Source organism: Paenibacillus vandeheii, from assembly GCF_030433635.1.
Classification (GTDB): Bacteria; Bacillota; Bacilli; order Paenibacillales; family Paenibacillaceae; genus Paenibacillus; species Paenibacillus vandeheii.
On the sequence record NZ_JAROCD010000010.1, the window covers coordinates 57,672 to 173,014 of the forward strand.

Annotated in this window: 86 protein-coding genes (1 of these 86 only partly in view); 63 read left to right on the forward strand and 23 right to left on the reverse strand. The window is 49.3% G+C overall.

Annotated elements, in window-relative coordinates; genetic code table 11:
* The 15 genes from P5G61_RS20240 to P5G61_RS20310 form a co-directional block, all read left to right on the forward strand.
* Positions 1-797, forward strand: partial view of an ABC transporter permease gene (locus P5G61_RS20240; RefSeq protein ID WP_079347790.1) — the 3' portion only. It extends 157 nt beyond the left edge of the window; 797 of the gene's 954 nt are visible here — the last part of the coding sequence; the start codon falls outside the window, past its left edge; the stop codon is at positions 795-797.
* On the forward strand, positions 794-1,762 hold the full coding sequence (locus P5G61_RS20245; RefSeq protein WP_301248208.1) for an iron chelate uptake ABC transporter family permease subunit: 969 nt from the start codon (positions 794-796) through the stop codon (positions 1,760-1,762). The genes P5G61_RS20240 and P5G61_RS20245 overlap by 4 nt, the downstream gene beginning before the upstream one ends.
* On the forward strand, positions 1,756-2,514 hold the full coding sequence (locus P5G61_RS20250; RefSeq protein ID WP_301248209.1) for an iron ABC transporter ATP-binding protein: 759 nt from the start codon (positions 1,756-1,758) through the stop codon (positions 2,512-2,514). Before P5G61_RS20245 ends, P5G61_RS20250 begins: the two co-directional genes overlap by 7 nt.
* 40 nt (positions 2,515-2,554) lie before the next feature.
* Positions 2,555-3,541 (forward strand): siderophore ABC transporter substrate-binding protein, encoded by a 987-nt coding sequence (locus P5G61_RS20255; protein ID WP_301248210.1) that lies wholly within the window; start codon positions 2,555-2,557, stop codon positions 3,539-3,541.
* A 302-nt stretch (positions 3,542-3,843) separates the two neighbouring features.
* Complete coding sequence (locus P5G61_RS20260; RefSeq protein ID WP_301248416.1) at positions 3,844-5,304, forward strand: spore germination protein; 1,461 nt, start codon at positions 3,844-3,846, stop codon at positions 5,302-5,304.
* A gap of 4 nt (positions 5,305-5,308) precedes the next feature.
* Entirely contained in the window at positions 5,309-6,508 is a 1,200-nt protein-coding gene (locus tag P5G61_RS20265; protein WP_301248211.1) for a Ger(x)C family spore germination protein, read from the forward strand.
* Positions 6,501-6,722: a hypothetical protein gene (locus tag P5G61_RS20270; RefSeq protein ID WP_079347782.1), complete on the forward strand. Its 222-nt coding sequence runs from the start codon at positions 6,501-6,503 to the stop codon at positions 6,720-6,722. The genes P5G61_RS20265 and P5G61_RS20270 overlap by 8 nt, the downstream gene beginning before the upstream one ends.
* Before the next feature lie 54 nt (positions 6,723-6,776).
* Positions 6,777-7,982, forward strand: a complete 1,206-nt coding sequence (locus P5G61_RS20275) for a GerAB/ArcD/ProY family transporter (RefSeq protein ID WP_301248212.1) — start codon at positions 6,777-6,779, stop codon at positions 7,980-7,982.
* Between the two features lie 129 nt (positions 7,983-8,111).
* Complete coding sequence (locus P5G61_RS20280) at positions 8,112-8,948, forward strand: uroporphyrinogen-III synthase (RefSeq protein WP_301248213.1); 837 nt, start codon at positions 8,112-8,114, stop codon at positions 8,946-8,948.
* A 276-nt stretch (positions 8,949-9,224) separates the two neighbouring features.
* Positions 9,225-9,944, forward strand: coding sequence for an SDR family oxidoreductase (locus P5G61_RS20285; RefSeq protein WP_301248214.1), 720 nt, complete (start codon positions 9,225-9,227; stop codon positions 9,942-9,944).
* A gap of 35 nt (positions 9,945-9,979) precedes the next feature.
* Complete coding sequence (locus P5G61_RS20290; RefSeq protein ID WP_301248215.1) at positions 9,980-10,618, forward strand: ThuA domain-containing protein; 639 nt, start codon at positions 9,980-9,982, stop codon at positions 10,616-10,618.
* A 74-nt stretch (positions 10,619-10,692) separates the two neighbouring features.
* Complete coding sequence (locus tag P5G61_RS20295; protein WP_024632799.1) at positions 10,693-11,070, forward strand: phasin family protein; 378 nt, start codon at positions 10,693-10,695, stop codon at positions 11,068-11,070.
* Positions 11,071-12,741 carry an ABC1 kinase family protein gene (locus P5G61_RS20300; protein ID WP_301248217.1) on the forward strand — a complete coding sequence of 557 codons (1,671 nt, stop codon included), beginning with the start codon at positions 11,071-11,073 and terminating at the stop codon, positions 12,739-12,741. It abuts the gene before it with no gap.
* Positions 12,742-13,482: 741 nt separating this feature from the next.
* Complete coding sequence (locus tag P5G61_RS20305) at positions 13,483-14,934, forward strand: SulP family inorganic anion transporter (protein WP_301248218.1); 1,452 nt, start codon at positions 13,483-13,485, stop codon at positions 14,932-14,934.
* Positions 14,935-15,408: 474 nt separating this feature from the next.
* A complete protein-coding gene (locus P5G61_RS20310; protein WP_301248219.1) occupies positions 15,409-16,980 on the forward strand; it encodes a DEAD/DEAH box helicase in 1,572 nt (523 codons plus the stop codon).
* 233 nt (positions 16,981-17,213) lie between these two features.
* Here the strand turns inward: P5G61_RS20310 and P5G61_RS20315 are convergent, their stop codons facing one another.
* Entirely contained in the window at positions 17,214-18,146 is a 933-nt protein-coding gene (locus P5G61_RS20315) for a C1 domain-containing protein (RefSeq protein WP_301248220.1), read from the reverse strand.
* 536 nt (positions 18,147-18,682) lie between these two features.
* Between P5G61_RS20315 and P5G61_RS20320 the strand changes: the two genes are divergently transcribed.
* The 14 genes from P5G61_RS20320 (at position 18,683) to P5G61_RS20385 (ending at position 43,493) form a co-directional block, all read left to right on the forward strand.
* The gene (locus P5G61_RS20320; protein WP_301248222.1) at positions 18,683-20,476 is read left to right on the forward strand and encodes a vWA domain-containing protein; all 1,794 of its coding nucleotides are present in this window, start codon (positions 18,683-18,685) and stop codon (positions 20,474-20,476) included.
* A 264-nt stretch (positions 20,477-20,740) separates the two neighbouring features.
* On the forward strand, positions 20,741-24,130 hold the full coding sequence (locus P5G61_RS20325; RefSeq protein ID WP_301248224.1) for a tubulin-like doman-containing protein: 3,390 nt from the start codon (positions 20,741-20,743) through the stop codon (positions 24,128-24,130).
* Position 24,131: 1 nt separating this feature from the next.
* A complete protein-coding gene (locus P5G61_RS20330) occupies positions 24,132-26,696 on the forward strand; it encodes a transcription initiation factor TFIID (protein WP_301248226.1) in 2,565 nt (854 codons plus the stop codon).
* Positions 26,697-26,902: 206 nt separating this feature from the next.
* Complete coding sequence (locus P5G61_RS20335) at positions 26,903-28,186, forward strand: vWA domain-containing protein (protein WP_301248227.1); 1,284 nt, start codon at positions 26,903-26,905, stop codon at positions 28,184-28,186.
* Between the two features lie 20 nt (positions 28,187-28,206).
* Complete coding sequence (locus P5G61_RS20340; RefSeq protein ID WP_285075859.1) at positions 28,207-28,854, forward strand: beta-mannanase; 648 nt, start codon at positions 28,207-28,209, stop codon at positions 28,852-28,854.
* 111 nt (positions 28,855-28,965) lie between these two features.
* Positions 28,966-30,225, forward strand: a complete 1,260-nt coding sequence (locus P5G61_RS20345; protein ID WP_024632789.1) for a TRAFAC clade GTPase domain-containing protein — start codon at positions 28,966-28,968, stop codon at positions 30,223-30,225.
* Complete coding sequence (locus P5G61_RS20350; RefSeq protein ID WP_301248230.1) at positions 30,225-33,458, forward strand: GAP1-N2 domain-containing protein; 3,234 nt, start codon at positions 30,225-30,227, stop codon at positions 33,456-33,458. The genes P5G61_RS20345 and P5G61_RS20350 overlap by 1 nt, the downstream gene beginning before the upstream one ends.
* Before the next feature lie 436 nt (positions 33,459-33,894).
* Positions 33,895-34,782 (forward strand): ABC transporter ATP-binding protein, encoded by an 888-nt coding sequence (locus P5G61_RS20355; RefSeq protein WP_301248231.1) that lies wholly within the window; start codon positions 33,895-33,897, stop codon positions 34,780-34,782.
* A gap of 333 nt (positions 34,783-35,115) precedes the next feature.
* On the forward strand, positions 35,116-35,598 hold the full coding sequence (locus P5G61_RS20360; RefSeq protein ID WP_024632786.1) for a glutathione peroxidase: 483 nt from the start codon (positions 35,116-35,118) through the stop codon (positions 35,596-35,598).
* A gap of 373 nt (positions 35,599-35,971) precedes the next feature.
* Positions 35,972-37,333 (forward strand): FAD-dependent oxidoreductase, encoded by a 1,362-nt coding sequence (locus P5G61_RS20365; RefSeq protein ID WP_301248232.1) that lies wholly within the window; start codon positions 35,972-35,974, stop codon positions 37,331-37,333.
* Between the two features lie 236 nt (positions 37,334-37,569).
* Positions 37,570-38,421, forward strand: coding sequence for a formate/nitrite transporter family protein (locus P5G61_RS20370; protein ID WP_301248233.1), 852 nt, complete (start codon positions 37,570-37,572; stop codon positions 38,419-38,421).
* A 448-nt stretch (positions 38,422-38,869) separates the two neighbouring features.
* A complete protein-coding gene (locus P5G61_RS20375; protein WP_301248417.1) occupies positions 38,870-40,933 on the forward strand; it encodes a molybdopterin-containing oxidoreductase family protein in 2,064 nt (687 codons plus the stop codon).
* 211 nt (positions 40,934-41,144) lie between these two features.
* Complete coding sequence (locus P5G61_RS20380) at positions 41,145-42,368, forward strand: MFS transporter (RefSeq protein WP_301248418.1); 1,224 nt, start codon at positions 41,145-41,147, stop codon at positions 42,366-42,368.
* 210 nt (positions 42,369-42,578) lie between these two features.
* Entirely contained in the window at positions 42,579-43,493 is a 915-nt protein-coding gene (locus tag P5G61_RS20385) for a class I SAM-dependent methyltransferase (protein WP_301248234.1), read from the forward strand.
* 233 nt (positions 43,494-43,726) lie between these two features.
* Here P5G61_RS20385 and P5G61_RS20390 read toward each other — a convergent pair whose 3' ends face one another.
* The 3 genes from P5G61_RS20390 to P5G61_RS20400 form a co-directional block, all read right to left on the reverse strand.
* A complete protein-coding gene (locus tag P5G61_RS20390) occupies positions 43,727-45,439 on the reverse strand; it encodes an ABC transporter ATP-binding protein (RefSeq protein WP_301248235.1) in 1,713 nt (570 codons plus the stop codon).
* Between the two features lie 101 nt (positions 45,440-45,540).
* Complete coding sequence (locus P5G61_RS20395) at positions 45,541-46,566, reverse strand: ABC transporter substrate-binding protein (RefSeq protein ID WP_301248236.1); 1,026 nt, start codon at positions 46,564-46,566, stop codon at positions 45,541-45,543.
* Positions 46,567-46,661: 95 nt separating this feature from the next.
* On the reverse strand, positions 46,662-48,311 hold the full coding sequence (locus tag P5G61_RS20400; protein WP_301248237.1) for an ABC transporter substrate-binding protein: 1,650 nt from the start codon (positions 48,309-48,311) through the stop codon (positions 46,662-46,664).
* Positions 48,312-48,769: 458 nt separating this feature from the next.
* Between P5G61_RS20400 and P5G61_RS20405 the strand changes: the two genes are divergently transcribed.
* Positions 48,770-49,786 (forward strand): LacI family DNA-binding transcriptional regulator, encoded by a 1,017-nt coding sequence (locus tag P5G61_RS20405; protein ID WP_301248239.1) that lies wholly within the window; start codon positions 48,770-48,772, stop codon positions 49,784-49,786.
* Positions 49,787-49,975: 189 nt separating this feature from the next.
* Complete coding sequence (locus P5G61_RS20410) at positions 49,976-53,377, forward strand: GH36-type glycosyl hydrolase domain-containing protein (protein WP_301248241.1); 3,402 nt, start codon at positions 49,976-49,978, stop codon at positions 53,375-53,377.
* Between the two features lie 133 nt (positions 53,378-53,510).
* Here P5G61_RS20410 and P5G61_RS20415 read toward each other — a convergent pair whose 3' ends face one another.
* Positions 53,511-54,806 carry a methyltransferase domain-containing protein gene (locus tag P5G61_RS20415; protein ID WP_301248242.1) on the reverse strand — a complete coding sequence of 432 codons (1,296 nt, stop codon included), beginning with the start codon at positions 54,804-54,806 and terminating at the stop codon, positions 53,511-53,513.
* 248 nt (positions 54,807-55,054) lie between these two features.
* Between P5G61_RS20415 and P5G61_RS20420 the strand changes: the two genes are divergently transcribed.
* Together P5G61_RS20420 and P5G61_RS20425 are read left to right on the forward strand one after the other, a co-directional pair.
* Positions 55,055-55,558: a GNAT family N-acetyltransferase gene (locus tag P5G61_RS20420; protein WP_301248243.1), complete on the forward strand. Its 504-nt coding sequence runs from the start codon at positions 55,055-55,057 to the stop codon at positions 55,556-55,558.
* A gap of 24 nt (positions 55,559-55,582) precedes the next feature.
* Positions 55,583-56,371 (forward strand): SDR family oxidoreductase, encoded by a 789-nt coding sequence (locus P5G61_RS20425; protein ID WP_301248245.1) that lies wholly within the window; start codon positions 55,583-55,585, stop codon positions 56,369-56,371.
* A gap of 212 nt (positions 56,372-56,583) precedes the next feature.
* Here P5G61_RS20425 and P5G61_RS20430 read toward each other — a convergent pair whose 3' ends face one another.
* The 3 genes from P5G61_RS20430 to P5G61_RS20440 all read right to left on the reverse strand — a co-directional run bounded on the left by P5G61_RS20430 (position 56,584) and on the right by P5G61_RS20440 (position 58,545).
* Positions 56,584-57,492, reverse strand: a complete 909-nt coding sequence (locus P5G61_RS20430; RefSeq protein WP_301248246.1) for a hypothetical protein — start codon at positions 57,490-57,492, stop codon at positions 56,584-56,586.
* 215 nt (positions 57,493-57,707) lie between these two features.
* Complete coding sequence (locus tag P5G61_RS20435; protein WP_301248247.1) at positions 57,708-58,256, reverse strand: GNAT family N-acetyltransferase; 549 nt, start codon at positions 58,254-58,256, stop codon at positions 57,708-57,710.
* 31 nt (positions 58,257-58,287) lie between these two features.
* Positions 58,288-58,545 carry a DUF2164 domain-containing protein gene (locus tag P5G61_RS20440; protein WP_301248249.1) on the reverse strand — a complete coding sequence of 86 codons (258 nt, stop codon included), beginning with the start codon at positions 58,543-58,545 and terminating at the stop codon, positions 58,288-58,290.
* A 190-nt stretch (positions 58,546-58,735) separates the two neighbouring features.
* On the opposite strand from P5G61_RS20440, the gene P5G61_RS20445 reads away from it, so the two are divergent.
* On the forward strand, positions 58,736-60,469 hold the full coding sequence (locus P5G61_RS20445) for a glutamine--tRNA ligase/YqeY domain fusion protein (protein WP_301248419.1): 1,734 nt from the start codon (positions 58,736-58,738) through the stop codon (positions 60,467-60,469).
* Between the two features lie 387 nt (positions 60,470-60,856).
* On the opposite strand, the gene P5G61_RS20450 is transcribed toward P5G61_RS20445, so the two are convergent.
* Positions 60,857-62,083, reverse strand: coding sequence for an MFS transporter (locus tag P5G61_RS20450; RefSeq protein WP_301248421.1), 1,227 nt, complete (start codon positions 62,081-62,083; stop codon positions 60,857-60,859).
* An 87-nt stretch (positions 62,084-62,170) separates the two neighbouring features.
* Here P5G61_RS20450 and mobA point away from each other — a divergent pair, with 87 nt between their 5' ends.
* A complete protein-coding gene (gene mobA / locus P5G61_RS20455; protein WP_301248250.1) occupies positions 62,171-62,776 on the forward strand; it encodes a molybdenum cofactor guanylyltransferase in 606 nt (201 codons plus the stop codon).
* A 64-nt stretch (positions 62,777-62,840) separates the two neighbouring features.
* On the opposite strand, the gene P5G61_RS20460 is transcribed toward mobA, so the two are convergent.
* Positions 62,841-63,788 carry an AraC family transcriptional regulator gene (locus tag P5G61_RS20460; RefSeq protein ID WP_301248251.1) on the reverse strand — a complete coding sequence of 316 codons (948 nt, stop codon included), beginning with the start codon at positions 63,786-63,788 and terminating at the stop codon, positions 62,841-62,843.
* Positions 63,789-64,063: 275 nt separating this feature from the next.
* Between P5G61_RS20460 and P5G61_RS20465 the strand changes: the two genes are divergently transcribed.
* From P5G61_RS20465 to P5G61_RS20490, 6 genes are all read left to right on the forward strand, one after another.
* Positions 64,064-66,067: a beta-galactosidase gene (locus P5G61_RS20465; RefSeq protein ID WP_301248252.1), complete on the forward strand. Its 2,004-nt coding sequence runs from the start codon at positions 64,064-64,066 to the stop codon at positions 66,065-66,067.
* A 130-nt stretch (positions 66,068-66,197) separates the two neighbouring features.
* Positions 66,198-67,988: a sensor histidine kinase gene (locus tag P5G61_RS20470; RefSeq protein ID WP_301248254.1), complete on the forward strand. Its 1,791-nt coding sequence runs from the start codon at positions 66,198-66,200 to the stop codon at positions 67,986-67,988.
* Positions 67,985-69,085 carry a response regulator gene (locus P5G61_RS20475; RefSeq protein WP_301248255.1) on the forward strand — a complete coding sequence of 367 codons (1,101 nt, stop codon included), beginning with the start codon at positions 67,985-67,987 and terminating at the stop codon, positions 69,083-69,085. The genes P5G61_RS20470 and P5G61_RS20475 overlap by 4 nt, the downstream gene beginning before the upstream one ends.
* Positions 69,086-69,229: 144 nt before the next feature.
* Positions 69,230-70,510, forward strand: a complete 1,281-nt coding sequence (locus tag P5G61_RS20480; protein WP_024632761.1) for an ABC transporter substrate-binding protein — start codon at positions 69,230-69,232, stop codon at positions 70,508-70,510.
* A 79-nt stretch (positions 70,511-70,589) separates the two neighbouring features.
* Positions 70,590-71,474, forward strand: a complete 885-nt coding sequence (locus tag P5G61_RS20485; protein ID WP_301248256.1) for a carbohydrate ABC transporter permease — start codon at positions 70,590-70,592, stop codon at positions 71,472-71,474.
* A complete protein-coding gene (locus P5G61_RS20490) occupies positions 71,471-72,298 on the forward strand; it encodes a carbohydrate ABC transporter permease (RefSeq protein WP_024632759.1) in 828 nt (275 codons plus the stop codon). Before P5G61_RS20485 ends, P5G61_RS20490 begins: the two co-directional genes overlap by 4 nt.
* 106 nt (positions 72,299-72,404) lie before the next feature.
* Here the strand turns inward: P5G61_RS20490 and P5G61_RS20495 are convergent, their stop codons facing one another.
* On the reverse strand, positions 72,405-73,889 hold the full coding sequence (locus P5G61_RS20495; RefSeq protein ID WP_301248257.1) for an aminotransferase-like domain-containing protein: 1,485 nt from the start codon (positions 73,887-73,889) through the stop codon (positions 72,405-72,407).
* A gap of 157 nt (positions 73,890-74,046) precedes the next feature.
* Here P5G61_RS20495 and P5G61_RS20500 point away from each other — a divergent pair, with 157 nt between their 5' ends.
* A complete protein-coding gene (locus P5G61_RS20500) occupies positions 74,047-74,655 on the forward strand; it encodes a LysE/ArgO family amino acid transporter (protein WP_301248258.1) in 609 nt (202 codons plus the stop codon).
* Between the two features lie 119 nt (positions 74,656-74,774).
* On the opposite strand, the gene P5G61_RS20505 is transcribed toward P5G61_RS20500, so the two are convergent.
* The 3 genes from P5G61_RS20505 to P5G61_RS20515 all read right to left on the reverse strand — a co-directional run bounded on the left by P5G61_RS20505 (position 74,775) and on the right by P5G61_RS20515 (position 79,458).
* Positions 74,775-75,611, reverse strand: a complete 837-nt coding sequence (locus P5G61_RS20505) for a methyl-accepting chemotaxis protein (protein WP_301248259.1) — start codon at positions 75,609-75,611, stop codon at positions 74,775-74,777.
* A 503-nt stretch (positions 75,612-76,114) separates the two neighbouring features.
* Positions 76,115-77,116, reverse strand: a complete 1,002-nt coding sequence (gene moaA, locus P5G61_RS20510; protein WP_301248260.1) for a GTP 3',8-cyclase MoaA — start codon at positions 77,114-77,116, stop codon at positions 76,115-76,117.
* 119 nt (positions 77,117-77,235) lie between these two features.
* Positions 77,236-79,458, reverse strand: coding sequence for a methyl-accepting chemotaxis protein (locus P5G61_RS20515; protein ID WP_301248261.1), 2,223 nt, complete (start codon positions 79,456-79,458; stop codon positions 77,236-77,238).
* 669 nt (positions 79,459-80,127) lie between these two features.
* Between P5G61_RS20515 and P5G61_RS20520 the strand changes: the two genes are divergently transcribed.
* The 11 genes from P5G61_RS20520 (at position 80,128) to P5G61_RS20570 (ending at position 92,172) form a co-directional block, all read left to right on the forward strand.
* Complete coding sequence (locus P5G61_RS20520) at positions 80,128-80,943, forward strand: ABC transporter ATP-binding protein (RefSeq protein WP_301248262.1); 816 nt, start codon at positions 80,128-80,130, stop codon at positions 80,941-80,943.
* Positions 80,924-81,736, forward strand: coding sequence for an ABC transporter permease (locus P5G61_RS20525; RefSeq protein ID WP_301248264.1), 813 nt, complete (start codon positions 80,924-80,926; stop codon positions 81,734-81,736). The genes P5G61_RS20520 and P5G61_RS20525 overlap by 20 nt, the downstream gene beginning before the upstream one ends.
* On the forward strand, positions 81,733-82,683 hold the full coding sequence (locus P5G61_RS20530; protein WP_301248266.1) for an ABC transporter permease: 951 nt from the start codon (positions 81,733-81,735) through the stop codon (positions 82,681-82,683). The genes P5G61_RS20525 and P5G61_RS20530 overlap by 4 nt, the downstream gene beginning before the upstream one ends.
* Before the next feature lie 104 nt (positions 82,684-82,787).
* Positions 82,788-83,864: an ABC transporter substrate-binding protein gene (locus P5G61_RS20535; protein ID WP_301248271.1), complete on the forward strand. Its 1,077-nt coding sequence runs from the start codon at positions 82,788-82,790 to the stop codon at positions 83,862-83,864.
* A 96-nt stretch (positions 83,865-83,960) separates the two neighbouring features.
* Positions 83,961-85,334 carry an aspartate aminotransferase family protein gene (locus P5G61_RS20540; protein ID WP_301248272.1) on the forward strand — a complete coding sequence of 458 codons (1,374 nt, stop codon included), beginning with the start codon at positions 83,961-83,963 and terminating at the stop codon, positions 85,332-85,334.
* Positions 85,335-85,391: 57 nt separating this feature from the next.
* On the forward strand, positions 85,392-86,678 hold the full coding sequence (locus P5G61_RS20545) for a M20 family metallo-hydrolase (protein WP_301248273.1): 1,287 nt from the start codon (positions 85,392-85,394) through the stop codon (positions 86,676-86,678).
* Between the two features lie 30 nt (positions 86,679-86,708).
* Positions 86,709-87,590 carry a nitrilase-related carbon-nitrogen hydrolase gene (locus P5G61_RS20550; protein WP_301248274.1) on the forward strand — a complete coding sequence of 294 codons (882 nt, stop codon included), beginning with the start codon at positions 86,709-86,711 and terminating at the stop codon, positions 87,588-87,590.
* Positions 87,591-87,754: 164 nt separating this feature from the next.
* On the forward strand, positions 87,755-89,122 hold the full coding sequence (locus P5G61_RS20555; protein WP_435874257.1) for an NAD(P)-dependent oxidoreductase: 1,368 nt from the start codon (positions 87,755-87,757) through the stop codon (positions 89,120-89,122).
* Between the two features lie 85 nt (positions 89,123-89,207).
* Positions 89,208-90,503, forward strand: coding sequence for an NAD-dependent dihydropyrimidine dehydrogenase subunit PreA (gene preA / locus P5G61_RS20560; protein WP_301248277.1), 1,296 nt, complete (start codon positions 89,208-89,210; stop codon positions 90,501-90,503).
* Positions 90,500-91,939 carry a dihydropyrimidinase gene (gene hydA / locus P5G61_RS20565; RefSeq protein WP_301248279.1) on the forward strand — a complete coding sequence of 480 codons (1,440 nt, stop codon included), beginning with the start codon at positions 90,500-90,502 and terminating at the stop codon, positions 91,937-91,939. The genes preA and hydA overlap by 4 nt, the downstream gene beginning before the upstream one ends.
* A gap of 5 nt (positions 91,940-91,944) precedes the next feature.
* Positions 91,945-92,172, forward strand: a complete 228-nt coding sequence (locus P5G61_RS20570) for a hypothetical protein (protein ID WP_301248280.1) — start codon at positions 91,945-91,947, stop codon at positions 92,170-92,172.
* A 5-nt stretch (positions 92,173-92,177) separates the two neighbouring features.
* Here the strand turns inward: P5G61_RS20570 and P5G61_RS20575 are convergent, their stop codons facing one another.
* The 8 genes from P5G61_RS20575 to P5G61_RS20610 all read right to left on the reverse strand — a co-directional run bounded on the left by P5G61_RS20575 (position 92,178) and on the right by P5G61_RS20610 (position 101,969).
* Positions 92,178-93,875, reverse strand: coding sequence for a PucR family transcriptional regulator (locus tag P5G61_RS20575; RefSeq protein WP_301248281.1), 1,698 nt, complete (start codon positions 93,873-93,875; stop codon positions 92,178-92,180).
* Between the two features lie 433 nt (positions 93,876-94,308).
* On the reverse strand, positions 94,309-97,524 hold the full coding sequence (locus tag P5G61_RS20580) for an efflux RND transporter permease subunit (protein WP_301248282.1): 3,216 nt from the start codon (positions 97,522-97,524) through the stop codon (positions 94,309-94,311).
* A 39-nt stretch (positions 97,525-97,563) separates the two neighbouring features.
* A complete protein-coding gene (locus P5G61_RS20585) occupies positions 97,564-98,493 on the reverse strand; it encodes a TetR/AcrR family transcriptional regulator (RefSeq protein ID WP_301248283.1) in 930 nt (309 codons plus the stop codon).
* Between the two features lie 295 nt (positions 98,494-98,788).
* Entirely contained in the window at positions 98,789-98,920 is a 132-nt protein-coding gene (locus P5G61_RS20590; RefSeq protein ID WP_301248284.1) for a hypothetical protein, read from the reverse strand.
* A gap of 172 nt (positions 98,921-99,092) precedes the next feature.
* Positions 99,093-99,407, reverse strand: coding sequence for a DMT family transporter (locus P5G61_RS20595; RefSeq protein ID WP_024632751.1), 315 nt, complete (start codon positions 99,405-99,407; stop codon positions 99,093-99,095).
* Complete coding sequence (locus P5G61_RS20600) at positions 99,407-99,748, reverse strand: DMT family transporter (RefSeq protein WP_024632750.1); 342 nt, start codon at positions 99,746-99,748, stop codon at positions 99,407-99,409. Before P5G61_RS20600 ends, P5G61_RS20595 begins: the two co-directional genes overlap by 1 nt.
* Positions 99,745-100,368: a TetR/AcrR family transcriptional regulator gene (locus P5G61_RS20605; RefSeq protein WP_301248285.1), complete on the reverse strand. Its 624-nt coding sequence runs from the start codon at positions 100,366-100,368 to the stop codon at positions 99,745-99,747. The genes P5G61_RS20600 and P5G61_RS20605 overlap by 4 nt, the downstream gene beginning before the upstream one ends.
* A gap of 125 nt (positions 100,369-100,493) precedes the next feature.
* Complete coding sequence (locus P5G61_RS20610) at positions 100,494-101,969, reverse strand: phospholipase D family protein (protein WP_435874250.1); 1,476 nt, start codon at positions 101,967-101,969, stop codon at positions 100,494-100,496.
* Positions 101,970-102,237: 268 nt separating this feature from the next.
* Here P5G61_RS20610 and P5G61_RS20615 point away from each other — a divergent pair, with 268 nt between their 5' ends.
* The 9 genes from P5G61_RS20615 (at position 102,238) to fni (ending at position 112,871) form a co-directional block, all read left to right on the forward strand.
* Complete coding sequence (locus P5G61_RS20615) at positions 102,238-103,173, forward strand: MerR family transcriptional regulator (protein WP_301248287.1); 936 nt, start codon at positions 102,238-102,240, stop codon at positions 103,171-103,173.
* 281 nt (positions 103,174-103,454) lie between these two features.
* A complete protein-coding gene (locus tag P5G61_RS20620) occupies positions 103,455-105,005 on the forward strand; it encodes a phytoene desaturase family protein (protein WP_301248288.1) in 1,551 nt (516 codons plus the stop codon).
* Positions 105,002-106,465 carry a phytoene desaturase family protein gene (locus P5G61_RS20625; RefSeq protein ID WP_301248290.1) on the forward strand — a complete coding sequence of 488 codons (1,464 nt, stop codon included), beginning with the start codon at positions 105,002-105,004 and terminating at the stop codon, positions 106,463-106,465. The genes P5G61_RS20620 and P5G61_RS20625 overlap by 4 nt, the downstream gene beginning before the upstream one ends.
* A complete protein-coding gene (locus P5G61_RS20630; protein WP_301248291.1) occupies positions 106,462-107,334 on the forward strand; it encodes a phytoene/squalene synthase family protein in 873 nt (290 codons plus the stop codon). Before P5G61_RS20625 ends, P5G61_RS20630 begins: the two co-directional genes overlap by 4 nt.
* Positions 107,334-108,101, forward strand: coding sequence for a carotenoid biosynthesis protein (locus P5G61_RS20635; protein WP_301248292.1), 768 nt, complete (start codon positions 107,334-107,336; stop codon positions 108,099-108,101). Before P5G61_RS20630 ends, P5G61_RS20635 begins: the two co-directional genes overlap by 1 nt.
* A complete protein-coding gene (locus tag P5G61_RS20640; RefSeq protein ID WP_301248293.1) occupies positions 108,070-108,828 on the forward strand; it encodes a lysophospholipid acyltransferase family protein in 759 nt (252 codons plus the stop codon). The genes P5G61_RS20635 and P5G61_RS20640 overlap by 32 nt, the downstream gene beginning before the upstream one ends.
* Before the next feature lie 2 nt (positions 108,829-108,830).
* Positions 108,831-109,979 (forward strand): glycosyltransferase family 2 protein, encoded by a 1,149-nt coding sequence (locus tag P5G61_RS20645; RefSeq protein WP_301248294.1) that lies wholly within the window; start codon positions 108,831-108,833, stop codon positions 109,977-109,979.
* Positions 109,976-111,457 (forward strand): phytoene desaturase family protein, encoded by a 1,482-nt coding sequence (locus P5G61_RS20650; RefSeq protein WP_301248295.1) that lies wholly within the window; start codon positions 109,976-109,978, stop codon positions 111,455-111,457. Before P5G61_RS20645 ends, P5G61_RS20650 begins: the two co-directional genes overlap by 4 nt.
* A gap of 346 nt (positions 111,458-111,803) precedes the next feature.
* Positions 111,804-112,871, forward strand: coding sequence for a type 2 isopentenyl-diphosphate Delta-isomerase (fni, locus tag P5G61_RS20655; protein ID WP_301248296.1), 1,068 nt, complete (start codon positions 111,804-111,806; stop codon positions 112,869-112,871).
* 310 nt (positions 112,872-113,181) lie between these two features.
* On the opposite strand, the gene P5G61_RS20660 is transcribed toward fni, so the two are convergent.
* Positions 113,182-113,418 carry a helix-turn-helix domain-containing protein gene (locus P5G61_RS20660; RefSeq protein WP_301248297.1) on the reverse strand — a complete coding sequence of 79 codons (237 nt, stop codon included), beginning with the start codon at positions 113,416-113,418 and terminating at the stop codon, positions 113,182-113,184.
* A gap of 365 nt (positions 113,419-113,783) precedes the next feature.
* Between P5G61_RS20660 and P5G61_RS20665 the strand changes: the two genes are divergently transcribed.
* Entirely contained in the window at positions 113,784-115,166 is a 1,383-nt protein-coding gene (locus tag P5G61_RS20665) for a transcriptional regulator (RefSeq protein WP_301248298.1), read from the forward strand.
* Positions 115,167-115,343 lie beyond the last annotated feature (177 nt).

Here is a 115,343-nt window from a genome sequence, read left to right on the forward strand (position 1 = left end):
TTGTCGCGGGTATCAGTATGAGTGTCATTGGACTGATCATGCAGCAGCTGACACGCAACCGATTTGTTTCTCCAACAACGGCCGGAACAATGGACTCCGCCAGGTTGGGTATCCTTGTTACTTTGATGTGGTTTCCTGGTGCTTCTCCACTGCAAAAAATGCTGGTCGCTTTTGCCTTTGCACTGGCTGGAACGCTAATCTTTATGCGGATACTGGAGAAAGTTAAATTCAAGGATACGATTTACATCGCTCTCCTTGGTTTGATGTTTGGCAATATTGTAAGCTCGGTCACGACTTTTTTTGCCTACAAAAACGATTTGATCCAGAACATGTCCTCATGGCTACAGGGGGATTTCTCCACGATTATGAAAGGACGTTATGAACTGATCTATATCAGTATTCCGCTGCTTATTATCGTTTATCTGTTTGCTAATCGTTTTACACTTGCGGGTATGGGCGAAGATTTCTCAACCAATCTTGGACTGGCTTATCGAAAAGTGGTTAATCTCGGGCTGATTCTGGTTGCCATGGTTTCAGCTGTCGTCATTATCACCGTAGGTACAATCCCGTTTCTCGGTCTTGTAGTACCGAATATTGTAACGCTGTATAAGGGCGATAACTTAAGGGATACATTGCCTCATACGGCAGTGCTCGGTGCGATTTTTGTCCTGGTCTGCGATATTCTGGGTCAATTGATTATTTATCCTTATCAGCTGTCCATCAGTTTGACTGTGGGCGTTGTGGGCAGCGTGTTGTTCCTGTATTTACTGCTTCGAAGAAAGGCTTATGGATCATGAGAATGAAGTATACGGCAAATACCTGGAAGTTTGGCATTTTGATTGCAGCGGCAGTGCTGTTGATTGGTGTATTTCTGGTCATTCAATCCGGGGGTAACTGGGATTATATTCTGCCTCGCAGAGGGAAAAAGATTCTTGCCATTGTGCTCACGGGTGCCTGCATCGCGTACTCCACTGCCATTTTTCAAACGATAACCAACAACCGAATTCTTACGCCTGGCATTATGGGGCTTGATTCCCTGTATATGTTGTTTCAGACCTTTGCCGTGTTTGTGTTTGGGAGCACGCATATCAGCTTTGTGAACAAAAATCTTAACTTTGCGGTATCTGTGCTGTTAATGACCCTGTTTGCTCTACTTCTGCATCAGTTTATGTTCCGTAGAGAACGGGGGCGCAATATCTATTTGCTGCTGCTCGTTGGCCTTATTCTGGGTACGCTGTTTCAGAGCATGTCCTCCTTCATGGAGGTACTGATCGACCCCAATGAGTTCCTTGTGCTGCAAGGCAAGATGTTTGCGAGTTTTAACAATGTGAATACGGATCTGCTGATCATCTCCATGGTGGCCATTATTTTGATCTTGCTGTATGCACAGAAGTTTACCAAATATCTCGACGTACTGTCCCTCGGCAAAGATCACGCGGTTAACCTTGGGGTGGATTACCAGTACATTGTGAAAAGGTTATTGCTGGTTGTGATGGTTCTGGTGTCAATTTCCACAGCATTGGTCGGCCCAATCATGTTCTTGGGGCTGCTGGTCGTGAATCTGGCGCATCAGTTATTCCGGACACATCGTCATAAAGTACTGATCTGGGGTTCGGTCATTATCGCAGTAGTTTCATTAGTCGGTGGACAGCTCATTGTGGAACGGGTATTTACCTTTGCTACGACAGTAAGTGTCATTATCAATTTTGTAGGCGGTGTGTACTTCATCTATTTACTGCTAAAGGAGAATAAGTCGTGGTAGAAGTCAGAAATGTAACAAAACAATACGGCGGCGTCCGGGTAGTGGATGACGTATCACTGAATATTACCAAAGGGAAAATCACTTCATTTATCGGTCCCAATGGTGCAGGCAAAAGTACATTGTTGTCTATGATCACCAGACTAATCAGCAAGGATGCAGGACAAGTCCTGATCGAAGGAAAAGAGATCGAAGGTTGGAAGAACAAGGATTTGTCCAAAAAAATATCAGTCCTCAAACAATCCAATCACATAAATATCCGGTTGACTGTGGAGGACCTTGTGGCTTTTGGCCGTTTTCCTTATTCACAAGGAAGACTCACGGCAGAAGATCGGCAGTGGATTCAGGAAGCCATCGATTATATGGAGCTGGCTCCTTTCCGCAAAAAGTATTTGGATGAACTAAGCGGTGGACAACGACAGCGGGCATATATCGCCATGGTTATTGCACAGAACACCGAGTATATTCTGCTCGATGAACCATTGAACAATTTGGACATGAAACATTCCGTACAGATTATGAAGGTGCTTCGCAAAATGGTGGATGAATTGGGGAAGACAATTGTTATTGTCATTCATGACATCAATTTTGCCTCCTGTTACTCAGACTATATCGTTGCACTCAAAGATGGGCGTGTCGTGCAGGAAGGTAAAACGGAGGACATCATTGATACGGATGTATTGCAGAAAGTATATGACATGCACATCCCTGTGCAATGGATTGATGGTCGTAAGATTTGTGTGTATTTTGCTTAAAAAGGTAAACCAATATAGAGAGAGCGAGAGGTGTCTATTTATGAAAAAGGGTTGGTTGTTTACGTTGCTTGTGGTGTTGTCGGTTGTTCTGGCAGCTTGTGGTGGAAGTAAAACAGCAGAAAATACAGGTGCCAGCAGTGGCACAGGATCAGAAGCGAATGCAGCAGCAGAACAGTCCAGTGATGAAATCGTCATTAAACATAAACTTGGCGAAACAACAGTGAAGAAGAATCCGGAGAAAGTGGTTGTGTTCGACTATGGTGTGCTGGATACTTTGGATCAGCTTGGGGTAGAGGTTGCCGGTGTACCTCAGGAGGGAGTTCCCTCTTATCTGGAAAAGTACAACGATGCAAAGTACACCAATGTTGGCGGTTTGAAAGAGGCTGATTTTGAGAAAGTAAATGCCATGAAGCCTGACCTGATTATCATCTCAGGACGACTGCAAGACTCCTATGAAGAGCTGAGCAAGATCGCACCGACCATTTATATGGCGGTAGATACAGAAGATTATATGAACTCCCTGACTTCGAATGTGAAGACGCTTGGAGAGATCTTTGGTAAAGAAAAAGAAGCAGAAGAGGCACTGGCATCGATTGATACCTCTGTCAAAGCTTTAAAAGATAAAGTAACGGCTGGCGGAAAGAATGCACTGGTTGTTCTGACGAACGAAGGCAAATTAAGTGCGTATGGTGCGGGTTCCCGATTTGGTGTCATACATGATGTGTTCGGTTTTACTCCAGCAGATGCAAATATTGAAGTGTCCACCCATGGACAGAGCGTTTCATTTGAGTATGTTATGGAGAAAAATCCGGATTATCTGTTTGTGGTAGATCGGAGTGCGGTGGTTGCAGGTAGTGGTGAAGCAACTCCAGCCAAACAGGTGATCGAGAACGATTTGGTCAAAAATACAAATGCCTTCAAAGATGGACACATTGTTTATCTTGACCCCGATTACTGGTACTTGTCCGGTGGTGGTCTGGAATCCATTCAAGAGATGATTAAAGAAGTGGACAAGAGCATCCAATAAGTAAATGAAGATTGCTGCATACTTTGATTAGGCCTCAAAGGTCTCTGTTATTTAAACAGGGGCCTTTTTTTGTTGCCTGAATTAAAAAAAATGATTGGATATTTTACAAAAAGACCACATAATTCCGTGTGATCTGGCACAAGCTACCTTGTATACAAAACAGGAACGGAGGGCGGCATATGGCGGACAAAACATCAGGGAAAGATGGTTCAAGGGATTCGGGGAAAAAGAAGCATGTCCCTTTGGGGCTGCCGTCTCCCCCTATTTTGCGGCAGCCGATAGGCCTCTCACATGAAAGCCATATGCTGGCACTGGAAGACATTTTCTCGGATTGTTCGGATGTCATATTCCGCAATGTCAAGATTACACCTGAAGTGGAAGGCCTGCTGGTGTACATCGAAGGTATCGTAAATTCAGCAGATATTCAGGAGCATATGCTCCGTCCTCTGATTCGCGGCCTGATTGAGCAACGAACCGATGAGCCTGTTGCTCCTCTCGATGACACACGAATCGCCTTGTCGCAGGTGAAAAAAGTGGATTCCTGGGCAGCCGCAGCGGAGGGAGTGCTGGAATCCTCCGCGCTGTTGTTAATCAACGGGAGCAAGGAGGCCTGGCTTTTCAACGTCAAGGGCGGTGTGCGGCGTGGTGTCGAGGAACCCCAGACGGAGTCGGTTATTCGCGGGCCACGTGAAGGGTTCACGGAGACATTGCGTGTGAACACAGCTCTGCTTCGTTTCAAGCTCAAAACACCTGCGCTTAAGATGTTAAGCATGACGATTGGAACTGAGACCAAAACCAATGTAGTGCTGACTTACATCGATGACATTGCCGATCCCAAGCTGATTAAAGATGTCAAGGAACGTCTCAACAAAATTAAAATCGATGGCATTCTCGAAACGGGATATATTGAGGAACTTATTGAGGATCATCCCTATTCTCCTTTTCCGCAGATGCATTATACCGAACGCCCCGATACAGTGGCAGGAAACCTGCTGGAAGGACGCTTTGCCATCTTTGTGGATGGCACTCCATTTGCCCTCATTGGCCCGATCACAATGTGGCAGATGCTGCAGGCCAGTGAGGATTATTATGAACGGTTCTTTATAAGTAATCTGTTGCGCTGGATTCGTTTTCTGTTTGTGGGTATCGCCCTATTTCTGCCGGCGCTCTACATCGCTATTACGACCTTTCATCAGGATATGTTACCAACAACACTGATCCTGAGTATTGCGGGGGCAAGGGAGGCCATTCCATTCCCTGCATTGGTCGAAGCCCTCATTATGGAGCTGTCCTTCGAGGCTTTACGAGAAGCGGGGGTCCGGTTGCCCAAAACGGTAGGTCAGGCCGTCAGTATTCTGGGGGCTCTTGTCATTGGACAGGCAGCTGTTCAGGCGGGAATTGTTTCTGCACCCATGGTTATTATCGTATCCATGACAGGGATTGCTTCGTTTACGATCCCTCGCTTTAATTTTGCCATTACGGTTCGTTTGCTGCGTTTTCCTATCATGCTGCTTGCGGGGGCGCTTGGTTTATATGGCATCGTGATTGGACTGGTGCTGATCTCCGTACATTTGACACAAATGACTTCCTTCGGCGTGCCGTATCTGACCGGTCTCAGTCCGTACAGTAAAACGGATACCAAGGATATTGTTATTCGTACACCTTGGTGGAACATGATCCATCGTCCCTCAACGGTGCACCGTGACCAGAAGCGTATGAATGAGAAAATTAATGGCTCACCTGATGCTGAGGAGGGGTGGTAAGCACATGTTCTTTATCCAAAAACGGCATGCTGTGGCCATCATGCTCCTATGTACTATTTTTATATCAGGTTGCTGGGATCGGAAGGAGATTAATGATATCGCTTTTGTCATTGGTCTGGCTATCGATAAGGAGGATGGTAATTACAGATCCAGTTTGCAAATTGCTCTGCCCGGTCAATCCGGTTCCTCCGGGAGTGAGGGTGGCGGTGGAGGCACGAGTGGTGACAAATCCTGGTTCATGTTGTCCAATACAGCCAAAACGTTGCGCGGAACGTCTATTGAAGGTCAAAAAGCGCTCTCTCGTGAACTTTATTATGCCCATCGGCGTACGATATTGATTGGAGAGGAGCTTGCCCGTGAGGGCGTTGCTCCTATGTTGGACTTGCTTACACGATACCCGTTGAATCGTTTCTCTGCTTTGCCGATTATCACCAAAGGCCCGGCATTCAAGGTACTGGATACCGATGCACCGATTGAAAAGTTTCCTTCCGAAATGGTACGGGAATTGTGCTTCCTGAATATGCGCAAACCGCGTACTCTCAAGACCTTTACGGATGCGATTCTTTCCGAAGGGGTAGAGCCGTTTCTACCTGTTGCCACGACCGTTGACAATGTGCCGGGCAACTGGAAGGACGTTAAGACGAACATCAAGTTGGATGGAATCGCTATCTTTAAGAAAGACAAACTGATAGGCATGATTGAAAAAGAGCCTGCTGGTGCGCTTATACTGGCTATGGGTGAAGCCAACGAGCCTGAAATTATGGTCAAGGCTCCTCGAGGGAGTGGTGATATTTTTATTAAACTGAATGAAAACAACTCCTCATTGCATCCTCATATCAAAAATGGAAAAGTATCGGTGACGATTAAACTGTATGCCAAGGGAGTTGTTGTAGACAACGAGTCGAACTACGGCGACCTGCGAGAGCAAGAGATTAAGAACCTGAATCAAGCAATACATCAGAAAATCCAAGATGACATTCTGGAGGGGGTAAGGCTGATTCAGAAAAAATATCCTGCCGATATTTTGGGTTTGGGTCGCTCCATTCATCAGCAATTGCCCAAAGAGTGGGACAAGTTAAAGGATCGCTGGGATGACATTTATCAGGATGTGAAAGTTAGTGTGGAGCCACATATTGTTATTGAAAATGTAGGGGTTATCAACAAACCGTTTGGATTGCCTGAGGAGGATATCGTCCATGATTAAGCCGCTGCTGTTCACATATTTGGGTGTAGTCGTTGCCGTAATTATTATGGATTTCAAACATTTGAAGCAGGCAGCGGCCATTAATCGCTGGTTATCCTACGGTCTGATCGTAATCAGCGCCGGGATTTGGTTTTATGTAACGCATTTGAGCAAAACAGTCTTTGTCACTACATGGCTTACCCATTTGATTCAGCGTTGGCTGCCGTTACCTTAAGGCTACTTCAACAAATTTCGAAGCTTGAAAGATAAGATAGAAAGGAGGTATTGCATGAATCAGGGAGTGACCGGTCGTCAGTTGGTGCTGCTCATCATGCTGCTCAGTATTACAGGTACGTTGATTCAGCCCCATGCGCAAGCCATTTACTATGCTGAACAGCATGCTTATTTATCCTACATCCCTGTGTTTTTTGTCATGGTAGCATCACTTTGGATGTTAAGCCGTGTTCAGCGCCGATTCCCCAATCAGGATCTGTTTGAATCGCTGGTGGGACGTTTTCCTTTTTTGGGGCGTGTGACAGGCTTGCTGTACATCCTGTTTTTTCTCTTTATATTTGCCCGTGATATCCGTCTCATCGGTGATTACGTAAGTATCACACTGCTAGAAACAACGCCTCTATCTATCATTGTAGTATCCCTGTTAGTGATGGCTGTTTTTATCGTAAGGGGAGGGCTAGGATCCTTAATTGGCATGTCTGAGCTGTATGTTACGTTGTTTCTGCTAAATTCGTTGATATTGCCTTTCATGCTTATTCAGCAAATAAACATGGATAATCTCATGCCGTATTTTGACATCGATGTTGCCGGTGTTGGCAAGGGAAGCTGGTACATATTCTCCTTTTTCGGAGAGATGATTGCAATACCTTTTGTAGTCAAAGGCAGTGACTTCCGTTTTAAATCAGTCCTCTGGGGCATTACGATCGCAGCCTTATTAATGATGCTGATCATCACCGAAACGATCCTGGCGGTGGGGGTACCGATTGCATCGAGGTTAGTATATCCTTCCTATGAGCTGGCAAGGCAGCTGCAAATCAGTGATTTCCTTGACCGGTTCGATCTTGCACTGGCAGCGGCAACTCTACCTACGTTAATTACAAAAATTGCGTTTGATCTGTACTTTGTCTGTTGGGGACTTAAACGGATGATCCCAAAAGTTTCGGGTAAAGTGATGACGGGACCCGTGGCTTTGGTAGGTTTTGTATGTGCTTTCTGGTTTTTTAAAAATGCGATTGAGCTCTTTCGTTTTACAAGGGAGTGGACATGGATTGGGATTGTGTTCGAGGTGTTATTTCCCATCATACTCTTCGTGTTCCTTCGCCCCCGCAAAAAAGACAGGAATGATCAACGGGCAGCGGATAACCAGAAGCAAAAGCAGCAGCCAAAAGAGGATAAAAAAGAAAAAGCAGCTCAGGAACGAGATGAGTCTGACAAAGGGAAACGTGAAGGACCACAGGGTGGAGAATTACAGCATTCCTGATATATCCCATCAAAAATCGTTATAGATGAACGGCCGAAAAGCGGGGAAACTCGGTTTCCCTCCAAAGAAGTACCCTGTATACTGTAGTCAGACTGATGACATTCGGCTGAATAAACGGGGGGAACATAGATGGCTCAACATTTGGCGGGTATACGCGTAGCACTGACAGGACCAAGAAAATCGAAAGAGATGTCCTTGCTGGTTGAGAAAATGGGCGGTATTCCGCTTGTCCGACCTGCACAGGGAACTGTTTTTCTGGATGACCGTAATATTCGGGACGGACTGGTATCCTGGATATCGGACCCGCCAGACTGGACGGTATTGACGACGGGGATGGGACTGGATGCTATTTTTGATATGGCTGAGGATATGGAAATCGCGGATCAATTGCTGGACGTATTATCGGATTCCATGATTGCAGCAAGAGGGTACAAAACTGTCAATGCACTGCGAAAGCGTAAATTGACTCTGCTGGTGCGGGATGATGATGGCAGCACAGACGGGCTAATTCGGGAGTTCGCACCTCATGATCTTGCGGGAAAGAAGGTAATGTTGCAGCTGCACGGGGAGACGGCACCGAAGCTGGTCAGATGGCTCGAGGATCAGGGCGCTCAGGTTCGTCAGGTACTCCCTTATCGCCACGTCCCGCCGGAAGAGGGCGAACTGGAACAGCTATTGAATGAGATTTTGCGGCATGAGGTGCATGCCGTCGCGTTTACAAGTGGACCGCAAGTGCGGTTTCTGGTCGAATATGCGGCGTCGAAGGGAAAGCTTGGACCCATGCAGGAAGCCTTCCGTCAAGGTGTGGTGCCCGCCTCGGTAGGCAGGGTTACGGCAAACGCGATGCGTGAAGAAGGTATTGAGGCGCTTGTGGTCCCGGAAGATGAGAAGATGGGGGCCCTCATTGTTGAACTGGGGCGTTATTACGCTGCCAGATCTGCGGACAAGGCTCAGCTTCTGCCATAAACTGAGGTCCTGCCTAGACTTATATTGAAACATTAAATGAAACGTAATTAAGATGACGAAGTGTTTTCCGTTCTGATCCGACTATGGGGGTCAGAACTTTTTTGTTTCCTGTTTCTGCGAAGGGCAATTTATATAAGCTGAACGACTCTGATGGATAGGGATTCTCCTGAGACTTTGGTCGTGAAGTTACTTGTACCCATTCATAATTAAAGGTTTTTGGATAATAATGTGGAATGAATTAAAGACAGATTAAGCCTGCGAGGGAGGGACAGCGTGATGAAAACCGTATGTGTAACCGGGGCGGCCCGGGGACTGGGGTTGGCTCTGACGGCACAGATGCTGAAGAGAGGTTATATCGTCTATGCGGCAGGATTGGACATGGAAGAGTCCAAAGGGATTCGTCTTCTGACGGATGCCTATCCAAAACATTTACGCGCCATCGAACTGGACATTGCGGATGATCTATCTGTAGCTTTGTTCACGGAGACACTTAAGCTGGATACAGAGCATTTGGATATGCTTATCAATAATGCGGCTATACTAGGAAGTATTACGGATCATATCCGCGGACCGTTAAACATGGCGGAGATGGCAGAAGTATTTAACGTAAATACATTGGGGACATTGCGTGTGACTCATGCCCTGCTGCCCCTCCTTCTTCAAGGGACAAATAAGCTAATTGTCGATATATCTTCGGAGGCAGGCAGTATTGAGCAGTGCAGCCGAGATGGATGGTTTGCCTATTGCATGTCCAAATCTGCGTTAAACATGCAGGCCCGCCTTGTGCATAATGGCCTAAAGAATGAGGGGGGACAAGTGATGCTGATTCATCCTGGCTGGGTACAGAGTTATATGAGCGGGGAATTGAATACCGCTGCAGACCTTACGCCAGATCAATCGGCTCAATATATCACAGCACTCATCGATCGCCATAAGCAGTTTATGGGAGATCAGCCCGCGTATGTAGATTACAAGGGAGATGCACTTCCCTGGTAGTTCTGGTATAGGTAATTTGAAAGGAGTTTTTATTGATGGATCATCGTAAAAAAGCGTTGTTACTTGGTGATTATACTCATCCGGACTGGCATCCGCTGCAAGGTGTGGATGCGGAAATCAGTCGGATTTTTCACGATACTATGACTGTGCAGTGCAGTGAGAATCGCAACATGCTGCTGCAAGAAAATATAACCGGATTTGATGTGTGTATCTGTTACATGGACGATTGGAAGGGGAAAGTCTCTCCACAGCAGACAGCAGGCTTGTTGTCCTATGTTAGTAATGGAGGTGGACTGGTCATTATACATAACGGAATTTCGCTCCAAAATCGTTATGAGCTGAAGCAGATGATCGGTGCCAAATTCCTGCATCATCCACCTTATGCACCACTGGAGTTCACAGTAACGGAAGAGAGTCATCCGGTGACCGAAGGCATTACGGGATTTACGATGGAGGAAGAGCCTTATCAGTTCGAATTCGGTTCGTTTGCCGAAACGAAAGTTCTGCTAGAGTATCAATCCGAAGAAGGGCCGAAGCCCGCAGTTTGGGCGCATAGATATGGTGTTGGACGTATTGTTTACCTTATGCCAGGACATCATGTACCTTCTTTTGCACATGAAACCTATCGTCAGTTAATTTTGCAGGCAGGAAAATGGGCTGCACGTTACGTATAGCCGGACCGTCTCTTTTGTGAGTAGGTGATTTAAGGGGTATACTATAGAGATCAACGAAGAGGAGGATGACAAGAATGAGCGATTTGTTCAAAAAGGCGATCTCGTTAGGGCTCGGTCTTACTGTTGTAAGCAAGGAGAAAATTGAGAAAACCGTGGATGATCTGGTCAAGCGCGGGGAACTTGCGCCCGGTGAATCCAAAGCGTTGGTCGAACGGCTGATGGAACGGGGCGATGAAGAGCAGGGCCAGTTCAAGAGAATGATTCACGAACAGGTTAAGCGTGTCCTTCAGGAAGTGGGCGTTCCATCCGAGAGTGATGTAACCAGTTTGGAACAGCGTGTTACCGTCCTTGAGAAAAAGCTTGCGGAACTGGGTCACACACCACAGCTTCAACCTGATGTATCCCCAGCTCCACTTGAAGTTCCTCCTCTCAAAGGAAACGAGATCGAGTAGATGGCTGTGCGAATCAAACATGTCGGCAGATACCGGGAAATTGCCATGGCGCTGGTGCGTCATGGCTTCGGTTATATGGTCGAGGAGCTGGGCTTGTTCCAGTTGCTGGCCATACCCCGGCGATGGATGTCGCGTGAGGCACCCACTACCAAAACACTAAGTGAGCGCATTAGACTTGTGCTGCAGGAGCTGGGGCCGGCTTTCGTCAAGCTGGGGCAACTCGCAAGCACAAGGGCGGATTTGTTGCCGGAGTCTGTCATCCGCGAACTGGTGAAGCTGCAGGATCAGGTCCCGCCGTTTTCCTCGGAGACGGCACGGGGTATTTTGGAACAGGAATTGGATACACCGCTGGAGGAGATCTTTTCCCGGTTCGAGGATACCCCTGTGGCTGCGGCTAGTATCGGACAGGTGCATCTGGGCAAACTTCGGAGCGGTGAGGCGGTAGCCATTAAAATCCAGCGACCTGGCATTTCGCGTATTGTTCAGCGCGATCTGGATATTTTACGAGAGTTGACAGCTATGGCGGAGAAGCGCTGGGATTGGGTGAAGCAATATCAGATCCCGCAAATGGTAGAAGAATACGCCCAGGCACTGATGGCCGAGCTGGATTATACGATCGAGGGTCGTAATACGGAAAAGATCGCACAGCAATATCAGCAGGATAACAAAGTAAAAATACCGCTGATCTACTGGGATCAAACTTCTTCTCGTGTGCTCACGATGGAGTACATCGAAGGCATTAAGCTGAATGATCGTGACGAGTTGATTAAACGTGGGCATGATCTGAATAATATTGCGCAGAGACTGGTGGATTCGTTGTTGAATCAGATCTTCATTCATGGATTCTTTCATGCTGATCCACATCCGGGCAATTTGATGGTGTTGAAGGATGGCCGGCTTGCCTTTATCGACTTCGGCATGGTGGGCAGCCTGAGTGATGAGATGAAGCAGCATCTGGCTTCGCTCATTATCGGATTGATGCGCAAGGATACGGACAGCATGATCCGGGCGATTGAGAAGCTGGGCATGATGCCGGATGATATGGATTTGCGTGGGCTTCATAGCGATCTGGACAAGCTCCGCAGCAAATACTACGATATTCCCTTTTCCAAAATTAGCGTGGGTCAAGCGCTGAATGACCTGTTCGGCGTGGCCCAGCGACACCGGGTTGTGATGCCTGCCGACATTCTGCTGCTGGGCAAATCGCTGCTCACGATGGAGGGCGTCGTCGAACACCTTGATCCTACCTTGAGTATTGTGGATATGGCAGAACCCTTTGGTCGAAAGCTGATCAAGGAACGCTTCAATCCCGGAAGGATCAAGAATCGTCTGTTCCGCAGTGCTGCGGATATGGCTGAGAGTGTCATGGGTCTGCCTGGACAGCTAAGACAACTCTCCTCCATCATTAGCAAAGGCAAGCTAAGGCTGGAGATCAGTGTCCCTGAACTGGATGCGCTCATGCGAAGAATGGATCAGATCAGTAACCGGCTGTCTTTCAGTATTGTTCTGCTCGCATTTTGTATCATTATGGTCGGGTTGATCATTGGTTCTTCGATCAGTCACCAGTCAACCATGCTGTGGGATATTCCGGTCATTGAGATTGGATTTCTGGTGGCGATTCTGATGGTGGCCTTCCTGCTCTATTCGATATTCAAATCAGGAAGATTTTAACAACAATAAGACCCGTAAAGAGACTTTTTTAAAGGATCTTTACGGGTTGTTTTTTTGAAAGGGTGAGGTTTGTTTGAAAAAGATGAGTAGTAACTTGATTTTATCGTTTTTAGTCGGCATTTTTGCGTATTATATCATTGCTAGGACCATAACCATGAGTGCCATAATGGTTTGTCTAGCAGCTACAGGAATCTTAGCTATGATTTATCTAGTCATTTTTTTAATAAAGAAAAACCGTCAGGCTAAAGGATAGAGTTTGAGTCGCAACAGATTTTTTTGAGAAAAGTTTGTTTGAGAAAGAGTATCTTGGAGTAAAATAACGCAAGCTTAAGAAAATACGAGATTTGCTCCTGATTTTTCAGTTTAACTGTGTTAGTACATATCGCTTTCTATGTCTATAATAATAGGTCAGTACATTAACGGACCCGGTTTTTCTGAGAGGGGAAAACCAAGAGGCACTATGATCGGCTCACGATGTCTCGAAGGCAAGAAACCTGGAAGTAGCAATGGAATAACGTGGTGCTCACTGGAACGGATAATGACATGTTCCGACCTGATGTCGGATAACTTAGCTGAATCATGGGAAATCATGCAATTCAGGCACGTATAGATTCATTTTGTGGGAGGATATCCCGCTGTTTTGTGCTGTCTGTCGTGGTTGATCAGTGACGAACCGTTCCATTGCAAATCAGGCGAAGACAAATTTGAAGTTATACACGTAGGAGGAACGGCAAGAGACATATGAATACGTTAAAACAACAATGGTTTGGTAACATTCGCGGTGACGTGCTGGCAGGCATTACGGTAGCGCTGGCGCTTATTCCGGAAGCCATTGCCTTCTCCATCATTGCTGGCGTTGATCCGATGGTCGGCTTGTACGCTTCCATTACAATTGCCATTGTGATCTCGATTGTGGGTGGAAGGCCAGGTATGATCTCGGCAGCAACGGGTGCCATGGCGGTGCTGATGGTCGGACTCGTCAAGGATTATGGCGTGGAATATCTGTTTGCCGCTACAATTCTGACAGGCATTATTCAGTTTATTCTGGGAATTTTCAAGGTTGGACGGTTTATTACGTTTGTGCCCCACTCGGTACTGACCGGATTTGTGAATGCGCTGGCGATTCTGATCTTTATGGCACAGCTGACCCACTTCACGGGTGCTAATTGGATCATGTATGCGATGGTAGCGGGTACGCTGGCGATCATTTATATTTTGCCGCGTTTTTTCAAAAGCGTTCCTGCTCCCTTGATTGCTATCGTGATTATGACGATCATTACGGCGCTGTTGAATCTGGATGTCAAAACCGTAGGTGATATGGGGAACCTCACAAGTACCCTGCCAATGTTCCATCTGCCCAATATCGACTGGTCCCTTAATACCCTAATGATTCTGCTGCCTTATTCGTTCACGCTGGCACTGGTAGGTTTGCTGGAATCCTTGCTGACTGCAACGATTGTGGATGAAATGACCGAGACCAAGAGCAGCAAAAACCGGGAAGTGCGTGGTCAGGGGATTGCCAACTTTGTTAACGGCCTTTTCGGTGGCATGGGTGGCTGTGCGATGATTGGACAGTCGGTTATTAATGTGAAGTCGGGTGGACGCGGAAGGTTATCCACGTTTACCGCGGGTGCGTTCCTTGCGATCCTGTTGCTGCTGCTCAGTGGTGTGGTGAAAGAGGTGCCGATGGGTGCGCTCGTAGGCGTCATGTTTATGGTGTGTATCGGTACGTTTGACTGGAGCTCCATCAAAAATATTGCGCGTGTGCCACGGGCGGAAGCTATTGTTATGATCGTTACGGTAGCGATTGTGGTCTATACCCATGATTTGTCGATTGGTGTTATGGTCGGCGTTGTGCTCAGTGTGCTGCATTTTGGCTGGAAACAGACCAAGATTCGCGTGCAGGCCAATCAGGAACAAGGGCAGAAGGTGTATCGGGTCCACGGACCATTCTTCTTTGGTTCATCCTCCCGTTTCGTTGATGAGTTCAATGCCGAGGCAGACCCGGAGGAGATCACGATTGATTTTGGAGGCTCACATATTTGGGATAACACGGCGGTTGTTGCCATTGGTAAAGTGAAATTCAAATATGCGAAGCTGGGCAAAACGGTGCATCTGCGCGGACTGAACGAGGAAAGCTCCCGTTTGCTTGAGAAGAGTGGTTTTGCCGCGGCACAAGGGCACGGTTCCTAATAACTTATACAGATGAACAAGAGAGTCTAATATGTAGATAAATGAATTCAATGAGTAACATGGATGAATGATAAGGGGCTGTCCTGCAAGTCATGAAGGAACATGACGGGACGGCCTCTTTCGTTATCTGCGTTTTCTCGCTAAATCAGCCTGGAATAACGTGGCTGGAATTCGTTACAGTTTTAAAGGGTACCATCACCACAGTATAAGGTGTGTACGATTCGTTAACGCTTTAAACACAATGATCCGGGACAATTGTGGACAAATGCAGGAAAGTAACGTTCAATCCCCTTTTGTTTTGCTTGACTAACGTGTAAACTACAGGGTATGGAGAAGAAGAGCAACGGACCGATTGCTTTTTAAAAAATTCATTTCATAATCATGATTGATATACGGAAAACTAGTCTTGATTGAAGCCAAGTGAAAGCAATTATGAAATGGACTTATCTAAATGAATATACAGAGGTGTAACGATTGGCAAACTTTGAACAACTGGGCATTCGCCCGGAATGGTGCGAGATCCTGAAACATCAGGGCATCGCCGTGCCGACTCCGGTACAGGAGCGTTCGATTCCGGTATTGCTGGGTGGGCGCGATATTATTGCTGAGGCGCAGACGGGTACAGGGAAAACGCTGGCTTTTTTGCTGCCGATTATTCAGAAAATTAACGTATCCGACCGCTCACCGCAAGCGCTGATTATTGCCCCTACGCGGGAGCTGGCGCTGCAAATTACGGAAGAAGCGAAGAAGCTGACTGCAAACGACGATAAACTGCATGTTCTCGCGGTATACGGCGGACAAGATGTGGACAAACAGCTGCGCAAACTGCAAAACGGCACACAGATCGTGATTGGTACGCCGGGACGTCTCCTGGACCATCTCCGTCGTGGCACGTTGAAGCTGGATAATGTTAAGAAACTCGTGTTGGATGAAGCCGACCAAATGCTGCACATGGGCTTCCTGGAGGATGTAGAGACCATCCTTAGTGAACTGCCACACAAACGTCAGACGATGCTGTTCTCGGCAACGATGCCGAAAGGCATTCGCAACCTGGCGAAGAACTACATGAAAGACCCGGAGGATGTGAAGGTATCTTCCAAGTCCGTGATTCCGATCAATCAGATTCGTCAGCAGGTGCTGGAGTGTACGGATCGTGGCAAACTTGAGGCACTTCGCGGCATGATTGATACGTATCGCCCATATCTGGCGATTGTATTCTGCCGGACCAAGCGTCGTGCATCCAAGCTGAATGAAGATCTGCGCGAAGCAGGTTATGCGAGCGATGAACTTCATGGTGATTTGTCTCAATCCAAGCGTGAGAACGTCATGAAAGCGTTCCGCGATGCCAAACTGCAAGTGCTTGTTGCTACAGACGTAGCTGCACGTGGACTTGATGTAGAAGGCGTAACGCACGTATTCAACTACGATATGCCGCATGATGCGGAAAGCTATATCCACCGGATCGGCCGTACAGGTCGTGCTGGCGGCACGGGCCTTGCCGTGACATTTGCAACACAACACGACAGACCCGAGCTTGCTCGTATTGAAGAAGGCACCAATCAGAAGCTCTCCCGTATCCAGTGGACGAGCGAAGGACCGGTAGCATCAACTGGAGCAAATAGACGTTCCATCAACAGTCAGGGTGATGAAGAACGTTCTGGCGGACGCTCCGCCGGGACAGGCAGTGCTCGTCGCGGCGCAGGTCGTACTGGCCGCAGCGAAGGCGGTCGTGGCGGTCGTGGTTCCCGCAGCGGCGAAGGTGGACGTAGCGGCGGCCGCAGTGGCGACGAGCGCAGCGCAGGCCGTGGTTCCGCGCGCAGCAGCGACAGCAGTCGCGGTGCAGCGGGTCAAGGCGGGCGCGGTGCAGGTCGCAGCAGCGATGAGCGCAGCAGCGGCTGGGCTGGCCGTAGCGCCGATAAGCGTAGCTCCGGGCGCGGCAGTGAAGGCGGCCCAAGCAAGCAGGGCCGCGAGGGCTCCCGCCGGCCGGACTCCGCAGGACGCGGTCCGGCCAAGAGCGACCGCCGCGATTCTCGTCGCGGACGGTAAAAGATAAAATCTATGGCAGATAGTCTGGAAGAATGCCATACATTTTCCAAATATCAAAACACCTCATCCTAGACCTAAGGATGGGGTGTTTTTGCGTCGAAGCTTATATGATAAAAATGATACGATGTCACGCGTAATTCCATTACGCATGCAGGGGTGAACGGATTTCAGGTCGTCTATATACAGGGATTGAGTTTGCACTAATTTACGTTTCGAGTCCATATTCAACAGCTTTACACATGAGCATCTGCGTATGAATCCCGATATTTCTCGTTATACACCCGACCCACTGATTCCGCCAGACCACCGCGTGCCTTACCCGGATACAATTCCAGAGTTTGATAGAGTCGCATGAAACGATCTTTGGGCATAAAGCGGGCGTAGCGGGTAATAAGACTAGGGAACAACTCAATATATTTACTTTTGCGTACAGCCGCGGCGGCGACAGCCGTCAGGATCTGAATGCCGTTGTGCAGCTGCAAAATATTAACCTCGTATGTGGCGATATACCGGATCGCATCCTCGCGAATTAATTCCGGCTTCAGCCGTGCGATTTCACCGATATATTCAGCGAGCAGGCGCTCGAAGCTGCGCAGCAGCAGAGGCTTCAGCTGCAGGTCCATATCGCTGCGCAGCACGAAGGATTGCAGCAACGCAACCTGCTGCAGACGAATCCGGTCGTTGTAGACGAGTGAGCCGATCTCCCTGAGCATTTCGTAGGCGAGCGCTTCATCCTGCTTGCGCGCTTCTGCGACAAGGGCCCAATTCCGGTTAATGCCCTGACGAATCGCTTCCTCATCCTGACGAAGCATTCGTTTGAATTCTCGCTGCTGTTCGATCTGGAAAGATCGCTTTTGCATGAAGATCAGTCCAGCGAGGAGCAGCAGGGAGACGCTGGCCGCTGCCATGGTCTGATCAATCGTTTCGCCGAAATAAGTAGCAGCCGCACCAAGAATTACTGTAATGAACAGGTCGCGTACAATTCGACGTTTCACGCGAGAAGCGGCGCGTTCTTCGGTTAAGGTGAGTGTGCCCCGCCCACAGGCGGTACACTGGTCCTCCCAAAGACAGGTATACTGTCCGCACCGCTTGCAGACACGCAACTTTTGAAAAGCATGCGTCGTTCTTATAAAAGGCCTGATGGATACAACTTGTTTAGAACTCATGCTCAATCACGCTCGCCATTCAGAATAGTGTAGAGGGTTCGATCTGCATCTTCCCGGGAAACGGGTTTGCGCCGATGAAGCAGGAACGCAATTCCCTTTATCATGACAAAAAGAAACAATATGGCGAGGCATCCGTATGTAACCATAATCCGTTCCTTTCTATGGCTTGATCATTTTGCTTATATTATAAGATGAACTATTGTTTGCACACCCGAGTCACTTCGATGGCAGTACAACCTTTCTGCCCTCTCCGTTAACGTGTGATGCTTATATTCATTTTATAAACGATAATGTTTACTGATCAAGCGTCGTTATATTGCAGTTTACTGGCAATAACTATATCATATTTCCATAGTTGGAACTTTAGTGACAGATTAAGACGTGAGAACGTCGGTTTTTGTCAGTCATTACAAAACTGTAACTGAAGATAGGGGTGCTTTTCAGAATTTATTAGTAGACTGTTAAGATTTCCTTAAGGCTTGACGCCTATAATAAACTATTCCCATTTTAATCTCAAACGTGAAGGAGTACACCTAATGCTGCGGACAAGCAAAATACGCTGGCTCAGCGGAACTCTGGTTCTGCTGGCAATTCTAACGCTGCTGCTACCTCAGGCGTTGCTGCCACATGCTGCAGCGGCTCAGGCACAGACAAGTGGAATCGATGCGGTACTTGTAGCCGATGTAAGTAATTCAATGAATACAAGTGACCGTGACAAGATCAGCAATGAAGCCATGAAAATGTTTATTGATATGCTGCCGGTCCAGGGGGACAAGGTAGGGATTGTTGCTTACACCGATCAGGTGGAGCGGGAAAAGGCATTGCTGGAGATACAGTCCGATGCGGACAAGAGCAGCCTGAAAGATTTTATTGATCAGCTGGGCCGAGGGCCCTATACCGATATTTCTGTCGGAGTGGCTGAAGCGGTGAATGTGCTGAACCATGGAGCTGACAAGTCTCACTCGCCAATGATCGTGCTGCTGGCTGACGGCAACAATGATTTTAACAAAACCAAAGGCCGCACTCAGGCTCAGTCCGATGCGGATCTGGCAAAGGCCGTCAAGGAAGCAAAGGATCAAGGGATTCCCGTCTATACGATTGGACTGAACGCAGACGGTAAACTGAACAAGGATGCACTTGCAGATTTGTCTCAGCAGACCGGAGGCAAGTCCTTCATTACGGATACGCCGGATGACCTGCCGCAGATTTTGAGTGAAATTTTTGCGGATCATGCCAAGCTGAATGTGGTGAAGCTGCCCTCCATTACAGGAAACGGCAGTTATCAGGAAGTTACCGTGAACGTACCGAACGACAGTGTACTGGAAGCGAATATTTCGATCATGTCTTCAAAACAAGTACAGATCGAATTAACCGATCCTTCCGGCAAAGCCGTGGATCTGAATTCGGATGCAGCCAAGCTCTCGACTTCGAAGAGTTATTCCTTGGTGAAGCTGCTTAAACCCCAGGAAGGCGACTGGAAACTTCGGGTAAAAGGGGCTCCCAAAGACAGCATCGATATCAACCTGTTGTTCAACTATGATCTCCAGCTCGTCGTGGACCCAATTAAGACCAAGTCCTATACGAAGGGCGACAAAGTCGATCTGACAGCCAAGCTGGAGAATGGGGGACAACCGCTGCAGGATAATGACCTGTACGCCGATATGAAGGCGACATTGGTCGTAAACGATCTGGATACAGGCAAAAGTGCGGAACAACCGCTCGAAAACACGGGAACCGGGTTCGCCGGAACGTTTGAAGTGCCGGACAACCATAACTATGAGCTTGTTATCCGTGCAGAAGAGGACAGCTTCTACCGGGAAAGTGCTCCAATCACGATCAACGCGGGTGGAGCAGCTGGAAGCGGAAATCAACCTATGACTTCTGCTGGCGAACAGGATAAACCTTTCCCATGGTTACCCGTTATTCTTGGCGTGATTGCCCTGGTCGTTGTAGCTGTTGGAGGCTGGTTCCTCATGGGCTGGCTAAAACGCAAAAACCGCGGATTTGTTGGGCAGATGGTTATTGAAATTCGGGATGAAAACACCGGGGACAAGTCGTACCCACAATATAAAAAACTGGCATCCTTCCGGGGCAGATTTCATCTGCATCAGCTGTTACAGCTGGACCCTGAATTGAAGGAAACCGAAAAATATGTATTTACACCCAGCAATGGGGATCGAATTATAATCCGTAATACCGCAGGCGGAACGTTGGAGAAATCCGGCCGTGCCGTTGATGCAAGCTCAGGCGTTGAACTGAAGAACGGTGACCGACTGAGCATCCCGCTGCAACAGGCGGACAAGACCATTTTAATTGAGTATCTGGTCTAAGAATGAATACCAATTTAAGTTGAACCAACCATCTACACGAGAACGTAGAGGACAGAAATAACCTGAAGAAGCGGAAGCGTTCGCCTAAAAGCTTTCTGAAAGAAAGCTGCATCGGAAGCATACGCTTATCCCCAGATTTTCACCTTTGTAAAATATAATTAAAAAATCTGGGGATAACAGCGATCGGAAGGTTATTCTGTCATCGGAGTGGCAAGTGTAATTATTTTGTAGTTCCAACTGTGTTAACCAAAGGGAGGACTTGGAATGAAACCGATTGTTAGAGAACATATTCAGCAACTGGATGTATCGCTTGGCGGAGGGATTGTCAGCGAGAAAATCAGAGTCGATACGATTGATAACCCGATTCTGATTATCGGTCTTGGAGGAACAGGTATTGATGCGCTGCTGCGTCTTAAATACCAGATTAACCGACGTTTCAAGCTGCCACAGGACCCGGTATCCAAGAAAAAAATGGACAAACCGTCCAACGTGGAATTTCTTGCTTTTGAAACGAACGAACAGGATCGCGCCAAAAAGTATAAGGGCATCGGACTCGATCCAATTAATGAATTCGTATTGCTGTCCAATGCCGAGATTGGTGGACTGCTTCAGAACCGCAGCGTATTGGAGCCGTATATTACGGACTGGTTATCTCCGGAGCTGAGCATCACCGATGGCATGAACGGTGCCGCAGGGGTCCGTCAGGCTGGACGTTTGCTGCTGTTTACGAAGATTAACCAGGTCGTTCAGGCGATCGACAAAAAGATCAAAACCTTATCCGTAGGCACCAACAAAAAACTGATGGTGTTCCTGCTGACAGGTCTTTCCGGTGGTACGGGCAGTGGTTGCTTCATGGATATTTCTTATATCGTGCGCGGGATTATCGAACGCGATCATGGCTCTGCCGGGATTGACCGTGTGAACACGCTTGGATATCTGTTCACCCCAGACGTGAACCTGTCCAACAAAAGCTTGAGTGAGCACACTCGTGAGTACATCCGCAAGAATGGTTACGCTGCGCTCAAAGAGCTGGATTACTGGATGAACGTGGATAGCAGGGGAGAACGTTTCTCCCAGAAATACGGCAATATTCTGACCGTGAATTCACCGCTGCCGCCGTTCAACCTGTGTCATCTGATTTCAGCAACCAATACGGAAGGCAAACTGCTGGAAAACGCCTACGATTACTGCATGAATGTCACCGCCGAGAACATCACCAACTTCATGGCGAGTGAGGAAAAGCAGTCGGGTGAGGAGTTCGCCATCCACGACTATATTAGCAACATTCGTACGAACATTGCGCAGATGAACAAGGCTTACCCTGCGAACTATGATTACAACATTATCGGTGCATCCTCCGCGGTACTGCCGATTGAAGAGATGACGACCTATCTGGCTTACCGTATGTTCGACAAAATGAGCACCATGTTCTCCAAAGCGCCGAATCAGGAGGATACCGAGAAGTTTGCCCGCAAACTGGGCATTGATCTCGAAAGTGTGGTCAAGTCCTTTGAAGCCCGCGTGCCGGAGCCGCTGCCAGGTTACCAGAATAGCGAGCGCCTATCCTATGGCAATGTGGTGAAATCACAGGTGGTGAACATGGACACCGAACTGGAGCAGAACTTCCTGGCTCGTGCCCGTGAAGAATATATCAAGGCGAAGAAGCAGCTGCCGGGTGAGATTGCGGGTCAGTTCACCGAACAGATCCGGCGTATGTTTTTGCATCCCGAACAGGGTCCGTTCTATGTGTCCCGTCTGATCTACACGGAAAAAGGCTTCTGTGTACTGAAGATGATTCAGTCGTACATTGAAACCCTGCGTGAGAATGCCTTCCGCATTCCGCGTGATATTGAGGCCGCTCAGGAGCAGTCCGAAGAGAAACTCGGCGATGCGAAGAGTGCTTTTGTTTCCAAAGAGAAGAAGAAGAATGCTTATATTGAAGCAAAAATTCATGAGTACTGGCTGCACGCCGATGTGGAACGCAATGATCAGATGATCGAGTTCTATGAGGATTTGTACGAATTGCTGAATCAGGAAAACAGCCGCATTTATAATGTATTTACCGAAACACTGAACGCGCTCAGCTCGATTTTCTCCAAAAACGGGGATATTCTCACACGCGGCGAAGAACAGTCTGATCACAAAGGCAACAAGACGTACTATTGGAACGTTGTAAGTGTACCGGATATCGTCAGTGTGGTGGATGGACTGCTGGACAAGCGCGATACGGATGACCTGATTCGCGACTTCTCGCGTGAATTGTTGGAAAACTCCAGCCAGTGGGTGAAGGAAAACGAGATCGATATCGTCAGCTCCATCTCTGATTTCCTGACTGAAAAATTCGGCGATCTGATTACCCGCTCGATGGAAGACTTCCTGGTTATCAAATATGGACAGGACGAGTCGGTCGAGAAATTCGTGGAACGCTTCATTGCAGGCAAACTGGATGATGAGGCCGTTCCGGTGTTCAATCTGAGCAACAGCACAGGCAGTCTGCATTTCCCATCCTGGGGATTCGTATCGGTGCCAGCACAGGCGCCGGGCATTCTGAGAGGGATTCGCAACTATCAGAACAATGCGGTGGGTAAATCCCATTTTACCGTCAAGGAAAGTGAAGTGCGCAACCGGATCTTCTGGCTGAATACTCGCAACGGGGTACCACTGTTTGTGTACACGCCGCTCAAAGTATATGAGGAGAGCTATGAACGTACCATTTTGGACAAAGAAGGCATCGGCCGCCATCTGGTGCAAACCGAGAAGAATAACTGGACCTATCTGCCGTCTCCGATCCCTGAAAAGTCATGGGGTGATGTGTACGAGAACGCTCGGGTGAAGCAATACAATGCCCGTGTGCGTACGGAATTCGAGCAGGCGATTGGATACAGGATTGTTACGGCCAAAACGATTGACGAAAATACAAGCAACCGCTACGCCGTTGTTACGACCGAACCGTTCGACCTGTCCGCGAAGCTGGGTGCCTATGACATGCGCCTGACGTCTACTACGCCGAACCTGGGTGAAGTGAAGCGTGCAGTTATGGAACTGAAACGCCTGCAATCCGAAGGATTGCCACGAGTGTCGGTGAAGGACATTTTTGGAAGTATTAATGAAGATATGGCCAAAGAAAACCTGGTGCGCTCCCCGCAGCTGATCGCGCGGGTACGTGAAGAACTGGCGAAGATGAACGCCATCTCGGCCAAAGTCGCCGAACTGGAAGGCATTCTCGCCCAGCACCAGGACGAGGAGCAGTGGTATGACCGCTTCATCGAAGCACTCTACACGGATACCATCGTGAAGAAGGGCGCGCTGTATGTGTATGACCGTGATCCGGAAGAAGACGCATGGGAGCCGTTCGCGAACCTGATGAAGAGCCGCAACTTTGCTGAATATGAAGTGTTTGGCAACTTCCGTGGACTGGCGGAGAAGGATCGCAGCACATTGCTTCGCAAAGCTTCCCGTCGTGATAACGACCTGACCGCTTCCGAAGATATCACGCCACTGCTTAGCAAGGTGGATGATCTGGCTGCATTGTTCATGGAATCCCGTGATCGCCTGGAATACGAGCGAGTGGAATTGGCGAACGGGGAAGACATCTACCAGTTCTACAGAACGATGTCATCGAAACTGAATGACATTCGCAGAAGGCTGAAGTAAGATGGCGGCCGGGATGGAGTTCAGCTCGAACAATGCCCTGAAGCGTAATCTGGAGAAGTATGCAGCCCAGTATGCAACAGAGCAGGAGCGCCAGGGCAGCCTGGGTGATGGTCGCAGTAGTATCCATTACCCCGCCCTGTTCCTGTTCGTGGGTGATCAGGTCGCTCCGGCAGTATCTGCTGTTCAGGAGATCAACCGGCTGAAATGGGATAACGGAGAAGGCGTAGTCTACGTACAGATTGGGACGGAAGATCAGGATGATGATCGTCATCGGAACCATGACAGCAGCGGACGAATGAAGCATGATAATGATAACAGTGGTCAGCTTAATCGCGGTGAACATAGCGATGACCGTCAATCATCATATCCAGTTGGGCATCGTCCGGCTGAAGCTATGGATCGCAGCTCGTTCGATGACGGTCAGGTGACCCGCCACGTGCTTCCGATATCCGGGGCACAGACCGGGCGACCTTCCAAGACTCTTCGCAAGGATGTGCATCGCAGTTTTCACGATTCAGATCAGGCCCTCTATGGTCTGAATCGCACCTTGCGACGGGTGAGTAATCGTATTGCTGAATACGGACGTTTGTATTCATCATTCGATCGGATCTACGTGACGGTCGTGACTCGGGCAGACGATCCATTAAATGTGTTGTTACCGGAGCTTACCAAGCTGACCGAAACGATATTGGGTCAATCCTTCAAGTCGGTACAGACCGATCTGCATGTGCTGGTCAGCGAGATGGAGCAGGTCGATTCCTTTGGATATGCAAGTGCAGCAGGACTCGCTTTTTTGCGGGAACTGGATTACATGCAAGGGCTGGACTATACGTTCAGCGGTAATCTGCTGGTTACAGAGGACGGTATCTCTATTCCGGTAGTGCATCCTGCATCGCCATTATTCGATCTCGTATATATTTTGTCAGACAAAAACGAGCGGGGAACCGGCGTGCCGGGCGGGTGGATCGAAAATGCCGAGATCATCTGCCGAATCTGTCTGCTCAAGAACCGGAAGCAGGAGCCAGATAGCTCCGGTGCCGTTTCAAGCACAGGAGCCAACACCTATAACAATACATCGTTCAAAAACAATATTCGCACCACTTCGGATCAGCACGGTTATGCCAGTGCAGGTTTTGCCGAGATCAGACGGCCGAACAAACCGATTGCACTCGCAGTGTTGTATCACCTGTATCGTTATCTGCTTGAACGGATGCGGCAGGAACCCGAGTGGAGCATCAAGGACAAGCTCGTCTTCTTTGGACTGGACGGGGCTTCGGTAGAGCGTAAAGTGGAAGGTATCCTTCCCGATGAGGACCTGGTTAGCGGCATGAGCGGCATTATGACGCATAACGTCAGCTTCACGGATCTAAAGCCGCTCTCACTGCGTGAAGCGGAGAGAGCGCTGTTCGGCCATGGGGCAGAGGCGTACTTCCGTGAAAACGTGGTCCGTCTTGCTGAGGAACGAGTGCGTCAGCGCAGCACAGAAGGCTCGCTTCGTCGTAAGGCTGAACAATCACGGATGGAGCATCCCGAGATTGGCTATTTTCAGTGGGCCGCCTGGAGTGACAACGGGTTCGGCAGTGTGCGTGAGGCCTTGCTTGGACTGATCCGGGATAAATCGGTGCAGCTTGAATCCGCACGTTCTTTGCTTGAGCAGCGGCAGCAGGAGCGGGTAGAGGATCAGTCGTTTAAACGAGCGTTGTTCCGTGACAAACAGAATGTGCGCAATCTGATCGATTGTTTGCTGGAGCGCGTGTATGTACCCAAGGTTGAATTGCTGCGTCTGGAGAATGAATTGCAGCTGCTTCGTGTCTACGACACAGAGATGGAGCATCTGCATACGTTCAGTCGGAAGGTAACGGAAACACTGGCAGCGCTGGAACGTACCTTGCGTGAGACCGCTCTAGAGAGCATCGCCGCAGCCGATGAGTACATCGGGCAGAACGTAATGGAATACTACGGCAAAGTGACGGAAGCGCTGATCGCCGATTTGGAGGCAAAGCGCGGGCGGGATGTTTGGTTCGAAGACCGCTATATGGGGGATATGAACCGGCTTGCTACGGAAGGTAATGAACGACTCCTGCAACGTCTGATGGAAGTATGTCATGCCATGCTGCTTACAGCAGAGCCGCTCCGGGTACCTTTTGAAGAAGAGCTGCTGCTGCGGGCGAATGTTACCATTACCTATGGCGACAAAAACGTACTGACCCGTGATGATCTGTTCCGCAGATTGTACCGTACACTGGAGGAGCAGGCGGTCGTTCGGGTAAGGGTATTCGACTATACGCAGGAACATCGTTATGAAGAAAAATATTTCTTTGGTGATCACCATAGTGCCTTCATGGACTACGCGGCGCATGCCGAAGAGACATCACGTATTTATAAACTGGGTGTGGTATACGAAGAACGAAGCAGTGGTGTGGAGAAGCTGAATCTGATGGGAGGCTTCCATCTGGAGGATCTGATGGTGTATCGCAACGGCCGGGTGTATTACGATTCGTACACGGAAAATGGTTATGAGCTGCATCCCTCCGATCTGGCCGAGAAGCTGTCACCCATGCGCTAAAACGTCAGGCTGTGTCTCATATGGACGGAAGGGAGGTACAGATTGGGTTGAACTAGGAGGCGGGCAGATGTAATTTAATTCATTGCTCCTTCATGGATCGACGTCGATCTGTTTTCCGTCAGGGATATGGAGTCGTTCATTTTTTATTACCCATCTTGTATTAACTAAGCTGTTTATCGGCTGGTTTGGAAAGGATGCATGCAAACATGCAGCGAAAAATCAATCTTCTCCTGGTCCTGTTCAGCCTCATTGGCGGAGCTGTGGGCTTTGCGGCTGGAGAAATCATACTGCGTCAGTGGCTTGGAGAAATGCCCCGTCTATTGCTGATGGGATTATATTTTGGCGTGCTGGCGCTTAGCGTAGGATTGTTCTGCTTACTCGCAGAAATGATCTCGCCAAAGCTGAACGGAGCTTCCTGGAAGCTGAGATATTTGGGGCTGTCCTGGAAACTGCTTGTTCCGGCAACGCTGGCACTACTTTTTGTCGTTGGACTTGCCCTGCAATTGCTGTATCAGATTAACCCGGGCGGTGCGAAGCAAGTCAAAGATATTATACTGATGATCGATAATTCAGGCAGCATGACCGATACGGACCCGGATAACGGCCGATTTGAAGCAGCGAAAACGCTGATCAGCCAGATGGAGAGCGACAAACAGGTCGCAGTCATTACTTTTGATGATCAGCCGCAGTTGTTACAGCCGTTCATCCAGATGGACAGCGAAGCAGCCAAAAATGAGGTATACAGCAAGATTGACGGCATCGTGACTACCTCGGGCGGCACCAATTTCGATGCCGTGCTGCGCGAAGCGATGGAGCAGATTAAGGGCAAGCAGGACCCGAAACGTGGAACGGTGGCGATCCTGCTATCCGATGGATTCAGTGATGTAGACACATCCGGCATTTTGTCGGAGTATGCGAATGAACAGATTGCTGTCAATACAGTGGGTCTGAGTCTGGTAGACCCTTCCGGAACCGACTTGCTGCGTCATATCGCACAGCAGACGGGCGGCATGTATTATGATGTACCGGATTCCGGGGGGCTCAATCTGGCATTCCAGCAAATTTACGATACGATAGATGAACGTACACTGGTGACCGAACGGACAGGCATGATGGAGCACAGTACGTATCTGGCTATTTTCCGAGTGGCCGCCTTGCTTCTGATTGGTGTCGCCTTGGGAGTATCCCTCGGACTGGTATTCGATAACCGCCATTTGGCGGTCAGCTTCGGTATAGGTGGTGCTGTATCCGGTCTATTGGCAGGACTTCTGCTTGAATGGGGTCTGGACGGATCAGCGGTTGGTGATGCATTTGTAAGATTTGGAGCGATGCTCATCTTATCTGCCGTGTTAACCCTGTTCACCTGGATCATTCCAATCAAGGAGAATACACCACGGAAGACTCGTGGGCGCCGCGAGGCTGGTACAGGAGCCAATTCGGCAGAAGGATTCGGTCAGCGGGGAAGAGATACGCGCAGCAAAGGATTTTAACGTCTGGAGGTAGACGATAGATGCGTTTTACGGATGCAGAACCTTCAGCGCCCCTGATTCGCAGACTGACACTTGCAGTGGACGAGAGCCAGTGTACACTTCGCTGGCTCTGGCCAGATCGTGTGGAAGCTGTATATGTTGAACGGCTGGAGCTCGATATGATGAGCGATGATCGTACCGGGGAAGAGGCTGCACAGGGCAAGCTGAAGCTATACACGAAAGAAGAATACAAGGCGAGTAATGGATATATGGATCGCATCACGGGTTTTGGTGCCATCCGGTACACGGTGTATGTCTGTCAGATGGAGGAAGACGGGCCAGTTCTGGTGCGTCAGCGTGATGGGGACAACACAGTGATTGCAAGCGCAGGCAAGGCGGATATTCGCTTTTCCATCCGGTACAAGAGCGGTTTTTTCCAGAAACGAAAAAGTGTGCTGATGACCGTCACGGCCGAAGCACCTGTTCCGAAGGAAGCGCTCTGTTATGTCCGCAAGCAAGGCGGGGTTCCGTTGAACAAGGAAGATGGCACGGTGTACCCTTTTGTGAGTGATTTTGCTCCCGGAAGAAATGAGATGCCACCCGTCGAGGTAGCCAAGGACGATTACGTGAGATTGTTCTTCACGGACGGACCAAAGTACGGAGCCGCCTATAGGCTTATATCAGATTAGATAGTTAGGAATCAAAAAAATCTGGGGATAACAGCGATTGGAAGATTACTCTGTCATCGTAGTGCGAGTGTAAATCAACTTTGTCTAACTGATCAGGGGAGGGGAGTGGCTATGAGCTTTTTTAGTCGGTTTTTGAAACGACAGCAGCCGGAAGAGCGGCCGTTATTTTACGATATCGTATGTCCGTATTGCTTCAGCAAGTTTTCACCGGAGGAGGTTGTGTTCCGGGCTGCGCATCATCGCGACGACGATGAGGACTACGCACTTGGGGAAGATGCGAAGCTGAATCGGTATCGCGAACGGTTTGGACTGGATACGGTGTTTGATATGGAGGCCGTACTGGCTCCGCATGATGTACCTGAGGAACATCGCATCTATTCGGATAACATTGTGATGGGACTGAACGATCGGTATGGTGTCGTTACGCGGCGTCGACTGTGTCCACAGTGCCATAACGAGCTGCCTGTCACGGCAGGCAAAGCACCAAGCAACATCATTTCCATTATAGGTGCATCACAGGTGGGGAAATCCGTCTACATGACTTCATTGATTCATACATTGCAGCATTACACTGCAGATCACTTTGATGCGGCCTGCATGCCGCTGAATGCGGAGATTAGTCGCCGGTTCCGTGCGGATTATGAAGAACCGCTGTTCGAGCGGGGCGATCTGCTGGATTCCACGCAGAAGGAGAAGCTGCAGGAGCCGTTTATTTTCCAGTTTGTATTCAAGGATGAAGATAAAGCTCCGCTGACACTGGTATTCTTTGACGTTGCTGGTGAAGGTATGGTGGAGCAGGACTATCTGGGACTTCACGGGCAGCATATCAAGAACTCGGCAGGCATTCTGTTCATGGTGGACCCGCTCCAGATTCGTTCCATCCGGGACAAAATCCGCATCAATCTCGGCAATGAGCCAGGCGAGTGGACGCCAAGATACGATGAGCCGCGTGATGTGGTACTGACGATGTTCGGTGACTTTATCGCTTACCAGGACAAAGCCAAGACGAATATTCCAACTGCCGTTGTACTGACCAAAAGCGATATGCTGCATTCCCTCAAGGATGAAGAGGGTGATTACATCAAATCCAACAGTAATGTGTTCCGCAACATGGTGCACCGCGACTGGTTCGACCTGACCGAATTCGAGAATATCGACGGGGAGATCCGACGGTTTATCGAGAAGGTGGACCGTCCATTCAAAGGCACGATGGATGTGTACTTTAAGGATACGGCTTACTTTGCGGTATCTGCGCTGGGAAGCAATCCGGTGGATATGAAGCTGCAAGGTGTGGTCAGTCCAATCCGTGTTGATGAGCCATTCCTCTGGCTGCTGTACAAGCTGAAGTACATTGAGGGGAGAGTGGGATGATGCGTTCTACCATAACCCCGCCGATTGAACAGCAGATGTACACCAGAGAGCGGCGCGGGGTGTTTCGCACAACGGAGGGGTTCGATACGGTTGCCGCATCGCCGGGACTGGACCCTTCTTTTATCAAAAAAGTGCTTCATCCCTACTGCGTCTATGACGCTCCAGCAGAACTGACGGGCCGGAGTGAGAAGGACGAGACAAAGTTCCCACCGTCCATTCATCTGCTTCACCTGGAGAGCGGGGAGACGATCCTTGGGCAAAATGTGTACCAGTCCGCTGATTTTACCGGGCTGCGCAGTGCTTTTTTCGCTCATAACTATGTCTTGTCTCCTGAACGCTCGGAAGAGCAGATGAAGCAGGGCGGCTGGCTGGATGCTGTGTTCGCCACGTCATATGACATCGAACAAGGAACAGTACTGCCTGCGCTTACTGAATTGCCGCGTACAGCTGGAGTGGGACAGGGGTCTGCCAGAGGGACAGGCTCGGGCTTCGGCATAAGCCCGGCTAGTGACTTCGGCCCAGGTTCCTCTCCAAGCCAGATCCTTGGCGCTTTGAAAATGGACGAAGTGGTGTTCAAACGTCTGCTCTACGCCGTCATGCAAGCTGTAGCGACACGTCGGAAGGTATATATTGCGCTGGATGTGCCCGCTGAGGAAGTTACTGCCGGAGCCAAAGGATTGCTGCGGTTGCTGTTTACGGCACTGCCTTACGCGTTCCGGAGGCAGCTCGGCTTCATGACATTTGCCAAGGAGCCGCAGGCGAAGAAGGGCATCCACGTCCAGTTTGTGGAGAGGGGCACACTGCGTCCAAAAGACCGAAATACGGAGAAGGATTTCACCTTCGATCTGGTATCCGGCAGAGTTACTCATGCAGATGCATCTGTGGCGAAGCTTCCTTACACGGAATTTGCATGGTCTCTACTGCATGAGCCAGCGGCTGCCGATCCATTTTATGCTTTTGCGGATGAGATGCTGTCCGGAATGGAGCCTGGGCGGGAGCTTTCCATTGAAGCATACGGGGAACTTTCGATGTTCTATCGTCTGGAGCAGGGCAGGGAAGATCTGTACCTGGATAACAAAAGCCATGTCCTGAGTGGCTTGCTCACCTACTTGAAACCGGAAGGCGGAGCGCAGCAACGTTCACGCTTGAACGAGTTGTTTCTGACACTGCTCAGTCGTGAGCTGGACAGCGTCAAGCGGGAGAATGTGCCTGAAGAATCGGTTGCTGCACGCATCGGAGAGTATTTCCGGGTCGCTGCGCCAGTCGTACAGTCCCGAATCGTGGAATATTTCATCTATGGCGTTAATAACGCCCGTTCACAGAAACGTATGCGTGCTGTGCAGGAACTGTATGGTTTGCTGGATCGGGACAGCGTGTTAAGCCGCGCTTTCTTCGACAAAGTGCTGGCAAACGAATCACTGACCAAGCTGTTGTTCGAGCCCTATCTGGATAGTCAGCTGAAACGCACGGAATCTGCTGCCGACGTCGTAGAAGTGATTCAGAGATGGGTTACCTCGCATCCCCCTGCCATCCACAACAGCTTCCTGCTGGAACGAACAGCAACCGAGCTGCGTGAACGTTTGTGTTCAGCACCCAACCCTGTTCAATCTGCCAATGAGGCACTTAAACGGGTTAGTGTACTGGACCGTGTATCAGCCACAGGTTCCTTCGATTCAGGCATTACTGCCCGAATAGGACAGTCTGGAGCTGTAACTCGGGCTAACCGGAAAGGTGGACCTGAGTCCGCTGTCCAACCACCGGCATATCAGGAGGATTTAACCCGACTTGCCGATAAGCTGGCTTACGTCATTAATTTGTTTATGATCCAGGATCTTGATCTGGAGCGGGTTAATCGTGAACAGCTGTTAAGCATTGATATTTTGTTGCATGGAAACGAGGTTCGGGACTGGGCTGCTCGTCAGGGCTCAGATGTATCTGCGCGTACAAACATGATGCTGGCAGCGAGAGCATGGCTAAGCGGTGAGGGGCGCAGCGAAGAGGAGCTGGAAGCACTCTCCTTGGCTGAGCGTAATGAACTCCAGCGCTGGACGCGCCGCTGGCTTGTCTTGGAGCTTCGGGATCATCCAGGTACGGCTGCGTTTGAAGCGCTGCCGCTGGCTTTCTATCGGGGTGGTAGCGGCAGCAACAAGCTTGATTATCCAGGCCTTATTGAATTTATCTACAGTAGTTCAGGACGTACAGAAGTGTTGTATCAATTTATGGAGTGGTCGGGGAATCAACGCTTGTTTATTCGCGGCTCTAACGCACACAAGGGATACGCGGATGCAATCGTGGCTTATTTCAAGGCCCACGATCGCGAAGCCTTTAAGTCCAAGTCAGCTTTCAAGCCCTATTATGCCAGAGCAAGCAAGACGATGAAGCCTGCCTACGACCGTGCCAGAACAGAGTTGTCTTCTCCGCTGGTACGCATGCTGACAGGTAAAAGGAAAAACCTTTTTCTATCGGTCATCGTTATCCTGATTCTTGGTATTGCCGGAGGTACGTATGCTTTGATGGGGAATAAGGCGGAGACACCAGCGGCATCACCTCCACCAACACAGGAGCCCGTTGTTCCTGCTGAACCGGAGGTGCAGCTCGCAGAACAGATCGCCTACCTCGTTCCGGCATTCCAAGCGGACGACGGTACACAGACGCCTGCCCGGTTGGTTATCCGTTACCGAAACGAAACCGACAGCAACGCTTTGCAAACGGACACTCTCCAATGGAACTTGAAAGATGGTACTACGCAGAAGCTCAATGCTGATGGAGAATGGGAGAGTTTCAACCGTAACGAGGAGCCGGATGGGGAAGGTGCAGCCGGAAACAGCACAGAGGGCACGTCTGAAGGAAGCTCCGCGGATTCTTCTACCCATACTGCGGATGACACTCAGCAGAGCGGAGAAACCGAGCAGGGGGCAGATTCAGCCACAACGGAGGGCACCACTTCAGATCCAGCAGCAGGGAGCACAGGAACGGATACGGGGACTGGTGCAGCTACGGACTCCACGGATAAAGGCACAGCGGAGGGAGCAGCAGGCGAAACGCCTTCAGATTCATCTCAGTCTACAGGAGCAGGTTCGTCTTCAGTGGAAAATCTGACTGTTGCCGAAGCAGACCGACTGTATCCTTATGGGCACCAGGTAGAGCTTCCGGCCGATATCGATCTGGAGGACATCGTGAGTGTTCAGAGTGGAACGACCGTCATCAACCTCGTCCCGGAACCTAAGCTCTGAGCGAGATTACTTGAATAGGTAATTCATGCAAAATACAGCCACCTCGAAGAATTCGTAGGGGCTGTATTTTTGTTTTGTTCAAGCGATGGAGAAAAACATGTACAAATTGAAGCAATATAGGTCTATTTTTCACAATTCAGACACATTATTAAAATGTTGGGCACGAATGACCTTGCGCAAAGCGATGTAATGCACGTACACGATGAGAAAAGCTCTCACATGAACGGGGGACAAACTGACTCATTTCCAGTAAAATAATTCAAAAATAGCTCACAACCATCAAGGAATTTGGTATTTAGTGTTGACAAATGATAATGATTATCAGTATCTTTAGTGTATAAGATCTTGTTGCGCCGGAAATACGCTGAACTATAATTTCGTTTTCGTTGTCATAGCCGGAATACATAACCGGGATAAATGAGAGAGGGATGATCGCATGTTTCGTCTGGAGACGTCCAAGTTGGATATCGCTTATGAGGAAAGACTGATTGTTGATAATCTGAATATTCAAATTCCCCAAGGGAAAATTACAGCACTTGTTGGAGCCAACGGTTCAGGGAAGTCCACCATCCTGAAAACGATGGCACGGATCATGAATCCAAAAGCAGGTAGTGTATTGCTCGACGGGAAGTCCATTCATAAGCAGTCCACGCGTGAAGTAGCCAAGCAGCTTGCGATTTTGCCACAGAATCCAACAGCTCCCGAGGGACTTACCGTAACCGAGCTGGTGTCCTACGGACGGTTCCCTTATCAAAAAGGCTTTGGGTCGATGCGTGCTGAAGACAAACGCATGATTGAATGGGCCATCGAAGTGACAGGCATGACGGAGTTCCATGATCGTCCAATTGATCAACTGTCCGGTGGACAGCGCCAACGTGCCTGGATTGCCATGGCTCTGGCACAGGAGACAGATATTCTGTTCCTGGACGAGCCGACAACGTTCCTGGATATGGCTCACCAGCTTGAAGTACTGCAATTGCTGGAGGAACTGAATGCTACAGCAAATCGTACGATTGTCATGGTTGTGCATGACTTGAACCATGCTTCCCGTTATGCGCATCACATGATTGGTATTAAAAAAGGTAAAGCCATCGCTACGGGTTCACCCGTAGAGGTTATGAACTCTGATGTGCTTCGCCAAGTATTCAACATTGAAGCTGATATCGTGATTGATCCGCGTTCCGGTGTACCGCTCTGCTTGCCTTACGCTCTCGCGGGTGAACGCCAGCATTCCGCACCTCCAGAACAAGTGGTCATGAACAGTGCAATGGTTCATGCTGGAGGACGGACGGAGCAACGCGTTCGTCACGCGACAGGAATTTAATGAAACGGGCCGTAGGTGGTCCTCAACGATAGAATGAAGCCGCTGTGCATTATGCACGCGGCTTATTCGCATTCTGGGAGGAAATGGACCAAGGCAGAGCGGCGAGAGGGCTATGATTGATTTTGGCTGCCAAATGTGGCTAAAAGGTCTTAGCTGTGTGGATGGACGAAGGATACTTCTACGGACGATCCTGGGCAGGATATAATCGCAGATTTGGTAATTGTTCGCCTCAGGTCTATAATATGGAGACAGGCTGTGTGCCGCAATCGTTACAGTACATAACAGTACATAATTGCAGCCCAACCTACATCATACTCATGGGAGGAATCAGTCATGTCCGTATATTCGTATCAGGCGGTAACGACCGCAAATCAGGAAGTGCCACTCGATCTGTATCAAGGCAAAGTATTGGTGATCGCCAATACAGCCAGCAAGTGTGGACTGACTCCACAATACGGTGAATTGCAGAAGCTCTATGATCGCTATCGTGATCAAGGTTTGGTTGTGCTTGGGTTCCCATGTAACCAGTTTGGCGGCCAGGAGCCGGGGTCAAGTGAAGAAGCAGAATCATTCTGCCAAATTAACTATGGCGTTAATTTCCCGGTGTTTGCCAAGGTCGACGTCAATGGTGAAGATGCTCATCCATTGTTCAAGTATCTGCGTGAGCAGCAACCTGGTGTTGGTGAAGATAACAGCATCCAATGGAATTTCACCAAGTTCCTCGTGAATCGTGAAGGTGAAGTTGTAGGGCGTGTTGAACCGAAAGAATCCCCGGAATCCATGACTGCAGAGATTGAAAAGCTGCTTGGCGTATAAAATAGAATGAAGAAGCCTGCCTCCATAATTGGAGGACAGGCTTTTTTTTGTAGTCATTTTTAAGCGCAATATCCTCTCTGCAAACGTGCTTCATTGGAAGTTACTGCGCTTTGTTGGAGCATAAATCAGCCATAAGCAGGGAAAACTAAAGTCAATGAAGATGAGTCAATGGCTCGTTTAATCGTAAAGAAAAAACACGTCCGACAAATTTATTTTGATTAACCCCTTGTAATGTGAAAAAGATCACATTATAATAAGTGTATAAAGTGAAATAAATCACATATAAGGTATTCACTAAGAAGTGAAATATTTCACAAATACAATGACGTTATATTCAATTTCATATTTATATACTCCAAGGGGGAACCTTATCATGAAAATCGCAGTTATTGGATGTACACATGCAGGAACCGCAGCCATCGTTAACACCGCCAAATTGTACCCGGATGCTACCATTACCGTGTATGAGCGCAATGACAATATCTCCTTCTTATCCTGTGGTATTGCGCTGTATGTGGGTGGTGTGGTGAAAGATCCAGACGGATTGTTCTATTCTTCTCCTAACCAACTGGCCGAGCTAGGTGTCGTTACCAAAATGCTTCATGAAGTGACGTCAGTAGATGCTGCAGGTCACAAACTTCAGGCTAAAAACTTGACAACCGGGGAAGAATTCGAAGATACGTTCGACAAGCTGATTGTAACAACGGGTTCATGGCCTGTCGTACCGAAGCTGGAAGGCATCGAAATGGACAACATTTTACTTTGCAAAAACTACAACCATTCCAATACCATCATAGAAAAGGCGAAGGATGCCAAACGCATTACTGTGGTTGGAGCTGGATACATCGGCATCGAGCTGGTAGAGGCTTTCCAAATGAACGGCAAGGAAGTTACACTGATTGATAGCGTGGACCGGATTCTGAACAAATATCTGGACCCCGAGTTCACGGATGCCATTGAAGAAACGTTGACTGGACGCGGTATCAAGCTGGCTTTGGGCCAAACAGTACAGAAATTCACCGGAGAGAATGGCAAAGTGAACAAGGTCATTACATCCAAGGGAGAATTTGAAACAGACCTCGTTATTCTGTGCATTGGTTTCCGGCCAAATACCGAACTGCTCAAAGGTCAGGTGGATATGCTGCCGAACGGCGCAATCATCGTGGATAAATATATGCAAACCAGCCAGAAAGACGTCTTCGCTGCTGGAGACAGCTGTGCAATTCATTACAACCCAACTGGCAAAGCAGCGTACATCCCACTGGCAACCAATGCCGTTCGGATGGGTACACTCGTAGCACGCAACCTGATTCGTCCTACGACACAGTACATGGGTACACAAGGCACATCAGGGATAAAAATATATGAGCAAAATATTGCAGGCACAGGTCTGACGGAAACGTCTGCTGCTGACGAAGGTCTGGTTGTTGAAGCGGTAACGCTTGAAGATGCTTACCGTCCGGAGTTCATGCCAACAGCTGAGAAGCTGCTGCTCAAAGTGATCTATGAACAGGCTACCCGCCGCATTGTTGGTGCACAGATCATGTCACAGGCTGATTTGACACAGTCGATCAATACAATCTCTGTCTGCATCCAGAACAACATGACGGTAGATGAGCTGGCCTTCATCGACTTCTTCTTCCAGCCACATTACAACAAACCGTGGAACTTCCTGAACTCGGCTGGTCTTCAGGCGTTACCTCCAGTAGAAGTGAAAACACCAGCGATGGTATAACGGATACTGCTGATATATACGGGAACTGCCGCATCCTGCGGTAGTTCTTTTTGTTTTTTGAGATTGGCTTGAGGGTGCATCCTCTCGGATGGAAGTGTGGTCACGCTGGCGTGCTAGCACAGTTTTCATACTTTGTGATAAAAGTAACAAACCTCTCGAAACCTTCGCGATACAATGAACATATCAACCAAACAAGTTGAATTATGATGTCATGAACTATGAAGGAGAGGATCGTTATGGCAGCAAAAACACCTCTTGAGGTTGCACAATATACGGCGCATACGGGGATGAAGAAAGCTCAAAATCCGGTGTCCTCCGTATTGATACTCAGTTTTCTGGCAGGCGCTTTTATCGCGCTCGGATTCCTGCTGGATATTCGGGTCATTGCCTCTGCTCCGGCAGAATGGGGCAGCTTGGTTAACCTGATTGGTGCAGCCGTGTTCCCGGTAGGTTTAATATTGGTGCTGATTGGCGGCGGGGAACTGCTGACAGGCAATATGATGGCTGTTCCACTCGCGACGATTGCACGCAAACTGTCCGCAGGCAACATGCTGAAGAATCTCACCTTAGTCACAATAGGTAATTTCCTTGGGGCGATCTTTGTGGCCTATGCGTTTGGGCATGTGCTCGGTCTGACGGCAGAGGGTGCCTATTTGACCAAAGTGGTCGATATGGCTGGGCATAAGCTGGACGACAGCTTTCTTCAGGCGTTTATATCCGGGATCGGTTGTAACTGGCTGGTAGCTCTTGCGGTGTGGCTTTCCTATGCATCGGATACGATGAGCGGCAAGGTACTGGGGATTTGGTTTCCAACGATGGCCTTTGTGGCTATTGGATTTCAGCACGTTGTCGCCAACATGTTCCTGATTCCTGCGGCGATCTTTGAAGGGCATTATTCGTGGGGACAATATGTCATGAATTTCATTCCGGTATGGCTTGGCAATCTGACAGGAGGGGCGCTGTTTGTCGCGGCTGCCTACTGGATGGTGTACCTGCGCAGGCAAGAGCCGGAAGTGAAGCCTGAGGTGGCAATGGCGGCCCAGCCTGTAGAGACGGAAGCCAGAGCGATGTGGAGTAAGCAGGCGTAGCGGGAATTTGCCGAGTATTAGAATTAGAGCTATAGCCAAGGTTATGGGTGCAAAGACGGTTTAAAGAAGCAGGAGAGGTGATTCTGATCTCGTTCAATTCATAGCGATCTGCTATGCCTTAATGGACGGGAAAGGAATTGCCTTTTTTCTGATGCAAAAATATCCACACAAAATAAATTCGCCATGACAAGGTTCGGGGGAACGAAACCTGTTCATGGCGAATTTCGGGAGTGGTCCATGATATGGCATGAGGAGGAAGTGGGGAAACACTAGCCTAATGCCTTATTTTTAATTTACCCCTGAATTTGGGGATTGAATCAAGAGGTAAAAAGATTTTTTTGGAAAATTTCGAGCGGCTGTAGCGATGAAAAAAAGTCTGTTCTCTTTACGCGATTACCATGAACAAGATATGATATGAGGATAGCTTTGAAGGGGGAGGAACATGTATATGATCGACCAGGAGAATGGCGTATTTCCGGCGGTTTGCCCGCTCGATTGTCCAGATACTTGCGGCCTGCTGCTTCATAAGGAGAACGGTAAAATCGTGAAGGTAGCGGGCAATCCGGACCATCCGATTACAAAAGGCGCCATCTGTAACAAGGTCCGAAATATGACGGAGCGGGTGTATCACCCCGAGCGGTTGCAATATCCGATGCGACGCATCGGAGCCAAGGGCGAAGGCCAGTTCGAGCGAATCAGCTGGGATGAGGCCATTCGCGAGATTACGGCGAAATTCAGTTCACTGTCAGATACCTACGGACCGGAGAGCATCCTGCCATACAGCTTTTATGGAAACATGGGCATTCTTGGTGTGGATGGCATGGATCGTCGATTTTTCAATGCGCTAGGCGCGAGTAAGCTGGAACAGACGATCTGTAATGCGGCCGGAAATACCGGCTGGAAATATACGATGGGTGCAAACCGGGGAACCTTGCCCGAAGACACGGAACATGCAGATGTCATTCTGGTGTGGGGTGGGAACATCGTCAGCACCAATATGCACCAGGTTGTTCTGGCTGAGAAAGCCCGCAAAAAGGGAGCTCAAATCGTCGTCATCGACGTTCATCGCAATCGGACCGCCCAATGGGGCGACTGGTTCATTCCACTCTACCCGGGTACAGACAGCGCACTGGCACTCGGATTAATGCATGTACTGTTCGAGCAGGGACTGACGGATGAGGCTTTTATGCAAAAGTATACCCTCGGCCATGAGGCACTGCGTGATCATGTCCGCAGCTACACCCCTGAGCGCGTTGCACGTATTACAGGTGTGCCCGAAGCGGATATCGTGAAGCTAGCTGAGCTGTACGGTAACGCACAGGCGGCCCACATTCATATCGGCAATGGCCTCCAGCATCACGATAATGGTGGCATGAATGTGCGCAGCGTAGCCTGTCTGCCTGCCATTACAGGCCAGTGGTTGAAGCGCGGCGGCGGTGCTATCCGTACCAACAGCTACGCGAGCACGAATAGCGATGCGCTGGAGCGTCCAGAGCTGCGGCAGAATCCGGAGTCGCGGGTGGTGAACATGAACCGGATTGGCGAAGCACTGCTGGAAGCGGAGCAGCCGATCCGGGCGTTGATGGTTTATTGCAGCAATCCACTGGTGGTGGCACCGGATACCGAGCGGGTGATGCGAGGTTTTGCACGGGAGGATTTGTTCACGGTTGTCCATGATCTGTTCATGACGGATACAGCGAAATACGCGGATATTGTGCTGCCTGCGACGTCTTCATTTGAAACGACAGATCTGTATACATCCTACTGGCATCAGTATGTTCATTTGCAAGAGCCGGTCATTGCGCCTTTGGGTGAGAGCAAGAGTAATGTTGAGTTGTTCTCCTTGCTTGGACAGGCGATGGGGTATGAGCCGGAGATTTTCGGTGAGACACCTGAACAGATGATTGAGGGAGCACTCCAGGGTACGGGCAATCCTTACATGAACGGAGTAACCTTGGAGGGGCTGAAGCAGCATCATTTCGTCAAGCTGGATATGTCTGCACATGAGTCCTATTTGGATCAGCTGCCCACACCTTCGGGGAAAATTGAGCTGTACTCGGAAACGATGGCTCAGCGAGGATTGCCGCCGTTACCTGCGTACAGTGCACTGGTTGAAGGATATGACGGGGAGAACCCGGCTGGACCTGCGGACGTCTATCCGCTGATGTTTCTGTCGCCACCGAACCATAATTTCCTGAATTCCACCTTTGCCAATTCGGCCAAACATCAACGCTTGGAGAAGATGCCACTATTGCAAATACACCCAGAAGACGCCGCTCGCAGACAGGTGCAGGACGGGGATGCAGTGGTCGTATGGAACGACCGTGGCCGCATTGAGCTGACCGCCAAAGTAAGTGAATCCATGCTGCCAGGAACAGTGATTAGTCAAGGCTTATGGTGGGATGGCAATGGCAAAAAACAGCGGGCGAATTCGCTCACGTCCAATCGTCTGTCCGACATGGGCAACGGGGCTACATTCTTCTCGGCCACTGTCGAAGTGAAGCGTCAATGAAGTGCTTGCAGATCGGATCTTTTCAGGTAAGATGAACAAAGGGTAGATTGTAAGGTGAATGCAAAGAGCAAATCATTAAATTTAAAATTACAATATAATCGAGAATTCAGAATTCGAATGGCCTTCGCTCTGGCTGATCATGCCGTCAGGGCAAGGGTCTATTTTTTATGCAACACGCTTTTTGAAGGTGCTAAGGAGAATATACAAGATGATGAGATGGCTGGATACATATCCAAAAGAAGTAAAAATATTTTTGCTGGCAAGTCTGGTCAATGCGACAGGCAGTGCCTTAATGTGGCCCTTGACCACGATGTATGTATTTGACGAGCTTGGGCGCACGATGGCTAACGCCGGGTTTGTCATTCTGATTCAGTCGCTGGGCGGTATCTTCGGGCAATTGCTCGGCGGTGCATTGTACCACCGGGTGGGTGTCAAGAAGCTGATCATCGGATCACTGGCGTTAAATGCTGTGGGTCTGTTTGCTCTGCCGTGGATTAGCGCGTATTGGGTTGTGTTTATATGTGCGATGGGTTGGATTGGCCTGTTTAGTTCATTGTCGCTGCCAGCGATTCAAGCCTTTATCGGCTTCCGGTTTGCGGAGCGACGCGGGGAATTGTTCAATGTGATCTATGTCGCCAACAATATCGGTGTGGCTATTGGTACGGCGCTTAGTGGTTTCCTGGCGGACTTTTCCTATCACCTCAGCTTTGTACTGAACGGGGTGACCTCGGCCGGGTTTGCAATCTTCTTCTGGTATTATCTGTCGCGGGTAGAACCGGATCAGGGTGAAGTGCATCTGACGAAACGCAAAACGATTCAAGGTGGACCAGGCGTCTGGGCGCTGCTGGGTAATACTAGATTATACCTGTTCATGAGCCTGGGCGTGCTGTTCCTGCTGTTCGGTAATTCCATCTGGAATACAGGGGTGTCCCCGTATATTATTTCCGAGGGTATGGAGAAAAGGATGTACGGTCTGCTCTGGACCCTGAACGGAGTACTGATCTTTGTGGGACAACCCTTCACCAGTTGGGTCAAGCGCACGATAGCACGTACATCGACCGCTCAGATGACCGCAAGTGCGGTGTTCTACGGATCGGCCTACATCGTCATGATCACCATGTACAGCTATCCAGGTATGGTGCTTGCGATGGTACTGGCTACCTTTGGGGAAATGCTGATCTCACCGGCTACCCCGGCATTCATCTCAGAGCATGCGGGAAGATCAGCACCCTTCTACATCGGGATATCCGGTGGAATTGGTGCGGTTGGCCGGGTTATCGGACCGTATGCCATGGGCGTCATGTATGACAAACAGGGACTGATTCCTGTAGCATGGCTGGCGACTGTCACGGCGGGCATTGCGGTGCTTGGTTTTGTACTGCATGCGGTGTTGAACCGCAATCGTGAAGTGAAGGAGTACGGATTGGACGCTTAACCTTTTCGAGCTGAGTGGTATGAGGAAGGGAGAAGACAGATTGGAGTGGAGGGGCAAAGAAAGCCACTTTAATCTGTCGGATCATCCCGTAAATTTAGATTGACAAAAAAATCTTTTTATGCTATAATTTACATATAAAAACATTCCGTATATACTAAGGTTCTCCTGGCCAGGGGGAATCTTATTTTTGTTTGTACGGGAGGATAAAACATGAAGCCAAATGAGACCAGCATTACATCCTTGATTTCGGCTTTTGGCCGAGCCTACCACTGCCAATATGACACACCCCTCATTTTCGATGATTATATAGCCAAAGAGCTTATTACTCCTCAAGAGTTTTTGGATATCCGCGAGAATATGATTGAAGGCATCCATTTTTTCAACCCGGAGATGGCTCACCAGTGCAAGGACAACCCGGATAAGATCCTAAAATGGATTACTCAGGTACAGTTATCTCCAATAACACTGGCTCGGGCCGCCTATTGTGAGCAGGTACTGCTGCATGAAGTCACGTTGGGATTGAAGCAGGTTGTCATTCTTGGCGCTGGGATGGATACGTTTGGTTTGAGGCATCCGGACTTGGGAGACACCCTGAATATATTTGAAGTGGACTATCCGGCTACACAGCAATTCAAGAAGGAACGGCTGCATCAGGCCAAGCTGACCATTCCGGGCAATCTTCATTTTGTGCCAATGGATTTTACCCGTGAGAGTTCGTATGAAGGCTTGACTAATGAAGGTCTGGAGAAGCTGAAGACGCTGGTTACTCTGCTGGGTGTGTCGTATTATTTGACCAAGAAGGATCTGTCTAACTTGATCGGGCATGTATTTGCGAATCTTCCGACCGGCAGCTCGATTGTGCTGGATTATGCAGACGAGCATCTCTTTGAGGAAAAAGGAAAGTTTAACCGGGTTGAACATATGGTGAAGATGGCTGCGATGGGAGGCGAGCCGATGCAATCCTGCTTTACTTATGAGGAGATGGAGCGGTTGTTGGCTGATGCGGGACTTCTCATATATGAGCATTTATCGCCGGAGGACATCCAGGAAAGATATTTCAGCAATCGTACAGATGACTTGTCCGCCTTCGAAACAAACCATTTTATCCATGCGGTAAAAAAATAAAATCCTATTCCTGATGTGATGCTTCTATTTGTCTGTACCTTGTACCGGAAGCAAGTTGAATCGAATGATGCAAAATGCTGAATAAGAAAGGGATGTGCCACAAGTCACGAATATGACTGGGGCATCCCTTTTTAGCGTTAGACTGTCTAAGGAATTGAGCGCGTGTTATTAGCGCCAATTCGCAGGTCTACGGTTTAACGAATGCAAGAGACGTGAGACGTTATTTCCGCACCCTATCCAAACTGGGCTTGATGCAATCGGCTATATGAGCCCTGACGCTCCAAAAGTTCATCATGGCTGCCTTGTTCGGCTACGCCGCCGTTCTCCACAACCACAATGCGATCCGCGTGTCTGACCGTTGCGAGTCGATGGGCGATAATCAGCGTTGTACGTCCTTGTGCCAGCTCCGATAAAGCCAATTGAATGGCGGCTTCCGTCTCGGTATCCAGTGCGGAGGTTGCTTCATCCAGAATGAGGATCGGTGGATTTTTTAGAATCATGCGAGCAATAGATAGACGTTGCTTCTGTCCGCCCGACAATTTAACGCCCCGCTCACCAATCAAAGTATCGAGTCCTTCCGGTTGGGATTGGACGAGCTCCTCCAATTGGGCACGACGGATGGCTTGCCAGATTTCCTCCTCAGGTGCATCCAGTTTGCCGTAGGCAATATTTTCGCGGATCGATCCGTCAAACAGGAAAATATCCTGCTGTACAATCCCGATATGAGAGCGCAGTGACTCCAGCGTCATATCCTTTACCGGAACCCCATCAATAGAGATATGCCCCGCATCCACATCGTAAAAACGTGGAATGAGACTGCATAGAGTGGATTTGCCTGCACCCGAAGGTCCGACCAGCGCAACCGTTTGTCCTGCCTGAATCTCCAGGTTAACCTGATCCAACGTAGGTTTGTGTTCGCCGTAAGCAAATGTGACGTTATGGAAGGCGATGTCGCCCTTCACATGCGGAATGGGTTTGGCCTGAGGTGTATCATCCACATCGGGCTCCGCTTCAAGTAGCTCCAGATATCTTTTGAATCCAGCGATGCCTTTAGGATAGGTTTCGATAACAGAATTAATCTGTTGAATCGGTCCGAGAAACACATTCGACAACATCACAAAGGCAATAAATTGTCCGTAAGTCATCCTGTCCTGAATGACAAACCACGTACCGCACACCAGTACAAACAGCGACACAAATTTCATTAGAATGAAGCTGAGCGAGGAATTCCAAGCCATAATCCGATAAGTAATTAATTTGGTAAGACGGAAGCGTTCATTATTTTCGACAAAACGTTTCACTTCATGCTTTTCATTGGCAAAAGCCTGCACTACACGAATTCCGCTCACATTGTTCTCCACACGTGCGTTATAGTCTGCAATATCCGCAAACATGCGCTTGAACGCTTTGGACATTTTGCGGCTGAAATAGAGGGACAGGAAGATCATCAGCGGCACGATGATGAAGGTCATCACAGCCAGCTGCCAGTTGATGCCCAGCATAATGCCAAAGGCTCCAGCCAACGTCATCAGGGCTATGAACAGATCCTCGGGGCCATGATGCGCAATCTCACCAATATCCATCAAATCGTTGGTCATGCGTGAGACAAGGTGCCCAGTTTTGTTGTTATCGAAAAAGCGAAATGATTGCTTCTGCACACGCTGGAACAGTTCCCTCCGCATATCGGATTCGATGTTAATGCCAAGCTTATGCCCCCAGTAGGTAACTGCATAATGGAAGAAGGAACTAAGCAGATAGATGCCCAGTAAACCGGCACAGGCTGCTAGTATCATGGACCAGTCGCCTGCGGGAAGCATCTGATCGACAACTTTGTTTACAGCCAAGGGAAACGCAAGCTCCAGCAATGCAGCCAGAATGGCACAGGAGAAGTCCAATATAAAGAGTCCCCGATAAGGACGATAATAAGCCATGAAACGGCGAAGCATATGTAAGTCCTCCTTTCTTATAACGCAAAAGCCCAGGCAGGCTGATCGGCCTGTCCGGACATCACGTTCGATCTTAAGAAATGAATATCGGATCTATCCTCTTATTTACGATTTTGCTGTGCACGTTCTACGATCATGTCGGCAAATTCTTCAGCCTGACCCTGAATCGCAATCGGATCGAAGTACCAATAACGGTCTTCCAGTAATTCGTACACCTGATTGTTTTTTACTGCCGGGAGCGATTGCCAGATGGAATCACCTTGGTAATTTTTATTGTTCTCCCCTACGGTCAGGAAGATATGGTCTCCTGCATAATCACCAACGACTTCACGCGAAATCTCTTTCCACTGGGTATCACCCATCAGTTCTTTCTTGGTGATTTCGAGTGGTGCAAGCTGCAAAGCACGATATACGGCTTGTCCACCGCGACCAAAGTTGTCTCCATAGCCGTAGTAGCTCTTGTCTGATACTTCAAGGATGGAGAAGGTTTCCTCAGGTTTAATGACTGCTTTTACTTTGGCGCGAGCGGCTTCAATATGTTCCTCATACGTTTTCAGCCAGGCTTCGGCTTCTTCGGATTTGTTCATGAGTTCTCCGAACCCCCGAATTTCATCTTCTACATTGGTAAACGTGCCGTAGGGAATGACCACGGTAGGTGCGATTTTTTGATAACTCTCAATTTCTGCGGCTTGATCAGAGTAGGTAATGATCAGATCCGGGTCCAATGCAACGACCTTCTCCAGCGATACAGCACCCCGATCACCAATATTTTCTATGCCTTCCACCTGATCTGCATAGAACGGATTTTCCAGATAATATTGAACAGCACCAACGGGCTTTACACCCAGTGCAAGCAGATCACTTACGTACATATCCGTCACAATCCGTTTCGGTTCAGCCGGAATTTCTACATCCCCACTTAATGACTTGTAGATCCGCGTAGCCTCCGAATTGCCTGAACCGGACGAAGAATCGGTGTTTGTTTCGGTCGAACCTGTTATAGGTTCTGATCCCGCTGTTGTCTGTTCCGTTGCGCTTGAACCCGTACCACTGCTACAGGCAGCCAGGATCATGATGATGGCGAGCATAAGCAGCAAGCCGGAAAATCGTTTTTTTGCAGCAAACATATCCTTGTTCCCCCTATGTATAATCAATAATGATTATTATTCTCATTAATAACATAGAGGATGACGTAACATTTGTACATGGACATCTATGATGACTAATGCATGGACAAATGTGATGTCAGTTTGTGCATGATGTGCTGTAATTGCTCCATGACCGAGATCGGGTCGAATCCATAAAACATATCCGCATCAATCTCGTACAGTCGCCCTTCACGAACAGCACTCAAGGTGTTCCAGGACTCCTGAGCGAACAGCTTGTCCACAGCATTTTGCTCCGACGATTCCCTGGCATAATCAATAAAAATATGATCTGCCGCATACAAATGAATCTCTGTTAACGGAACATGGATGTAACCAGTGAGCAGCTGACCATCCTTCTCCATTCGTGCAGGAGGGGTGAAGCCCAGCGAGTGATACAAAATATGAGAAGCTCTACCCCATCCGTGACCGTAGATGTACGCTCCGCTCTCACCAATCATGAATATACATACTGCTGACCCACGTACGTCCATCATCTGATCCAATGTACGATTGGCCTCCTGCTGAAGCGTATCATAACGTTCTAATAGCGTACGAGCTTTCGCCTCCAGACCCGTGATGCGTCCCAAATGAATGAATTGCTCCTGCCAGTCGAGTTCTTCAAAGGGCATCAAAATGGTGGGTGCAATCTGTCGTAAATCATCCATGCCGGAATGAGGTGCATAACCAAGAATGACGTCGGGACGGGAGTCTGCAATTAGATCCAGACGATTTATAAGTTCATGCTCATAATACGGTTTGAATGGTTCTGGCCCGTATTCAACTATTTTCGTTTCCATCCATTCCGCGACGGCACCCAGAAGAGGGGTATGGCCCAGTGCGAGCAAGGACGCAGTATAGTTGTAAGTAAGGCTCACGATTTTTTTTGGCGTTTTTCGGTAAAGTGTTGGTGCGCAACCGACCGTTTGCTTGAATTTTCGACTTAGATAAAAAGTGTCCCTGTATCCCGTCAATTGCGCGAGTTCCTGCAATGTGGGATTAGCCAAAAGCAGCTGTTCCTGAGCGATTCGGATTCTTAGCCGGGTAACATACTCCACAAACGTAAGTCCCGTGTGCTTCTTGAATTCTCTTGAAAAATGCTCTGGACTCACATTAGCCTCTCTTGCTAATTGCTCCCGGGTAAAGGGATGTGCAACCATCTCATGAATCCGCGTGATAACAAGATCAAGCCATGAATGATCTTCATGAGCCAGACGTTCAGCGTGATCACGTAAAGTATCCAGCAACTGATAGAACAACAGATGAGGTTTGAATGGACCTGACTCATCGCTTTTTGAACAGGCCAAAAGCAAGTCGGAGACCAGTTCGGCAATGACGCGGCTCGTTATGGGAGCGGAAGGCCCGAACGGCCAGATAGGTTGCTCATTATCGGTAAAATCAAAGGCAACGGCAATGCCCTGAACGGGGGATAGTGAGCCGCGCTTGTTTTCATGTTGAAGCATGGTTCCTGCTTGCCGTGCGACTGCGGAGCCGGTATTTATCATCAATGTATCATGTTTATGGATCAGTCTTACTTGTCCCGAAGTAATGACATAGAGAACATGCAAGCTGCTCCAGATTTCATCCAAGCGAGTGAAGGCTTCCCGATCATGGAACTGCACCAGATGACACAGCCTGAACATTGCCGGAGGAACGGGACGGCTTTCCTGCACGGGGACAGGTCTGGGCGAAGGGGATTTATGAAAGTGTAGATCCAGTTTATTCATAACATAATGGGCTCCTTATAGAGGATTGGACTAATAAGCAGTATAATACCACAAAGGTGTAATGGGGGACCCCCGAATCCTTCCCTTCACAAATTTTTATGAAAAATAGATAAAGAGGTTGAAATCGCTATCAACACCAACTATAATGAAAATGTCGAAACGTTTCAATTTATGGTTTACAGGCATATTCATTATGATTTATAATGAATTTCTCCCTCTAGTCCATTATTGAAATAATATCTATCGACCAAGATATATCTACGACTAAAGGGCACCTCTTACCGCAGGGATGATTATAAGATGTGAAGAGAGATTTTTTTTGGAAACACTTCGAAACGTTTCGATAAATTGGGAATGATGCAACTCCTAATGGATAATGAACAGGAATGAGTGGTTGCTGCAACCATTTACAGTATAAAATGATAGGTAACAAGAAAGTTAGAAGGAGCGAACGTGGAATGGCAACGATTAAGGATGTGGCAAAGCTGGCAGGCGTGGCACTCTCGACCGCTTCCTATGCATTGAATGGGGACAGCAAGGTGAGTGCCAAGACCAAGGCAAAGGTGCTGGCGGCGGCAAGGGAACTCAATTATCGCAAAAACGGCTTTGCCATGGACCTGAAGCGGAGCCGGACGAACACGATTGCATTGATTCTTACAGATCTGTCCGGCCCGTATTACTCCGAATTGATTCGGAGTGTACAGGACGTAGCGCTGGCTAACGGATATGATCTGATTGCTTGCAGTTCTATGGGAGGACGTGACTCCACAGCAGTTCGTTTCTTGCGAGAAAAAAGAGTGGATGGCGCTATTATCCTAGCTCACAATATCCATGATGATATCCTGGTGGAATCTGCCGGGGAGCGATTCCCTATTATTGTGATGGATCGGCAGCTGACGAGTGACCATCTGGTCAATGTGCTGGTGGATGGGGAGCAAGGTGGTTACCTGGCTACACGTCACCTCATTCAGAAGGGGCACAAGACCATAGCCTATATCAGCGGGCCATCCAATTCTTATGATAATGCTCTGCGTTATCAAGGATATCTGCGAGCCATGCAAGAGGCTGGACTTGAAGAGAAGTCCAAATGGCGTCTAAGCGGTAACTTTGTACGTGAGGGCGGATATAGCGCAACCAAGATGATGGTTATGCAGGGTGAGCTACCATCTGCTGTTTTTTACGGAAATGACGAAATGGCGATCGGTGGACTTAAAGCATTTGAAGAGAGCGGAATATCGGTACCAAATGACATTTCAGTCATCGGATTTGATGATATTCAACTGTCCGAATATGTTCACCCTCCGCTTACAACGGTGCGGCAGCCCAAGCATGAAGCGGGTTCATTGGCAGGACATTTGCTCTTCCAGATGCTGAATGGCGAAGCAGTGAATCCCGCATATACGTTAACTATTGATCTGGTGGAGCGCGAGTCTGTACGATTGGTAGAGGTGCAATCGGGAAACCAGCCAGCATAGGAAGTGAACTGTCCAAGCTAAATACGCTATGATGCTGCTTGTAGTAGTTTGAATCTTTTCAATGGAGAGTTGAATGAGGGGGATCATCGTCCGAATGGGCCAGTCAAAGGTCACTTCGCAGAGGCCCCCTATTCTTTTTCGGATTTATCGAAACGTTTCGATTATAAACTAATTGAAGGAGTGAAGAGTATGACAACGATGATTAATGAACCAATCCGGCTGACTGCCGGTGATTTATCCTTTACCTTTTTGAACAGTGGGGATTTGTATCAGGCCAAGTCCGGTACAACTATGTTGAATCAATTGCTCAGCAACCAGATCGATGGTTCTTTGAATAACCTGTACCTGCGTGTACACGAGGGAGAGAAAATCAGCTCCTTCCCACTGCTAGGTGTGCATTCGAATAGCAAAGTGATCACAAGCCAAGCGCAATCCGGCAATCAACTGATCTGGGAAGGTACAGTAGACCTTGAAGGCCAAGAACAAGTCATTGGCTATCAGGTTGTGTTTACAGCCACAACGCAAGGCGTCTGGTTCTGGGATGTGAAGCTCACAGGCCAACAACACCAAGTTGATGTGGTATATGGACAGGATGTAGGACTTGCTGATCCAGGTGCAGTACGCAGTAATGAAGCCTATCTGTCCCAGTATATTGACCATACGGTATTCGAGGATGATACGAAGGGATATGTGGTATGTTCCCGTCAAAACCAGCCTCAGGGCGGCGCTTTCCCATACATGCAGCAAGGTTCCTTGACCAAGGCAGTCGGATACTCGACAGACGGATTCCAATTCTTCGGTCTTTCCTACAAGGAGACCAATCAGCCTGAGAGCCTGAGCCGTAATACACTGGCAAATGAGACGTACCAGTATGAATTTGCCTATACAGCACTGCAATCGGAGCGCGTAAACTTGGACGGGGAAGCCCAGGTGGTATTCTATGGACTGGCAAAAGCAGATCATCCTGCCGGGATCTCCGCACTGGAATTCGGGGATGAAGTGACTGCTGCATGGAACGAAGTACAAGCATTGACTGCTCAGCAAGGCGAGACGTTGGAACAGGTGAAACTGTCATCCTTCCTGGGTGAACCACTTGCTGCGCTTGATCTGACACAAGAAGAGATTAATGATCTGTTCCCTGATCGTCATCAGGAAGAGCGTAGCGGTGACTCGCTGTTGTCCTTCTTCACGGACAGCTATGAACATATCGTCCTGAAAGCGAAAGAACTGGTCGTGGAGCGTCCGCACGGCCATATCCTAATGAGTGGTGGCAACGTACAGCTTGGCGCTCAGGTTATTACGACGACGTCGTATATGTACGGCATTTTCAACTCACAGCTCGTTATTGGTAACACCAATTTTAATAAAATGATCAGCAATGCCCGCAACGCATTGAACGTACCGAAGACGGCTGGACAACGCATTTATGTGGAAATGGACGGACAATATCGTCTGCTGACCATGCCTTCCCTGTTCGAGATTGGCTTCAACTACGTGCGTTGGATCTACAAAACCGAATCCGATACCATTATCGTGACGAACTACACCGGGGCACACACCACTGAAGTGAGCATGAACGTACGCTCGACAAGTGGCAAAGCATATCGCTACCTGGTAACGAACCAAGTTACGATGAATGTCAATGAATACGAGTATCCGCTGCATATGACGCAGGACGGCAATACGCTGATCTTCAAGGCTGATTCGCAAGCGATTAGTGCCGGAACGTATCCAGACCTGCAATACCGCATGTCGGTGGATGGCGTAGCCGTAAATGTTGGAGACGAAACGCTGCTGGCGAGTGGTATCCGCAGTGGGTCTGCATCGCTGGTTACACTAAGTCTGGAAGAGAGTGCAGAATGGACGCTGAAAGTACAAGGCGTATTGGAAGGTCAAGCAAATGAAGCAGACGGTTCTGTGGCAGCAGGCTCCAGCTTTACTTTTGAAGAGGAAGTGCAGGCGTACCGTGAGTTCTTCGCAGGTGTAATGAACGGTTTCCGTTTGTCTCGCGGTGAGGGTCAGAGTGCAGAGGATCTGTTCAAAGTGAACGCGCTGGCTTGGTGGTACACACACAATATGCTGGTTCACTACTCCGTGCCTCACGGATTGGAGCAGTACGGCGGCGCAGCATGGGGCACACGTGATGTATGCCAAGGTCCGGTTGAATACTTTATGGCCACGCAAAAATATGAGCAGGTTCGCGATATCATCAAAATGGTGTATACCCACCAATATGAAGATGATGGCAACTGGCCGCAATGGTTCATGTTTGACAAGTACTTTGCAATTCAGCAGGAAGAGAGTCATGGCGACATCATCGTATGGCCGCTGAAAGTGCTGGCGGACTACCTGACAGCGACTCGTGACTATGCGATTCTGGAAGAGAAAGTGCCGTATACCGTTAAGCATAGCTTTGGATTCACGGAAGAAACGGCTACTGTATTGGATCACGCGAAAAAAGAGATCGAATACATCCGCTCACACTTCCTGCACGACACATTCCTGTCTTCCTACGGGGATGGGGACTGGGATGATACGCTCCAGCCAGCCAATGCACAGCTCAAACAATACATGGTGAGCAGCTGGACTGTTGCATTGACGTATCAGTCTGTCAATGTGCTCGCACAGGCACTGCAACATAAGGATGCAGCCTTTGCGAATGAACTGGATGTTCTGGCTCAAGGCATCCGTGAAGACTTTAATCGTTACATGCTGGGTACGGATGTGATTCCAGGCTTTGTATACATGGAAGAAGCGGATCAGGCGAAGCTGATGCTTCACCCAACAGACACAGAGACAGGCATTCAATACCGCCTTCTGCCGATGACACGCAGCATGATCGGTGAATTGCTGAATGCAGAACAGGCTGAATCACATTATGCGTTGATTCGTGAGCAGTTCCTGTGCCCGGATGGGGTACGTCTGATGAATCGTCCAGCTCAATATGCAGGCGGTGTGAGCAGTCACTTCAAACGGGCAGAGCAAGCGTCCAACTTCGGACGTGAGATTGGTTTGCAGTATGTGCATGCGCATATCCGTTACGTGGAAGCGATGGCGAAGCTCGGTAAGACCGATCAGGTGTGGAATGGTCTCGCCATGATTAATCCGGTCGGCATCGGTGAAGTTGTACCTAATGCGGAGATTCGTCAGGCGAACGCGTATTTCAGCAGTTCCGATGGCAAGTTCAACACGCGGTACGAGGCGCAGGAGCATTTTGACCAGCTTCGCAAAGGAACGGTACAGGTGAAGGGTGGATGGAGAATCTACTCCAGCGGTCCTGGAATCTACATGAACCAACTGATCTCGAACGCACTCGGCATTCGTCAGGAAGGCGGAGATCTGGTGATTGACCCGGTATTGCCGGCTGAACTGGATGGCATGCAATTCGAATTCGAATATGCAGGCGAGCCGGTAACGTTTGTCTACCATCTGAATGAAGGTTCGGTTAACCGTGTAACGGTAAACGGAAAGGATATCCGCACCGAGCAAACGGTGAACCGTTACCGTCAGGGTGGAGCTCGTATCTCGCTGGATGAGTTCAAACAAGCGCGTAATGCTTCAGAGCGCACGATTGTTGAAATTTATATGTAAGTTCAATACAAGTTCAATGTTTAACTAGAGTGGAAGGTCATCCTCCTTAACAGGCAGGGTGACCTTTTTTATTGTGTCTTTTTTAGTTGATCAATCGGTAGGTTGGGGGACAGTTACGATACGAATATTCATTCTAACGCAAAGGAATGGCCAGTAACGTGTGCAGCAGCGCATTATGGCGGACATGCTTCGTCACATAACCTGCGTCCTCCAGCCAGCCGCACAGCTCGTCCAGCAGCGGGAAATGACGTTCTTTTATCGTATGCAGTTGTTCCTCATGGCCTGCAACCTCAGCCTGCTGGATATACGTCTGGCGGTGGGATGTATTCGCAAACATCAGGTCTGTCAGGCAAATCCGTCCTCGTCTGGTTAACACGCGTTGTATCTCCTGTAATGCCAACTGCTGCTGATCTGGGCTCAGATGATGGAAGGCGAAGCTGGATACGACAAAATCAAAGGACTGGTCGGCAAAAGGTAACGCCAGAAAGTTGCCGAGCTTCACATGCATCTCTGGATGCTTGGTGCGGCAAGTACGCAGCATCTCCCGGGATTGATCGATGGCGGTCATCGCTGCGCCTCGTTCTAACAGTTTACCCGCCAAATTTCCCGTGCCTGTCCCAATGTCCAGCCCCTTCTCACCGGACACAGGAGAGATCCAGCTTGCCGTTTGTTCCAACGCCTCTTCATAGTTGTCATACATATTGAACGGTCTTGCACCTACTTCTGAACCTACTCCTAAATCTATTCTTAAATCTAACCCTGATCCTGCATATTCTGGATACGTTGTATCACTGTTTGGCTTGTGTGCTGCCCTGCTATTCTTCTTCTGGCTATCAACTTCATCACCGTAATGCTCTGGTTCGTCTCTTTGATCAGGCTGATCCGTTGCTCCTATGGCGGCAGGCTCCAAATTATTTCTGACCTTCGAAGCAGTTTGTCCAGGCATACCGCCATTCGCCGCCTGAACACGTTGATCATGGATGGCTGCTTGCATATCGTAATTCCAGCGGTCGTGCCAGTTCTGCCGGGCTTCCCTGAGGCGGCGCGCACTGTCTGCAAGATCATGCAGATGGCTGACGTCCAATGGCCCATCCTGGCGGTTGAGATCAATCATGCGCTGGGTTGTATCCAGCATACGTTTTAGCTCGACCCACTGGGCATACATCACGGCTTGCTGCAGCTCCAGATATTCTTCCAGCCGCTGCTGATTGCCTTGATCAATCTCTCCGAGCGCGTGGGTGATGTCCTGAAGCGACATCCCGATCTCACGCAGCGCTGCAATGGTTTGCAGCCGCCAGATGTCGTTCTCGGTATATGTACGGTATCCGTTACTTGTCTGTTTAACAGGGGAGATCAGTCCTTTTTCCTCGTAAAAGCGAATGGCTCTCGCTGATATGCCGAGTCTGTCCGCAGCTTCCTTGATGTTCATCACCTGCACCTCCTTATCGAATCAGTATATTATTGATTTAGTATAAAGGATGACGTTACGGAAAGGTTAAGTGAAAATTTCATTCAACGAATTGAAATTTTAGTCAAGCCTGAGGCTATGCTACAATATATAACAACGGAGCATGGCATCCATACCCTGCCAAATGCTCAATATGAATCGAACAAGCCCTATTTTTTGAACGCTGCTTCTCGCAGTGTTATCACTAATGCACGAAAGGTTGAACTTTTATGCTTACCAGCCATACGGTTATGATTCGGCCATCCGAGCTCAAGGATGCGGCGCAGCTGATGGAGCTGGATGCTCTGGTTTGGGATAAATATACCTCTCCTGAGCCGCTCAACTGGCGTTCAAGACAACAATACTTGCAGCATTGCCCTCCAGGCAGTCAGTTGATTGCCGTTCAGGGAGAGCGGGTATGTGGTTATGTAGGCTTTCATTCGGCGACAGGCATGCCTGTTAACCGTCATGTATACGAGATTCATATCGCCGTTCATCCCCATGATCGTCGCTGTGGTATTGCTACCGCCCTGATGGATGCCATGAAGCAGTATGCCCTTGAACAAGGGATCACCAAGCTTAGGCTGCGTGTGTTATCCAGCAATCCAGGAGCACTTACCTTTTATACACAGTGCGGATTCGTGACGGAGGGCAGACTGGTGTCGGAATTTTATATCGCAGGCAAGTATGTGGACGATATTCTTATGAGTTATTTCATCCAGGCCAAAGGATAGAACAGCGTAGGAGGAGGAACAACAATGGACATGGGACTTCGGGGTAAAAAGGCACTGGTGCTTGCATCCAGTCGAGGACTGGGCAAAGCTGTAGCCGCTCAATTGGCGGCCGAAGGCGCTGACGTTATGCTCGCCAGCCGGAGCGAAGAAAAGCTTGCAGGGGTGAAGCAGGAGCTGCTGGCGCTTGGTGGTGGCGGACGTGTCGAATATTGTGCAACGGATGTGACAAGTAAGGAAGATATTGATGCCCTGATTCGCAAGACAGGTGAATTGTTCGGTCAGATTGATATTTTGGTGAACAATTCAGGTGGCCCGCCTTCCGGAACATTTGAGTCATTGACCGATGAAGACTGGGAACGTGCATTTGAATTAAATGTACTTAGCTATGTCAGACTGATTCGTGGTGCACTTCCTTACATGAAGGAGAACGGCGGACATATCGTGAACATTGCCTCTACCTCTGTGAAACAGCCGATCCCCGGTCTGATTCTGTCCAATACGTTCCGTACGGGTGTGTTCGGATTGGCCAAGACCTTGTCACAGGAACTCGCGCCATATGGCATTCTGATCAATACGGTCGCGCCGGGTCGAATCGGAACGGATCGGATACATGAATTGGACGCTGCGCGTGCAGAGCAGAACGGGATAAGTGAGGAAGAGGTTGCCGAACAATTCCGTAAGGAAATTCCATTGGGACGGTATGGTCAACCCGAGGAGTTTGCCAAGGCTGTCGTGTTCCTCTTATCAGGAGCGAATACGTATATTACAGGTACATCCCTTGTGGTGGATGGTGGCATGGTACGTGCACTCTGAGGAAAAGATTGATCAGGAGATTTTAAGTTATACTTAAGAAAAAAATTTAAAAAATGGTAAAGCCCCTCCTTATTCTCTACGTGTTGTGTAGAAGGAGGGACTTTTATTTAATGTATGCATTGTGTGGGAACAGCTTCCTCACCACGTAGACAAGATTAAACCAGGTGCACAGAGGGGTTGTGCATATTTAATATCAGGTCCGGAGCGAATGGTTAAGCCGGGTCTTTGCTGCTACCACTGGCTGATGTATCGGCTTTACCGGAATCGGGAGCCGTCGTTGTTTTGGATTCTCCGTCACGTTTTGCCCCATGACCATGACCTGCCCGGTCTTCGGACTGTTTGCCGTTGATAAGGTCGGTAACCCGTTGAGTGATGTCGGCAGCGCGTTCATCGTACTGAGCTTGTGTAAGTTTTCCATCGGTCAGCTTTTGTTGCAAATTGGCTTTCTGTGCTGCAACAAGTTTATCGATAACGGTCTGCACGTCCACATTTTTGGCAGCTGCAATCTCGGCAATGGTGCTGCCCGCTTCGCGAGCTTCCTTCAGCTCGTCCGTTGTAATCCCAAGGACAGAGGCCAGCTCTTCGGTATAACGTTCTGCTCCCGGTCCGCCGAAACCGCCGCGTCCGCGTCCGCCTGCACCAACTTCCGACAAATTGCCATTAACAAGGTCCGTTACGCGCTGAGTGAGCGTAGCCAAACGCTCATCGAACTGGGTTTGCGTAAGTTTTCCGTCGGTGAGACGCTGCTGCAGTTCCGTTTTTTGTGCGGCAACAAGTGTATCAATGACGGTCTGTACGTCCACATTTTTGGATGCTGCAACCTCGGCAATGGTGCTGCCTGCTTTACGGGCTTCTTTTAGCTCGTCGGCTGTCATTCCAAGGACGGAGGCCAGTTCGTCCGAGTAGCGGCCAAATCCTTGTCCATGAGCTCTTTTCCCATCTGCCGATTTAAATGTATGTGAATTCGATGTGGAGGCACTGTCGGTCTTCGTTTGACCGGAAGCACTTGCCACCGGATCTGCTTTAGCCACTGAATGTGCAAACAACCCTCCGCCCAGTGCTATTGTCAAAGCCATCGTGCTGGTTACCATCACTGTTCTTGATGTTTTCGTTCTCTTCATGCGTGATCATCCTTCTTTCTTCAATAGGTTGATGTGGGAGTGAATCCACAACGTTATCTTAGGCAATGACCATGAAGAGAGGCTGAACGTAACCTTAATTCACGTTAAAAATTGGTCCTCTAACCAGAAATGCCCTCACCCATGTTTGAAAATCCCACAGGCAAGAGGCATATTAATGTTCTCCGGATGATGTAATTTAGATTATGTAAGTCTAATTAGCGCAAAAGTTCCCATTCATGCTGCAGCATGCCATACACTGCATGGTTAACATAGCCCTTAGGCAACTTCTCGGCCTGACGGATAACGCCTTCAAGGACAAATCCAAGTCGTTCAGGGATGGCCCGGCTTCGCTTGTTGTTGGTTGCAGAACGAATCTCGACACGGTTCAGATCCAGGGTGACCAGAGCGTAGTCCACCAGAACGCGGCAAGCGCTGGTCATCAAGCCTTGACCTTCAAAGCCTTTGCCAAGCCAGTATCCGATGCTTACCGAGCGGTTGGTCCAGTTAATTTCGTGGAAACCAATGATGCCTGCAAGATCGCCTTTCAGCCAGACACCTGCGGTGAAACCGCCGTTCTCGGCTCCCTGTTTCAACGCATTCGTAATGAAGTTTGAAGTATGCTCAATCTCGGTCACATGGTCCACCCACGGTAACCAATGTCTCAACTGATCCCGCGAGCGGTCCGTGAGTTCGAACAACGGTTTGGTGTGCTCCATCGCAAGTGGGCGGAGTTCGGTATATTCATCCAATGAATAGGTAAACATGAGTGCAACCTTCTTTCTTTGAAATAATGGATTATCGGGAAGTCTTCGGTAGCTTGCGCTCCAATGCAAACAGGTCTTCTTCCATCGAGGCCATGCGTTGATTCACCGTAGTACGTGCGTCACTCAGTGCCTGATTATATATGTAGGGAGCCAATTGGGTCATGAATAGATCCAGCATACCCCATGCTGCCAGATCGCCAAGTTCTTCGCCGCGTTCCTCTTCGAAATACGACTGGATGGTACGTATGGCTTCATCCTGTTGTTCTTTGGTCAGTTTTAGCGCGTTCAATGGGAAACCCTCCCTTAAATTCTGTTTTTCTATCATGCTACATGATTCGTGCGAACCCGTCAAAATGGTTTTGGGCCTATCTTGTGTACAGCCCGTCATGACTTTGGTGCCGTTATTTATTGAACTCGTCCCGCGTTAAAGGTATATTTAGATGAAACGCATTGTAAATGCTGAAAGTTCCAATCAATTCATGAAAGGTTTGATACCTGTGGACAATCGTACAACCCCTCCTAACTTTATCAAAAATATTATTACCGAAGATCTCCGGTCAGGGAAAGTCCAGCAAGTCATTACCCGTTTTCCTCCGGAACCGAACGGTTATCTGCATATCGGCCATGCCAAAGCGATCTGGATTAACTTTGCACTGGGTGGCGAATTTGGCGGCAAAACGAATCTGCGCTTCGATGACACGAATCCGGTCAAGGAAGATGTGGAATATGTCCAATCGATTCAGGAAGACGTGAAATGGCTCGGATACGAATGGAGCGAGAAGCGTTTTGCCTCCGATTATTTTGATGAAATGTACAACCGCGCGGTCTTGCTGATCCAAAAAGGAAAAGCCTATGTCGACGACCAAAGCGCCGACGAAATTCGTCAAATGCGCGGTACGCTCACCGAGCCGGGCAAGAACAGCCCCTACCGTGAACGCACTGTAGAAGAGAACCTGGACCTGTTTACACGGATGCGTGCAGGCGAGTTCCAGAACGGCGAGAAAGTGCTGCGCGCCAAGATTGATATGGCTTCACCGAACATCAATCTGCGCGATCCGGTCATTTACCGGATTTCGCATGCACACCATCATAATACGGGTGACAAATGGTGCATCTATCCGATGTACGCCTTCGCGCATCCGCTTGAAGATGCCATTGAAGGGGTAACGCATTCCCTCTGCTCCCTGGAGTTTGAGGACCAACGTCCATTTTATGACTGGGTTATTGCCGAATGTGAGATGGAGAATCAACCGCATCAATACGAGTTTGGCCGTCTGAACCTGTCGCAAATGGTAACGAGCAAACGGAAGCTGAAACTGCTCGTGGACGAAGGTCATGTGGATGGATGGGATGATCCTCGCATGCCAACGATTTCGGGTCTGCGCCGCCGGGGATATACACCGGAAGCCATTCGTGATTTCGTATACGAGACAGGCATTTCCAAAAACTACGGGGTTATCGATCTGCAAACGCTGGAGCACTTTGTCCGTGAAGATTTGAAACTGAAAGCTCCGCGTACGATGGCTGTTCTGCATCCGCTTAAAGTGGTCATTACGAATTACCCTGAGGGGGAAGTCGAATGGCTCGAAGCGGAGAACAATGTGGAGAATCCGGAGATGGGCAATCGCCAAATCCCATTCTCTCGCGAGATTTACATCGAACAAGACGATTTCATGGAAAATCCGCCAAATAAATATTTCCGTTTGTTCCCTGGCAACGAGGTCCGTCTGAAACATGCGTACTTCATCAAATGTAACGATGTGATCAAGGATGCAGAAGGCAATGTGATCGAAATCCATTGTACCTATGATGTGGAGACGAAGAGCGGCAGTGGCTTCACAGGCCGTAAAGTCAAAGGAACGATCCACTGGGTAGAAGCGACTCAAGCGGTACCGGCTGAATTCCGCCTGTATGAGCCATTAATCTTGGCAGAGGCGCCGGAAGCAGATGTGGAAGTGGAAATAGCAGGGGCCGAAGCTGAGGTTGTGGAAGAGCAACCGGAGAAAACGTTCCTGGATCAATTGAATCCAAACTCTCTTGAGATTGTTCACGGATATGTGGAGCAGGAGATGCAAGAGGCCAAAGCGCAGGATAAATTCCAGTTCTTCCGTCATGGTTACTTCAGCGTGGATCCAAAACATTCCGAGCCAGGCCGTCCGGTATTTAACCGGGTCGTATCCCTGAAAAGCTCGTTCCAACTGCCAAAAGCATAAGGTGAAGCATAGCGGTAGAATACAAGGTAAGGTTTAAGAAAGGTTTAAGTTTTAAGGTCGATGCTACAAGTTAGGTGTATAAACCTAAACTGTAAACTTAAATCTATAAACGTAAAGGGCGTCTCCAGGGCAATAAGCCTGGAGACGCCTTTATCTTTATTACTACTATTCTTAATCTTTTGTTTCGGTTTTTTAAACGTTGATGTTACACCATAACGGAGAGGGCAGAAATAACCTGAAGAAGCGGAGCGTTCGCCTTTATCTCCGGATTTTACCCTTTATAGAAAGGGAATCAAAAAATTCGGAGATAACAGCGATCGGAAGGTTGTTCTGCCATCGGAGTGCTCGAGTGTGACTTTGAACGTGCAAATAGCCTGCAACAAAAGATTACCTCTCACCCATTTCCGTCAGTACAACAGGCTGATAGCCGTTGCGGCGGTTCGAGAACCACATGATGCCAAAACCAACGGCACCAATCAGGGAGAAGAATACCCCGATGTTATACATCACTTCAGCACCGAAGCTCTGGAATAGCCAGCCGCCGAACAGGCCGGCAATGACACCGGATATGCCGCCCCAGGCCATTGTATACACGGCCTGACCCGAGGAGCGGTACGGCCTTGGAATGAACAGCATGGTCAGCTGGGTCCCGACATAGAAATATCCGCCGAACGTAATGGAGTGCATAAGCTGAATGAACACAATCTCTAACGGATTGTTCGCCAGGGCCATAAGCTGCCAGCGGATGGCGAACAGCAAACTGATCAATATCAGCGATGCGAGAAGCATGCTCATTTTACGTTTGAGAAAACGGTCCAGCAGCAGGAACACGCCGACTTCGAGTATGGATGAGGTGAAGATGGCCCAGCCAACCATCTGTTTATCCCCACCCATCTCCACGATGTACAATGACATGAATGTACTGTTCATGGCGTTGGGTACGGAAACCAACACCCCAAGCCCGATAAAGACCATAAAGTACGGATTGAACATGACTCTGCCGAAACGTCGAAAACTGACTACAGGTGTATCCGAAGCGATCGGCTGTCGGGGTAAAAACAAGGCAAAGATAAAGGCAATGACAATCATAAACGCAAAGACAATCGATACACTGCCTGCACCCAAGCGGTCAATGAGAGGCCCGGCAGCTGCAGCGGTCAGTGCCCAGCCCAGCGATCCCCAAAGCCGAAACGTGCCAAATTTCTGAGTGGTTCCATCAATATAACCGAGAATCAGGCTGTTGGTTTGGGCAAACAAAGGACTTTGAAAAAAATAAAAAAAGATCATGGCTGCATAGATCCAGGCATACGTAGGCGCATAGAATACGGCCTGAGCAAGCACAAAGGTGCCACCCATCATCATCATCAGGATAATACGAATATTGCGTGATTTATCACTCCAGAAGCCCCAGAATGGATTGGCGAACAAGGATACAAACGGACCAATCGCCATCAGACTGCCAATCTCCAATTTGGTCATACCGATTTCCTGTAAATATAACTGAAGAAAACCGGCGAAGATGGAAATGGCTCCATAAATGAAAAAGTTATATAGTTTCAGCGAAACCAAAGAGGGGTTGCCTCTTCCGGGTGCATATCTGTCCAATAGAGCCATTCCTTTCAGAATCATATTCTTCAATGTATCATTTGTTGAAAGGGTATTCAATGTATAGAATACGTTTATTGAACGAGGAGGATGACCATGAGCACGATAGAATGGACAGGTATTATATTGGCAGGCGGCTTATCCCGCCGTATGGGTTCCAATAAAGCATGGTTGGATTGGAAAGGTTCCAGCGTGCTGGAACAGGTCATCCAAGCGATGACGCCAGCTGTGAATCGTATTATCATTTCAGCAGGAAACAATACGGCTGCATACAACGCACTACCCTACGACTGTGTACACGATGCTTACCCTGGGAAAGGGCCTCTCGCAGGGCTGCATGCCGCACTGAAATCCTCGGAGACGGACTGGAACCTCGTCTGCGCCTGTGACATGCCGCTGCTTCAGGCGACCTTTTTCAACGGCATGAAGAGGCTCACCGAATCTGGTCAAGAGCATCAGGCGATCGTTCCGCGATTGGCAGGGAGAGTTCATCCGCTTGCAGGTGCTTACCATAGGCGTGTTCTCCCCGAACTTGAACAGCGCTTAAGAGATGGCAGACTAAGAGTAACTGAGTGGCTTGAAGAGATCGGTTGCCGATATGTCGAGGTGGATGAACTGGAAAGCGCTGGCGTCCATGATGTGGCAATTCAGCTGAGCAATATGAATACCCCGGAAGACTATGAGTTTATTCGTAATCGATAGGACGCCCTGACCATGAGTTCATTCATCATCACATTTAACATCTAGCCAATCTCTTATACCTACCTCATTCCAAAGTGGACCCCGAACTCTGGTGCACTGGACCCGATTCGTTAAATATATCCTGAACCGCGTTGCGATACTGAAGTGGGCTCTGGCCAGTCCAACGCTTGAATTGCCGACTAAAGTGGGAAAGATGGGTATAACCCAGCTTCCATGAAATATCACCCAAAGAGAGCTTCGGCTGTTCGATCAGCACTTTGGCTTCCTGCAGCTTCAGGCTGGACAGATAGGCTCGTGGAGATTGTCCGTACACTTTGCGGAAGATCTGCAGCCCATATCCCGGACTGATGCCAAAAGAGGATATGATCTGCTCCACCTTGACGGTCGATACATTACCCTCCTTGATTCGAAGCTGCGTATGGAATGCTTGTTTGATGGCTTCTGCGATGGCCCCTGCATAATGCATGGCTGCTGGAGCTGGGGCATGTGGTTCTGTGCCGGACAGGTTGGACAGTGGTTCACGGTCAGCAGCCTGGGACAGCAGGGCAAACAATTCAAACATACGTGCCTGCATTATAAATTTGTCTGTGGAAGTGTATGCCTCCGATGTTCTGATCATGCTCATCCAGCTCTCCAGTACGGGACGCATTTGCATGTTATCTGTGGTACCTGCCTCATAGATTCGGCTGTGATGTGACATCAGCTTCAGCGTAAATACAGGATCATCTACATTGAAATGCGCACTGAAATAAGTCATGCCCTCAGGTGACACACATCGGTTGGTATGCTTGAATTCCGGTGGAATCAGCAGAATCGAACCTTGCTCAACCGTATAGGTATACCCGTGAATCACGCTCTCCTGGGTACCTTCGATAATCAGCATCATTTCAAAGCCTGGATGGGATTCCTCCGGCATCGCCCAACCATATGGAACTTGTTGGCTGTGCGCTCCATAGAATTTAATGTTACAGTCGATAATAGGCAGCCAGTGAGCCATTGTATGATGTGGCATCTCTCGAAGCTGTGATCGGATATCCATGACATTCACCTCGGAAAAGGGTAAAAACAACTCGCTTTGTACAATCGGCACCCTTAGTATACTTCATTATAATCAGTTTAAACGTCAACGTTGGAAAACGTAGGACAGGAGAGCGTTTGGACAGATGGCTAAGCGTCTAATGTACTTCAATAGATATTAATGTAAACGTTATTATTTTTCAAATGAATTATTTCATTTTGTATAAATGCCAAGCGCTCCATACTTCCAGATGAAAAGAGGATTATAACATGGACAAGTTATTGTACGGGGTAGCCTATTATGATGAATATATGCCTTACGAGCGATTGGACAAGGATATTCAGATGATGAAGGATGCGGGCATCAATGTGGTGCGAATTGCGGAATCCACCTGGAGTACACATGAACCGCAAAATGGCGTCTTCGACTTCTCCTCTGTAGATCGTGTACTGGATGCCATGCACGCAGCGGGCATTCAGGTCATCGTGGGTACACCTACGTATGCTGTTCCGACGTGGATGGTCAAGGAATACCCGGATGTTCTGGCAACGACCGTGCAGGGACCAGGGAAATATGGTGCGCGGCAGATCATGGATATCACACATCCGACGTATCTGTTCTATGCCGAACGCATCATTCGCAAGCTGATTTCCCGTGTCAGCAAGCACCCTGCTGTGATTGGTTACCAGACAGACAACGAAACGAAGCATTACAATACCGCAGGAGACAATGTACAATTGCAATTCGTCAAATATATGCGTAACAAGTTCAGCTCACTGGATGATCTGAACAAGGAATTTGGCCTGGATTATTGGAGTAACCGAATCAATAGCTGGGAGGACTTCCCTTCAGTTGTCGGTACGATCAATGGCAGTCTCGGAGCTGAATTTGCCAAATTTCAGCGCAAGCTGGTAACCGATTTTCTAGCGTGGCAGGTCGGGATTGTCAATGAGTATAAACAGGAAGGGCAGTTTGTCACTCAGAACTTTGACTTTGATTGGCGTGGATACTCGTACGGCATTCAGGGGGATGTGGATCACTTTGCCGCATCCAAGCCTTTTGACATCACCAGTGTGGACATCTACCATCCGTCCCAGGATGACCTGACCGGCATTGAGATTTCATTCGGCGGTGATGTCGCGCGCTCCACCAAACAATCGAACTACCTCGTACTGGAGACGGAAGCACAGGCATTCTGGCACTGGGTTCCCTATCCGGGACAGCTGCGCCTTCAGGCGTTTAGCCACCTGGCCTCCGGAGCCAACATGGTCGCTTATTGGCACTGGCATTCCTTGCATAATTCGTTCGAGACGTATTGGAAAGGATTGCTGAGCCACGATTTTGAGCCGAATCCGGTATACAACGAGGCCAAGACGATCGGCCAGGATTTTGCCAGACTCAGCCCGCAGCTGGTGAATTTGAAGAAAACAAATCGGGTAGCAGTGCTGTTCAGCAATGAGGCATTGACGGCGATCAAGTGGTTCGGGTTTAATTTTACCAGTGACAAAAAATACAACGACGTTATCCGCTGGATGTATGACGAATTATACAAAATGAACATAGGCTGTGATCTGATTGATCCGTCTGTTGAGAGTTATGAAGGTTATGATGTAATCGTTGTGCCTGCTTTGTACGCAGCTTCCGATGCCTTGCTTGAGAGGTTGAACCAATTTGTACAGGATGGGGGGCATGTCGTTTACTCCTTTAAGAGCGGGTTTGCCAATGAACATGTTAAGGTCCGCTCTACCCGCCAGCCTGGACTGATCAGTGAGGCTTGTGGCATCCGTTACAACCTGTTCGTTGAGCCGAAAAATGTGTCGCTGCGAGATGATCCGTTCGAGGTTGGAGAGGAACAGAATCAGATTCACACCTGGATGGAGCTCATTACACCAACAACCGCTGAAGTACTTGCCTGGTACGATCATCCACACTGGGGTGAATATGCGGCAATTACCCAGAATGCCTATGGCAAGGGCAAAGCAACGTACGTTGGATGTTATACCAGCTCCGCGGTGATCCGCAAAGTGCTGGAGCGTGTTATGAAGGAAGCCGGACTATGGGGAACCGATCAGGAATTGGCTTTTCCAATCATCGTGAAGAGCGGAGTGAATGAGCAAGGCAATACGATTCGGTATTTCTTTAACTACTCCGATCAGGCGACTTCGTTCGTGAATGCCTACGGAGACGGAACGGAACTTCTGGCAGGAACAGCGGTGTCCGGAGGGCACAACATTGAACTGGAACCGTGGGGATTCTGCATTATTGAGCAATAATGGGAAATCATAAATGAATTGACAAGTCTGTTTTCAATGATTATAAAAAGAATACCAAGACCAAAGCGCCCTCGGCTTCACGCTGGGGCGTTTATCTTATTTTAGCTCATAGCTCAGGAGTGGATGCCTCGTGTTTACCGAATTATATCGGAAGCTTATTGATCCGTTCAAACGCAGCATTCGCAACAAATTAATCCTCACCATGACGTTTATGGCCATTTTGCCCGTCATCGCCATGACCGTTGTAGCGGCCGAGAATACCCGCTCTTCCATGGAAGAAGAGATTATGGAGACGAACCGTGCGAATATGAATTGGGCCTCCATCTATCTGGGTGAACAATTCGCGCGGATGAACAATCTCATCTATTCCATCCAGATCAGTGATGAGCTGCATCAGTATTTGGCATTGAACCAGGATGCTCCTGCTGCCAGTCGATTTGATGAACAGAAGGCTGTGTTCAACATGCTGAACAGTGTATATTATTCGGCTGGCAACTATGTATTTGGGGTGGAATTATACCTGAAAGAACTGGACACGCTGTTCACCTTCAACTCGATGGAAAGCCGCATCCGATCGGTCTCGGCCATTCCCTCGGCATACGACGAACTTTTTGAGCAGCATAAGGATTTTACGATTATTAATGATCCGAATGATCCAGAGAAGTTTCATATGACCCGCAGCATGAACCGCTTCGAGGATCAGGCGCAGATCGGCGCGATCAGTCTGGAAGTCAAGTGGGCCGAATTCAATCAGACGCTGGAATTGCTGGACAGCCGGGGAGATTATGCGGTCTACATCGCGGATAGTACGGGAAGTCCGGTCTATCAGCCCAACAAGGAGATCAAGCCTTCCGCAGAAGCGCTGGAAAGACTCGCAGCTACGAAGGAAAGCTCCGGTTTTATTCGAACAGCCAAGGAATACGTATTCTATCATGCCATTGACCCGTCAGGAATGCGGCTGATCAAAATTGTTCCTTCCCATGTCATCAATGAGAGTGCGTTGGAAACGATGAAGTATGGTCTTATTGTGGGTGGATTGGCTACCGTAGTTTCGGTGTTGTTGGCAGCATTCGTGGCATGGCGAACATCCAAACCGATTGTTACACTGGCGAATTCCATGAAGGGAATCCAACTGATCAAGGACAAGGAAGTGGTGCGCAGTGGTCGGGTGGATGAGATTGGCCTGCTGGAGAAAAATCTGCACGGTATGGCAAGTCGCATCCGGGAACATATCCGGGACAACTATCTCATGAATCTGGAGAGACAGACTGCTGAGCTCAAAGCGCTTCAGTCCCAGATTCACCCGCATTTTCTGCAAAATACGTTGCAGATGATCGGAGGTATGGTGTATTCACAGAAGCCGGCGGACAGCTACAAAGTGATTCGCGCATTAAGTGAAATGTTCCGTTATATTGTCAGAGCGCCGGATGGCCTCGTGCCCTTACAGTCCGAGCTGGACCAGCTGGAGCATTATATGCTCATCCAGAAGCAGCGTTTTGCCAGCAGACTTGAATATACACTGGAGATTGAAGGTGGGCTGGTGGATTGCTACATTCCCAAGCTTTCCCTGCAGCCGATTGTGGAGAATGCATTTGTCCATGGGCTGGAGAGAAAGCAGGGAGAGTGGAAATTGAACATTGAGATTGTCCGACTGGATCATGAGGTAACCATCCGTATTTCCGATAATGGGGTGGGCATGGATCAAGAAAGGCTGGCTGAGATGCAATCCAGACTGTCCAAGCTGTCCCAGCAAGGAGACAGGGTATGGAGCTCGGGGACAAGCATTGGACTGGTCAATGCCGCATCACGGATCGTGATGCACTTTGGCCCTTCATACGGTATGAACATGGAGAGTAGGAAGGGACAGGGAACGCGTGTTACTGTTCGAATTCCTTGCCATACAGGAGGCGAGATCTTGTGAACAAGGATTATTACAGAGTGGTATTGGTGGACGATGAGCCATGGAACAGAGATATTTTACGCAATTTGGGCACGTGGGATGAGCTTGGCATGGTCGTTGCAGGTGAGGCAGAGGATGGTGAAGAGGCGATACGGCTGATAGAGCAGCATCAACCCCATATTATGATTACAGACATGCGTATGCCAGGTACAGACGGCGTGGAACTGCTCCAGACGCTGAGCGCACAATATCCGAATATTAAAGTGATTGTGGTCAGCGGATATGATGATTTTAATTATGCGAAACATGCGATTCGTCACCGTGCCGCTGATTATCTGCTCAAGCCGGTGAATCCCGATGAATTGAATGCCGTTCTGGCGAAATGTAAAAGAGAATTGGAAAAGACCGAATCCGGGCCGGAGTCATGGGAACCTTATCCTTCTACTTTTTCTGGCGAGTACGCGCTGTTTCAACAGCAGGCACGCCTGCGTTTTAATGACTTGAACGTTCAGGGGATGAGGGAGCTGTTCCAGCAGCTGGAGCACCGGCTCGATACCAGTGATATCCGAAGACCTCAACAGCTTGGACGGATCGCATATGAATTGCAGACCCTGCTGGGTGAGCTGTGTGTTTCCAATGGCTTATGCGAGCAGCCCGTAGCAGCAGTGCTCCCGCCGCCGGCAGCTCTGGCATCCATCGGATCGGCTGTGGAGTGGGTATCCGCGCCTTACTATACTTCGTTGGAGCAGCTGATTGCGCAGCGCAAATTCAAGAACAAGCTCAACCTGGATGAGGTGAAGCAATATATTGAGCAGCACTGCATGGAGATGATTACGCTGGAGCAGCTGGCTCAGATCTTTTTTGTCAGCAAAGAATATCTCAGCAAGGTGTTCAAAAAAGAATACGGCGTGAATGTGACCGATTATATCGTACAGTTACGCATGGCAAGAGCGAAGGAATGGGTGCTGGATGATCAGATTCCATTCAAACATATTGCCGAGATGACAGGTTATGAGGATGTATCGTACTTTTACCGGGTATTCAAGAAACACTTCGGCGTTTCCCCTGGCGAGATGCGGAAGGGACAGCCTCGTATGTCAGGTAACAGCCCCGAATAATTCATTCCCAGAGAGTTGATTACTGGATTAAGGTTTAAAATAATCCAATAAACGAGTCTAATTTTGTCCAATGAAGCGCTTTCATTTCGTGATATATAATGATCCTATGAAAGACAAACCAGTTACACCGGGAGGTCATAAGAGATGAAAGTATGGAAAAGCGTAGCAAGTGCGGTACTTGTGAGTGTTCTGCTCGCAGGCTGCGGCTCCAATGCGGGTACGGATGGTTCGACGGAGGGAGCTGCATCAGGCAGTACGGTATCCCTCAAAGTATTCATTGCACAGCCGCGGCTGAAAGAACATTACGATAAATATATAGAACAGTTCAAAGCCAAGGAGAAAGCCGAAAAAAATATTGAAGTCAACGTGCAGCTGGAGATGCCGCCAGCAGATAATGCGCCGCAGATTCTGAAAACACGACTGGCCTCCAATGATGCACCGGACGTGTTCGCCCTGCATGCGGTGAATGAGATTCCACCGTTTAGCAAAGCGGGTTATCTGGAAGACCTTTCGGGTCAGCCTTTTGTCGATAAATTACTTGATTCTGTTAAACCTTCCGTAACGGATGCTTCGGGTAAAGTCGTGGCTGTTCCTTTGGAAACGTTATCCTGGGGATACCTGTACAATAAGGATATTTTCAAAGAGCAGGGGATAGAGGTACCTACGACTTTGACGGAAATGAAAGCGGTCGTGGAGAAGCTGAAAGCAGCCAACATCACACCGTTTGAACTGTCGTACAAAGAAGCCTGGATTCCACAACTCTTCCTGCCACTTACCGTAGGTGCACTGACACAGTCAGAACACAAGGACTTCTTGGATAAGATGAATCAGGATCAAGGTTCCTTCTCGGATATGAAAGCATTGTTCGACATCTTCGATCTCGTCAATGCCAATGGAACAGAGAAAGCGCTTGAAGTGGGCGGCGATGATGGTTCGGCAGCCTTCGCAACAGGCAAAGCAGCAATGTGGATTCAGGGACCTTGGTTCGCAGAGACCATCCTGAAGTCCAACCCGGACATCAACTTTGGCGTAGCTCCACTGCCAATCAATGACAATCCGGATGATACCAAAATCAATCTGAGCACATCGACGTCACTGGCTGTATCTTCCTCCAGCAAAAACAAGGAAGTGGCACTCGACTTCGTAAACTATGTTCTCGATGACAAGGATTCAAGTGCATTCTATGAAGCGCTGAAATTTAATCCGGTTGCCAAAATCCATGACTTCAAAAGCTTCCCATGGGTAGACGATGCCCTGAAATATGTTAACGAAGGCAAAGCGTATCAGGATCCATCCATTCCTCAAGCGGTTAAGGATGAATCAGGCAAAGCACTGCAAGGTTACTACTCCGGACAACTGGATCAGCAGCAGGTGATTGATGCGCTAGACAAGGCGTGGAAATCCTACAACAAAGTCAACAAGTAAGCAGATGAAACGGCTGGGCAGAACGGTCATCGTTCCCCCGTTTACACGAGTCTGCTTAGAGTGAAAAGGGGGAGAACCAATGGCTACGAATGTGTTCAAGAAGTATCTGTCGCTGCTCGCGTTCACTGCGCCTGCCTTTGTCATCTATGCCATTTTCCTGCTGTATCCCACATTTAGCGGCTTGTTCTACAGCTTGACGGACTGGAATGGTCTAAACCGGGATTACAGCTTTATCGGTCTGGGGAACTTCGTGGAACTGTTCAAGGAAGATCCCGACTTTCTGAATTCCCTGTGGTTTACGCTGAAATATGTGGTGTTTATGCTGATTCTGCAAAACGGAATTGCCTTGCTGCTCGCCGTGTTCATTGAAACACGGACGCGCAGCAAGGGGTTATTCCGGACCCTGTTCTTCATGCCGAACATGATCAGTACGATCATCAGCGCCTTTATGTGGACATTCATCTTCTCCCAGGTGCTGCCGCAGCTGGCGGAGAAGTTGGCTGTGTCCTTTCTGGACCAACAGTGGCTGGGTGATCCGAGATTTTCATTTTACTCCATCCTGATCGTATCGCTCTGGAATGGTGTGGGGTATATGATGATCATCTATCTGGCAGCACTCCAGGGTGTACCGAAAAGTCTGAAGGAAGCGGCAGTTATCGATGGAGCCAACGCGTTCCAGGTACTACGTAATGTCGTATTGCCGATGATTACGCATGCCGTGACGATCTGTTTCTTCCTGACACTGAACGGAGCCTTCAAAGTATTTGAAGTCGTCTACGGTCTGACAGGTGGCGGTCCGGGCAGAGCCACTCAGGTCATTACGATGAATATCTATGAAGAGGCATTCTCCAACAATTTTAGATACGGATATGCCAGTGCCAAGTCGGTTGTGTTATTCGTCATCGTGCTCATCTTCACGCTCATTCAGATTACGGTGATGAAGAAGAAAGAGGTGGAAGCATGAGGATGCAACGAATTAACAGCTATCTGATTCGACTGCTGCTGGTGCTGGGCTCCCTCGTCGCTATGCTGCCAATCTACATGGCGATTGTGAACTCATTCAAAACACAAGGCGAAATGTTTCAGTCCTTTATTGCGCTCCCTACGACATTTCACTGGGAAAACTATTCGGATGCGTTTAACAAAATCAACCTGCTGGGCAGCTCCTTGAATTCGGCAATCGTATCCTTCCTGGGCATCGGCGGTATCGTATTCTGTGCTTCATTGGCCGGATACAAGCTGTCGCGTACCTCGGGCAGATTGAGCAACCTGATTTTCTTCCTGTTCGTGGCATCCATGCTCGTACCTTTTCACTCGATCATGATTCCGCTGACACGGGTTGCCAAAGGACTTCACGTTCAAGGAAGCACATACGGCCTGGCCCTGATCTATATCGGACTTGGTGTGAACATGGCGATCTTCCTGTATCACGGGTTTGTTAAGTCCATCCCGCGTGAATTGGAAGAGTCGGCACAGATGGATGGATGTAATGAGTTCCAGACGTTCTTCCAGATTATCTTCCCACTGTTGCTGCCAATTACAGTCACCATCGCCATCTTGGACTTCCTGTGGATCTGGAATGACTTCCTGCTGCCACTGCTCATGCTGACGGATGTGAATCGTTATACGCTGATTCTGTCCACCAACATGCTGTTTGGCGAATACAACAAGGAATGGCCGCTGATTCTGTCTTCCCTGGTACTTACCGCGATCCCGGTGGTTCTCATCTATGCGTTCTTCCAAAAGTTCATCATGGAGGGCATTGCAGAGGGTGCGGTAAAAGGATAAGAAAACCTGCGACCTGGACTTATCTGTCTCATTTATACTAAAACTCAAACAACCGCCTTGATCTGAGGGATGTGATTCCTTCCGGTCCAGGCGGTTTTTCAGTTCATCATGTCATCAGCTTCTTGACTGCCTGTGCCAGCAAGTAGAGACCTCGCTCCATCTCATCCGGTGAAGCATAGGCGTAGGACAGACGAATGTGGTCTGCATCCAGGCGGTCATAGAGATAACCCGGATGAATCAGCACATGATTATCCAGACAGGCATGGAACAGTTCGCGAATGGAGAGAGGACTGACGGTAAATCGGAGCCAGATATAAAAGCCCCCGGCAGGTACGCTCCACTCGGCAAGTTTACCAAAATCGCGTTGCAGAAGATCAAGCATGAACTCTCTGCGTCTTCGAAGTTCTGGTCGTAGACGATCCATATGCTGCTTATGGTATCCATCGGCAAACCAGAGCGCAGCAGCCTCCTGAGCGAGGGAGCTGGTGCCATAATCCGTCTGCATCTTGATGTCTGCGAGGCGACGGATGACCGGCTCCGGCCCAACCAGCCAGCCGAGGCGCAGACCGGGGCTGACCGCCTTGGATAGGGTGCCCATATGCAGCACCCGTCCTTCCTTGTCGCGCGCCTTCAGCGCTGGCGGCGGGGGCTCGTCCAGCCACAGGTCGCTATAGGCGGCATCCTCCAATATGGAGATGCCGGAATTCCGCGCTGTGGCAAGCAGCTCTTCCCGGCGGTTGTCACTCATGACGGAGCCGGTAGGGTTGTGGAAGCTCGGGATCGTATAGAGCAGCGAGATGTTGTCCCTGTTGGCTGCATTCTGGACGGCATCCTCCAGACGCGGAATGTGCAATCCCTCGGCATCCATCGGAATACCACTCATTTTCAATCCGGCGGATTGGAAGGCATGAATGGAGTACAGATAGGATGGTTTCTCCAGCAGGACTGCCGATCCGCGGGAGAGCAGTCCAACTGAGATGAGGTGCAGCGCCTGGAGTGAGCCGGATACGATCAGAATGGAGTCAGGGGAGGCTTGTATGCCACTTGCTTGCAAGTAAACAGACAAAGCCTGTCGGAGCTCCAGACTACCCTGAGGTTCGAGGTAGTTTAGTGTCCGAGAACGACGGGATAGAGCATGGAGGATGTCGTTAAAAGCCTGCTGGGGCATCAGCTCAGGGGCAAGCTCGCCCGTACCAAGCCGGATGATGCCTGGCAGGAACTCAGCCCGGTTAATCTGCTGCACCTCTGGCAGATTGGGGTAATACCAGCCTTCTTCGATGGCTTCCTCCCAGTTGGGCTTGGCTCCGTGAGCCAGCGCATGCCAGCCCGAGCCGCAGACATATGTTCCGCCGCCATGTCTGCCTTCAATCATGCCTGCGGCAGCCAGATTTTCCAGTGCAGTAACCAGCGTACTGCGGTTCACGCCCATGGATTGAGCCAATGTCCGTTGTGAAGGAAGCCGATATCCAGCTGTCCATTCCCCGGCAGTAATTTTCTCGCTGATATAGACTTCAATCTGTCGGTACAGAGGTAGGGAATGGGAGGGGTCTGGCTTCCAGCCACCCCCATCTTGAGCAGCGGCACGATTCATGAGCAGGTTAGCCTCCTTTAAGGAATGAGTGATACGATTTACGTTTTCTCTTATTTTGAACACTATATCATTTGGTTGGGTTTAATGCCATCCAAGTGGTTGGTTACGTCTGGCGTTATCCCATTTAATATGGAGACATATACGAGGGGGATGAACGATGAGTGTAATTATTCACGCGATGGTACTGGCGTTTGGCCTGATCTTGCCACTCGGTGTACAAAATGTATTTATTTTCAATCAGGGCATGAGTCAGCGAAGTTATGCGCGAGCGCTGCCAGCGATACTAACTGCAGGATTCAGTGATACGTTGTTAATTGGTGCAGCGGTCGGAGGGGTATCCCTCATCTTGCTGCAATGGCCGCTGCTGGCGACTGTATTGTATGCAGGAGGGAGTGTATTTTTGCTCTATATGGCATGGAGCATTTGGATGTCATCCGGGCCTGCGAATGGTTCAGCAGCAGTGCTGTCTGCGGGACGCCAGATTGCCTTTGCTGCTTCCGTTTCCTTGCTTAATCCGCATGCCTTGCTGGACACAGTGGCCGTGATCGGCACCAGTTCACTTCAGTATGATGGACAGGCACGTCTTTATTTTGCCATAACGGCGGCAGCGGTATCATGGGTATGGTTTTTGGGGCTTGCAGGTGCAGGCAGGCTTATAGGGAGAACAGATCGTACAGGGCAGGTCAGTGTTTTCTTCAATCGATTGTCCGCTGGGGTCATGGCCGGAATGGCAGGCATGATGCTGTGGAAGCTGGTCTGCTCGTAATGGAGTGGAATGCAGGGGACGGGTTTTGACTTAGAAAAGAAAACAGAAAAGATCCCCTCACGTTAAACGTGCGGGGATTGTTTATATGCTTGCGTTATGCGCCAAATGAGTCTTCTATATTATTCTGCTTTTAACAGCATGGATTTAATGAATGCCTTGAGATCCTTGGATGCATTGTTCAGCTGATCAATCACATCACTGAACTCGGTGACGAGCTCGGCTTGCTGGTTACTGGATTGGGCGATAGATGTAATCTCCTGTTCCATCTGACGAATGGAATGCTGTACTTCCTTCAAGGAACGTTCAATGTTCACTGTGGCTTCTTTGGTTCCGGTGGATAATTTGCGTACTTCGGAAGCAACGACCCCAAACCCGGCTCCTGCTTCACCTGCTCGTGCCGCCTCAATGGCAGCATTCAGACCCAGCAGGTTCGTCTGCTCCGAAATTTCACGAATGAATGAAGCGACCTTGGTGACTTCACTGGAGTTTTGCACGGCCATGCGTGTGTTGTCCAAAATTTGGGAAGATGATGCGATCAGCTGCTGGGATTGAGCAGCTACGGTCTGAACCATTTCCGTCAAACTGCCACTGATGCCGCCGATCAGTTCAGTGAGATGCTCCAGTTGTTCCTCATTTTTGAGTGAAAATCCAATTGCGAGGGCCCCGACGATATGTCCCGTTTCATCGCGAAGCGGGGTGGCCGCCGAGTTGATAGGGGTACCATAAAATTTGGCATCGATACGATTGGCTGAAGTCTCGCCATCTATAAGTGCCCGGCGTAGAGTAGGGTCTTCCAGCGAGATGGGGTCTCCGGCCTGGATGCCCAGATCGAGATCTTCGCTTCGTACGTAATACCGGAACTGCTCCATATCGGTAACAGCAATCATCAAATCATTTTCCTTAAGCATGATTTTAAAATACGGGCTTGCTGCCACAAGTGCTTCAACAATATTCAATCGAATCAACTCCTATATATGGGTACGTATGATCTTGATGTTGTATGGTATATACATCGTCACAATTGCAGCATTCCTGAAGGCCCGGCGAGGGCATATGACAGATTTATTTTAATTTAATCATGAAATCAGGAATGCTTATATAAGTTCAACGAATAAATATTACACAGGTACTCGATGACAGAACAACCTTCCGATCGCTGTTATCCCCAGATTTTTTGGATTCCCTTTTCCAAAGGGGGAAATCCGGGGATAAAGGCGAACGCTTCGCTTCTTCAGGTTATTTCTGTCCTCTCCGTTATAGTGTAGTATCTAGTTGGACATATATAGAAAAAAGATAAATACTTAATCCAAAAAGCTGCTGAAGACAGAACGTCCTCAGCAGCTTTTGGTACAACAATGATTGGTACAATCATGAAGTGAATCGGAATTATTATATTCTTTATATCTGCCTGCTCTGATGCACATAAATATGGATGTGTTGCCCGCCAGATAACGCTTGTTTATCCACCGATCTGGGACATGCGTCGTACCGTCGGCGTATGACTTTGCATTTTTTGCTCCAATGCCAATGCCATTTCATGGTTCTTCGGTTTGGTTCCAAGAGCCTTCAGAAAGAGTGCTGCCATGGCATCGGGATCATCCGCGAAGCGGCGAACATTGTATTCATCTGACCAGTACAGACAAGCTTTGATATGCCCGTCTGCTGTCAGGCGGAGACGGTTGCAGTTGTCACAGAAGTGGTCACTCACCGGATGAATCAATCCGAAGGTACCTTGTGAACCGGCAATCTTCATATTCCGAGATGGACCATTCCCTGCCGGTCCCGCTGTACTTTCCACCGTCCAACCCGCTTCTGCACATACATCCGTAACGGCCTCCAGCGGCAAGTACGATTTGCGCCATGAATCGGAAGCCTGCCCAATCGGCATGTATTCAATAAAGCGCACATGCAGTGGCTGATCGATGGTCATGGCGATGAAATCCTTAATTTCATCATCATTGATGCCCTTCATTAACACGACATTCAGCTTGATCGGAGCAAGTCCAACGGCCGTGGCAGCTTCAATGCCTTTCAGCACCTTGTTTACATCCCCGCCACGAGTAATCATGGAGAAACGGCTTGCCTGCAGGGAATCCAGACTGATGTTAATCCGGTTCAATCCGGCGTCTTTCAGGGCCTGCGCCTGTTTGTCCAGCAACAATGCATTGGTAGTCAGAGCAATATCTTCAATCCCGTCAATGGCCGAGATCATACTTACGAGTCGGTGCAGATCTTTTCGTACCAGTGGCTCGCCTCCGGTCAGGCGGACTTTGCGCATGCCCATTGGAGCCAACACCTTGAGCACCTGCGCAATTTCCTCGTAGCTCATAATTTGGTCCTGCGGGGCAAATTCCATGCCTTCCTCGGGCATACAGTACACACAACGCAAATTACAGCGGTCCGTAACCGAAATACGGATGTAGTCATGTATTCTGCCAAAAGAATCCTGGAGCATTTCCATGCAGACCACCCTTTCATTGATTCAGATTGAAAAGCTTCTATATGAGATGAACCGACAATGTCTAAACGAACAGTTGCATCAAATTTTAGCTATTTCTCCAATCCGCGTCAATGATGACGTCAGGTAATCGCGTTTTTATCGGGATGGGTCAGTTGGAATTGTCCGACAAGCTGTTGCAAAAAGACCGTGATGGCTTCTACATTGTGCGATGAATGCTGAACGTGGAGCATGTCGTTAATTAGTTCAATCATTTCGGCTTCTACCTCGGAAGATGTGGACCGGTTTTTGTGGCTAATGGCAGCGATATTCTCCATTAATACCACAACCTGATCCACCACCTGTGTTCGTTGAGGTTCTTCAGCTGTAGCACTTTGGAGTAATTGCGATGCAGCCTGAACGAGCGTAGTGCCTTCAGCGAGCACCTGATCGCCTTCCTTAATGGATTGCGAGGCCGCTCCTGCCGCTACAGAGATATTATCCAGAATCTGATGAATATCTTCCGTGGAGGAACGGGACAGTTCGGCCAGCTTGCGAATTTCACCGGCAACGACGGCGAATCCGCGTCCGTGTTCGCCAACATGGGCTGCTTCAATGGAAGCATTCAGTGCGAGCAGGTTGGTCTGTGCCGAAATTTCATCAATGACAGCAAGTGCGCGGTAGATGTCCTGCATGGTTGCCATAAAGGACAGAATCGTATGATTGGTGTCGGACACGGCTCCTGAGATCTGGGTCATTTTGTCACCGATGCGTTCCACTTCCTGACGAGCAACGTCAATCTGCTCTGTGGCCGACGCTTCAAGCTGCTGCAGGGTGAGGCGCATTTCGTCGGCAGCTACTTTGGCCTGATCCAGGTCCTCAAGCTGTTTGCGTATCCCCTGAATCATGGAGCCGAGTTTGAGATTCACACGTTCGGTTGTGCCCTGTGTCGTCTCCGTTGATGCCCGCATTTGGTGCTGGTTGTTCATCACATCCACGGTGGCAAGCTGTACCTTGAGCATGATTCCTTCAAGCGAGTCGATCATATTGTTAATCCATTTTGCCAGTTCCCCCGATTCATCCTGGGCAAAAGCAGATGTATCCAAACGCTGGGTCAGATCCCCTTTGCCTTCGGCGTTAATTCGAATGAATCGGCTGATGCGGCGCAAATCCTCATGAACCCGTCGAACTTGTTTTCGTTGCAGCTGGCTTGCAGTCAGGAATCCATAGATGACATTGAAGGCAGCAATAGCTGCTGCGCTCCATGCGCTTCCAGTCAGCGCATATACAAGTGCCGCTCCCGCAATGCCTGACAACAGGATGTACAAGCTGTGCTGCTTGAATTGACGCCAGCCAATACTGCGTATCCGATACACTTCCTCCAGATCGCCTTCACACATCATGCCCCACAGATCCGGACAGTGGGGAAGCTGGAACGTGATGCCTTTGCCAATAACCGAAATATGGCGATAATCCGAATAGCCCGGGTAAGCTACAAACAGATTGGAGCCATTGCGAATGGTATTTGCTACACCGGGATGCAGATCGCTGGTGGATGGATCGGTGAACATGAGCTCCAATTCGGTATGTTCCTTAACGGATACGATGCCCCATTCGGTGCTTACGCCGTCTTTCAGATTCTCCCCATGGGTGAACGTATGATCCTCGAAGCGGCTGCGGGACAAGGCGGTTCCAGGCTGCAGCTCGGGGCGCAGTTTCGATTCGGCCATGAAGAGATAATTGTCCCCGGAATCGGGGTAGATGTGGCCTGATTCTCGCTGAATCAGATCGCCCAATACATCATTTGGCACACGATTGCACAGGGAGCCGATGTAACGGCCATTTTCCATGATAGGTACGATAAACATCAAGGTTACATCATCGTGAAACGTGGAAGAACGGGGTCCGATTTCTAGTGTGAGTGGATCAGAATAGGGTCCATACAGGCACTTCTGACCGCTGCCATTTGCTTGGGTATAGCGCAGTCCGGGACCCATCAAAGCATCTCCATCTTCGTAAACTTGTCCAATATGTTTCTTATATGTAGAAAATACAACCTGGTTTTGCTCGTTCAGCATAAAAAGCTCAGTACTATCAGAAGCACGAATATAACTTGCTGCGAACCATACCTCCATGGCCTTTACATCTTCCGTGCCTTGCAGCACACCCTGAGGATGAATGGAACGTACTTGCTGAAGCAATCGGTCCAGATGATTCCACTGCTCCTCAGCCCAATCCATCAAAAGCTGCCGCCGGGTCTCCGCGATGCCTTCAAAAATTTCCTCCACATCCTGCTGAATAGCTGCATTCAACCGATACGACCGCCACAGCGGCCACCCTTTTCTCCATCCCAGCCAATCAAACATACAGACCACCCCGCTTTCTGATTTTAAAAATTTCTTTGCGAAACTGTGCGGAAACGTGATTTTCCAGCCAGTATGGGCGATGGACCGGAATGGATGAGACCGCCTTCATTATTCCGAAGCCAGACACCGTATCGAGACGGGATTTCACGTCCTTCTATAAAAGCATTTTGTATATATCCCAAGAGTTGAATGGAATGTTACAAAATGCTGTTATCAATGTTTATACAAGAAAAACAACAAGAATACGAGGGTATATGTCATATTTTCCGAATATTTATCCAATAAATACAAATGATTATGCGTCTTTGTTGGGAAGAGGAGATGCTGCATCAGGTAGCACCGGAAATAAGTGGATTAAACCGTATAGAGGGAGTGGTCCTTTTTTGCGTATAAGCGTTTATTTGAATATTACAAAAGTTCTGTCTGTGAGTGAAGCAGATGTTAGACAACATACATGGAAGCTAACATACTTATCACTGAGAATCGATCTCATTTTACACTGTGTAACATGAACAGGCCCATACTCAAAACAGTCTGTATAATGTAATCCCTGCCCAAAGTTATATAGTATTACCTAACAAGCAAAACCTGTTACGTTCGTGTATATAAACCTTCCATTCAGCCTTGGTGTGAACAGATTGCCAACTTCCCGCGAAAAGGAGAATGCCCATGTCCTCCATGACCGTCCCCGATGTCTGCCATATTGAGCTGGATCACGTGTCCATTGTATTTGGCAGTGGAACACAACAAGTTACCGCCCTGTCCGACGTTACATTTCAAATCCATTCCAATGAATTTGTCTCTCTTCTTGGCCCCTCAGGTTGTGGCAAGTCCACACTGCTGCGACTCGTAGCCGACTTGCTCCAGCCCACCACAGGCAGTATCCGTGTTGCCGGGCTGGAACCGAAGCGGGCGCGATTACAGCGCCAGTTCGGCATTGTCTTCCAGACACCAGCCCTGTTCGATTGGCGCACGGTACGCCATAATGTGGAACTTCCGCTGGAACTGCTCGGCACGAGCAGGAAAGAGTGCCGCCGTATGAGTGGCGAACTGCTTGAAATGGTCGGGCTAACCCGCTTCGCTGACCATTATCCTTGGCAGCTCAGTGGGGGCATGCAACAGCGTGTTTCCATCGCGAGGGCTCTTGCGCTTGATCCGCCATTGCTGCTTATGGATGAACCCTTCTCCGCGCTCGATGAATTCACGAAGGAGAAGCTGCAGCTGGAGCTGCTTGATATTAAGCGCACTACAGGCAAGACCTTCCTCTTCGTCACACACAGTATCCCTGAAGCTGTATTTCTGTCTGACCGCATCATCGTCCTCTCCGCAAACCCGGGCCAGGTGCACTCCATTCATTCCGTCACACTGCCTGCTGAACGGGATCGAGAGCTGAGGGAAACCGAAGCCTTTTACCGCATGATGACCACCATCCGCAATTGTTTCTATGAGGAGCGTGATCCAATCCATGTTCCTGCACACATATAAGCCAGGTTTTCGTTCCTGGGTAGCCATCTGGATCTTGTCTGTATTGCTGCTGTGGGAAGGAGTTGCCTGGATTCTCCACTTGTTCATGACTCCTCAGCAGGCAGCATCCCGTCTGCCCTATCTTCACGAGGTTCTCGCAGCCCTGTTTCGGTACTCAGGCACATTGGCTGAACAGGGGGCCGTAACGTTTGGCAATGCAGCAATTGGTTTTGCCGGTGGAACCGTGCTGGGTCTGCTGCTAGCCCTGCTTATGAGTGTGGCGGTTTGGGTAGAGCGTACGCTATCTCCCTATGTCATCTCTTCACAGATGGTGCCCGTTATTGGTCTTGCACCCATTGTCTATGGCATTATCCATAACGCAGAGTGGGCCCGAATTGTCATGGCGGCTTATGTTACGTTCTTCCCGATTATTATTCACACGCTCAAAGGATTGAAAAGTGCAGCGCCGGAGCATCTGGAGCTTATGCGTTCCTGTGGAGCTTCCCTGCCCGCGCGTTATATCAAATGTCTGCTGCCTTCTGCGCTGCCGGGCCTGTTTTCCGGTATGAAAATAGCTGCGCCGCTCGCGGTTACCTCCTCCATTGTGGTGGAGCTGATGGGAGCCCCGGACGGACTTGGTGTGCTGATGGTCAGTTCCTTGTATTACGGAAGTGCCCAAATCGGCATGTTCTGGGCCACCATCATGCTCAGCATCGGCATTGGACTCATCTCGTATCTTGCCATCAGCCTCGCTGAGCGCTGGCTAACCCCCTGGCAGCCTGAATTTAGGGCCAAGGGAGGACGTGCTGCATGATGAATGAAAGTGTGGTAGTGAAACGCAAAGGTGAAGAGGGTGCGACGGTCATTCTATCTGGTACGGCATCCATCGGAGAGTCTACCACGGACTCGGTTATGGCCCCATCTGCTTCGGGCCCGGATATTCATGGACAACAGGGACAAGCCGGACAGAGACGGATGGGCAGCAGCGTATACGGAAGCTCCATGGGCCTGCGTCTGCTGCCGTGGCTTGCTGGAGCGTTATTTCTTACTCTTTGGCAATTCCGGTTGTTTCATCAATTATTCTCGCTTGAAAGTTATCAACTGCCTTTACCATCGGCGATTGCAGTGTCCATCAGGGAAAATGCGGAAATGCTCTTCCGGTACGCGCTGTACAGTGGAACCGAGATGCTGGGTGGCTTTCTGCTCGGCTCCTTGCTGGGAGCCCTGGCAGCAGCGGGTGCATCCTTCTTCCCGACGAGCGGCAGGGCGGCGGTTGCCGTGATGTCTGCACTGAACGCGGTTCCGATTGTTGCACTGGCTCCGATCATGAACAACTGGTTTGGTGACGGAATATGGTCCCGTATTACCGTCGTGGCTGTGATTACGATGGCTGCCATGGCGGTGAGCTTGTTCAAAGGATTGACCTCCATCCAGCCGCAATACAGTGATTTGATGGATGGATTTGCCGCCAGAAGGTTGCAGGTTTTCGTGAAGCTGCGTTGGCCTCATGCGCTGCCTTCCCTCTTCGCCGGTCTGAAAATTAATATGTCGACCAGCATTATTGGTGCCATTGTGGGTGAATTTTTCATCGCCTCCCAAGGGCTGGGTTACTTGCTCTCGGATCAGATCCGACTGGCGAACATGCCGCTTGCCTGGTCCTGTATTGTCATTGCTGCAGCTCTCGGCATTGTGTTGTACGAAGCCGTCGTTTTGGCCGAGAAACGGCTGATCCCGTGGAATCGCCCACGTACAGATCCGTAAAGCTCATCAGGATGCCAACCATCCACAGATGGATTGAGCTGTTGAAACAGGGCCTCACAGTACCTGATTGAAAATCCTTAAATAAACAGGGGGTTGTTCTGTACATGTACAACACGTTAAAACCGGGTTTTCTGGTGTTGGTACTGTTGGTCGTTGCCGTATTGGGAGCGTGTTCTGCGAAATCGGAGCCGTCTGTCACGCCTGCTGCTGCCAGCTCGGAGGGAGCGGAAGGGGCAGATCAGCCCTTAACCAAGGTGAAAATTCAGCTCAAATGGGTGCCGCAGGCTCAATTCGCCGGGATATATGCCGCCAAGGAGAAAGGTTTTTTTGCAGATGAAGGCATTGATGCCGAGATCATTCCGGGTGGCCCGGATATCGTGATTGAACAGCAGGTGGTCAATGGCGCAGCGGATGTGGGCATCACCGGGGTAGACAGTTTGCTGGTCAGCCGCGATAACGGTCTTCCGCTGGTCTCCCTCGCCCAGATTTCACAGAAGAGCAGTTATCGCTTGATTGCCAAGAAGTCTGCAGGCATTACCGATCCAGCCCAGATGAAGGGCAAGAAGGTCAGCACATGGTTCGGCAGTCAGCAGTTTCAGGTTCTCGCCTTTATGGAGAAGAACGGCCTTGATCCAAAGAAGGATATTGAGCTGGTGAAGCAGGGCTTCACGATGGATCAGTTCTTCAATGATCAGGTAGACGTCGCCACAGCGACGATCTATAACGAATATCACGTGGTACTGGAGAGCGGAACGAAGGAGTCCGACCTGGATGTATTCAACATTGAGGATGCCGGGGTAGGCATGCTGGAGGATACGCTGATCGCGAAGAAGGATTGGGTGGACAGCAATAAAGAGCTCGCGGTGAAAGTGACCCGCGCCGTTCTGAAAGGCTGGAATTATGCCATCGACAATCAGAATGAAACGGTGGATATCGTGATGAACAACGTAACGGACGGAAGCACGACCCGTGAACATCAGGTGACTATGCTGGAAGAGATTGCGAAGCTGATTCGCCCGGAAGGGTTTACGGAGAAACAGGTGGGCAGTTTTGTGGATGAATCGTTTACCCGGACAGCGGATATAGCCTTGAAATATGGCCTGATCAAGAAAGCCGCCAATCTGGACGAAGCGCTGGAGAAAAGCATCTATGAAGAAGCAGTGAAGGATGTGGCGAAATAAATAAGCATGGAGCGTTCGGAAGATGGTACTGCAATCGGAGTGGTCAAGTGTGCATTCTATATTCTATGGATTCAGCTTAGAAAGGAGGGGTGACGAATGAGTTCAGTGGATCAGCAACCTCAGCCGCTTGGCGGTACGAAGGAAGAGTGGCTGGAGAAGGATCGTAAATACGTGTGGCATCACATCTCGCCTCATAACGATCATCCGATGATTGCCGTTAGCGGGGAGGGCAGCTGGATTACGGATCAGGATGGCACACGTTATTTGGATGCGATGTCTGGACTGTGGTGTGTGAACGTGGGCCATGGACGCGAGGAAATTGCCCGAAGTGCCTATGAGCAGATGAAAGCACTCGCGTATGTGCCGATGTCTCAGAGCCATGAGCCGGCGATTCTGCTGGCGGAGAAGCTGAACGACTGGCTGGAGGGGGATTATCGCATCTTCTTCTCCAACTCAGGTTCGGATGCCAACGAGGTGGCGTTCAAAATAGCCCGTCAGTTTCATCACCAGAATGGTGAGCCAACTCGTCACAAATTCATCTCCCGTCACCGTGCCTATCACGGTAACTCCATGGGCGCACTGGGCGCCACGGGGCAAGCCGCCCGCAAAATCAAATACGAGCCGCTGGGCGTAGGCTTCTCCCATGTACCGCCTCCTTATTGTTACCGCTGTCCGTTTGGTCGAAACAAGGATGGATGCGGACTGGAATGCGCAACCATCTATGAGGAGATCATTCGCTGGGAAGGACCGGAGACGGTAGCTGCGGTCATAATGGAACCTGTCATTACAGGGGGCGGCATGATCGTCCCGCCTCCGGATTACATGCGCACCGTGCAGGAGATCTGTCAGCGCTATGGCGTGTTGATGATTGTGGATGAGGTCATTTGTGGTTTTGGCCGCTCCGGTCAAAAATTCGGGCATCAGAATTATGGAGTGCAGCCGGATATCGTCACCATGGCAAAAGGCATGACGAGTGCGTACGCTCCGCTATCCGCTACAGCGGTGCGAGCGGACCTGTATGACTCGTTCAGAGAACCCGGACCCGATTCACACTTTCGTCATGTGAATACGTTTGGCGGTAACCCTGTGTCTTGCCGGGTGGCACTGGCGAATCTCGAAATCCTGGAACGCGAGGATCTGGTTAGCCGGGCAGATGAACTGGGACACCTGCTTCGGGATAAGCTGGAGCCGCTGCTGGAGCTGTCGATGGTTGGAGATATCCGCACCTTCGGCTTCGCCTGCGGGGTGGAGTTAATCGAAGCAGATGGTTCCCCGGCGGATGCGGATAAGGTCATGAAAGTGCTGGCAAGCTGCAAAAAGGACGGCGTCCTGATTGGCAAGAACGGTGATACCGTGCCGGGATTTGCGAATATTTTGACGATTTCCCCGCCGTTTGTCACGACCGAGGAAGAACTGGATCTGATCGCTGGCAGTTTGCTGGCTGCACTACGCAGTCTGGATGCTGGGTAGCGTACCGCCGTAGAGCCAAGCTTCTTATCAAAAATTTGAGTAAGGAGGCGAGGGAGAATGCAGACCACCACCGGGAAAATCATCAATCAGCTGCGTCTGGATAATCGAATGGAACAGTTGTCGCGTATTGGCCGAATTGGGGAGACGGGTGTCTGCCGACTGGCCTTAACCCCGGAAGACATGGAGGGCATCATCCAGGTTCGTCTCTGGATGGAAGAGGCCGGACTTGTGACGCGCCTTGATCCGTTTGGCAATCTGATGGGTCGCCTTGAAGGTACAGATCCGTCCCTGCCGATCCTCATGATCGGTTCGCATATCGATTCCCAGCCGTATGGGGGTCGGTATGATGGGGCCATCGGCGTCCTTGGCGCGCTGGAAGCTGTTCAATGTCTGATGGAACAAGGCATACGCCCATTGATGCCAATTGAGGTTATTGCCTTTTGTGATGAAGAGGGCTCGCGTTTTAACAAAGGATTGTTTGGCTCGCGCGGCATAACCGGACAGCTGGAGGAGGGAGAACTGGAGCGGCAGGACAAAAACGGCGTGACCCGACGAGAGGCACTGGAGGCCTTCGGCTGTTCACTGGAACAATTTGCGGATGCGGTCTATCCGCCAGGTTCCATTGGCACTTATTTGGAGCTGCATATTGAGCAAGGGCCTGTACTGGAATCGCTGGATGCTCCGGTAGGCCTGGTGACTGGCATTTCCGGACCGCTATGGCTCACGGTGACGATGAAAGGTATGGCAGGGCATGCCGGTTCCGTACCGATGGGCATGCGGCATGATGCACTGGTGGGCAGTGCCAAGGTGATTGCGGCTTTTGACGATATGGTCAGAGAAGATCCGGAAGCTCCGACCGTAGGCACCGTGGGGAGCCTGAGTGTCTTCCCGGACTCACGCAACATCATCCCCGAGCAGGTCAGCTTTACGGTTGATTTGCGAGATATGGAGATGGAGCGCAGAAACCGTCTTGAACACCGATTAATGAATCTATTGGATGACGTTAGCTCGGATTACGGCCTGACTTATTCCCTGACTGAAGATACCAACAGCGAGCCGCGATATTGTGCAGATCCAATCAAGAATGCCATTCGCTCGTCTGCCAAAGAGATCGGCCTGCCTTTGCCGGAATTGATGAGCGGTCCGTTCCACGATGCACTTGCTCTTTCGTATGTGTGTGATTACGGCATGATCTTTGTTCGCAGCAAGGATGGGATCAGCCATCATCCAAGTGAATACTCATCACCTGAGGACATTGCTCTCGGTACAGAAGTGTTGTACCGCACCATCAGGCAGATGTGCAGCACGAGCGTAGAAGCTATAGATAACGGGAAGGACATATAACAACTTTTTCAGAGGAGGCGTTGTGACGTTATGGGTAAAATCAGCATCGGGATGATCCAGGCCTCACACGAGGTCGAAGGTATGGCTCCAGTTGAAGTGCATAAGGAGGCCGCCATTCAGAAACACATTGCACTGGTGCGTGAAGCGGCTGCCAGGGGAGCGCAGATTATTGGGTTACAGGAAGTGTTTTACGGACCCTACTTCTGCACGGAGCAGAGCCCGAAGTGGTATGCATCTGCCGAGCAGGTGCCGGAAGGACCGACGACCAGACGTTTTCAGGAGCTGGCGAAGGAGCTTGGCGTGGTGATCATTTTGCCTGTATACGAGCTGGAAGGGATCGCTGCGTATTACAATACCGCTGCTGTTATTGATGCGGACGGCTCCTACCTGGGGAAATACCGCAAACATCATATTCCGCATGTGGAAGCGGGCGAAGGCACGAATGGGTTCTGGGAAAAATATTATTTCAGGCCCGGCAACCTGGGGTACCCGGTATTTGATACAGCCTACGCCAGAGTGGGCGTGTACATCTGTTATGATCGGCATTTCCCGGAAGGGGCAAGGCTGCTCGGGCTGGCTGGTGCGGAGATTGTATTTAATCCTTCCGCAACGGTAGCCGGAACATCGGAATACCTGTGGAAGCTGGAGCAGCCTGCTCATGCGGTGGCTAACGGCTATTATGTGGCTGCTATCAACCGCGTGGGGGTGGAATCGCCATGGAATATGGGTGAATTTTATGGTCAATCGTATCTGGTAGACCCGCGAGGCAGGATGGTTGCCATGGGCAGCAGGGATCAGGATGAGGTCATCATTGGCGAGATGGATACGGAGTTGATCCGGGAAGTGCGCAATGTATGGCAATTTTACCGCGATCGACGGCCCGAAACCTACGAACATCTTGTTAACCTGTAGCAGATGGCCTGGGGCTTAAAAAGCTGGAGAAAAGTCTGAGGTAACAGCAATTAATCTGGGGATGGACGATCATCCCGCTTCCGGGTGCACGTCAGTCGTTCAGCTTTAATCGCCGGTGAAAGAAAGGGTAAACAGAGATCAACCTTATGGAGGTGTAGAGCATGATGAACAGCGCAGGAGTAATGGTGTCCGATTACGGATGGGAGAGCCGTTTTACCGAAATGAAGCCTGCAATGACAGGCAAGGAAGCGATGGAGGAATCGAATCGCTGTCTGTACTGTTACGATGCACCCTGTATCAAGGCGTGTCCAACCGACATCAATATTCCCTCGTTTATCCAAAAAATCTCAACAGGTCACCTCAAAGGTTCGGCTCGGACCATTATGGAGGCGAACCCGGTAGGTGCAAGTTGTGCACGGGTCTGCCCGACAGAGGAACTGTGTGAAGGCGCTTGTGTACTGAATGAGTCGTCCAAACCGATTCGGATCGGTGACTTACAGCGATATGCAACAGACTGGGCACGAACGAAGAACGAGCCGTTATTCCACGCAGCGCCTGCCAATGGAAGAAGCGTTGCGGTAGTAGGCGCTGGACCTGCCGGGTTGTCTGCAGCCAGAGAGCTGGGTCGTGCAGGATACGAGGTAACGATCTATGAAGCCAAATTAAAAGGTGGAGGGCTCAACACGTACGGCATCGTGTCGTTTCGCCTGCCGGAATCGGTCGCTTTATGGGAGGTTGAACAGGTGCAGGCACTGGGTGTACAGATTCGTTATGGTGTACGCATCGGGGTGGATGTATCCGCTGAGGAACTATTGGAGCAGCACGAAGCCGTTATTCTGGCATGCGGGATGGGGGCGGTCCCGATGCTTGGTATTGAAGGAGAGACGCTGGAAGGTGTCTATGATGCCATTGAGCTGGTGGAATCCACGAAGCAGGGTGTCCCGCCAGCCTTGAACGGACTGAAGGTTGCCATTATTGGTGCAGGCAATACGGCGGTGGATGCAGCGACTTGTTCGGTACGCCTGGGGGCTGAGCGTGTGCAGATGCTCTATCGGCGCGGGGAGAGCCAGATGACCGCTTATGCTTTTGAATATACATTTGCGAAGCAGGAGGGTGTGGAATTCCGCTGGTTCACCATGCCGCAGCGTATTATTGGAGACGAGAACGGGCGGGTTCAGGCTATTGAGTGTGTGAAAATGAAGCTGGTTACTCCACCTGGAGGTGGCCCGGCGCTGCCTGTGCCGATGAAGGGTTCGGAGTTCTTGATTGAATGTGATACCGTTGTTCGAGCCATTGGGCAGAACCGTTTGCTGCCATTAATTGAGGCATTTGGCTTGCGTCATCACCGAGGTGTTGTTGAAGTGGAACCACAGACGTACCGGACCTCCCATCCACAGATTTATGCAGCAGGCGATGTGATCTTCGGTCAGGGGCAGGGCGAAGCGATGGTGGTCTCCGCAGCACAGCAGGGCAAGCTGGCGGCTGCATCGGTGATGAAGGCGTTACCCGGGCAGGTGGAGGAGACGGCATGAGATACGAGGTAGGAGGTTCCAGTGTAACTTGTGAAGTTCAAACAAACACCATTGTGAGTGCAAATCACACCAAGGAGGGATCGTTATGGCTGACTTATCCATTAATCTGGCAGGTATTCGATCACCCAATCCATTTTGGCTGGCCTCTGCGCCGCCGACCAATACCGGGTACCAGGTTCAGCGTGCTTTTGAAGCAGGTTGGGGCGGTGCCGTCTGGAAGACGTTGGGCGAACCGATTATTAATACCTCTTCGCGTTTCGCAGCCGTTCATTTTGGTGGGCAGCGTGTGGCGGGTTTTAACAATATCGAATTGATATCCGATCGCCCGCTGGAGGTGAATCTGCGCGAAATTGCCGAGACCAAGAAGCGTTTCCCGGATCGGGCAGTCGTCGCTTCTCTCATGGTGGAACCGAAACGGGAAAAGTGGCACGAAATTGTGAGGAAAGTCGAAGCTGTCGGCGTAGACGGGCTGGAGCTGAACTTTGGCTGTCCGCACGGCATGGCCGAGCGTGGTATGGGCGCAGCGTCTGGTCAGCAGCCGGATCTGGTCGAATTACAGACGATGTGGGTGAAGGAGGTCGCGACCACACCTGTCATTGTGAAGCTTACGCCAAACATCACGGATATTACGGCGACCGCCCGTGCAGCGGTGCGCGGCGGTGCTGATGCCATCTCCCTGATTAATACGATTAACTCCCTGGCCGGTGTGGATCTGGATTCATGGAATACTGTGCCGCATGTGGGCGGCAAAGGTGCACATGGCGGGTACTGCGGTCCGGCGGTGAAGCCAATCGCGCTGAACATGGTTGCCGAGTGTGCGCGCAATCCGGCAGTGGGTGTACCGATCTCCGGCATCGGAGGCATATCCGATTGGCGGGATACCGCAGAGTTTTTACTTATGGGTGCAACGGGGGTTCAGGTATGTACAGCAGCGATGCATCATGGGTTCCGTATCGTGGAGGAGATGATCGATGGATTGAACGATTATTTGGATGAGAAAGGTCTGCGAAGTGTATCCGAGTTGATTGGTCAGACGGTTCCGCGTTATTCGGATTGGGGCAATCTCGATCTGAATTACAAAGTGGTAGCCCGAATCAACCGCGATGTCTGCATCAATTGCAACAAATGCCATATTGCCTGTGAAGACACCTCGCATCAATGTATTGATATGTTGTCCGATCCCTCTGGCTCTTATCTGGAGGTAGTCGAAGAAGATTGTGTCGGTTGTAACCTGTGCTCCATTGTCTGTCCAGTGGACGGAGCGATTGAGATGGTAGAGATCGCGCATGAACAGGAACCGTTAACCTGGAATGAACGTCAGTCTGCAATTGCCCTGCTGCAATCGGCCAGAGATCAATCCACCAAGGAGGCGATATTATGAGTACCCGCAAATTGATTCGTAACGGAATGTTGGTCACGGCGTCGGATACGTTTGATGCGGATATCCTTATTGAAAACGGAAAGATCATGCAGATTGGTATGGGACTTGTACCGGATGAACGAACGGAAATTGTAGATGCGTCCGGCTGTTATGTCATCCCCGGCGGTATTGATCCGCATACGCATCTCGATATGCCGTTCGGCGGAACGGTGACGGCGGATGATTTTGCAACGGGCACCGCAGCGGCTGCCTTCGGCGGCACAACAACGGTCATTGATTTCTGTTTGACACAAAAAGGCCGACCTTTGCTGGAATCTCTTCAGGAATGGCATGCCAAAGCAGAGGGCAAGGCCGCCATTGATTACGGGTTTCACCTGATGATTGGCGAGATGAATGATCAGGTGCTGGAGGAACTGCCACAGATCATTGAAGAAGAAGGAGTGTCTTCCTTCAAGGTATTTATGGCGTACAAAAATCAGTTCCAGGCCGATGACGGCATTCTCTTTCAGACACTGCAAAAGGCCAAAGAATACGGCGCACTCGTCATGGTGCACGCCGAGAACGGCGATGTTATCGATCTGCTGGTGCGGCAGGCACTGGCGGATGGGCGAACCGAGCCGATTCACCATGCACTTACCCGTCCTTCTATCCTGGAGGGAGAGGCTACAGGGCGTGCAGCACGATTGGCAGCACTAGCCGATTCACAACTGTATGTGGTGCATGTTACCTGTGCTGAAGCGGTGGAGCAGATCGCACGTATGCGGGACATGGGTTATCGAATCTGGGGCGAGACCTGTCCGCAGTACTTAACCCTCGATCAATCGAAGCTGGATCAACCGGATTTTGAAGGTGCGAAGTATGTCTGGTCCCCACCACTGCGTGAGGCCTCTCATCAGGAAGTACTGTGGAATGCTCTGAAGAACGGTCAATTGCAGACGATTGGCTCGGACCATTGTTCGTTTAACTTCAAGGGACAGAAGGATTTGGGACGGGATGATTTCAGCAAAATTCCAAATGGCGGGCCTGTCATTGAGGATCGACTCAGCATTTTATATTCCGAAGGGGTCGTGAAGGGGCGGATTTCGCTTAATCAGTGGGTGGATCTATGCTCTACACGGGCAAGCAAGCTATTTGGTTTGTTTCCGCAGAAAGGCACACTTGCTGTCGGCACAGATGCAGATATCGTCATTTTTGACCCATCCATCTCCAGGGTGATTTCGGCGGATACCCATCATATGAATGTGGATTATAGCGCGTTTGAAGGCATGCAGGTTCAGGGATGTCCAGTGACGGTGCTGTGCCGCGGGGAATATGTGATTCGGGATCGACAGTTTGCCGGAGTGGCAGGAGCGGGTCAGTATGTGAAGCGTACCAAATATGATGCCGGTGCACCATTACCTGCAAGAAAACCTGTAGCGGCAGTGAACGGAGGGTGAAGCAAATGTCTGACCATGATGTGTTTGAGGTGGAAAAGATGGCGATCGAACGAATGGTGGCGCAGGGTTATCGTATCTATGCCGTTCGGGAACATCTGGAGGGTGCTCATGTAGTATGGGGGCACCCCGACCTTCCTGGAGATAAGCAGGAGCAATATGTGGGTACAGCGTCTGGGCGGAAGTGGTTCAGTCATATTCTGATCAAACAGCTTCAGGTGCAGAGTGGGGCGTAAGAAGGTCATGCGAGCGGCCCGTGAACGTATTCATAGGCATAGATGGCAAGTTCGATGGCTACGCGTTTCTCCGGCAGGGTATAGTCGGCACCCAGCAGTGTCTCAATTTTGTGCAATCTGTGATATAGCGTCTGTCGGACGATAAACAAAGCTGTGGCGGTCTCCTGTTTGGAGCAGCATAGAATAAAATATTGTTTAAGCGTGCGCAGCAACTGGCCGCCTTTTTCGGCATCATAACGAATGACAGGCCCAAGATATTCCTCAATGAAATCATCCAGACTGCCGCTCTGCTTCATGCTGGCAATAATGCGGAAACAGTGAAGATTGCTATAAAAGGGCTGCTGCATCACACCGATGTCCTTCTGAATGCGCAGGGTATCCTTGGCTGCCTCAAGGCTGTCTTTCAGACGTGATAGATCAGCGCAGCTGTGACCGATGCCGAACAGACCCGAGAAGAGGCGATGGGTCTGTTCCTGTTCATGCTGCTGCAACTGTTCAATGCAGCGCCATAGACTGCCTTTTCGCTGAGGTCCAGGCAGAGGGTCAAGAATAATCAGAATGATCTGGTGGTTAAGAACTGTGCTGTACAGGGCGAAGCCCTCGCGGGAAAAAACGGACCGGGCAACGATATTGCGTTGAATTAACAGCTTCTGCAGCTTGAGACTGTCCGTGTAGTTGGGATTGCTATCAAACAAAATGACGGTGCCATTTCCGGCAGCAAGCTGGGCGTTGGCAGCAGATACATATTCATGAATTTCTTTGGTGGAATGATGTCCGTTGAGCCAGTCAATGACCCACATATCTTCCTTGTACCGTCGTTTTTCCTCCATGTATTTGGTACGCATCCAGTCCTGAGCAATGGCGGCCGCACAGCGTTCCAGTGCCTGGATGATGAACTCGTCCGATGGCCTGTTAGGGGATTCCGGTTCGAGATCAGGTCGCTTGTCGACCATCAGCACCAGATCGGCAAAGGCATAATCAAGTGCCTGAACTGGCAGAGTGAGTACATCCAGTGAATGCACCGAATGATTCGCCCGCATCAAATGATCCAAACGATCTTCCAAACGATCTCCATAGTCCGAATGACCGCGATGTACTAACCACTCCTGCCGACGAATCTCCAGTTGGGCTGGAGGGCAGTAGGGAACAGCGCTCGCTTCCCCGTCCAGTGGATATAACGCTACAGGATAACCTGTTGTTCGAGACAATAGTCGGAGCAGCGGCTGCACACCGTCTCCATTCAAAAGAAGTTGGTTGAACGAGGTGGTTAGGCTGTCGAGCTCGGCAAGCATACGCTGGTGGCTGCGAATCAGGGCAAAATGCAGGTCCTGTGTAATATCGATATAACGTACTTGCTCATGGAACCAGATCAACGGGAAATCCTCTTCTGCTGCAAGTTCCTTCATGGGCCCAAGCTGCGACTTGGTGTGAGCCCCCAGTTCGATACAGAGTCCCGCAGCTCCGCGGGCAATTAACTGACGCATGAAAGACAGCCCCTGCTTCTCATCATCCTGCCAGCCAATGCCAGTCGTCAGCACCAGTTCCCCGCCATTCAGCAAATTGCCAACTTCGGTGACCTCCATGATATGCACCCAGCGCACATATCGCTCCAAGGCCCGTTCACTTGCAAGAACCTCTGCCTTCCGGAATACTGGACGTTTCAGCATGTCTCTCATCTGGATATGAAGCGTCGTTTCCCCCACACAACCACCGTCCTTCCCACAAATACATGCAGTTTCCATACCCGCTATCGGTAAGTCGGGTTACTGAGGAGCGTTTGTTATGATGTGATGTACTGAAGGTATCATTTGACTGGAGTCCGTGAACTTACATAATTAATCCATATTATAAGTCTGTTTACAGCAGATGGGCTGAAATCTCACGTTCATTTGTTTTATTTCACAAAAAGATCTCTTCCTTTTATGAAATAAAACAAAAGTGATCACTCTTATGTATATCTATCTAACATATAGATGTTGCTGTGATCATGCTATGAGTTCATATCTACATGTAAAACACCCCTTAGCCGGATATCAGAATGTACAAATCATTCTAATGTGGACTAAGGGGTGTTCTAAGTTAGAAGCTCATCTTAATTCTGAATGGTGATCTAATTCGATCAACAGAAGGTGTCGATTAATCTTCAATTCTTTTCTTTTTGAACTTCATCAGGAACTCATACACGATTGGCACGATAACCAGAGTCAGCAGCGTGGAGCTGATCAGACCGCCGATTACGGTAATGCCGAGACCTTTCGAGATGATCCCTGCGCTTTCTTCGAGTCCAGTAACCAGTGGCAGCAAGGCACCAATGGTAGCCAGAGCTGTCATCAGAATTGGACGTAGACGTGTTGCACCGGCTTCCAGCAAGGCTTCACGGGTAGGCATACCCTCTTTTTCCTTGTGAATAACACGGTCGATCAGGACGATGGCATTGGTGACCACGATCCCGATAAGCATCAGTCCACCCATCATGGCAGATACATCAAGCGTACCGCCAGCCACGAACAGGCCGACCATAATACCAATGATGGTAAACGGCAGAGAGAACAGGATGGCGAATGGCGCCAGTCCGCCGCCGAATGTAACAACGAGCACAAAGTATACAATCGCAATGGCAGCTACCATCGCAAGTCCAAGTTGGGTAAACGTGTCATTGATTTGTTCAGTTGTACCGCCAAATTTCACTTCAACACCATCAGGCAGATCGAGCTTATCGATGTTCGCCTGCAAGTTGGATGAAGCTTTTTGCACATCGGATGCCAGAATGTTGGCTGTCACTTGAACGACGACTTTACCGTCAATACGCATGATGGAGTTCGGCGAGGTGCCTTCTTCCACTTTCGCGACATCTTTGATAGGTACTTCGATGCCGAGCGGCGAAGCCACTTTTTCATTTTCAATATCAGCAATGCTGTTGAATGACTTTTTGTCTGTCTCTACATACACTTTATACGTTTTGTTGTCGATATCCACTTCCGTGAGCACAGGACGTTCCCGCGCAGGGCTAAGCGCCATGGCCAGTTGGCCTGCAGTCAGACCCAGCGAGCTCAGTTTCTCCTGATCCGCGACGAGCGTGTACTGCCCGTAGGTATCGGAGAGTGTGGTGTCCGCTTTTTCAAAGGATTCGGTATCTGCTTCAACCAGTTTCAGGATTTCATCCGAGACAGGTTTGATCTGATCTACATTGTCACCATAGATAGAAAGGCTTAAGCTGCTGCCTCCCAGACCCCCGGACATGTCAAGCTCACTCCAGGTTCCTACAGTAACTTCCTTCTTCAGACCTTCCACAAGCTGTTCTTTCACTTGAGTGAAATCTTTCGTATCTTCGTTGTATTCAATATAGAACAGGGCAGAGTTGGAGCTTCCGCCACCCATGCTGCTCAGTGGATTACTTCCGCCGATAGAATATTGCATTTTCTCCAGACCCGGCTGTGTCAGCAACCACTTCTCAGCTACAAGCGCTTCTTTCTCAACGTCTTCACGCAAAGCTCCAGTTTCCGGGCTGTACGTAATGGTCACATATTTATCCTGTTGTTCCGGCAGGAAACTTGCACCGATGAACGGGTACAGGAACAAACTGCCGACCAGCAGCAATACAGCGACGCCGACCGTAATGAGTTTGTGTGACAATGTCCAGTTCAGAAGGCGTTTGTAACCTTCCGCCATCTTGCCTGGTTTTTCATCATGATTCTTTTTGTTCTTCAGACCTTTGCGGAACAACGTATGTGCCAGCATAGGTACAATCGTAACAGCCACAATCAGGGACGCCAGCAAGGCAAAGACCATGGTCAGGGCAAATGGCATGAACAACTCACCGACCATACCACTCACCAGTGCGAGCGGCAGGAATACCGCGATGGTTACGATCGTGGAAGAAAGGATCGGAATGAACATTTCCCGGGTGGCTTCCCGGATCAAATCACGGCCTTTGAGTTTTTCTCCCTGGAGTGTCAGTCTGCGATAGATATTCTCGATAACGACAATGGAGTCATCGACAACCCGTCCAATCGCAACCGTCATGGCACCCAGTGTCATCATGTTCAGTGTAATATCCATCATATTCAGTGCTGTCAATGCAATGAGCAAGGAGAGCGGGATGGAAATAATAGAAATAATGGTGGAGCGAATATCACGCAGGAACAACAGAATGATCAAAATGGCGAACAAAGCACCAAACATCGCTTTGAACAACATCGTGTTTACGGAGTCCTGGATCGGTTTACCTTGGTCGAGCAAAACAGTCAACTCAGCGTTTTTGAACTGCGTCTGCAACTCTTCCGCTTTGTCTTTAACCGCCTTGACGACATCAACCGTGTTGGCATCATTGGACTTGACGATGGAGATCCCGATGGATTCCTTACCGTCTGTCCGGGAAATGGATTCCGCCTGACCAATGACTTCAATTTTAGCGATCTCGCTTAATTTAACCGTTGGAATTCCAGGTGCGTTAGCGGCAGCAGTGCTACCCACACTGGCATTTCCGCCAGCGGTTTGTCCAGCAGCCTGGTCAGCACCTTGTGCAGAGCCTTGAGCTGCTCCGCCAGCTTGTGCGTCGGCGCCTTGTGGTGCTGTGGCTGAACCACTGCCTGCTCCTGCACCGCTTGGTACAACCGGAATGGTTAGATTTTTCAGATCATCCAGATCGATGATATTGCCGTCAACAACAACCGCTTTCTGTGCTTTATCCAGTTCGAACAGTCCCAGTGGTACACGGACAGAAGAACCTTGAACGATGCCGTTGACTGTGTCTTCAGTCAAGCCTAGTTCATTCATTTTTTTCTGGTCAAACTTCAGTTGAACTTCCTTGACATACTGACCGGATACTTGGACTTGAGCTACACCGTCAATATCTTCGAGTGCAGGCTGGATATCCGTTTCAACCAGTCGAGTCAGTTGTTCCAGATCGCCGCCATCCTTGTCGGACAAGCTGAGCGAGACAACCGGGAAGGAGTTGATACTGAATTTGGAGATGGTTGGTTTCTGTACGCCGTCAGGCAGCTGCACCTCATTCAGTGCTTCGCGTACCGCTGCTGTAGCGTTGTTCAGATCGGTACCATAATCAAATTCGAGAGTAATGGAAGAGGCATTCTCCATGGAGGTGGAGGTGAGTGTCTTAATTCCCTCAACATTTCTTAAGGTCTGTTCCAATGGCTTGGTGACATCCTCCACAATACCTTCCGGAGCAGCCCCTGGGTCAATGGCCGTAACATTCAGGAATGGCACATTGATGTTTGGAATGGTCTCCTGTTTCATCGTCAGTCCGCTGTACAAACCGGCGAAGGAAACGATGATGGTCAGAATCCAGATCGCAAACTTGTTGTTCAGTGAAAAATTGATAATCCCTTTCATACGGTGGTTTCTTCTCCTCTCTGTTCTCCCTGTATTTCTTTATTGTTGTGACGAGTCAGCCTGGATAAACCGGCTATACATGGCATCCATAATGTGCTGAAGCTCGGAGTGCAATGGCTGGATGACAGGAATGTGATCCAGATTGTGCATCATGCCCAGAATAATGGCACGTCGCGGTGTGAATTCCATCATTTCCTGTCTCAGGATGGCGATGGTCTCCAGCGCATCGTTGCGCACCTGCCCTGGAGGCATATCCGAAGTGATGATATCCTTCATCTGTTTGATGATGTGAATGGGATGACGCATCACTGTGGAATCTGTATCTGAATCGCTGCTCCATGCGGGCCAATGTTCCGAAGGAACCAATGGAGCAGGGCGTTGATCTAGCAATCCGCGAGCTGCATAATCGATCGTTTGCAGCATGTTGCTCGCCATCTTGGATACGGTAAGGGAAGGCATTTCCGTAAACCAGATTTTGACGTAGGAGAGGAACAGACCATGTGTAAGCAAAATAAGGTCTATGATATAGGGTTCAATCTCCGGTCCGTACAGATCCTCCAGTTTGTCCTTGAACCAGTGCAGGGTACGGATCTCCAAATCCTTGTGGTGCGGCTTGCACTTTTCCTTGCGATGCTGCTCTTCATCCATCATCATGCTGCGCATTTGCACGCGTAAAAATTCCTTCAGCTCGGATACATGGACAAGCAGTGTTTCAATCTGCTTATGCAGACGTTCTCTTGAAGTGAGCCCAGTTTCATGTTCAATCTGGGACATTTCATCCATGAGTGTGAATATGCAGTACTCCATCGTACTGGCCTCTAATTCCTCTTTCGATTTGAACATAAGGTAGAGGCTGCCTTTCGACATCCCGCATATCTCTGCAATCTCCTGCATCGAGGTTGCAGCACTGCCTTTGGCTGAGAACAGCCTGAGTGCTGTGGTAATAATAAGCTTTTTCTTTTCATTCATTTCATGGATAGGGTTCATTAACGATACATTCACCTCACCTGCGGAACTTACGAGTTCTTGAATTGACTTTAGGGTCAAATCAAGTATAAACGATATGGACAATGGAATTCAAATGGGAGAAAAATGGAAAAAGAAGAGGGGATAACATAAGGGGTCTGGAGCATATTTCCCGCGTCATGTAGACAAGATAGTAGCTGATAACGAGCGACGATACGTTCATTGCAATAGGTATGATAATCACGAGTATCAAGGTTGGACGAGCAGACTAAGGTTGATGAGTTGCAAATGATCTATTTCAGGCTCCGCCCTTAAAAACATAAATAGCTAGAAGAATAATGGCTGCAAGAGCAATCAGATAAAAGGCTCCCACAGCGATCAGGAATATGTATCCGGTAAAAGAACCCATGCGCACGAACCATTTCTTCATCATCACGACATCCTTTCATACGTAACAGAGTGTAGGGTGGTTTCCTATTTACATCATATCCCAAAAAGACGACTTCCTGAATGAAGTCGTCTTTTTTAATCATTAATTTATATGAGATTATTGAAGTGAAGTTAAAAATCGCTGATAACGGAGAGTACGATGCCGATAACTTTTACGTAATCAGTTTCAATCCAATTGCCGCCACCAAAATCATGGCTATAAACAGCAGCCGCTTGGCTTCCTTCCGCTCACCGAACAGGAACATACCTGTTAACGTACTGCCCACCGTGCCGATTCCAGTCCATACCGCATACGCTGTGCCCATGGGAATAGAAGTCATCGCATAGGATAACAGAGAGAAGCTGATCACGAAGGATACGAGCATGAGCACGATATAAGGCCAGCCCTTCCGGGAAGAAGCACCATTAATGCCGATGACACCAAAAATTTCACATATGCCTGCACCCACAATTGCTATCCAAGCCATTATGCTTCACCTCCTTTTGCCGATTGTTGATCTGTGACCAGTTTCAGTCCGACCACACCACATAGCAACAGGCCGATGAGCAAAACCTTGGCAAGCGAGAATGCTTCACCAAATAGCAGCATTTCGGTCAGTACCGTACCTGCGGTACCAATCCCCGTAAATACGGCATATACCGTACCCACAGGCAATCTTTTGGAAGCAGCAATGATTAATCCAAAGCTGAGGATGATGGCCAGGGCCGTCAAAGCCCATTCCCACACATTGGAGGCGTGTTTCAGCCCACTTACCCATACAATCTCAATGAGTCCTCCGATAAATACATATAACCAGTTGCGGTTCATGATGATGAATCTCCTTTCGGCACAACGGACCGTGCCTCTTGTTTCAGATGATGAATGCCATGCCAGTAGACAGGCCAGGAAGCTTCAATCCGTCTTCTGTATCGACGTGAACTTCCATAGATAATCTCAACCGTGATGCCATCGAGAAAAGTCATAAAAGCAATCGCAGCTTGTTCCGCCGGAACAGCCTGTAGTTCTCCTTTGCGCGTCGCCCTTTGCAGCAGTCGTGACAGTGACCGCTCCATACCGTCCAGAAACGGGTACACCATATCCATGACTTCACTGTATAGCGCAAGCGGCGGGAAGTAGCACATACGCAGCATAAAGCGGGCAGAGGCATTACAGTTATACTCTTGCTCAAACCATATCAGCAAACCCTTCAGCCTTTGCTCCAGAGGGAGATCGGCGTGATCGCGGAAGTATTCCAGCGTTCGACGCTGAACATCCTTGAACGCATGCGCAAGGGTGTGCAAAAACAGGTCATCCTTGCCGCTGAAATGTGCATATATGGACGGTTTTTTAATCCCGACTTCGTCAGCAATAGCTCTTAAGGAGGCCCCTTCATATCCATCTCTTGCAAAATGGAACAAGGCTGCATCCCGAATCGAATGTGCAGTCATTAATATCACCTTCCTAACGGTCGTTAGGTAACCTATATTTTCACATTTTACATTCGCTGTCAAGGCGCAAAAAACGCCTGCACAATAGTGTACAGGCGGGTTTATGCTTGAGATTTCATTTTCAATTAAAAGGTCGTTAAACCCAAAATCAGCTGCAGCTTATATACGATTTCTTTCAAAAATGTAGTCTTTTCCTGAAATTCATCCAGGTTCAGGGTGAACTCGGCATCTTCATTATTCCATATGCGATCAAAATAATCCGCGACACCTTGGGTAAATGAATTTTCAGGTGGCGCAGCAACCCAAAGGTCATTTTCCAGATTATAATCATTCATATTTCTGGGAGTGAAGTTGGTCGATCCTCCAAGGACGATATGATCTCCGGTAGCTTTGGCGATGTACATCATCTTGGTATGATATTGCTCCTTGGTGGTGTTATACCAGCGAATCTGGATTTTGCCATCCGATTTATCATGTAACTCAGCAGCTACAGGGCGATTGGGAATGCCGGTCTTCTCCTGACCAAAGGCATTTTCGTTCGGATCGAGCACTAGCCTTATTTCGGTTCCCCGTTTCGAGGCTTCGAGCAGGGCGTCCAATACTTTGGGTGAAGCGATGTAGAACATGCCCATCCACAGGGTATCACCTTTTACCGTTTGCTTAATCTCGTTTAGCACGGCGTCATTTACTTTGCCCTCGGTCAGATAGCGAATTCGCAAATCCCCCTTATTCGGATCTGTGGGAGGAGCTGTATAGGATGGGAGCTTTCCTCCACCCGAGAAATTCAGAACAGCCTGCTCCGACTCAAGGATATCTCCAATGATTGGTCCGGTTATTTCATAAGCAATGTTGGAGTGATAGGCACTGGCGTCATGAATATTGCCTGAGGAGACAATAGCCGTCTTCTCGTTGACCACAACTTTGCGATGGTTGGCCTTCACATTGAGCAATTTAAGGTAGGAACGTACAGTGACATCCGGGCCATCGGATGCCATCAGGTTCGGAATCCACCCTTTCCCGGATTGTCCAAACCACTGGAAGAAGGTGCGCCACACAGCGGAGTAGACAGGGGTGGAGTCGCGTAAAGGATCCACATCTGTAATGACCACGTGAATTCCGGCCTGTTTCATCTGCTCCAGTAACGGGTTGGGTGCAGAGTTATAGTTGGTGTTCACTTCATCCGTAATGAACCAGATGTCCATATCCGGTTTCTGAAGTTTTTTGGCAACCAGTGTTTCCGTAAACTCGGTGCTGATGGGTGGAAATTGCTGACCCTTGTGCTGGTAGTTATTGAATAAAAACATATCAACCACCACGAACTGTTCCGCGTCCTCAACAACCTGAAGCATGCGCTGGAAGATCTGCTGTTCATGCTCCATCTGTCCATCAGCGGAGGGATAGGTCAGATCATGCAGAAATTGTACCTGATCCACACGGTATTCCGGACTTTCATAAGAAATGCCGGATGGTAACGGTTTGTAGGTCTGGTAGAGCATGACGGCGATGAGCCATAGCACCAATAGTACGAGACCTGTTCGTATGTATGGAAATTTGCCGCGTGAAGACTTGCGGTCTGATGTCTTGCGGCGATTAGAAAACAACAATAACTCCCCTTTCTGAACGTGCTGACTTCTATTACCACCCGGATGACAACGTTGACGCAGAGAGCCTGAAGCAATATTTCATTTATGAGGTAGATCGAGATCCAAGAATAGGGCGGATGCATCGACAGTAATATGTCTGTTGTGTATAATAAGCGTATTGTTTTTGTAGAATGTTCGGATTTTCATATACCTGACAATAACGTGACAAGGCTTCGTTTTTAACCTGTGAATTAGGGCTATTTCAGGAAAGAAAGTGGGTAATAAGGTGTATTCCATCAAACAAGTCGCTGCCATGCTGGGTATTCCAACCGTTACCCTCCGGGCTTGGGAGAATCGATATAGTGCGGTCACCCCTGAGCGGACGGAATCGGGTTATCGCTTATACACGGATGAGAATGTTGCGGATCTGCGCTGGTTGAAAGAACAGGTAGAACAACATCAGACCAATATCTCCGAAGCGGTTCGTATGCTTAAGGTGAACAAAACCAGCCCACCTCCTGAAGCTGCTGTGCCTGCACCGTTAACGGCTCCAGTGCCCACGGCGGAAGAGGCATATGTTCAAATAGCTGATCAGATCTACGACTCGCTTTACCATTTCCAGGGTGGACGGGCCAATGGCCTGATTGATTTTGGCTTCACCATGTATGGATATGATTCCATGTTTTATCATGTGCTGGTGCCTATACTGGTTCGGGTAGGAGAGGCATGGGAGCAGGGCAGAGCTTCGGTCGCCCAGGAGCATTTCATGACACAGCTGATCTCACAGCGCTTCTATCAGTTTTTCCATCTGTTCCCGATCTATCCGCATCTGCCCAAAGTTCTAGCGATGTGCCCGGAAGGGGAGCATCATCAGGTTGGATTATTGTTGTTCTCGCTGTTTATGCGCAAAAATGGTGCCGAAGTACTCTATCTCGGAGCCAACACGCCGGAAGAGGGGATATTTCCCATCATTCGGGAGCAGAAAATCAGATTGGTCTGCCTTTCGGTTACCAGTTCAGAACTCCTTGAACGGTGCGATCAGCTTGTGGGTCGAATTGCGGACGAGTTTCCGCATATGCGCTTTGTACTTGGTGGTAAAGGATATGAGCGCGCAGAGAACGCCCGTTATCCGCAATGGATTATGCCCGGAGATTCAGCGGATTGGCAATCGTGGGTGGAACGTGAGTATTTCACAGACCGACCGTCCGGAGTAAGCTATTGATTGGTATGCTTCTAAATCTAGTCTAGAAATAAAATGTATAGGTTCGTGTATACAGGACATCCTTTGACGCAAGAGCGCGAGGGGTGTTTTTTTGCATTTCAATTCTTATTTACGTATTTTGACCAGTGGGTCATTTTTTGATTTACAAGGTCGTATAATATTTGTATTATATTTGTATAATGTTTTTGCGTTTACCCGCTTGAACTGCTTATGGGCGGTTTAATAGTAAGTTAGAGACTATAGTACTAGAGGTAGTTCCTAACATAGGAAAGGTGAGTGGCATGATACCGAATCAGCAACGCAAACGTGCAGCTGTCATTGGTGCAGGTCCGGGTGGACTTGCAGCGGCCATGTTATTGTCCGGCCAGGGGTATGAAGTAGACGTGTATGAGAAGCAGCCTGTGATTGGTGGGCGTTCTTCCAGACTGGAGCTGGGAGACTACCGATTCGACCGGGGGGCAACATTTCTGATGATGCCTCAGTTGATTGAAGAGATGTTCGATGTTGTGGGACGCAAATTATCCGATTATGTGGAGATGAAAGAGCTGACTCCGCTGTACGCTCTGAATTTTGGTGATAAAGTGTTTACACCTTCCCGCAACCGTGAAGATACTGCTGCACAGATCAAGGAGCTTTTCCCCGGCAACGAGGACAATTACCTTCGGTTCATGCAGGAAGAGGAAGTGAAGTTTGGCAAAGTCATGCCTTTGCTGCGCCGACCTTTCGGCAAGCTGGCCGATTATTTACGAAGAGATGCCATGACAGCTCTGCCGAAACTGGACATCAACAATACGGTCTATGGTATCCTGTCCCGCTATTTTACCGACGAGCGTCTGCGCTGGGCATTTACGTTCCAATCCAAATACCTGGGCATGTCTGCCTGGGATTGTCCGGGTACGTTTACGATTCTATCGTTCATTGAGCACAACTACGGTTTGTTTCACCCTACTGGCGGCGTCAATCGGGTATTTCAGGCCATGGCTGATGTAGTTGAAGAATATGGAGGACGAATACATACATCCTGTCCGGTTAAACAGGTCATGGTTCGCAATGGGCGAGCAGAAGGTGTTTTGCTTGAAAACGGTGAACGCATCGAAGCAGATCATGTCGTCGTCAATGCAGACTTCGCGCATGCCGTGAACCATCTGTTTGAACCAGGCGTGCTTAAGAAATATACACCGGAGAAAATGAAGCGTAAAAAGTACTCTTGCTCCACAGCCATGCTGTATCTGGGCGTGGACGGTGAAGTAGATTTACCGCATCATTCCATCTATTTTCCCGAGGACTATCGACTGAACGTGGATGAGATTACAAAGCAGAAAGTGTTGTCTGCAGATCCATCCCTCTATATTCATAACCCTTCCAGACTCGATTCGACGCTCGCACCGGAAGGGAAATCTGCTCTATATGTGTTGATGCCCACGCCCAACCTAACCGGAGACATCGATTGGGAGACAGAACGAGAGAATGTGCGGGAGGCCATGATGAAGCGGGTCGAGTCGATTGCTGAGTTGTCAGACATCCGCAGCCGTATTGAAGAATCGATGATGTTTACACCGCTGGACTGGGAAAATGAACTGGATGTGTACCGCGGAGCGACGTTCAACATGGCTCACAATCTCGGCCAGATGATGTATCTGCGGCCCCATAACCAGTTTGAAGAGTTAAAAAGGGTGTGGCTGGTGGGCGGCGGAACCCATCCGGGCAGTGGGCTGCCAACCATCTTTGAATCGGCTCGGATTAGCGTAAAACTCATTCAGGAAGAGGATGCTCGCAAGCGCTCGAAACGATCCTCGTATGTGAAAACGGCGGAAGCGGGAGGTCATTCATGAAACGGGCAGCTATTGTAGGTGCAGGTATTGGCGGCCTTACTTCAGCCTTGTTGCTGAATAAACAGGGTTGGGACGTCACCGTATATGAACGGGGTTCCAGAGTTGGTGGTCGTATTGGTTATGAACAGGAAGGCGATTACCGGATTGACCAAGGCCCTACGATTGTGCTCCTGCCCGAGATGCTGCTTGGTATTTTGGAGGAGGCAGGTGTGGATCGTTCGAAGATTGAACTTTTGCGTTGTGATCCCTTGTACAGAGTGCACTATAGTAGCGGACGTGTGATGACCAAAATGACGGAACGTGAACAGCAGGCCGAAGAGATCGAACGTCTCTTCCCTGGAGAAAGCAAGGGCTTCTCGAAATTTATGAACGATATGGACACGCTGTTTCCGGCGGGACGGGCTGCGTTTCTGGAACGGGCTTTCCCTCGGAAAAGGGATTTCTTCACTCCTTCTCTGATGTCCCTGATGGGCCGATTGCGCGCTCATAAAAGTGTGCGGAAGGCTGTAGGTGATTATTTCCAACATGAGGAACTGCTGGATGCTTATTCGCTGCAAAGTCTCTATATTGGGGGATCTCCCTTTGGAACGCCGGGCATTTACTCCCTGCTCCCTTATGCAGAACACGAATATGGCATCTGGATGGTGAAGGGTGGCTATGCTGCATTACCTGCCATATTGGAACAGGAACTGATATCACGTGGTGGCCGTATCGTGCTGAATTCGGAAGTTACCGGGCTGAATATCGAAAATGGGATCTGCAAAGGTATAGAAACCGCCGCAGGCGCAGAAAATGTGGATGCAGTTATCTACAATGGCGATTTCCCCCACCTGTCGGGTCTGCTTGGTCAGACGCCGGAAGGTTCACTTAAGCGAAAGCCATATCGTCCCTCATCGGGATGTGTGTTGATCTATGCGGGCGTAGACAAAACCTGGGAGGATGCAACGACGCACCAGTTTTTCCTGCCTCCAAGTCTGGACGGTAGTTTGCGGGAAGTGTTCAACCAGCGCCGCATTCCGGCGAAGTCCTCTTTTTATGTATTCAATCCGGTTGCATTGGACGTGACGGCAGCTCCTCCGGGTCAGAGTGTATTGTACTTCCTCATTCCGGTGCCGGATGCCGATGGTGTCGACTGGTCTCGGGAGAGCGAAGCGCTGGCAGAACGAGTGTTGGAAGAAGCGGAACAACGCGGATTTCCGGGACTTCGTGCAGCGATCCAGTGGCAAAAAATACGTACTCCCGCTGACGCTGAGCGTGACGGGTTGTATGGCGGCGGCAGCTTTGGCATAGCACCCGTACTGTTTCAATCCGGTGTATATCGTCCGCAACCGAAGCCATTCCCGGCAATCCGGGGACTGTATGCGGCAGGAGCTTCTGTACATCCGGGAGGCGGGGTTCCTATTGTGATGCAAAGTGCACGGATGGCAGTGAATTTACTGACGAAGGAGATGGAAACATGAATGAAGCGATTTTGAACAAGTGTGAGGAATTAATGCAAAAGGGCTCGTCATCTTTTTATCAAGCCTTCAGAGGTCTGCCCAGCCCACGCCGCGAGGCCGTGTACGTTATCTATGCCTTTTGCCGCATGATCGATGACAGTGTAGATGAGCCGGAGCAGTCGCCCTATACGATTCATGAAATCCGCAATCTGTTCAATCAACTGGAAGAAGCGGAAGGACATTTTATTTGGCCGGCATTACGATGGCTGTTTACGAGTTTCCCTCATTTGGACAAGGGGCCTTTCTTCCGTCAAATGGACGGACAATTAACTGATCTTAAAGTCACACATTATACAACGATGGAGGAACTGGAACAGTATTGTTATCTGGTTGCCGGAACCGTCGGCGAGATGTTGCTGCCTGTATTGCGCGATGACAACGGTACAGAAGTGGCGATGAACGGCATTGCGCTGGGCAAAGGCATGCAGATCGTAAATATTATCCGTGATGTAGGCGAGGACCGGACACGAGCGCGTCGCTATGTTCCACTGGAGATGATGGAGAAGCATGGGTATTCGGAACAGGATTGGGTTGACGGTATTGTGGACGAAAGGTTCATAGCCATTGTGCATGAATTAAAATCAGCTGCGCTGAGCTGGTTTCGTATTGGTATGGACCGTCTGGATACGTATCCAACCGAAAGTGCATTTGCCATTGAGCTGGCGGCAGCCTTTTATTCAACCATTCTGCATGCGGTTGAGCGCAACGACTATGACGTGTATACGAAGCGTGCATTCGTTAGTGATGAACTCAAACTGGAGATGCTGGGTGCCATTGTGAAACGTTATCCAATGCTGGCTTACCAAGCTTCCCGCATGGCGGTATCCTGATGGTTCAGGGCCTGTACTGGGCGTGGTATATCATCGGAGCAACACTGATGCTGACGATTGGTGTTCCGGATGTACTGTCCTTCTCCAACGGTTTATTTCTAATCTTCTATGCGCTGTATGTGCTGGATCTGATCTATCAAGGACGGAAACGGACGGGGCTGTCCGACCAGTCAGTCATTTGGATGAAACCCGGACTCTGGTTGGCTTCGGCTATTATATGGCTGGGAGGCATGGGCGTGGAATGGGTCGGTGTGCATACACATTGGCCCTTTGGCGAATATTCGTATTCGGATTTCTTCGGAATCCACCTGTTCAGTGTACCCGTTACATTAGGGTTCGCCTGGATTGCTGTGGTTGGAAACTCGGCCCTGCTCAGTGGTGGCGGCTCCTCGTGGACCGGCAAACTGATTCGAGCGGTCAAGACCGGATTCTGGGCCATCGTGCTTGACCTGGTGCTGGATCCGGTTGCTCATGCCAGAGGATTCTGGCAATGGCAGGCCCCGGGTGGATTCTACGGTGTACCCTGGACCAATTACATAAGCTGGTTTGTGATGGGCGCATTCCTCTCCTTATTTCTTCCGGCAATGCCTTCGGATCGAAGCTCATTACTGCGTGCAAAATGGTTATATCAGCTGTTTATTCTTTTGTTTGGGCTGTTAGCTCTCAAAGAAGGAATTACAGGCAGCTTCATCATTGCTATTGTGGGCGTGCTTCTTGCTGAGGGGAGCTGGCGATATGATTCGCGCCGTAAAATCAAAACCGTTTAACCGGATTTTTTCCTTATACAATCATTATTATTTGCTGCGGAGACGTTTTCGCTCGTTTACGTTATCGGGGTCATTGGACCCCCGGCTCTCGAATAATGGCTCACCCATGGACCCGGATCAGCCTGTCATCTATTTCATGAACCATAGCTCCTGGTGGGATGGTCTGCTGCTCTATCATGCATCGCAGCAGACTTCCCTGGGAGATCATTATGTCATGATGGAAGAAGAGCAGCTGCGACAATATGCTTTTTTTCGCAAACTTGGCGCGTATTCAATCAATAAGGACAATGCATCCGGCATTCGAACCTCCTTGCAATATACGACCGAGCTGCTTCACTCCGGCAAAAGGGTCTGGATTTTTCCCCAAGGGGAAATTCTGCATCAGGATGCCAGACCAATTGAGTTTCGTCCAGGCATTGGGTTGCTATTACGTCGCTCCCCGCCCGCCGTAGCTATACCTGTGACCTTGTGTCATGGCATGGTGCAGCATGATTTGCCGGAAGTATCGATGCAGGCGGGTACACCTGTGATCGAAGATTGGAAAGCGTGGAAGAGTGAAGAGATTGCAACCAGATTGAGCAAGGTGCTGGAGCAGCAGTTAAATGACCATAAATCAGAGCTGGTACGCATTGGGCAGGGGAGTTTGCCGGGGGCCTTTCCACTGATTCGCCCTGTGCGTTCCACGAGTGAAAAATACGATGCGGCACGAAAGCGGGTGAACCGTTAGCGATGAGTGCGTCTGAAACAGGATGGATCATACTGACTTGTGTATTGGGCATTCAGTTGGTGTTTGCGATATGGAACGTCTCCTGTCTGCCCAAAGTGCGTTCATTCAACGCAAGCGGATGGAAAGACAAGGACATGCTGGTCTCTGTGCTGATTCCTGCCCGCAACGAGAAACTGCACATCCAGGGGTGTCTGGAGAGTGTGCTTGCCAGCGATACAACCGGATTTCGAATGGAAGTACTGGTGCTGGATGATCGCTCTGAAGATGAGACAGCAGCCATAGTCCAGGGGATTGCAGACCGTGATCCACGTGTGCGTTTGCTGCATGGTGTGGAGCTGCCCGCAGGCTGGATGGGTAAATCTCATGCCTGTCACCGACTGGTGCAGGAAGCCAAGGGTGAATGGTTTATGTTCGTGGATGCCGATGTGCGCTTGGAACATGCAGCGATCCGGCAAACTATTGCTGCAGGGTGTGAGCAGGGCGGCGGCCTCGTAACGGGATTCCCCTATCAGGTGACAAAGTCCTGGATGGAGAAGCTCGTTGTGCCCATGATGGTGTTCACCATCATCAGCCATCTGCCTATTTTCATGATACGCAGATCATCCCATCCGATGTTTGTAGCCGCTACAGGGGCTTTTTTGCTCATTCATCGTTCCAGTTATATAGCCTCCGGTGGACATGCGGCGATTCAGGCAGATCTGGTCGATGACATGAGCCTCGCAAAGGCCGTTAAGCGTGCGGGTCATCCCGTCATGCTCGCCGACGTCCATGATGTGACGAATACGCGAATGTACCAGAATGGTGCAGAAGTGTGGAACGGGTATAAGAAAAACATGTACGAAGGCATGGGGCGCAAAGATGTGCTGCTGTTAGGCACGATGCTGATGTATACCCTGATGTATGTTGTGCCTCCGCTTGGTCTGATTATCGGTTTGTTATCGGGTAATGCTACGTCCGTTATCTATGGTCTTGCGGGAACCGTGCTTGGCATGGCAGTCAAAAGAGTATCGGATCACACTGGAGGACAACCCTGGTGGCTTGCTTTTCTGCAACCGATTAGCATGGCCTGTGTCATTGCGATCGGCATCGCCTCCTGGCAGGCAGGCCGTTCCGGCAAGGGGTATGTATGGAAAGGTAGGCGGTACAATTGAAGGGTAACGTCATCATTATCGGTGCAGGGTTTGGAGGTCTATCGTGTGCCATTCGGTTAGCTTCACAGGGCATACAGGTGACCATCCTGGAGCGGCAGGAGCGAGTCGGTGGAAAGCTGCAGCAGATTGAGCAGGATGGATATCATTTTGACCGGGGGCCGAGCACAATCACGATGCCCGCAAGCTTCCGTTCCGTCTTCGATCACGCAGGAGTGGTGATGGAGGATTATGTGGAGTTATATGAGCTGGAACCACGTACGCGTAATTGTTTTGCAGATGGGACCGTCGTTGATTTGTCGGGCGATCGAGAGTGGATGAAGGAGCAGATTGCTGCCTACAGCCCGGCGGATGCGGCTCGTTATGATGCGTTTATGGATGAATCTGCTGCACTGTATGCGGAAGCCAATCGTCATTTTCTCGGAAAGCTGCTGTTGTCGCCCAAGGATAAATATAATCTGCAAATGCTGCGGAGTCTGCTGCGCGTACGGCCTACAGTGAAGCTGGACAAGCTGCTGCGTTCGTATTTCCAGCACCCTCATACGCTTGCGATGTTCGGTCGGTACGCTACCTATGTGGGGTCATCGCCCTATCAGGCGCCTTCAATCTTTGCCATGATGGGTCATGTGGAAGCGGAAGAGGGCATCTATGGGGTCAAGGGTGGAACCTATCAACTAATCAAAGCCATGACACGGCTTGCACAGGAAAAAGGGGTGCAGATCGTTACGGGCATCGAAGTCCGCCAAATTGTTGTCAGGCACGGTAAAGTGGCAGGTGTGGATACGGATCAGGGCTTTCGGGAAGCCGATCAGGTTATTGCCAATGGAGATGTGCTCAGTGTGAATCGGCTGCTGCTCGCGCCGGAATATCGCAAACAGATGAGCGATGAGCGGATTCGCAGGTATGAGCCGTCGATTTCGGGGTTCGTGACACTGGCTGGTGTGCGGAGAAAGTATGAATCCCTGCTGCACCATACCGTCTTTTTCCCGGAACAGTATGAACCGGAGTTTGACCATATTTTTCGTGACCGAAAAATGCCTGCCGATCCCACGATCTACATCTGTTATTCCGGTTATTCGGAAGCGGGCATGGCGCCAGCCGGAGCCAGCAATCTGTTCATTCTGGTAAACGCTCCGTATTTGTCGGACGCATGGAATTGGGAGGAACAGATGGACCGTTACGGTGAACTGGTGTTGGAGAAGCTTGCAGAACGGGGCATTACGGGGTTGAAGCAATCGGATGTGCTAATTCGGTACACTCCACAGCATATAGAACGGGATACACTTGCCCATCAAGGGTCGATCTACGGAATCTCATCCAACTCGGTGAAGCAGACCTTCATGCGCCCCGGCAACAAAAGCAAGGATGTAAATGGGCTATGGTACGTGGGCGGAACGACGCATCCGGGCGGCGGGACACCGATTGTGACGTTATCCGGGCAGCTTGTTGGTGAGCAGCTTGCATCGGAAATTGTAAGGTAGTTCAGCAAAGGATTCGTATAACAGAAAGATAACAGAAAGACTGATCCAGCCTCCAAATATGGTAGTGGCGAATATAAGTTGAACCTCGAAATTCAGGATATCATTGGGTTTCGGGGCACCCTTTCCATAGAGGGGTCAGAACGTTATACTGGGTAGAGTTGACGCGTCATGCATGAAATTTATTTACAATATAGATCCAATTCATATCATTTGTACGTTACATATCCAAGTAAGAACTATTTCTGAGAATCTCACTGCTGCATAGGGCAAAATCCTGAACGGAACATCACCGGAACTGGCAGCTATCCTGTCCATCAGCACTATTCTCACATAAGGAGGTCTCATCATGAATGAACAAGAGCGAGCCGGCGAACGGCTGCTACCCGAGGTGGCTACGGGGGAACGGAAGCTGGAGCATGTGCGCCTCTGTCTTGAAGAGAATGTTGCAGGAGAAGGGGTAACCAGTGGAATGGAGCGGTATGCTTTTCGGCATAACCCGTTACCTGAACTGAATTTTGATGATGTAAGTCTGGACACTTTTTTTATGGGCAAAAACGTGCGTACGCCCCTGCTCATCAGCTCGATGACGGGCGGAAGCAAAACCACGGGCGCCATCAACGAACGGCTGGCGCGTGTAGCGAACGCCAGAGGCTGGGCGCTTGGCGTAGGGTCGATCCGGGCTGCCGTGGAACAGCCCGAACTGGCGAGTACCTTCGATGTGCGGCGCTGGGCACCGGATATTCCGGTCATCGCGAACCTCGGTGCGGTGCAGCTGAATTACGGATTCAGCACTGCAGATTTCCAGCGGGCAGTGGATATTGCTGGTGCGGACATGCTCGTGCTTCATCTGAACAGTTTGCAGGAAATTTTCCAGCCTGAAGGCAATACGGATTTTAGCGGATTACTTCATCGAATCGAGGAATTATGCCGTCAATTGGATGTGCCTGTTGGCGTGAAAGAAGTGGGCTTTGGCATCGATGGAGTAACGGCACAGCAATTGTACGAAGCGGGTGTGGCTTTCATCGATGTAGCTGGGGCAGGTGGTACAAGCTGGGTACAGGTGGAGAAGTTCCGGAATTCCAATCCGGTACGTCGTGCGGCAGCAGAAGCTTTTGCAGATTGGGGCATTCCGACAGCGGAGTGTATTCAGGAAGTGAGAGCGCTGAACCCGGATGGTGTTCTGATTGGCAGCGGTGGACTATATAACGGTGTGGATGCAGCCAAAGCACTTGCGCTTGGTGCGGATCTGGCCGGATTCGGTCGATCCTTACTCGAATCCGCAGTAGCTTCGGAAGAAGCGCTGGATCAACGGCTGGAACAGGTTGAGTTCGAGCTGCGTACTGTGATGTTTGGCATCGGAGCAGGGCAGATTGAGGATTTGAAGCAGACGTCACGTATGGTGCAGCGGCGTTAGATTGAGGGTTGAAATAGAGGTGCTAACCCCAAACTCACATGATTTCCCTGGGGGATTCGCACCTCAGGTTGTCGAAAACATCGTTTTTATGACCTTTTGCAACAACGTGGGCTGTCGCATTCCGTATGGAGTGCCAATATAATTAAATTCTTAACGCGTCTGGCCTATCTAATGCTTGTTTTAACATAATCAGAAATCAGTAGTAACACCAAAAAATCCGTCCAAAGTAAAAATGGACGGATTTTTTGGTTTCTGTTTAATAGTGAGAAAGCATTCAGTTCCAGTGATAATGCTTAGCCCAGTTTGTTTTTCACTTCTTATTATCATCCGGTATGTACTCTATTACATCTGTAAGAGTGTAGTCATATCCTGTCATTGCCCGCAGTGTGTTTACAATATTATTTAAGGTATCTAAATCAAGCCTTTTTGTTTTTCCTTCGCACAAATTATATATGAGGTTAGGTCTAACTTTTGCTTCCCTTGCTAGTGCATTTTTAGTGACGCCAGCTTCATCTAAAGTGTAGCCTAATCTTATTTTTATAGACATAGCCAATTCCACCTTTCACTTTAATCATAACCTAGGGTTAATCCTGGCTGAGCATATCACAGGAAATGCAAAAGAGATGTTGGAGTTAATTGTAGATAGATTGAGTGGGATGGATGCTTTGACATTTCTTACGGATGTCTTATTGTGACTCCAGACCGTGTCGATATGAACTTGAAGCTTGATCGCTTTCAATGATAAGGCTTTCTAGCTCCCTTTGGAACCACACTACAGCAGTTGGGCAATGCAGATAAGTATTTTTATAATAAAAGTAAATTATTTACAAGTAAAATATTGATATTAAATTCAAAAATATAGTATTATTTTATTGACCATTGCTTAATTTTGCTTGGAAAGGTGGTGTACCTTTGAACTCAGTAGCCACAATACGTGATCAATTGGCAGACTATTTAAAAACTAACCATATGACACTCAATCAATTCTCTGAGATTTCGGGAATTAACTCAGGAACGTTGAGTGGTACGCTGAACGGGCTGCGTCCCATAGGCATGCAGCAATTGGATCGACTTACTGCCGGGATGGGTTTAACTGAGGGTTACTTCTATGAATTATACATAAATGAGTGTTTTGTACATTCAAGTCCGGATTGGCGAAGACTTGGGCCTTTTCTATACCGTTGTGCCGAACTCGGTAAGGTCGATTGTATGGAAGAAGCCGTTAATCTAATTATGGATAATCTTTCCTACGCACCCCTTTTATTCGAGTTGGCCGAGCAGTTATATCGTGAAGGGAAGTGGGAAGCGGCCAAGCCCTTATATCGTTGTGTGGCTGAAAGCGAGAAAATGCAACACTCCGAACGATTGGCTCTAAGTCAGTATCGTTTGTTCACGATCGGGCTTTCCAAGGATCAGATGAGCAATCTTACACTTGCTACGCAGTTTGAGTTTTTTGTAGATCGACTTGACGAGCCTTACCAGCTGGATGGATTGAACGATCTGATTAATGTGTATGCTTCATTGCGCCGATGGGACAAGTTATTGGAATTGGGTGAGAAACTGAAGGTAAAAGCAACTATTCATTATGAGTTGAATGGTAACTTCAAGCCGAGAGAGATTAAAAAAGAGATTATTTTTTATGTGTTGTACTCCTATTTAGTGATGGGAAGTGCCTGGTTTTATCTTGAGGATTACAAGACCGCCCTCAATTATGTCACACAGTACATTGACCATAGTTGGGTAGAATCCCCCAGTAAAGCTGAACAAATTGTGATGCAACAATTCCAGGAATGGGCTGAGGCGAATCGTTTTATGTATATGCTGAGAGATGGACAATTGCATGTACTACCTGAATATCTGGAGTATATTTCAAACAAAGAAAATGAAGTGTTCCCAGCTTTATGTGAGATTGTGGCTGCCGCTAATCAATTTCACTTGGATATTGATTATGTACTTTACCAATATGAATCATTTGTGCTTTATCAGGAACAGGGTAGCCGAATTGGAAAGATTAGCAGTCAACTTACTGGTGACCGTTACGTTCGTTTATTATTGGGATTAAGTGAGTATTATTTAAAGAAAAAAGATTATGAGAAAGGTTTCAAAGCGTTAATAGATGGTTTATTCTTTTCTCTTGAAATTAACAGCGGTTTATCTATGCTTAAATGTGTCGGAATATTTGAAAAATATCGAAGGTATGCGTCTAGTACAGTGACTTTGCAGTATCAAAATCTAATCGGTGAGGTGCAAAATCTCAATGAGAAAAAAATTAGTTTCGCTTATAGCGATTTGTAGTATTGTTATCGTAATGTCTGTTCCAGTAACGACTCAGTTAGATACTGGACAACAACAACCGGCTGTCCGAATGACAACGAACAGTCATGGACTTGGAAGCTAACAAACATTTCTAAAAAGACGTTCTATAAATATGAGCTGCTCCCTCAAGTAGAATGGTGAATTGCCTACTTTGAA

Bases quoted from the DNA above. Each gene is read 5' to 3' on its own strand.
- P5G61_RS20630 (WP_301248291.1), top strand. From the start codon at position 106,462: ATGAATGAAGCGATTTTGAACAAGTGTGAGGAATTAATGCAAAAGGGC.
- P5G61_RS20370 (WP_301248233.1), top strand. From the start codon at position 37,570: ATGGCAGCAAAAACACCTCTTGAGGTTGCACAATATACGGCGCATACG.
- P5G61_RS20585 (WP_301248283.1), bottom strand. From the start codon at position 98,493: ATGAATGAAAAGAAAAAGCTTATTATTACCACAGCACTCAGGCTGTTC.
- P5G61_RS20530 (WP_301248266.1), top strand. From the start codon at position 81,733: ATGATGAATGAAAGTGTGGTAGTGAAACGCAAAGGTGAAGAGGGTGCG.
- P5G61_RS20635 (WP_301248292.1), top strand. From the start codon at position 107,334: ATGGTTCAGGGCCTGTACTGGGCGTGGTATATCATCGGAGCAACACTG.
- P5G61_RS20360 (WP_024632786.1), top strand. From the start codon at position 35,116: ATGTCCGTATATTCGTATCAGGCGGTAACGACCGCAAATCAGGAAGTG.
- P5G61_RS20490 (WP_024632759.1), top strand. From the start codon at position 71,471: ATGAGGATGCAACGAATTAACAGCTATCTGATTCGACTGCTGCTGGTG.
- P5G61_RS20380 (WP_301248418.1), top strand. From the start codon at position 41,145: ATGAGATGGCTGGATACATATCCAAAAGAAGTAAAAATATTTTTGCTG.
- P5G61_RS20460 (WP_301248251.1), bottom strand. From the start codon at position 63,788: ATGCCACATCATACAATGGCTCACTGGCTGCCTATTATCGACTGTAAC.
- P5G61_RS20305 (WP_301248218.1), top strand. From the start codon at position 13,483: ATGAATACGTTAAAACAACAATGGTTTGGTAACATTCGCGGTGACGTG.
- P5G61_RS20495 (WP_301248257.1), bottom strand. From the start codon at position 73,889: ATGAATCGTGCCGCTGCTCAAGATGGGGGTGGCTGGAAGCCAGACCCC.
- P5G61_RS20640 (WP_301248293.1), top strand. From the start codon at position 108,070: ATGATTCGCGCCGTAAAATCAAAACCGTTTAACCGGATTTTTTCCTTA.
- P5G61_RS20405 (WP_301248239.1), top strand. From the start codon at position 48,770: ATGGCAACGATTAAGGATGTGGCAAAGCTGGCAGGCGTGGCACTCTCG.
- P5G61_RS20365 (WP_301248232.1), top strand. From the start codon at position 35,972: ATGAAAATCGCAGTTATTGGATGTACACATGCAGGAACCGCAGCCATC.
- P5G61_RS20320 (WP_301248222.1), top strand. From the start codon at position 18,683: ATGCTGCGGACAAGCAAAATACGCTGGCTCAGCGGAACTCTGGTTCTG.
- P5G61_RS20390 (WP_301248235.1), bottom strand. From the start codon at position 45,439: ATGCTTCGCCGTTTCATGGCTTATTATCGTCCTTATCGGGGACTCTTT.
- P5G61_RS20275 (WP_301248212.1), top strand. From the start codon at position 6,777: ATGAATCAGGGAGTGACCGGTCGTCAGTTGGTGCTGCTCATCATGCTG.
- preA (WP_301248277.1), top strand. From the start codon at position 89,208: ATGGCTGACTTATCCATTAATCTGGCAGGTATTCGATCACCCAATCCA.
- P5G61_RS20265 (WP_301248211.1), top strand. From the start codon at position 5,309: ATGTTCTTTATCCAAAAACGGCATGCTGTGGCCATCATGCTCCTATGT.
- P5G61_RS20395 (WP_301248236.1), bottom strand. From the start codon at position 46,566: ATGTTTGCTGCAAAAAAACGATTTTCCGGCTTGCTGCTTATGCTCGCC.
- P5G61_RS20485 (WP_301248256.1), top strand. From the start codon at position 70,590: ATGGCTACGAATGTGTTCAAGAAGTATCTGTCGCTGCTCGCGTTCACT.
- P5G61_RS20525 (WP_301248264.1), top strand. From the start codon at position 80,924: ATGTTCCTGCACACATATAAGCCAGGTTTTCGTTCCTGGGTAGCCATC.
- P5G61_RS20345 (WP_024632789.1), top strand. From the start codon at position 28,966: ATGAGCTTTTTTAGTCGGTTTTTGAAACGACAGCAGCCGGAAGAGCGG.
- P5G61_RS20375 (WP_301248417.1), top strand. From the start codon at position 38,870: ATGATCGACCAGGAGAATGGCGTATTTCCGGCGGTTTGCCCGCTCGAT.
- P5G61_RS20245 (WP_301248208.1), top strand. From the start codon at position 794: ATGAGAATGAAGTATACGGCAAATACCTGGAAGTTTGGCATTTTGATT.
- P5G61_RS20270 (WP_079347782.1), top strand. From the start codon at position 6,501: ATGATTAAGCCGCTGCTGTTCACATATTTGGGTGTAGTCGTTGCCGTA.
- P5G61_RS20385 (WP_301248234.1), top strand. From the start codon at position 42,579: ATGAAGCCAAATGAGACCAGCATTACATCCTTGATTTCGGCTTTTGGC.
- P5G61_RS20500 (WP_301248258.1), top strand. From the start codon at position 74,047: ATGAGTGTAATTATTCACGCGATGGTACTGGCGTTTGGCCTGATCTTG.
- P5G61_RS20590 (WP_301248284.1), bottom strand. From the start codon at position 98,920: ATGAAGAAATGGTTCGTGCGCATGGGTTCTTTTACCGGATACATATTC.
- fni (WP_301248296.1), top strand. From the start codon at position 111,804: ATGAATGAACAAGAGCGAGCCGGCGAACGGCTGCTACCCGAGGTGGCT.
- P5G61_RS20430 (WP_301248246.1), bottom strand. From the start codon at position 57,492: ATGAAGAGAACGAAAACATCAAGAACAGTGATGGTAACCAGCACGATG.
- P5G61_RS20295 (WP_024632799.1), top strand. From the start codon at position 10,693: ATGAGCGATTTGTTCAAAAAGGCGATCTCGTTAGGGCTCGGTCTTACT.
- P5G61_RS20595 (WP_024632751.1), bottom strand. From the start codon at position 99,407: ATGGCTTGGATAGCAATTGTGGGTGCAGGCATATGTGAAATTTTTGGT.
- P5G61_RS20350 (WP_301248230.1), top strand. From the start codon at position 30,225: ATGCGTTCTACCATAACCCCGCCGATTGAACAGCAGATGTACACCAGA.
- P5G61_RS20600 (WP_024632750.1), bottom strand. From the start codon at position 99,748: ATGAACCGCAACTGGTTATATGTATTTATCGGAGGACTCATTGAGATT.
- P5G61_RS20410 (WP_301248241.1), top strand. From the start codon at position 49,976: ATGACAACGATGATTAATGAACCAATCCGGCTGACTGCCGGTGATTTA.
- P5G61_RS20260 (WP_301248416.1), top strand. From the start codon at position 3,844: ATGCTGGCACTGGAAGACATTTTCTCGGATTGTTCGGATGTCATATTC.
- P5G61_RS20645 (WP_301248294.1), top strand. From the start codon at position 108,831: ATGAGTGCGTCTGAAACAGGATGGATCATACTGACTTGTGTATTGGGC.
- mobA (WP_301248250.1), top strand. From the start codon at position 62,171: ATGAGCACGATAGAATGGACAGGTATTATATTGGCAGGCGGCTTATCC.
- P5G61_RS20335 (WP_301248227.1), top strand. From the start codon at position 26,903: ATGCAGCGAAAAATCAATCTTCTCCTGGTCCTGTTCAGCCTCATTGGC.
- P5G61_RS20540 (WP_301248272.1), top strand. From the start codon at position 83,961: ATGAGTTCAGTGGATCAGCAACCTCAGCCGCTTGGCGGTACGAAGGAA.
- P5G61_RS20315 (WP_301248220.1), bottom strand. From the start codon at position 18,146: ATGAGTTCTAAACAAGTTGTATCCATCAGGCCTTTTATAAGAACGACG.
- P5G61_RS20570 (WP_301248280.1), top strand. From the start codon at position 91,945: ATGTCTGACCATGATGTGTTTGAGGTGGAAAAGATGGCGATCGAACGA.
- P5G61_RS20420 (WP_301248243.1), top strand. From the start codon at position 55,055: ATGCTTACCAGCCATACGGTTATGATTCGGCCATCCGAGCTCAAGGAT.
- P5G61_RS20425 (WP_301248245.1), top strand. From the start codon at position 55,583: ATGGACATGGGACTTCGGGGTAAAAAGGCACTGGTGCTTGCATCCAGT.
- P5G61_RS20515 (WP_301248261.1), bottom strand. From the start codon at position 79,458: ATGTTTGATTGGCTGGGATGGAGAAAAGGGTGGCCGCTGTGGCGGTCG.
- P5G61_RS20520 (WP_301248262.1), top strand. From the start codon at position 80,128: ATGTCCTCCATGACCGTCCCCGATGTCTGCCATATTGAGCTGGATCAC.
- P5G61_RS20535 (WP_301248271.1), top strand. From the start codon at position 82,788: ATGTACAACACGTTAAAACCGGGTTTTCTGGTGTTGGTACTGTTGGTC.
- P5G61_RS20255 (WP_301248210.1), top strand. From the start codon at position 2,555: ATGAAAAAGGGTTGGTTGTTTACGTTGCTTGTGGTGTTGTCGGTTGTT.
- P5G61_RS20580 (WP_301248282.1), bottom strand. From the start codon at position 97,524: ATGAAAGGGATTATCAATTTTTCACTGAACAACAAGTTTGCGATCTGG.
- P5G61_RS20435 (WP_301248247.1), bottom strand. From the start codon at position 58,256: ATGTTTACCTATTCATTGGATGAATATACCGAACTCCGCCCACTTGCG.
- P5G61_RS20340 (WP_285075859.1), top strand. From the start codon at position 28,207: ATGCGTTTTACGGATGCAGAACCTTCAGCGCCCCTGATTCGCAGACTG.
- P5G61_RS20290 (WP_301248215.1), top strand. From the start codon at position 9,980: ATGGATCATCGTAAAAAAGCGTTGTTACTTGGTGATTATACTCATCCG.
- P5G61_RS20325 (WP_301248224.1), top strand. From the start codon at position 20,741: ATGAAACCGATTGTTAGAGAACATATTCAGCAACTGGATGTATCGCTT.
- P5G61_RS20660 (WP_301248297.1), bottom strand. From the start codon at position 113,418: ATGTCTATAAAAATAAGATTAGGCTACACTTTAGATGAAGCTGGCGTC.
- P5G61_RS20620 (WP_301248288.1), top strand. From the start codon at position 103,455: ATGATACCGAATCAGCAACGCAAACGTGCAGCTGTCATTGGTGCAGGT.
- P5G61_RS20415 (WP_301248242.1), bottom strand. From the start codon at position 54,806: ATGAACATCAAGGAAGCTGCGGACAGACTCGGCATATCAGCGAGAGCC.
- P5G61_RS20480 (WP_024632761.1), top strand. From the start codon at position 69,230: ATGAAAGTATGGAAAAGCGTAGCAAGTGCGGTACTTGTGAGTGTTCTG.
- P5G61_RS20285 (WP_301248214.1), top strand. From the start codon at position 9,225: ATGAAAACCGTATGTGTAACCGGGGCGGCCCGGGGACTGGGGTTGGCT.
- P5G61_RS20550 (WP_301248274.1), top strand. From the start codon at position 86,709: ATGGGTAAAATCAGCATCGGGATGATCCAGGCCTCACACGAGGTCGAA.
- P5G61_RS20545 (WP_301248273.1), top strand. From the start codon at position 85,392: ATGCAGACCACCACCGGGAAAATCATCAATCAGCTGCGTCTGGATAAT.
- P5G61_RS20400 (WP_301248237.1), bottom strand. From the start codon at position 48,311: ATGAATAAACTGGATCTACACTTTCATAAATCCCCTTCGCCCAGACCT.
- P5G61_RS20330 (WP_301248226.1), top strand. From the start codon at position 24,132: ATGGCGGCCGGGATGGAGTTCAGCTCGAACAATGCCCTGAAGCGTAAT.
- P5G61_RS20465 (WP_301248252.1), top strand. From the start codon at position 64,064: ATGGACAAGTTATTGTACGGGGTAGCCTATTATGATGAATATATGCCT.
- P5G61_RS20280 (WP_301248213.1), top strand. From the start codon at position 8,112: ATGGCTCAACATTTGGCGGGTATACGCGTAGCACTGACAGGACCAAGA.
- P5G61_RS20450 (WP_301248421.1), bottom strand. From the start codon at position 62,083: ATGGCTCTATTGGACAGATATGCACCCGGAAGAGGCAACCCCTCTTTG.
- P5G61_RS20355 (WP_301248231.1), top strand. From the start codon at position 33,895: ATGTTTCGTCTGGAGACGTCCAAGTTGGATATCGCTTATGAGGAAAGA.
- P5G61_RS20445 (WP_301248419.1), top strand. From the start codon at position 58,736: ATGAAAGGTTTGATACCTGTGGACAATCGTACAACCCCTCCTAACTTT.
- P5G61_RS20555 (WP_435874257.1), top strand. From the start codon at position 87,755: ATGAACAGCGCAGGAGTAATGGTGTCCGATTACGGATGGGAGAGCCGT.
- P5G61_RS20300 (WP_301248217.1), top strand. From the start codon at position 11,071: ATGGCTGTGCGAATCAAACATGTCGGCAGATACCGGGAAATTGCCATG.
- moaA (WP_301248260.1), bottom strand. From the start codon at position 77,116: ATGGAAATGCTCCAGGATTCTTTTGGCAGAATACATGACTACATCCGT.
- P5G61_RS20625 (WP_301248290.1), top strand. From the start codon at position 105,002: ATGAAACGGGCAGCTATTGTAGGTGCAGGTATTGGCGGCCTTACTTCA.
- P5G61_RS20605 (WP_301248285.1), bottom strand. From the start codon at position 100,368: ATGACTGCACATTCGATTCGGGATGCAGCCTTGTTCCATTTTGCAAGA.
- hydA (WP_301248279.1), top strand. From the start codon at position 90,500: ATGAGTACCCGCAAATTGATTCGTAACGGAATGTTGGTCACGGCGTCG.